Below are 115,343 nucleotides of genomic sequence, written 5' to 3' on the forward strand. Positions count from 1 at the left end.
GGCCCGCCATCTTGATGTGGGCGCTGCCCGACTCGTCGGCGATCTCCATCCAGCAGCCCATCGACTTGCACACGGCCGAGACGACCCCCTCGGTCCGGACGGTCTTTCCGCTGAACTTGCCCGGCTCCTGCAGGAGCACCGGCAGCGGCGTCGTCGAGCTCTCCGTGATGGGCGCGCCAAACTGCTTCTTCTCGAGCCGCGCGATCCCGGAAGCGGACGCCTGCATCGGCGATGCGCCCTCGGCGGCGGGAGGCGCGGGCTTCGAAGCCGGCTCGGCGTCCGGCTTGCGCTCGGCGGAACAGCCGAGCTGCGCAAGGACCAGGAAGAACAGGGAGGCGATGGGCTTTGCACGCATGAAGACGAGTTTGCCCGACCCGACGGGCCCCTGCCACCGGCCCCGGGGAAGAGCACCTCGGCGGCGGAGCGCGCCCGGCGGCCCCGCAGCAGGTGGCGGAGCGCGAGCGCAGCTGGCGGCTCGGCCGCTCACAAAAGCCTGCTACAAGGGCGGGCATGCGAACCGCTCGCGCCCGCGTCGGACGAGGCACGGCGGTGTGCGCGGTCGCGCTCGCCTGCGCCTCGACCGCGCACGCCGAGGAGCCCTCGAGCGCCGCGACCTCCAAGGATGCCGCTTCGGCCGAGCAGCCACCGGGACCTCCGCGGCCGCCGCTGCCGCCCGCGCCCCCCCGGACCCGCTTGCCGTGGGCCAGGCACATCGAGGTTGGCGCGGACATCGCCCTCGTCAACCGGTTCGGCTCGAACGACGCCGCCGGCCAGCCGACGGGGATTCGCCTGAAGCCCGCGATCGGCGTCGGGGCCCACGCGCGCTGGGAGATCTTCGACTACCTGCGCTTCTCCGCCTTCTTCGTGCACGCCGAGCACAAGCTCGCGCTCCAGGCGGGCGCGCTCGGGCAGCCCGGCCCGATCACGGCAGAGCCACGCGAGGACGGCGCGCCCGCGGTGCGCACCCTCGCGCTCGGCGCGCGCCTCGCGCCCACGCTCCCGCTCGGCGAGCGCGCCCGGTCGTGGCTGTCGGTCGGCGTCGGCTACGACCGGTTCGACTTCGACCGCATGCGGGTCTCCGACCCCGGGGGGGAGTTCACGGTCCGCGAGCGCGGCGCGTCGTACGTCGAGATCCCGCTGGGGCTCGGGGTGTCGTTCGACATCATCCGCCGCTGGCTCACGATCGAGCTGGAGACCTCGGGCGCCTTCCTGCTCGGCCGGGGCGGCGACGCCACCCGGGAAGGCCAGGCCATCGACGCCCAGGGGCGGCGGCGCAACGTCGGCGCGCTGCCGCAGGCCCGAGGATCGTTCGTCCAGACGCTCGGCCTCTCCCTCGTGCTGTGATCGCCGCGTCGCGCGGCGAGCTCAGCTGAGGGCCAGCATGCGATCGATCGGGACGCGCGCGCGCTCGCGCAGCTCGGGCGCCATCTCGAGGCGCGGGGCGAGATCGCGCAGCGCGAGATAGACCTTCTCGAGCGTGTTGAGCCGCATGAAGGGGCACTCGTTGCAAGCGCAGTTGCCCTCCGGCGGCCCCTCGATGAACTCCTTGTGCGGCGAGGCCTTGCGCATCTGGTGCACGATGCCGCTCTCCGTCGCGACGATGTACTTCAGGGCGTCGTCCGCGGTCGTGTACTTGAGCAGCGCGGTCGTCGAGCCGATGTAGTCGGACATCCGCAGGATCGGCTCCTCGCACTCCGGGTGCGCGATGAGCTTCGCGTCCGGGTGGCGCTCGCGCAGCGCGACGATCTTGCGCAGGCTGAAGGTCTCGTGAACGACGCAGCTGCCCTGCCACAGGCGCATCGGGCGGCCCGTCCGCTCGACGAGCCAGCGCCCGAGGTTCTTGTCCGGCGCGAAGAGGATCTCCTGCCCCTCGGGGATCGCGCGGACGATCTTCTCCGCGTTCGACGACGTGCAGATGTAGTCGCTCTCGGCCTTCACCTCGGCGGAGCAGTTGATGTACGAGATCGCGGCCGCGCCGGGGTACCGGGCGCGCCAGGCGCGGAAGCGGTCGACGGGGCAGCCGTCGGCGAGCGAGCAGCCCGCCGCGAGGTCGGGGACCACGACGATGCGCTCGGGGTTCAGGATCTTCGCCGTCTCGGCCATGAAATGCACGCCGGCGAACAGGATGACGTCCGCGGTCGTCTTCTTCGCCTGCTGGGCGAGCTGCAGCGAGTCGCCGAGGAAGTCTGCGAGATCCTGGATGTCGCCGTCCTGGTAGTAGTGGGCTAGGAGGACGGCGTTCCTCTCCCGCTTCAGGCGGCTGATCTCGTCGTGCAGATCCAGGCGCGGATCGATGGCGGCAGGCTGGGGCGCGGCGCTCGTCATGGCTACCTAAGGTAGGCACCGCGCGGCGCGCTGGCCAGGCCCCCGAGCCGCGCGGCGGACTCGGGCGCGCTCCAGCCACGGCCACGCAGCCGGTGCGGCGTTCGCCGGCGCTCCAGCCGCGCAGCCCGCCGCGTCTCCCTCGTTGACAACGGCCGGCACCGGTTCACGATCGAGGCCCGCGGTGGGCCTGGGGAGGAGCTCTCGTCGTGGGCGGCCACCCATGTCCTTCCTGATCCCCGTCGCCCTGCTCGCCCTCGTCGTGCCGCTCGTCGTGGCGCTCCTGCGCGCAAATGAGCTATTTTGCGTGCGCGTCGAGGGGCGCAACGTCCGGCTGCTCCGGGGCCGGATGCCGCAGCGGCTGCTCGACGACATCACGGACGTCCTCCGCGCAGCGCCTGTCGGGCGGGGCGCGGTGCGGGTCGTTGTCGAGGACCGGCGCGCCCGGGTCCACGTGGAAGGGGATATCTCTCCCGAGCAGGCTCAGCAGCTGAGGAACACCGTCTCCATGTGGCCGGTTCCGAAGATCCGCGCGGCCCCGAAGCGCCGCGCGGGCGCATGACCCCGCCGCCGACATTTCCACCCTAGCGAGTCAGTCCCGCATGGCCGACGACAAACCCCGAGACAATCCGCCGACCTCCAAGCTGGGGCGCCTCGCGCGCCTCGCCGGCCTCGCGCCCCGCACGATCCCGTTCGCCATCGAGGGCGCGAAGCGCGTCCTCGGCGCGACCCGGACCGAGGAGGAGGAGGCCGAGGCGCGGCGGAGGATGGCCCAGGAGGTCAAGAAGACCGCCGAGGCGATGCTGAAGACGCTCGGCGAGATGAAGGGCCTGCCGCTCAAGTTCGGCCAGATGGCGAGCTACATCGACGGGCTCGCGCCGCCGGGATACGAGGAGAAGTTCCAGGCCACGCTGAAGAAGCTGCTCGACAAGGCGCCGCCCCTGTCGCCGGAGGCCGCGGAGCAGATGATCCGCGAGGAGCTCGGCGCCCCGCCCGAGCACGTGTTCGCGGCCTGGGAGCGCGAGCCGTTCGCGGCGGCGAGCATCGGACAGGTGCACCGGGCCACGACGAGGTCGGGGGAGCGGGTCGCGGTGAAGGTGCAGTACCCCGGCATGGACAGGGCCATCGAGAACGACCTGAAGAGCGTCTCGATGCTCGAGGCGATGATGGCACCCCTCGCCAAGAAGCTGAACGCCCGGCAGACCGTCGACGAGCTCCGCAAGGTCTTCCTGTCCGAGCTCGACTATGCGCGCGAGGCCGAGATGGCGGACCTGTTCCGCCGCATGAACGCCGGGGACGAGGACGTCTCTATCCCGCGCATCCACCACAGCCTCACCACGAGGCGCGTCCTCACGCTCGAGCTCGTCGACGGCATGAGCTACGCCGAGTTCTGCGAGCGCGGCAGCCAGGAGGCGAAGAACCGCGCGGGCCTCTCCATCTGGCGCTTCACCTTCCGCTCGATGCTCCGGTACGGCTGGCTCTACGCCGACCCGCACCCGGGCAACTACCGCTTCCACGAGGATGGCCGCGTCACGATCCTCGATTTCGGCTGCGTGAAGCAGCTCCCGCCCGACCTCGTGGCGGGCATGAAGCGCTACATGCGCGCCGCCATGGACGCGGACTGGAAGGAGTTCGACCGGGCGTGCGTGGAGGTGCTCGGCTACGACCCGGCCGACGAGAGCTGGGATCTCTACCGCAGCTACACGATGGAGCTCATGGTCCCGCTGTGCACGCACGGGACCTGGAAGTGCTCCCCGGAGAAGGCGCGCGAGACGGTGGCGTACCTGACCCGGGGCATCCGGGGGCTCGCCCTCAAGGAGGGAGAGAAGATGCCCACCATCCCCCACGTGCCGAAGATGCCGCAGGACTTCACGTTCGTGAATCGCCTGCAGTGGGGGCTCGCGTCCGTGCTGGCGGGGCTCCGGACCGAGGCGGCGTTCCGGCGGACCATCGATCCCTGGGTGCGCGACGGGGTGCACCCCGTCCCCGATTGAGCGAGGATCGCTGGTAGGCTCGTCGGCGCGGAGAGGCGCGCCGAGGTCGCTTCCGCCGCGGCTCTCACCTTGACCTCGATCCCGCACGCTGTGACATTCGATCGGGGCATGGACGACGAGAGGGCGGCCTGCGAAAGGCGCGTAGGAACGACCCTGCGGGGCAAATGGACGATCGATCGCCTCGTCGGGATCGGCGGGATGGCCGCCGTCTATGCCGCGACCCACAAGATCGGGCGGCGCGAGGCGATCAAGATCCTCCACCCCGAGGTGGCGCGCTCGAAGGACCTGCGCGCCCGGTTCGAGCGCGAGGCGCAGGCCGTCAATCGCTTCCAGCACCCCGGCGTGGTCGAGATCCGTGACATCGACGTGACCGAGGACGGCGCGCCCTTCCTCGTGATGGAGCTCCTCGACGGCGAGTCGCTCGCCGACCGGATCCAGCGGGTCGGCAGCATCGAACCGGGCGAGATGCTGCGGCTCATGGATGAGCTGCTCGACGTGCTCGGCGCCGCGCACGGGCAGGGGATCATCCACCGCGACATCAAGCTCGACAACCTCTTCGTCGAGAAGACCGGGCGCCTCAAGGTGCTCGACTTCGGCATCGCGCGCATGCGCGACGGCGTGAAGACGGCGATGCGGACCCGCACGGGCGCGACGCTCGGGACGGTGTCGTACATGGCCCCGGAGCAGGTGCGCGGCATCTCGGTCGATCACAGGGCGGACCTGTTCGCCGTCGGCGCGACCATGTTCCGGGTGATCGCGAAGCGACGCATCCACGAGGCGCGCACGGAGTCCGAGCTGCTCGTGAAGATGGCGACCATGGCGGCGCCGCCGCTCGCGAGCGTCGCGCCGGAGACGCCGCACGGGCTGTGCCTCGTCGTGGACAGGGCGCTCGCGTTCGATCGCGACCGGCGCTACCCGGACGCCCGCACGATGCAGACCGACGTGCGCGCGCTCCTGCATGGAGCGGCGCCGCCGCACGCGTCGGCGCGCCTCGCGGCGGGCGACGTGCCGTCGGCGGGCGCGCCGCCGCTCTCCCCGATGCTCCTGTCGGCGGCCGCCTCGGCGGACGCGCAGGCCGAGCCTCCGCCGCGGCCCGCGCCCCCGTCGGGCGCGAGATGGAACGAGATGGGCTCGGCGCCCGCGATCGGGTCGGAGCTCGGCCCAGGCAACGGCGGGGCGTCCTCGTGGGAGGCCGCCACGATGGCGGCGCCCGGAGCTCCGCGCGGGAGCGCCATGGATGCGGCCCAGGCGCACGGAGGCCACCCCGGCATGGCGCAGGCCGTCCCCGGCGCTCCGAATGGACCGCCGTCGGCCCTCCACAACACAGGCGCCGGCCACGCCGGAGCGCACGGCGCGCCGCCATCGTGGCAGGGCGCCGGCGCGCCCCACAGCGCGCCGGCCTCGCTCCACAACACAGGCTCCGGCCTGCACAACGCCGGCCCGGCTTACGGCGCGCCTGCTCCGGCGCACGGCGCAAGCGTGCCCCACAGCGCACCCGTCTCGCTCCACAACACAGGCTCCGGCCTGCACAACGCCGGCCCGGCCTACGGCGCGCCCGCCTCGGCGCACGGCGCAAGCGCGCCCCACGGCCCGCCCGTCTCGCTCCACAACACAGGCTCCGGCCTGCACAACGCCGGCCCGGCCTACGGCGCGCCCGCCCCGCGGCACAGCGCCGGCGTACCGCACGGCGCGCCCGCGTCGCTCCACAACACCGGCTCGTCGCTGCACACCACCGGCTCGACCTACGGCGCGCCCGCGCCGCCGCACAGCGCCAGCGCGCCCTACGGCGAGCAGCCGGCCGCCGCATGGGCGCCGCGCCACGCTCAGCCGAGGCTGCCGCCAAAGCTCGTGATCCCGCTCGCGCTCGGCGGCGTGGCGCTCATGATCGTGAGCGTGCTCGCGGTCTGGATGGCGCTCCGCGACGAACCCCAGAGCGACGCGGTCCAGCACGATCTGCTGCCGGCCCAGAGCGCGAGCGCCGGGCCGACCCAGCTCTCCCCGTCCTCGGAGAGCACCGACGAATCGCGGAGCAACGTGAACGAGCCAGGATCGCGGAGCAACGTGAACGAGCCAGGATCGCGGAGCAACGTGAACGAGCCAGGATCGCGGAGCAACGTGAACGAGCCAGCGACGATGCGCCCGGACGCGCCGAACGCTCCGGCGAGCGCGCCGCCCGCGAGCACGTTCATCATCGACTTGACCAAGAAGAAGCAGCGCCCGAGAAAATCACGCCAGGACTGAAGCCAGATCGCCGAACATGGAGCTCCGCCCCCTCATGGTGACGAGGACAACCCCGCGCGCTCGATCGATGCTCGTCGGGTCTGCGCTGGCGCTCACGCTCTCGGGAGCGTGCTCGGACCCGGTGCCGATCGGCCCACGTCCCGACGCCGGCGGCGACGGTGGAGGCGGCAGCGGCGGCGCGCCGCCGCTCTGCAGCTCCGGCGACGTGCAACCCTGCTATCCCGGCCCGGCAGACACCGAGGGTGTCGGCGTGTGCGCGGCGGGCGTGCGGAGGTGCCAGCCAGACGGCCAGAGCTTCGGCGAGTGCGAAGGCGCCGTGGTCCCGAGGCCCGAGGACTGCAGCAGCACCGTCGACGACGACTGCGACGGCGCGGCGAACGAGCCCGACGCGGGGTGCGTGTGTACCCCGGGCCAGATCAAGACTTGCTACAGCGGCCCCGAGGGGACGAGCGGCGTGGGGCTCTGCGCGGTGGGGCTGCAGATGTGCGATCTCTCGGGCACGTCGTGGCGGCCGTGCGGCGGCCAGGTCACCCCGCAACGAGAGACGTGCACCGACGACACCGACGAGGACTGCGACGGCTTCGCCTGCAGCACGCCGCTCTGGGCCGCCCTCTACGGTGATCAGAACACCCAGAGCGCGACCAGCGTCGGCGTCGACGCGCAGGGAAACGTCTATATCGGCGGCACCTTCTCGGGGACCATCAACCTGACCGGCAAGCAGACGGGCGCCCTCGTCAGCATCGGCACCTCCGACGTGTACGTCGCGAGCTTCGACCCCTCCGGACAGCACCGCTGGAGCGTGAGGTTCGGCGGCAGCGGCGCCGAGACGCTCAACGGGCTCGCGGTGACGCCCGAAGGCAACCTCGTGCTCGGCGGGACGTTCTACGGCTCGTTCACGTTCGGCGGCACGACGCTGAGCAGCGTCAACGCGCTCGACACCTTCGTGGTCACGATGACCGGAGAGAAGGGCGAGCAAGGCTGGGCACGCCAGCTCGGCGACGCGGCCGATCAGACGCTGCGCTCGATCGCGGTGGACCCCACCGGAAACATCGTGATCGCCGGCTACTTCAGCGGATCGTTGCTCTGCGCGGCGTCGCCCGTCCCGGGCGGCAACCCGATCTGCGCCACCAGCGCAGGCGGCACCGACATCTTCGTGCGGAAGTACGATCCGCTCGGCGCCGTCGTGTGGACGAGGATCTACGGAGACGACAAGAACCAGTTCGCCACCGGCGCCGCCGTCGGGAACGACGGCAGCGTGCTCGTCACCGGCCGGTACAACGGCACCCTGACCGTCGGCCCCCGGCAGGTGAAGAACACCGGGCTCGGACCGAACCTGTTCGTGCTGAAGCTCGACAGCAACGGGAACGGCGTCTGGCTCTCGGACTATGGAGACACGGCGTCGCAGGCAGGCACCGGGATCGCCGTCGCTCCCTCGGGCGCGGTGCTCGTGACCGGGACGTACATGGGCGCGCTCAACTTCGGAGCGGCCGGCACGCTCCCCGCCAACGATGTGCAGACGGCGTTCGTGGCGTCGCTCGCCCCCGACGGCGCGCCCGTGTGGGCGCGGTGGTTCGCCGGAGACGGCATGCAGGAGAGCACGTCGATCGTCGCGGACGCGGAGAACGGCGTGGTGGTGACCGGCTCGGTCCAGGGCGTTGTCGACCTCGGCGGCGGGCCGCTGCCCAGCGGCGGCGGCTTCGACGCCTTCGTGGCGAAGCTCGACGCCGACGGCAACCACCTCTGGGGGAAGGTGCTCGGCGCCGCCGGCAACCAGAAGTCGAACGCGGCGGCCATCGCGCCGAGCACGGGGGTCATCGCGCTCTCTGGCACCGCCGAGGGGAAGATCGACTTCGGCCTCGGCGAGCGCGAGGCGAACGGCACCGACGCGTTCGTCGTGCTCCTGTCGCCGTAGACAGGAGCCGCGGCCCCGGTCACGCGGCGCCGCGAGCGCCCGCAGGGACGAGGTCGACGCGGCCGAGCTCCTCGTTGGTCGCCGCGATGGCGGCGCGGATCGGCTCGCCGACGCCGTAGCGACGGCTCGCGCCGACCAGCGCCTGCGCGGCGACGTCGATCCGATACGGGCCGCCCGGCAGCGCCTCCAGCGCGATCGTGCCCGTCGCGCCGGACTCGACCATCTGGACGACGAGGCCGAACGGCTTGATGGATACGATATAGCCCTCGATCTCCTCGCCGACGCGGGAGGCGAAGAGGCGCGCCACGAGCATGCGGTGCCGCTCCGTCTCGGCCTTGGCGGCGTTGCGCGCGCGCGCGTTCAGGTGGTGGGCGAGCGACGTGAGCGCCTCGGAGTCGACGCGCTGGTCGCGGCGGCCCTGGAGATAGCGCTTGACCTCGCGGTGCACCGCGAGGTCGGCGTAGCGGCGGATCGGGGACGTGAAGTGCAGGTACAGCGGGGCCCCCAGGCCGAAATGCAGGCCTCCGGCGCCCGTGTACCGGGCAGGGCCGAGCGCCTTGCCGAGCACGGTGCGGATGGCCGGCGCGAGCTCGGAGCCCCTGTACTGCGCCTCGAACGCCGCGAGGCCGAGGGGGCTCAGGCGCGCGCCGAAGCCGGCCTCGACGCCGAAGTTGTGCGCGAACTGCTCGAGCGCGCGGACGCGCTCCTCGGTCGGCTCGTCATGGACACGAAAGACGCAGGGGAGCCCGCGCGCCACGAGCCAGCTGGCCACCGCCTCGTTCGCCGCCACCATCAGCCGCTCGATGAGGCGGTGCGCGCCCGTGTCGGAGCGCGGCGAGACGGCGGTCGGCTCGCGCGTCTCGGCGTCCAGCGTCACGTACGCCTCCTCGCGATCGAGCTCGACGCCGCCGCGCGCCGCGCGGACCGTCGACAGCCGCGCGGCCGCGGTGCGGAGCCAGCGCACGACCGGCCGGGCGGCCTCGGGGATGCCGGCGGAGCGGCCCGTCGTCAGGAACTCCTCGACGGCGTCGTACGAGAGGCGGGCGTGCGAGCGGATCACGCTCTCGTGCAGGTCGATCGACGTGATGCCCCCCTCGGGGTCGATGCGCAGCTCGACCGTGACCGCGAGCCGATCGACCCCCGGGAGCAGGCTCGCCGCCTCGCTGGAGATCGTGTCGGGGAGCATGGGGATGACGCGGCCAGCCAGGTAGACGCTCGTGCCCCGGGCGCGGGCCTCGAGATCGAGCGGCGAGCCCTCGGGGACGAACACGTCCACGTCGGCGATCGAGACGAGGACGCGGAGCGCCCCGTCGGGCCCGGCCGGCAGCACGGAGACGGCGTCGTCGATGTCCGTGGTGACGGGCGCGTCGATCGTGACGGTGATGACGTCGCGCAGGTCGCGGCGGCCGCGCGCGAGCTCGCGCTCGACCGACACCGCGGCGACCGCCGCGCGCGACGCCTCGAGGACCTCGTCCGAGAACACGGCGCGCACGCCGTTGCGGGCGAGGCAACGCTCGATGCCGAGGTCGGCCTCCGACGCGACGACGCGCGCCGGGACGACCGCCGCGCCCTCGATGGTGGCGACCACCGCGGCGCCCTCGGGGAGGTCGTCGGCGCTGCCCGGCTTGAACGGCCAGTCCGTGTTGGAGACGAGGCGATCGACCCGGAGGTGCGGCCGCTTCGCGTGAGATACGACCGTCCCGAAGAGCTCGGAGCGATCGCGCTGGACGAGGGCGAGCTGCGACGCGCTGAAGCGGCCCGGCTCCGCCTCGACGACCACCGCGTCGACGACGTCGCCGTCAAGGAACGGGTTCAGATCGGGCGGCGCGATGAAGGCGGTCGCCGGCCCGAGGGCAGCCAAGCCCGGCCTGCCCGGCCCCCCCGCCTTCTCCGGAGAGGCCTCGATGTTCAGGAACCCGAAGCCACGGGGGTTGACCGAGATGCGTCCACGAACGGGTGCGTGCATAGGCGCGGAAGGTACGCCAGATCCCGGCGCGTTCGAGCACAAGCTGCCCGTTGAGCTCGCAGCAACGCCAAAGAATTACTGCAACACGGTAACAAAGCAGCGCGTGAGGTCACGGCATCGCGCGCTGCATGCCGAGATGCGCTCGGGGGCCCGGGGTGCCTCGCGCTGCGCTGCGACGACGTGCGGGCGGCATCGCGGTTCCACGTGCGCAGGGACCCCCGTGCATGGGCGGGACGCCACGGCAAAAGTGCCTCCCTGGACGGTTCGCGGCGCCGGATCGGCTTATACTCGACACATCGTGGAAGACTCAGGGGACATCATCGAGCTAGCGCGTGTGATGCCTCGGGACCGCTTCGTCCGCCAGGTGACGAACCTGCTCCTCGTGGTGTCCGAGGCTGGTCCGGACAACCAGCAGATCGCGTTCCGGACGGTCGCCGCATCGCCGGCGGCGCACCGGAAACCGGCGCCTCCGCCCGGCCCAGCGAGCGAGGTGTTCCAGCTCGTCAAGGCGAAGGGCAATCCCTATCTCGACCAGATCTCGGTGGGCCGCACGCGCAATTGCGACGTGGTGCTGCGCCACCCCTCGGTGTCCAAGCTGCACGCGCACTTCCGGCGGAATGAGCAGGGGCAGCTCGTGCTCGTCGACAACGGCTCACAGAACGGGACCCGCGTGAACGGCAAGGTGCTCTCCGAGAGCGAGCCGCTGGTGGTCTCGGTGGGCGACGTGATCCAGTTCGGCCGGCTCACGACGTCGCTGCTCGATGCAGCGGCCCTCTTCGACCTCGTGCGCGAGCAGGCGCGCCTCGCGAGGGACCAGGCGAACCGGTGAGCGCAGCGCGCGGCGCTCAGAACCGGTACCCCGCGGAGACGTTCGGAAAGAACATCGTGAACGTGCCGTGGGCGAGCTCCTCGAACACGACCTTCTTTCCCGGCGCGCAGTCGACCGTGGGGCGCGCCTCGTCGCACTCGGCCCCGACCACGTAGGTGTTGCCCGTCTCGAGCGGCGGGCCGTCGACGAGGAAGAAGCCGACGCCGAGGCCCGCGCTGGCGCTGAGGCGCCCGAGCTTCAGCCGGAGCCTCAGCTCGGGCATCGCGAACGGGGCGGCGGCGCGGACGGCCCTGCCCGCGTTCTGCACGGCCACGCTGACGGTCCTCTCCGCGTCGGACGCCGTGCCGGTCACCTCGTCGCTCATCTCGGCCAGCACCACGCCGAGCCCGAGCGCGCCGCCGACGTCGAGCCATGACGACAGCCCGTAATGATAGCTGCCGCCGACGATCACCGTCACGCCGGCCATGCCGATGTCGTCGTGGAAGCTGTAGCGAATGGGGAGCCTGTCGTTGCCCCCGCGCGGATCGGCATACGTCGCGTCGAGCGAGCGATCGAGCGTCGTGTGAAGGCTCAGGTACCCGGCCGTGAGCTCGATGGCGGCGCCGCTCGGGAACTCGTAGCTGCCGCGCACGCCGGCCAGGACGCCGGATGGGCGCGAGATGTCCGAGCAGCTGTAGCTGCCGCAGCTCCGCTCGGCGTCGCTCTCGAGCGACGAGGCGAAGGCATAGCCGCCGGTCGCCTCCAGCCGGAAGACGCCGACCCTCCGACCCCAGCGCGGGTGAGCGTCGTCGATGGCGAGCGGCAGGATGATGTCGCCCCTCGTCGTCTTGTCGACGGTCGCGCGCAGCGTGCGCGAGAAATAGCCCGGCTCGTGCGCCTCGAAGGTGTGGCGCCCGAGCGGCAGCGCCCCGCGCCACTGCCCCTTGCCGACCGGGACGCTGTTGATGGTCAGATCCGCGCTCAGGGGCTGGGCGACGACGTGGACCTCCTCGCCGAGCGGCCCCGCCTCGACCGTGGCGACGGCGAGCTGCCCCGCGATGACGCTCGCCTCGCGGGGCGCAGAGCCGAAATTGCCCTTGCGCACCGAGTAAAAATGCGGGCCGGGCGCGAGCGCGCCCTCCCAGGGCAGCTGGCCGATCAGCGCGCCGTCGATGGTGAGATCGGCGCCGACGAGCCGCTCGTCCTCGACCTTCAGCCGGCCCGTGCTGGCGAGCGGATCGAGCTTCGCGTCCACCGACCTGGTCTCGGCGACCCCGACGGTCACGATCCGCTCGAACGTGTGCCAGCCGTCCTTGACCACGCGGAGCGTGTGATCCCCGGGGAGCAGCCGGATCGGGCCGGCGAGGGGGAGCCGGCCGCGCTGCCTCCCGTCGATGAGCACCAGGCCATCGACGTTCGACGAGACGACGACGCTGCCGATCCGCCCTCGCAGCGTGGCGATCGCGGACGCGACGCTCCGGCGCTCCGGCTCGCCGAGCTCGGCGCGGAGCTCCGTGAGCAGCGCCTCGTAGAGATCGAGCGCCTCGTCGTAACGCCCGAGCTGATCGAGGCAGAACGCGGCGTTGAGCGTGTTGGGCACCGACGCGACGATCTGACGGGACCTCAGGTAGAGCTCGAGCGCGCGCTGGAAGTCGCCGATCTTGCGCAGCTCGTTCCCTTCCTGAAAGAGCGCCTTGGCCCGGGCGAGCGCATCGTCCGCCGACGCGGGCGACTCGGGCGCCGAGGCAGGCGGCTCGAGTGGCACGCCCGGGACAGCCGCCGCCTGCGGGGGCTGCGCGCGGACCGGAGGCGCAGGCGCCGCGCTCGCCACGGCGAGCGCGCACGCCGCAAAGCAGCGCCGCAGGGCGCGACGGGCGCGCGGCATCGGTCTCACCACCGGTCGACCGGCACCACCGCGGTCGGAGCCGGCGGAGCCGCAGGCGCCCCCGTGGCGGAGGGCGTGGCAGGCTCGGCCACGGGAAGAGCGCCGCGCGGGGCGCGGCTCTTCCTGTCACGGCGCGGGGCAGGCTCGGAGGCCGCGACCGACGCAGAGGCCGGCGCGGGCGGCTGGAGATCGATGCGATCGGGGCGGATCGTGCCGTCGCTCAGCAGGAACACCGTCTCCTTCGTGGTCGCGCCGCCGCGGGTCACCTCGATCTCGAACGTGTCGCCGGCCTTGCCCGTCAGGTCGAGCCGGCCGTCGCTCACCGGACGCGCCGCGCCGTTGACCCGCGCCGTCGCCTCCTTCGGGAGCGTCACGACGGCAGTGAAGGACGCAGGCGCAGGCGCGGGCGCGGGCGCGACGGGCAGCGCGGGCTCGCTCGGCGCGGCGGGCGACGCGGGCGGCTCGTTGCCCGTCGAGGCGCGCAGCGCGAGACCGCCGCCGATCGCGGCCAGGGCGACCACCGTGACCGCCGCCCCGACGAAGCGCCGCCGTGCCGCGCCTGAAGGCTCCTTCACCGCGGTGAAGGAGCTGCCGCCGATGGATCGCTCCTCCCCCTCGGCCGATCGCGAGAGCCCGGACTCGCGCAGCGCGGAGATGGGGGTGGCGCCGGCGCGCCGCTCGGGGTCGATGCCCCGCAGCTGATCCAGCGTGACGACGCCGGTGCCCTCCGCGTGCGGCTCGAGCGCGGCGATGAGCTCCTCCATGCTCTGCCAGCGCTCCGCGGGATCCCGCAGGAGGCCGCGGTGCACGACGGCCGCGAGCGCCGGGGAGACCCACGGCGCGGCCCCGGAGAGCGGCGGCACGCGCTCGGTGCAGATCGCGAGCAGGAGCTCGGCGAGCGAGGCGTCGGGATCCCAGGGGCAGCTCCCGCAGAGCGCCTGGTAGAGCGAGACCGAGAGGCTCCAGATGTCGGAGCGGTGATCGACGTCCTTCGCCATCTTCGCCTGCTCGGGAGACATGTAGATGGGCGACCCGAGCACGCCGCCAGCGCGCGTGAGCTCGTGCGAGACGCCATCCCCCGTGCGCTTCGCGATGCCGAAATCGCACACCTTGACCACGATCCTGCGATCGCTCGACGACGGCGGGCGGATGGAGCCGGACGGGCGCCGCCCCGAGGGCGGCGGGCGGACCGAGCCGGACGGGCGCCGCACCGACGGCGGCCCCGCCGCGAGCGAGCCGCGCTGGGTGGACGGCGGCGCCGAAGCGAGCGAGCCGCGCCGGGTGGACGGCGGCGCCGAAGCGAGCGGGCCGCGCCGGGTGGACGGCGGCGCGATCGAGGTCGACGGCCTTTGGGCCGCGCCCTCGAACGGCGCGTGCAGGAAGAGGTTCGCCGGCTTGATGTCGCGGTGCACGAGCCCCTCGGCGTGCGCCGCCGCGAGCCCGCGCGCCGCCTGGATGAACACGCGCACGACGGGCTCCGGCTCCAGCGGCCCGCGCATCCTGAGCAGCTTGGCGAGGTCGACGCCGTGCAGGAGCTCCATGATGATGAACGGCGTCGCGAGCGTGAGATCCATGCCCAGCTCGAACGTCTTGACGACGTGCGGGCTCTGGATCGCGGTCACCGCGCGCGCCTCGCGGATGAAGCGGCGCACGGCGTGGTCGTCCTGCCCGACGGCGCTCTTGAAGATGACCTTAGCCGCCACCCGCCGCCCTTCGGGCGACTCCGCCTCGTAGACGGCGCCCATCCCGCCGCGCCCGAGCAGCCGGCGCACCGCGTACCGGCCGCCGAGCTCGCGGCCGACCAGCGGATCGGTCTCGGCGCCGGCGCGCTCGGCGATGGCCTCGCGCAGCTCGGGATCGAGCGGCCTCAGCATGTCGATGGTGATGCGCTCCTCGCTGCCCGACGCGGCGCGCAGCGCCTCGGCGAACGCCTCGATCGACGGATAGCGCCGGTCCACGTCGCTGTGCAGCGCGAGCGAGAGCGCGGTCGCGAGGCGCGCCTCGATCCACGGCGCGCGATCCTGGATCGACGGGAGCTGCGCAAGATGCGCAAGAGACGACGCTGGCGCGTCCGCCGCCGTGTCCACGGGGCCGAGCTCGGCCGTGTCCGCCGTGACGTCGAGCTCGGCCCACGGCGAGACGCCGCAGAGCATCTCGTAGAGCGTCGCCGCCAGGCCGAACACGTCACCCCGCACGTCCGCGGTGCGGTCCCGCGGCCCCGACTCGTCGCGCAGAGGATCGGTGCTCCTCGCCGCCTTGCCAGGGGCGGAGGTGGCCGTGTCACAGCCCTTCGAGAGCCCGAAGCCAAAGACGCGGACGAGGATCTCTCCGCCCGCGAGGTGCTCCAGGAAGATGCGCGGCGGCCGCACGTCGCGGTAGACGAGGCCCGCGGCGTGCACCGCCGAGAGCCCCGCGGCGACCTGGAGCGCGATCCGCACGGCGACCTCGGGCGCGAGCGGCCCCGTCTCGGCGAGCAGGGCGGCGACGTCGGTCCCGTCGAGCAGCGGCATCACGAGGTAGGCGAGATCGCGCTCGAGGTCGTGGCCGGCATCGACGATCGGGACGACATGCGCGTTGTCGAGCTTCGCGGTGACGCTCGCCTCGCGGGTGAGCCGTGACAGCGTGTCCTCGGTGACGACCTCGGGGCGCAAGACCTTGAGCGCGACGCGGCGACCCGAGGGGCCCCGGGCCTCGAACACGACACCGAAGCCCTGCGCGGAGAGGACGCGGACGATCCGATATCCGCCGGTGAGCGCGCCCCCCACGAGCGCCGTCGGATCCGCCAGAGGTGCTGTCCGGCCCATGTCCTCAAGCATACGACGGCCCATCGCGCCCCACAAAGCATGAGTGTCACGCGACCTCGGAGGCGCGCTGCGCGCGGGCGCCGCACCGTCGCGGAGCGCCGGCCACGCACCTACAACGACGCCAAGCCCGCCGCGGCGCGGCGCCCCCGCCAAATGTAGGCGCGACAACCGCAGATAACGCGGTGAACGGACCGCCGTATACGCAAGAGCACGCGGGGATACGCGGGGACACGCAAGAGCACGGGGGGATACGAGGGGATACGCATGAATACGCGGTGATACGCGAGGACACGCAGTAAGCCCTTTGAATCATGGAATATTTGTCTAGTTTGTCTTGCCGATCGAAAGCTCACGAGTTTAGACTCTCATCATCCCATTCACCGCCGCTCGGTCAGGATCTGGGCAGGACTGGTTGATCTCAAGCGCGCACCCCGATGTGCGCCTCCCCCGCCGGGGGACCTGGAGGCACCATGACCCTGCGATCCCTCGGGCGCGCGCTCGCTGCCCTGACGGCCTTTCTCGTCCTCACGCTCGTCCTGGCGCGGCCGGCGCGCGCCAAGGGCTCTTCCGTCGATGAGCGGCTCGCCAAGGTGCTCGCACGACACGGGTTCACCGGAGAGATCGAGTCGACGCTGGAGTCGCGGCTCGGGCGGAAGCTCGACAAGAAGCTCGCGAAGCTCGGGCGTGACCTCTTCTTCGACAGCCTCCTCGGCCTGAACGACGACAACTCGTGCTCGGGCTGCCACGCGCCGACCGCGGGCTTCGCCGACACGCAGTCGATCGCCATCGGCATCGACAACAACGGCGTCGTCGGGCCGCGCCGCACAGGGCCGCGCAACCAGCGCCGCACGCCCACCATCATCAACACGGCCTTCTATCCCACGCTGATGTGGAACTCTCGGTTCTTCGCCGTGTCCGGCGACCCCTTCGACAACAGCCAGGGGTTCTCGTTCACCGCGCCGGAGGGGATGTCGCTCTCTTCCCTGCCGCACCTGCTCAACGCCCAGGCGTTCATCCCGCCGACCGAAATCACGGAGATGACCGGGTACGAGGCGCCGTCGTCGCACGATGTCGTGCGCGAGGAGGTCACGGAGCGCGTGAACGACGTGAAGGCGTACCGGAAGCGGTTCGCCAAGAGCTTCCGGGCGGTGAAGCGAGGGGACGACGTCACCTACGAGATGATCGCGGCCGCCATCGCCGAGTTCGAGATGTCGCTCACGTTCGCCGACGCGCCCATCGACAGGTTCGCCCGCGGCCGCCGGCACGCGATGACGCTGGAGCAGAAGCGCGGCGCGCTGCTCTTCTTCGGCGAGGCGGGGTGCGTCAGGTGCCACGCGGTGTCGGGGGAGTCGAACGAGATGTTCAGCGACTTCCAGCAGCACGCGATCGGCGTGCCGCAGATCGCGCCGACCGACGATGCGGCGCACTCGAACGTGGTCTTCGACGGCCCGAACGCCGATGAGGACTTCGGCCTGGAGCAGGTCACGGGCGATCCGGCCGATCGTTACAAGTTCAGGACCTCGCCGCTGCGCAACGTCGCCCTCCAGCCCACGTTCTTCCACAACGGCTCGTTCACGTCGCTGGAAGGCGCCATCCGCCACCACCTCGACGTCTACACGTCGGCCACGGAGTACACGAACAAGCACCTCGATCGCGATCTGCGGGGCGAGATGGGCCCGCTCGCGCCGGTCCTCGCCGCCGTCGACCCGCTGCTGCAGGAGCCGATCGACCTCACGGAGGAGGAGATCAGCTGGCTCTGCGCCTTCGTGGGAGAGGCGCTGCTCGACCCGCGCGCGACGCCGGAGCGGCTCGAGGCGCTCATCCCGGAGGAGCTCCCGAGCGGGCGCGAGGTCCACCGCTTCGAGTAGCCGCGGGCCGGGCGGGCGGCGCTCACGCGGTCGAGCGCCCGCCGGCACCCCGGCTCAGCTGCGGTCCAGGCAGCTGCTGAGCGATTCCTTCTGGATGCTGCACTCCTCGTCGTACTTCGCGGGATCGCAGTTGTCCTCGGCGTGGTTGCGACACTCGAGGTACGACTCCCACGCGTCGTGACAACCAGCCTCCTCGGCGGCCTCCGTATCGGCGCTGCACATCGCGAGGCAGCTCTGCTCCGTCGCGGCGTCCCCGGGGCACTCCACGGCTCGCTCACAGAGCTCAGGGCACCCCTCCTCGCCGTGCTCGTCGCCGCAGCCCAGGGCGACGAGGGCGATCACCAGGATTGTCATCACCTTCATCGGCCCACCGTATCACGAGCGCGACGCCGCGCGCCGGCGCGGCCCAGGTCGGCGCCAGTGGGCAGCACCGAGGGCGGCGCGCCGGCTCTCTCCGGCGACCGCTCCCGGGAGGGCGCAGCTCAAGGCAGCAGCCGGGAGAGGAGGCTCCACTTCGCCGAACGACCGGACTTCATGGCGAGGACCGTGGTCACGCCGATCACCCCCGCCGTGAGGGCGATGTTGAGCGGCCCCATGACGCCGAGGAGCCGGTGCAGCGCCGCGGCCTTCGCGGGCGGGCGCGGCGCCGGCGCTTCACCCTCCTTGAGGAGGGGCACCCCGCCGTCGGGCGCCTCTTCGCGCATCTGCTGTCCGCCCAGCATGCTGGCGACGCTCGTGGCGAGCGTCGCGCCCAGGAGGATGTCCTTCAAGCGCACCAGATCGCGGGTCTCACGGTCGATCGATCGCCCCGAGATCACCGTCCGCCCGATGAACCAGGTGGCCGCGGCGGTGCCGAGCGAGATCGCGCTGACGAGGTTGTACCGCTGCCACGCGTCAGAGAGCACCTTGCCCCGCTCGGCCTCGGAATGGATGTCCTTGACCGCCTGGCGCAACGCCAGCCGGCCAAAGAGGGGGCCACCGAACCCCGCGGCCAGACCGAGCTCATGCAGCACCCATGCGGACGTCGAGAGTGTAGCCATGTCGTTCCACCTCGCCGCGACGCACAAGCAAGATCGTGCCCAGGGCTTGACTGCGCGCCAGGAACCAGGCCGTCGCAGGCGCGCCGCCTCGGCAGCGCGCCGGCGTCCGCGAGGTCGGGCCCGGCGCGGCCCCGACGAGAACGGCGTTTGCCAGGCGCCAGGTCACGTCGACAGGTACGCCGGGCCGCCGCGCAGCACGGCATTCCCGCGAGCGCCGCTGAACTCTCGTCCTGCGGACGAACCACGCTCGTCGACGAGCGCGGCGGCGGCGGGGCGGAGCACGTCGGCCACGGCCTGCCGCCGCAGCCGGTGGAGCTCGTCGTCGGCGAGGAACCCGTGGGAGGTCGGGAGATCGCGGTCCGCCATGCCCGGCGCTCCGGTGCCCACCTGGTCGAGCGCGCGCGCGAAGGCCGCGGCGACGCGCTCTCGAAGGCGCGCGCCGCCCGTCGTGACGGCCCAGCGGACGAACGCCCAGGCGAGCTCCGCGTGGCGGGCCTCGTCGCGCGCGATCGCCTGGAGCGCCATGCGCACCGCCGGCGGCTCCGCCGCCTGCGCGGCGACCTCCGCCTCGATGGCCGAGAGGGTCTCTCCGACGCAGCCCTCCACGACGGTCGCCAGGGTGAGGGCCTCGAGCGAGCCGAGGTCGTCGAGCGCGCCGTGCAGCGGCAGCGGGCCGACGCCCACCGGCTCCCCCGCGTACGCCGAGGCGATCGCGAGCGCGAGGCGCGCGTGCCGCACCTCGTCGAGCGCCGCGCGGTGCGCCGCTTCGAGCAGCTGGGGAGGCGCGCCCTGCGCCATCAGCGCGAGCGCGAAGCGGCCGAAGGAGGCGACCGAGGCGTGCTCGTTCTGGCCACGCTCGGCCCAGCGCCGGGCGAGCTCGCGGCGCTCCGCGGGCGCGAGCGCGCTCAGATCGGTGTCGGCGAGCGCGCGCTCGAAGCGCCGCACGTCGGTCTGCGACCACGCGCTCGGGGCGCGCGCGAGCGGCGCGACGCGGGGCTCGCCCCGGACCAGGAGGGGGCGCCCTTCACAGGAGATGGAACCGACGAGGTAGCAGCAGCTCGCCGGATCCGACGCCGTCCGGTTCGCGTAGGGGCCCTGGATCCACCCGGCCGCGCCCTCGCCCTCGGCGCTGCACGTACACGTCCCCGAGCCGGGCGGCAGGTCGTCGAGGTGCGGCGCGGCCTCGGAGGCCGCAAGGCAGGCGCCGCCGACCGGCGCCGTGCAGTGCACCTCGTAGCAACACTGGCCGTAATACCCACCGTCATGAAACGGCCCGACGCAGGTCGGATCCGGATAGGGATCGAGCGGCGCCGAGGCGTCGGGAGGATCGACCTCGCCGCCTCCGCCGGCCCCCGATGTCGCGCCTGCCGTCGAGCTCGAGCTCGGCCCCGATGTCGCGCCTGCCGTCGAGCTCGAGCTGGAGCCCGGCCCCGACGTCGCGCCTTCAGGCGAGCTCGAGCTCGCGCCGGACTCGATGTGCGTGCCGCAGCCCGACACCAGCGCAAGGCTCGCGCCCCACTGGGATGCGACCAGGATTCGAAGCAGGAAGTTTCGCATGGACGGCGACAAGCAAGGCATGTACCGGGCGAACACACGTGTTTCCGGCCGCCGGGAGAGCAGCGCCGTGCCAGCATGTGCCATCGCCCTGCCGTCCTCCACGCGGCCTCGGCCGATGCTGCCGGTGGACCTTTCCTCCGGCCGCGGCCCTGGATACCGGGTCTCGATGTCACCAAAGCACCCGGACCGCCGGGCAGATCTGGAGCGGTGCGATGGTGCGTCCGTCACGAGGAGGCCTCATGCGGATCGTTCTCGATAGCTCCGTCGCCATCGCCTCGATGAAGCCCGCAGAGCCCGGGCACGCGGACGCGCTCGCCTTCCTCGAGCGCGCCCGCGCCGCCGTGGCCGCCGGCGCGGCGCGCGTGCTCGCGCCGCCCGAGCTATGGCTGGAGGTGCACGTCGCCGAGCAACGGCTCGCGATGTCGCGGCGGGCCGCGCCCGCGGCCACGAGCCCGCTGGGAGGCCTCGCGATCGAGCTGGTCGCGCCCGAGGACGCGGGCGCCATCACGGAGTTCCTCGACCAGCTGACGAGGCGCATGCGCGGCCGCAGGCCCTTCGCCAACGCGACCGACCTCGTGTATCTGTGGGCCGCCCGCCGCGCGGATGCGACCGTGGTGACGCTCGACGAAGGGCTCCTCAAGTACCACGGTGTCGTCTGCGATGTGACAAGGCCGCAGCACGTTCGGCTCGAATCCGGATAACGCGCCGCAGCGAGCGGCGAATGCACTTCGCGACGCGCTTTGCGACAACCGCCGTCCGAGAAACGTCGAAAAACAGCATCTCTGGATGGTCACGGCGCAAGTTTACACTCCGCACAAATGCACTTGTCGCACCCGGCGAGGGCAGCTATCCCTGAGCGTCGCAGCGGAGCGCGCGGAGCTCGCGAGCCTGGGCTGCGCGGCGAGGCGCATGCGAAGTACATCGCTTATTTCACCGGTCCTCCCGGTGAGCTTGGCCCTCTTGACCACCCTGGCTGCGCCGCAGGCCCACGCCCGCCGCGCCGGGCTTGCGGTGGAGGGGTGCAACGGCTGCCACACCGGCGGCGCGGAGCCAGATATCACCATCGACTATAGCCCCAAGAACCCGGCGGCCGGCGAGACGGTGACTCTGCAGGTGCAGATCCGGTCTGCCAACATCAACGCCGGGGGCATCTATCTCCTCACCGAGACAGGTCGGCTCTCCCCCATCAACGGTCAAGGCACCAAGCTCATCGACGGGCACCAGCTCGTCCACGACGCGCCGAAGCGGGCGAGCGGCGGGGCCGTCCGCTTCGACGCGCAGTGGATCGCGCCGGGCGCGCCGGGCGGGGTCGTCGTCCGGGTGTGGGCCCTCGCGGCCAACGGCGACAACGGCCCGCGCGGAGACGGCGCTTCGTCCGCCGACACCGCTTTTGCCTACGGATGCACCGGGACGACGTATTACCTCGATCGCGATGCCGACGGCTACGGCGACTCCAGCGTGCCCAGGGTCGATTGCACCCGGCCGGCCGATCACGCCGAGCGCGGCGGCGATTGCGACGACTACAGCGTCAACATCCATCCCGATCAGGATGAAGCCTGCAACGAGACCGACGACGACTGCGATGGAGAGATCGACGAGGAGCTCGAGATCACCACGCAGTATGAAGACGCCGACGGCGACGGCTATGGCTCGTTCTTCGGCGCGACGGTCACGGGGAAGTGCCCCCCCGAGGGGTACGCGCCGAGCTCCAACGACTGCAACGACAGGTCCCCTGACGTCCACCCGGACGCGACCGAGACATGCAATCTCGCCGACGACGACTGCGATGGCCGCATCGACGAGGGCGTGCGGGAGGTGTGCGGCGTCGGGATGTGCGCGCGGGAGGCGACCGCGTGCGCCCCCGGGTCGTGCACGCCCGGCGAACCGAGCGCCGAGGTGTGCAACGCGCTCGACGACGACTGCGACGGCGAGGTCGACGAGGACCCAGGCCTGTGCGCGCCCGGCGAGGGCTGCCCGAGCGGCACCTGCAGCAGCGGGACGGGCGCCGGCACGGCCGTGAGCGCTGGCAGCGCGGCAAGCGTCGGAAGCGCGGGAAGCGCGGGCGGCGCCGTTGCCTCTGCAAGCTCCGCGGGCGGCGGCGCGCCGGACGAGGGAGGAGCGGACAGCGGCGGTTGCGCCGTCGACGCCGGCGACCCCCGCGGCGGGTCTCCGTGGCGGCTGGTGACGCTCGCCTCGCCGTTCGCCCTCCTCGCGTTGCGGCGCCTGCGGAAGAGTGGCACCCTGCGGTAAGCCTTCCTTCCGAGCCTGAGGTCAACACGCGTGCTCTACCGCCGCTTCGGTCGCACCGAGATCAAGATGCCTGTCCTTTCGTGCGGAGGGATGCGGTACCAGCAATCCTGGAACGACAAGGACCCCGTCTCGCCCGCGAGCCAGCGCAACCTCGAGGCGTGCATCGAGCGGGCGCTCGAGCTCGGCATCTATCATATCGAGACCGCGCGAGGGTACGGCACGAGCGAGGAGCAGCTCGGGAAGATCCTGCCGACGCTGCCGCGCGAGCGGCTCATCGTCCAGACGAAGGTCAGCCCCGAGGCGGATCCGGCGAAATTCCTTGCGACGTTCGAGCGGTCGATGAAGCTCCTCCGCCTCGATCACGTCGACCTGTTCGCCCTCCACGGGGTCAACGACGAGACGCGCCTCTCGTGGTCGCTGCGCAAAGGTGGCTGCCTGGACGCCGCGCTCGAGCTGAAGCGGCAAGGCCGCGTGCGCGCGGTGGGGTTCTCGACGCACGCGGCGCCGCGCGTGATCACCGCCATGGTGCAGGACGGCCGCTGCGATTACGTCAACCTGCACTGGTACTACGTGAATCAGCTCGCCTGGCCTGCCATCCAGGCTGCGGCCCAGCAGGACATGGGGGTCTTCATCATCAGCCCCACCGACAAGGGGGGCAAGCTGTACGAGCCGAGCGACAAGCTCGTGCGGCTCTGCGATCCGCTCTCGCCGATCGTGTTCAACGACCTCTTCTGCCTCGCTCGCCCCGAGGTCCACACGATCAGCGTCGGTGCGGCGCGCCCGTCCGACTTCGACGAGCACATGAAGGCCTTGCCGCTGCTCGACGGCGAGGGCGCCGCGCAGGCCGCGCTGGCGCCGATCCTGCGCAGGCTGGACGAAGAGATCGAGCGGGTGCTCGGCCGCGCGTGGCGCGACACATGGCACGTCGGCCTCCCCGACTGGGAAGCCGTCCCCGGGCACGTCAATATCCGCGAGATCCTGCGGCTGTACAACCTCGCCCGCGCGCTCGACATGACGGCCTACGGCAAGATGCGGTACAACCTCCTTGGCAACGGCGGCCACTGGTTCCCTGGGAACCGCGCCGATCGCGTGCGGGAGCTCGACCTCGCGCAGGCCCTCGCGGGCGCGCCGGAGCGTCACCGCATCCCCGAGGTGCTGGCGGAGGCGCACGCGCTGCTCGCGGGGCAAGAGGTGAGGCGCCTCGGCAAACACTGAGTCTGGGCCTCGCGCCGGCCCGGCGAGCGACGCCTCGGCGGGTGAGCCGGGCGCGCGGCGCTGTCGGTCACGGACGCGCGCTGACGTCCGGGCGAGCTCCTCGCGAGCCCCACAGGGCCACCAGCATGCCGAGGTGCGCGGCCGCGTAGAGGGCGAGCATCGCCCGCAATGTCAGCGAGGCATCGAGGAGCAGCGGAAGCCCGACACCTGCCCAGCCGATCACGAGGAGCCCCGAGATCGTCAGCGGCCCGCGCGTCCACGGCTCGCCTCGACGCAGCCCGCGGGCGGCGAGCACATCGAGCGCGCCTGCGGTCCACTGGGCGAGGCTGATGAAGGCGAGATGAGCAGCCCGATCCGCGTGCGGAATGACGCCCTTCTTCGCGACGCCAGCAAGGACGCAGGCCGCGTGCGCGGTGCCGCCCAGGAGCAGCACGATGCCCGTCACGAGAGCGAAAGACGCCAGCGCGGGACGTGGAGACATGCCGCCCAGGGTACCCGAGGAGCGAGTCACCGCGCTGCGAAAGCGGAGACGGCCAGCGCACGGTTCTTGCCGCCTCCTGCCCTTGTTCGACATCCTCCCTGGTGGGTCAGGGACAGTCGTTCCAAGGAGGTCTCTCATGCGCATTCACGGTACAGGGACGATGGCGCTCCTCTGCGCGCTCGCGTTCGCCGCAGCGGCGGGCTGCAATTCGGGCGGAGGGGACAGCGGAAGCGGCGGTGCGAACGCGGGCAGCGGCGGCGCGGGCGCTGGCACCGGCGGAGCGAGCACCGGCGGCGCGGGCGCTGGCACCGGCGGAGCGAGCACCGGCAGCGCGGGCGCTGGCACCGGCGGAGCGGGCGCCGGCACCGGCGGCGCGGGCGCTGGCACCGGCGGCGGGGCGGAGGAGCTGAGGTGGTATCTCACGTGCGGCGATCCGGTATGCAGCGGGCACCGGCCCCGCGACGGGGTGAAGCCATGCACCGACGAGAAGGAGGGGGAGCCGTGCGCCGCGCCGGACGCGACATGCGATCCCGCGAACGACTGCAACGCCCAGCTGCTCTGCACGAGCGACGATCCGAGGCAGCGGCCGGAGGGTTGCCCGAGATCCCGCGCCCGGTACAAGCACGATATCCGGTACCTGCAGGAGACCGAGCTCGCGCGCGTGCGCGATGAGCTCGTCGCCACGCCGCTCGCGACCTGGCGTTACAACCACGAGGGCGGGCACGGCCGCGAGCGTCTCGGGTTCATCATCGACGACAATCCGGCGAGCCCGGCGGTCGCGAGCGACGGCGACCACGTCGACCTGTACGGGTACACGAGCATGGCCGTGGCAGCGATCCAGATGCAGCAGAAGCAGATCGCCGCCCTCGAGCGTGAGCTCGCGGCGCTCCGCAAGGAGCTCGACTCGGCGCGGCAGGCGGCGCGCCCGCCGGCGTCCAGGGCGGCCGGTCGAGCCACACGATAGAAACACGGTAGAGCAGCCGCAGGCGTCGAGCGCCGGGGTCACTCGTCTTCGAAGGCGTGCCGCCGGAGCTCCGCGTCGATCCGCACCACCGACCGGGCATGCGCGCGGCGCGCGTCGGCAAACAGGGCCGGGTGAGCGCAGGCCGCGAGGATCTCGAGCGACTCCACGATGCGGGGACCAGGGCGATTGAAGAAGGCGTTGCCGTCAGCAAGGTACACGCGGCCCTGCGCCACGGCCCGGTACGTCGCCCAGGGCAGCACACGGGGGAGGAGATCGAGCTCATCGAGCGTGCGCTCGAGGGTGAAGCCGCACGGCTTGATCATCACCACATCGGGATCGAGCGCGGCGAGCGCAGCCGGCGAGAGCGTGGGCGCGTGCTCGCCGGGTCGCGTCACGAGGGGTTCCCCGCCCGCGAGGGTGATGAGCTCGGGCATCCACGTGCCGCCGATCATGACAGGCTCGATCCACTCGACCGCGAGCACGCGCGGCCTGCCCGGCGCCGCGGCCGCGCGCGCGGCGACGGCGGCGACGCGCGCGCGCAGCCGCTCGACGAGCGCCTCGCCGCCTGCCGGGCGGCCGATCCCCTCCGCGACGCGGCGAATGTCGGCCCAGATGTCGTCGAGCCGCGTCGGGTGCAGGTTGATGATGCGCACGTCCTGCCGCGCAAGGCGGGCGACGGCCGCGCGGACGTCATCGAACGAGACCGCGCAGACGTCGCAGAGGTCCTGCGTCACGATCACGTCCGGCCGCGCCTCCCGGAGGGCGTCCATGTCGATGTCGTAGACCGCGAGCGCGTCCCGGAGGACGTCGCGGACCGCGGCGTCGATCTCCCGGCTGGAGCGCGCCGGCCTGAGCCGGGGGCGCGTGATCACCGGGAGGCCGGTCAGCCCCTCGGGAAAGTCGCACTCGTGAGAGACACCGACGAGCTCGCTCTGCGCGCCCAGCGCGCAGACGATCTCGGTCGCGGACGGCAGCAGGGAGGCGATGCGCATGCGCGGGATTCTATCTCCTGGCGGTCCCCGCGGGGCGCGGTGCGCACACTGCTCGTGGTGGGCACAATGCTCGCGAAGACAGGAGGTCCCCATGAGACTGCAAGGCAAGATCGCGCTGGTCACAGGGAGCAGCCGGGGCATCGGCCGCAGCATCGCTGTCCGGTTCGCCCGGGAAGGCGCCGACGTGGCGCTCACGTACCACAAGAGCAAAGAGGGCGCCGAGGAAGCCCTCGCAGAGGTCGAGGCCGCAGGAAGGCGGGGTCATCTGTTCGCCGTCGACGTCGCCTCCGTCCAGAGCGTGCAGGGGCTCATCCAGGAAGCCATCGAGCGCTTCGGCCGGCTGGACGTGCTGGTCAACAATGCCGGGCTGGAGAAGCGGGCGCCGTTCTGGGAGGTGACCGAGGAGGACTACGATCAGGTCATGAACACCAACCTCAAAGCGGTGTTCTTCGGGAGCCAGGCGATGGTCCGTCACCTGCGAGAGGCGGGGCGGCCCGGCAAGATCATCAACATCAGCTCGGTCCACGAGGATCTCCCGTTTCCTCACTTCGCGTCGTACTGCGCCAGCAAGGGTGGTGTCCGCATGCTCACGCGCACGCTCGCCGTGGAGCTGCGCGGCAGCGGGATCACCGTGAACGCCATCGCGCCGGGCGCGATCGAGACGGAGATCAACGCCGCTCTGCTCAAGGATCGCGACAAGCTGAGCGCGCTGCTCGAGCAGATCCCGCTGGGCCGCCTGGGAAAGCCGGACGACGTGGCCGGGCTCGCCGTGTTCCTCGCCTCGGCGGACGCCGATTACGTGACCGGCTCGACGTACTTCGTCGATGGCGGGCTGACGTGGAACTACGAGGAGCAGTAGGCGGGGCACGGCCCCTCACCGAGAAGCGGCGTCGTTCGACAGCCTGAGCCGAGAAAAGTTTCCGACAGAATGCAATGCAACGCGGCCGAGACCGGCGCCGGCGACCTGCCGCTGCGATGCCTCGGCGCGGAACTTCTTTTGCGCAGACGTAACTGGCGTGACCCGCCACGACACATCGCATTTTTGCGTCACGCGGCCAGCTCCTTGTGGCACCATGCGCGCATGACGGAGCTCAAGACCTATACAGGTGGTTGTCACTGCGGGAAGGTTCGCTACGAGGTCAAGGTGGACCTGAGCAGTCCCGTGGTCATGTGCAACTGCTCGCGCTGTTCGAAGCTGGGCGCGATGCTGGCCTTCGCGCCGGTGGACCAGCTCACGCTCAAGCAGGGTGGCGACGTTCTCACCGACTATCAGTTCAACAAGAAGGTCATTCACCATGTGTTCTGCTCGGTCTGCGGCGTCGAGTCGTTCGCGCGGGGAGTCGCTCCCAACGGACAGGAGATGTGCGCCATCAACGTCCGCTGTCTGGACGACGTCGATATCGACGCGCTCAAGACCATGAAAGTCGACGGGAAGAGCCTGTAGTCGCGCCCCGGCTGGCCGGGGCCGCGGCCGACCATCGCCGGCCCTGCGCCAGCGCACCTCCCGCGCGCGCCCCTGGCCAATCCGCAGGCGCGAGCCCGGGCGACACGGGTAGACTGGGCGCCCGATGTCGATCGAACGAGCAAGCGCGCTCCTGGCCTCGGCCCGCTCAGCCCTCTTCATCACCGGCGCGGGGGTCTCCGCGGCCTCTGGCATCCCCACCTACCGCGGGATCGGAGGGCTCTACGGCGAGAAGGCCACCGACGAGGGGATCGCCATCGAGGAGGCGCTGTCGGGCGAGATGTTCCAGCGGCGCCCCGAGGTCACGTGGAAGTACGTCCACCAGATCGAGCGCGCGTGCCGCGGCGCGCGGCTCAACGCAGCGCACGCGGCGATCGCCCGGATCGAGCGCCGCCTCGCGCGCTGCTGGGTGCTCACCCAGAACGTCGACGGGTTTCACCGCAGCGCAGGCTCCACGAACGTCATCGACATCCACGGAGATCTCCACCGCATCCTCTGCACGCGCTGCCCCTACGAGGCGCACGTCGACGATTACGCGGAGCTCGCCCCGTGCCCGCGCTGCCCGGCGTGCGCCGCCGTGCTCAGGCCCGATGTCGTCCTCTTCGGGGAGATGCTCCCCCTGGAGAAGGTCGAGATCCTCCGGCGGGAGCTCGCGCGGGGCTTCGACGTGGTCGTCTCGATCGGGACATCGAGCCTGTTCCCCTACATCACGAGGCCGGTCCTGGAGGCCGCGCACTCCGGGGTTCCGACCATCGAGATCAACCCGGCGCTCACCGCGATCTCCACCGCCGTTTCGGTGCGGCTTCCGATGCTTGCTGTCGAGGCGCTGGAGGGGATCCTCTCCCGCATCGAGCCCGCCAGCTGACCTTTCCGCGCGCTGCATGGCAGCTGCTCGGCCTGCCACCAGGCGACGGCAAGGGCCGCATTGTTCAGCTGGGATTGCCCGTCGAGTCGATGTTTCGCCCGAACTCGTCCCTGGTTCGTGGAACGACCCGGCCGGTGGCTGAGGTCACTCGGCCGGCTCCTCGTCCCCCAGCCGGTCGAGCTCGCCCCAGAGGTCGTCCAGGTCGACCACCAGCCCGTCGCACCCTGGCACCGCCTCGACGCGCCCGCTCGCGGCCCCCTGCGCCCACACGTAGCGCCCGTCCGGGCCGAGCTCGTAGATCTCCAGCATCCTCGTCGCCGGATCGAGCAGCCAGTACCAGCGCACGCCGAACGCCGCATACTCGCGCAGCTTCTCGATGCGGTCGCGGTGGACATCGCGCGGCCGCGGCGAGACCACCTCGATCATCACGTCCGGCGGGCGCCGCATGGGCCCGCGCCGCGGCGGGGGCCTCTGCCCGGGCAGCACCATGGAGACGTCCGGCTTGCGCCCGCTGCCCTTGCGGAGGAGGTACTTGAGCTCCGAGCCGGCCACGAAGCCGCCGCGGGCCGCCGCCCACGCGCCGAGCACCCGGATGAGCCACATGACGGCGGTCTCGTGGATCCAGTCCGGCACCTCTTCCTCCACGAGCACGCCGCCGACGAGCTCGCCCGGCTCGTCCTCGGCGAGCTCCAGCCACGCCTCATCGCTGAGGCGGTCCGAGCTGTCCAGAGCAACGGCGGCGCCAGCCATCACGGCTTGTGAGGATAGCACGCTTGCGCCCCCCGACAGCAGCAGCGCTCCCCTCCCCGGCTGCCCACGTCCACCCCGTCACCCCGGCTCCGCCGCCGCCCCCGCCGCCCCCGCCGGCGCGGCCGGCTCGGCCTTCTTCGGCTGCTTCTTCCGGCGGCTCTCCAGCCACGCCCTGCGCTTCTCCACCCACTTGGCGAGATCCTTCGCCAGCCAGCCGCCCTTCTGCCGGCCCACGATCTCCCGCAGCAGCAGCGCGGCCTGGCCGTGGCCGATGCGCATCGCGAACAGGTCGTCCATCACGATCTTCGCCCACCGCGTCCGGCGCACCGAGTCCATGTGATCGACGAACTGCTCTACCCGGAGCAGCACCTTCGTCCCGACCCCCGTCTTGCCCGTCACCACGAGCGCCGCCGTCTTCTCCTTGTCGAGCGCCTCGAGCCTGCGGATCGCCCCGTCGATCAGGTTCGCGTGCTCCGCCCACCCGGCGCCGCCCTGCTCCTTCGCCGCGCGCGTCGCGGCGAGCGCCTCGCGCAGATCGATCAGGCCGAAATCCGAGTACGACAGGAAGAACGTCAGCACCTCGCGCCGCGCCGACGCGTTGCTCTGCATCCGCTCGATCGCGGTCCTCACGCGATCCATCGAGAGCCACCGGTAGACGAAGTCGAGCCCGGTCCCCTTGATGTTCTGCGACCCCATCAGCCGCGCGTCGAACCCCGGCGGGATCTCGCGCGTGATGAAGTCGATCACCTTGTCGCCCTTCGCGTCGGCGTTCCACAGGACCGCGATGCGATCGAGGCACAGCTCGCGGAACGCCGCGCGGAACGCCTGGTTGGCCTCGGCGTCCGCGCCCCGCGACAGCGCCGCCTCCACCTCCGCGCGCGCCTTGTCGCGGCGGGCGAGGCGGCGCGACAGCCGCGCCGCGTGGTGGACGATGTCCGGGCGGATGTCGTCCTCTCCCGCCGGCGGCGCGTGCGCCTCCAGCGCCTGCTTCACCGCCGCCTCGATCGCCTCGGGCTCCCCCTTCTTCCCCGCTACCGCGGGGCCGCCCACGATCGCCGCCGCCGCCGCCTCGTCGATCGCCGGCAGCGCGCGCAGCATCCGGGTGAGATCCTCCTCGAAGGCGCCGGCCCGCGCCGGGACGCCCAGCTTCTTCATCTGCTCGTCGAAGCGCTCGAGCGCGCGCTCCTTGCCCCCGTCGCCCGTGATCACCATGTCCCGGAGCCGCGCGTCGAGCCCCTCCGTGATGAACTGCATCATCCCGCCGAGGTTCGAGTTGATCAGCACCACGTGATCGACCCCGATGTCCTCCACGATGATCTGCGCGAACACGCGCGACCGCGCGACCCGGTCCGCGCGGTTGTTCACCACCATCACCGTCGCCTTGCCGGGCGTCGCGTCCATGTCGTGCTTGTCGAACGCGAGCCGCGTCCAGTTCGACATGAACCCGGCGCGCTCGTTCGCGCTCATCCCGTTCGAGAACGTCAGCTTCCGCCCCCGGTACTGCACCGTCGGGTACGTCTTCAGGACGCCGAGATCGAGGATCACGTGATCCGCGATCTCGACCAGCGCGAACTCGCGATCGACGCCGAAATGGTCCGCGAGCGCCAGCACCAGCGCCACGTTGCGCGGGTGCTCCTGGTACGGGAGCCGATCGAGGAGGTCGACCGGCAGGAGGTCCGCGTCGATCGGCGGGATCGCGACGAGGTTCGTCCCCTTCCGCTGCGCCTGGTCCTTGAGCAGCGGGAGCATCTGCTCCTCCGTCGTGAACGACAGCCCGTCGGTGGGCATGAAGCGCGCGATCACCCGGGCGACGTCCTCGCCCCCGGGGCCCTGGATGTCCTCGTGATCCGGGTAGGCGTTCGTCAGCGTCGTGATCTCGTCGCGCATCCACTCGGAGCAGAGCGTGTCCACGAAGAGCGGCTGGAGCGCCATGCACTCCCACAGGAACACCTGGGCGCGGAGGTTCCGCCCGGCCGTGAGGATGTTCCGCTGCTCCCAGATCGTGGCCTTGTCGTACGGGCGGTAGATGAAGATCTCCTGCGCCGGCAGGTCGCGCATGGCGTGGATGAACATCGCCTCGCAGCCGGTCGTCTTCACGACGACGTCGTAGCGGAGCGCGTGGAACAGCGCGGCCTTGAGCCGCTCCGAGCCGCTCTTGCCGCGCGTGCCCCAGCCGCCGATCGTGAGCGGGATGCCCCGGCGCGCGCGCTCGATCTGCGCCGCGATCCACGCGGCCCGCAGCACCATGTACGCGAGGACGAGGAACACGATCCACGCGAGCTGCGTCGGGACGTTGCCCGCCGGCGAGACGAGGTACGAGAAGAAGCCGTCGATCCAGACGGGCACCGACGGGCCGGCGAGCCAGTCGCGGCCGCTCTGGAGCAAAGGCGGCAGCGCGACCGCGAGGTACTTGCCCGGCAGGTGCGGCTCGATCGCGTACGCGCGGCCCTCGACCTCGCCCCCTGTGTCGCCGAGCGCGACCGTGAAGCCGAGCTCGCCCGTCATCAGCGTGAACTTCTTCTGCTCGGCCGGCTCCTGCGCCACGAGCGCGCGCATGCGGGCCTGGGCGTAGCGGTCGTAGCGCAGCGTGAGCAGGGCGCGGGCGCGCATCCGGTGCGCGAGCTTGGCCGGGCCGCGCACCGTGACCGTGCCGCGCGCCGTGATGAGGCGGATCTCGCGCTGGGTCAGGCTGGCGACGGCGAGCAGGTCGTCGATGCGCGGGACGAACGGCCCCCAGCCGCCGACGGGCGGGTAGACGTGGCGCTCGCCCGGCACGCGCGTCGGCGTGACCTCCGCCATGCCGACAGGCGGCGCGACGAGCTCGCCCGCGAACAGGCGGCCGTTCGTGTGGATCCACCCCTTGCGCTTGTCCGGCATCGGCGTGCGCATCTCGTGGATGAGCCGCCAGAGGCGGAAGCCACGCGGCTCGCCGCGCGTGAGCAGGTACCGTCCCCGGCCGCGGCGCCGCAGCGTGTACGTCATGTCGCCGCGCGACGCGACAACGAGCGCGCGCTCGACGTCCCTGGGCTCGGCGTCGGCCGGGAGCTCGACCGGCGCGCTCTCGCCCTCCAGGAGCTCCGACGCCGCGGCGAGCAGCGTCTGGCGGATGTGCTCGGCGACCGGGCGGCTCTCGACCTCGAGCAGCCGCAGCGCGGCGGCGGCCTCGTCCGACAGGTCCGGCGAGATCGCCGGGCGGCCCGCGAACTCGGCGAGCAGCTCGACGAAGGTCCCCGGCGGCAGCGGGGCGTAGGGGCCGGCGCAGAGCGCGCGCACCGCCTCGAGAGCCGCGCGGGACGCGAGCGGCGGGCCTGGCTTCGCAAGGGCGAACCGGACGGCGCGCTCGGCGAACGGGGCGGCGTCCGCGTGGTCGGTCGCGTGCCGCGAGAGCTCCCGCAGCGCGTACCCGCGGACGCGGGGCGACCCGTCGGCCTCGGCGAGCTCGACGAGGGCCGTGAGGGCCTCCGCGCCGCCGAGCTCGACGAGCTGGCGCACGAGCTCCTGGCGGACGTGCTCGCTCGGGTCGTCGCGGGCGAGCAGCGCGATGGCGAGCGGGTCCGCGCTCGCGGGCGCCACGCGGGCGGGCGGCGCGCCGGCGGCGGGATCGGCGCTGAGCCGGGGCGCCGAGTCGGGCGCGGGCGTGTCGGGCGGCCCTTCGCCCTCGCGGGCGCCTCCGGAGGCGGCGGCGGCCTCCGGCGCGATGCTCGACCGGCTGGCGCGGCTGGCCTGCGCGCCGTTCCAGCGGCGCGGGTCCCGCGGGGCGCCGGCGAGGCGCGCCCCGCGGTCGAGCGGGATCACCGGGGCGGACGGGCGCGCCGCCGCGCCGAGGAGGCGCAGGGCGTTGCGGCGGAGGATGGGGCCGTCCTTGTCGGCGGCGTCGCGCGCGCGGAGGCGCTCGGCCAGCAGGGAGAACGCCTCGTCGGGGAACAGGAGGACGCCGATCTCGAGGGCGGCGATCTGCACCCAGCGGGACGCGTTGACCCCGCGCGACCACGCCAGCGCGGAGCGGGCCGCGTCGAGCCCGAGGTGGCCGAGCCGCTCGCGCGCCGGGAGGCGGTGCAGGAGGGCGACGGCGGCGAGCAGCGCGGCCCGGCGGACGGGCGCGGGGCGGCTCGGCTCGGCGTGCGCCATGGCGAGCCGGAGGACGCCGCCGTCGCGGGCGACGTGCACCGCGTCGGACGGGTCGTCGAGGTGCTTCGCGAGGTGGGTGAGGGCGTGGTAGGCGACCTCGATCTCGTCGAGGCGGTCGGCGATGGCGGTGGCGAAGCGCTCCTGGGCCGCCTCGAGGTCGAGGTTGCGGCCGAGCGCCGAGAGGTCGCCGGCCCGCTCGAAGCGCCCGGCGACCCAGCCGAGCAGGGAGGCGGCGCCGCTCCTCTCGCGCTGCTCGCGCTCTCGCGCCCAGACGCGGAGCTGCCGGGCGAGGAGCTCGCGCCGCTCGGCGGGGGTGGCGGCCGACTGGTAGGCCAGCACGAGCGCGGACTCGGCGCTGCGCAGCCGGTCGACCTCGGCGGCCGCGCCGTCGGCGCACCGGGCGAGCGCGGCGAGCAGCGCGGGCCTCGGGTGCTCCTCGTCGCCCAGGTCGGCCGTGACGCGCGCGACGACCGCGGCGATGGCGCGCGGGCGCAGGCGCACCTCGATCTGGGGGAGGCTGTCCTCGATGACCTCCAGGATCGACCGCGGCGCGGCGGTCCAGGAGTCAGGCGACTCGCGCGAGCTCACGGCGCCTCCGCGAGCGTGCGAAGGGGACGCGCACGAGGGCGGAGGCGGCCTTGCGTCGGGGAGCGAGGGGCACCGTGCGGCGAGACCATCGGCGGGCGAGCAGCGTACACCGTCGCGCGGAGCTGTCGCGAGCCGCCGCTCGTGCGATCTGCGCGACCCTTCGCCCTGGCCTGTTAGGGTGAGCCTTCGGCGAACGTGTCGCAGTCCTCGACGCGGCCGCCCTGCATGCCGCGCTTGAACCAGGCGACTCGCTGCGCCGACGAGCCGTGCGTCCACGTCTCCGGGTTGACCCTGCCGGTCGCGGCCTTCTGCAGCCGGTCGTCGCCGATCGCGGACGCGGCCCGGAGGGCCTCCTCGACGTCGCCCGCCTCGAGCAGGTCGCGCTTCTGCGTGGAGTGGGCCCACACGCCGGCGAAGCAGTCCGCCTGGAGCTCCATCTTCACGGAGAGCGCGTTCTTCTCGCCCGGGCGCGCGGCCTGCAGCTGGCGCAGGCGGCGCTCGGTCCCGAGCACGTTCTGCACGTGGTGGCCGATCTCGTGGGCGAGCACGTACGCCTGGGCGAAGTCGCCCGGCGCGCCGAACCGCGCCTTGAGCTCGCGGTAGAAGCCGAGGTCGATGTACGCCGTCCGGTCCGCCGGGCAGTAGAACGGGCCCATCGCCGCCTCGCCGATGCCACAGCCCGACCTCACGGAGTCGGTGAACACCGTCAGCGTGGGCGCCGGATAGCGCTGCCCCGTCCGGCTGAACACCTGCGTCCACACGGCCTCGGTGTCATCGAGGACGAAGGAGACGAAATCGACGAGCCGCTCCTCCTCGGGCGAGCTCGCGCGCCCGCTCTCCGCGCCGGGGACCGCGGAGCCCTGACCGAGCCCCGACAGGAGATCCTTCCCGAAGACCAGCGAGAGCACGAGCAGGATCACCGTCCCGCCCACACCGAGCTTCGCTCCGCCGGATGCGCCGCGGAGGTCTCGGAGGTTTTCACTGCGTTTCCCAGGTGTCCAGCGCATGACCAGCGCATGTATAGCGTGGACCGCGCATCGGGTGGTACCTTAGCTTTCGGTCGGGACGTGCGGGTATTGCCCGCCTGGTGATGGCGCCGGCCTGATCGCACGGCGCGCGAGCGAGCGAATCGCCGCCTGGGCCTTGCCGCGAAGAACATGAGGTCTCTCTCGGCGTCTCCCGAGAAGACACCTCTCTGCGCCTTCAGGCGTCCTGGCGGTGCCTCTCCTCGACTCGCCCCGTGCTCTGGCCAGCACTCCAAGGACGGCAAGATCAAGCAGGTCTGGCTCGAGGTGGAGCCAAAGGAGCACGCCTCGGCCATCCTCGCCGCCGCGAAGAGCTGAGCGCCTCCGGCGATCGCTACGCGCTCGCCGCAGGCCGAGCCGCCCCCGCGGCGGGCGCGGGCCTCCAGAGCCCCAGCGCGCGCGCGCACGGCAGCACCACCTGGGCGAGCGCCGCGCCCTGCAGCGCGCGCGCCTCGGCCCCGGCGAGGTGGCCGTGCGCCGCGAGCGCCGCGGCGCGGCCGCCGCCCGGCTCGGCCCCCGGCGGGAGCGGGCGCCCGAGCGACGCCGCGGCGGCCTCGAACACCTCGGCCACGGCGCGGCGCACCGGCTCGCCGCCGGCCCCGATCGCCCACGCCACCGTCAGCCAGGCGAGCTCGGCGTGCCGCGCCTCGTCCTCCGCGATCACCTCGAGCGCCGCCCGCACCGCGGGATCCTCGGCGCGGGCGCGCTGCTCCGCCGCGATCACCGCGGCCACCGTCTCGCCGACGCAGCCCTCCTCCGCGGCGGCGCGCGCCAGCGCCGCGAGATCCGCGGCGATCGGCACCGCGGGCGGCATCGGAAAGGCGGCCGGGCCGACAGGGCCGCTCCGGTAGGCGGACGCGAGCGAGAACCCGAGGCGGGCGTGACCGACCTCGTCGAGCGCGGCGATGTGCGCCGCCTGGACGAGCGACGACGGCGCGCCGTGCGCCATGAGATCGAGCGCGAAGCGCGCGAACGACGCCACCGACGCGTGCTCCTCCAGCGCGCTCCGCAGCCAGCCGCCCGCGAGCGTCTCCCGCTCCTCGTCCGTCAGATCCGCCAGCGAAGGCTGCTGCCCACCGGCGCCGCTCGCCGTCGCACGCGCGAGCCACCCCGTCTCGGCCGGCCGCGAAGCTGCCGTGAGGTGGTGCCCCTCCAGGGAAAAGGGCCGCCCCACCGCGGCGCAGTCGAGGGTGTTCTCCTCGACGATCACCTCGTAACAGCACGCGCCGTCACGGCGGGTCGCCTCGCTCTCCACCGACACGATCGTGTCTTTCTCCAGCTCCACGTCCTTTCCGTCGCAGGGCTGGTAGATGGTGCTGAACTCATCCAGCGCCGCCTCGCGGTCCAGGCAAGCCCCGAGCTCGTCGAACCAATCGAAGCAACGGAGCTCCTGGGCGCTTTCGGCCTCGGCCGCGGGCTCCCCGCAGCCCGGCGCTGCGACGAGGAGCGCTGCGGCCGCCGAGGGGCCGGCGGTCAGCAGGAGGCGGGCGATGAGCGTTCGTCGAAAGGATCGGTCGAGCAGCATGACGTGCACCTCCAGCCCATGCCCGCTGCCTCATGCGCACGGCGAGGAGCTCGGAACAGGGCGGCTTGTACCTGACGCTCCAGCCCCCATCGCAAGCCATGTACCACCGCCGCGCGGGGCTCGATCGCGTCGAGACCAGCGGTTTTCGCGGGGAGCGCAGCGGCCCCCCTCGATCGTCGCGCCGCAGCGCTGACACACTCCGGCACTCCCCGGCCCGGGCGCGACCGTGACGGGACCTGCGCGACGGCGCCGCCTACAGGGGGCTCACGTTGGTCGTGAACGACGCGTTCCGCAGGATGCGCCGCTGGCCGAGCGGCGTCGTGAAGCCGTTCTCCTTGTGGAAGGTCGAGGTGCTCCCGCCGCAGCTCGGATCATCCCCGGCCCACCGCTCCGGGCAATGCGCCAGGATGTAGTCGCGATCCGAGTTGCTGCCGCCGAGGCCGTTCCAGCGGGTGTGCTTGATGCAGGCGGCGCCGTCCACCGTCCACTCGGCCTCGAGGCTCATGCCCGAGCCCACCGTCTCGGTCTGGATGCCGAGCGCATCCCAGACGTCGATCGCCGTCCCGGTCTGGGTGTGCGGCACGCCGTCGCCGCAGTAGTCCGCGCGCACCATGCGGATGCACGCTTGATGGAAGTACGAGAGATCCCTGTCCTCGCAGCCGCTCGCATTGCACTCCGCCTCGGCCATCCATTCCCTGTAGCCCCACTCGGCGCACTTCCCGATCGCCGCGCCCTGACAGGCGAACGTGAACATGCCCCCGTCGTCCGAGTGGGCCCCCGTCACCGCGTTCCACGTCCCCTTCACCGGGATCGCGTCGAGGCCCTCGCCGCAGATGTTCACCCAGACCCCGGGGCCGGCGTTGTACTTCACCGTGTAGTACTGGATCCCGTCGCGCTCGACGACGTTCGTGACGCGGACGGCCACCGACGACCCATCGTCCAGGACCGCCTCGACGTCCGCGCCGATGAAGTCGGCCCCGGCGACCGGCGCGCCGTCGCCCTCGCGCGTGCCGACCAGCGTCGTCGCGTCCAGCGAGACACCGTTGAAGCGGACCCCGTTGAAGCGGACCCCGTTGAAGCGAACCCCGTTGAAGCGGACCCCGTTGAGGTTCATGCCGTTGAGCCTGCTCATCGCGAACGAGCTCTCCGCCACCGCTTCCTCGTCCTCGCCGCCGTCGATCTCCGCGGCGCAACCGGCGCCGAGGGATATGAGCACGACCATCGACCCTGCCAGGAACCCTCGCTTCAACATGATCTCCTCCGAACGCTGCCGCTAAAGCCGTGACGCCTTGCGCATCGACGGTCTTCCCTCGGGCGGTCGGGCCCCGATCACGCGAGCGAGGAAGCCCGCGTCGGCGCGAGCGCCGCAGGCCTCGTCGCCTTCACGGTGGTGGAGGGAACGAGGCGCAGATGCGGAGCCCGATCACCGGGTCGAGGAAGGTGCCATCAACGACGGTCCGGTTGTCACTTCGGACCGAGGTTTGATCATAGATATAAGCACCACCTCGCAACAGCACTTTGTCGGTCTCGATGGAAGAAATGGCCCACTCCAGCACGTTTCCCGCCATGTCATCGACCCCGAACGGACTACGTGAGGCGGGGTGCGAGCCCACCTCATCCGGCCCCATCGTGGAGCTCTCCTTGCCGTAGGTCTCATCGAAGTTGGCGTCGCCGGGAGACAGCCTGTCCCCGTGCGGGAAGATGCGGCTGTCGGCGCCCCGCGCCGCGCGCTCCCACTCGTAGTCGGTGCAGAGGCGGGCTCCGCGCACGCGGCCTGTCCTGTGGAGCCACGCGGCATACTCGGTGGCCTGAACGAAGGAGATGCCCGTGACAGGGAAACGAAGCCAGTCCTGCTGCGCGCGGACCGCCCGCGATGGGTACACGAGCGGCTCCCCTGCCCGCGCGGTATACGCCTGGACCGTGGGCTGGATCGTGAGCTGCCACACACCGTTTGGCAGGCGGCGCAGCCCCAGGGCGCCTGTCATGGCGCCGTTGCCCGCCTGGATGGATGAGCTGCCGCGGGACTCCTTGGGGAGCTCCTGGATGTAGTCGAGCCACTCCTGGAACGTCGTCTCGTGCCGCGCAATCAGGTACGCGCCTGTGCGGATCTCGTGGAGAGGAACGGTGGAGAGGAACGCCCACCGGTACATGTCGTCGAGGGCGGCGCCGAAGAGGAACCGGCCCGGCGGGATGTAGATGTACCCGGGAGGAACGTCCCCGGCGTGCGGCAGCGGGATGGAGAGCTTCAATGACTCTCCGCGTTGGACCAGGAACGGATAACGCACGATGGTGCGATTCCGCGCCTCGCAGGTGAGCAGGTAGGAGCCCTGCGCGAGCGCGATGCTCGCGAAGGGCGTCGTCCCGAGGAGGCGCTGGCCGGTCAGCTGCCGGCGCCCCTCCGCGTCGCTCTCGTACCGCTCCAGCGTGATGTCCGCGCCGGGGGGATCGGTCTCGATGGCGACCTCCGCGGGCGCGTTCCATCGCTGCCGGCGCGCGCCGTCGGGATCGTACGTGGTCATGCGCTGGAGCAGCTCGTCGCGCAGCGAGGCGTGGCCGCGCGCGTCCGCGGCGAGCGCGCGCTCGTAGAGCACGTCGCCGAGCCGCGCGCGCGCGTCGTTGCGGGCGCCGTCGAGCGTGAGCGCCGCCTCCAGCTTCTGGCTCACCTGCAGCTGCAGCCGCTCGGCCTCGGCGGCGCGACCCTGCGCGCGCTCCCAGAGCGCCTCCCCCTCGTCGCGGCGCCGGCGATCGAACGCCGAGAGCGCCTCCGCGCGGATCGCCTCGGCCTCCGCGCCCTCGAGCGCCGCGGCGGCCGACGTGAGCGCGGCCTCGTGGATCTTCCTGTCCGCCCGCGCGGCGAGGTGGCGCGCCGCCCTGAGCTCCAGCGCGCCGTAGAGCAGCGCGGCGACGAGCGGGACGCCCACGACGAGGGCCCACCGGACCGCGCGCTGCGTCAGGACGGCGCGCCGCGACGCCCTCAGGAACGCCGCCTCGCGCGGCGGCAGGTCGGCCGGGTCGAGGCCCTTCGCCTCCTTGAGCTGGCGCGCGCTGAAGAGCGCGTCGCGGCGCCGGCCGAGCCGCTCCCACTCGGCGGCCGAGGCGTCGAGGCGCTGGCGCGTCGCGCGCTGCTCGCGCTGCTCCTCGAGCCAGTGGCGCAGCGTCCCCCAGCCGTGGATCAGGGCCTCGTGGGCGATCTCGTAGACCGTCCCCTGCTCGCCTTCGCGGGCGAACAGGAGGCGGCCCTGCACGAGCGCGTCGAGCGCCGCGCGCGCCGCCCCGTCGCCGCCCTTCTCCGCGAGCTCGCCCTCGGCGCGCCGCGCCCGCGTGCCCTGCGGGGTGATGAGCGCGCCGAGCAGCCGCCGCGCGGCCGCGTGGACGTCGGGCGGCATGCGGCCGAGCACGCGATCGGCGTGGCGGGCGAGCGCGCCCTCGACCCCGCCGATCTGCGCGAGATCGGCGCTGCTGAGCGGCGCGTCGGGCGCGGCGCGGGCGTCCCAGAGCTCGGCGAGCGCGAACTGGAGGAGCGGCAGCCCGCCCTCGGCGCGCGCGGTGGACTCGACGAGCGCGTCGACGACCGCGTCGGACTCGAACGCGACGCCCTTGGCCAGCGCCGGCCCTGTGATGGCCTCGCGGAGCTTGTCCGCCGACATCGGGCGGAGCAGGTAGAGCGCGCGCTCGATGTCGTCGCCCAGGCCGGAGATGCCGGCGACGCGCGCGAGGAAGTCGCCGCGCACCGTGGCGAGCAGGCGCAGGGAGGGCGAGCGCGCCGCGAAGGCGCTGAGCACCTCGCCGACGAGCGCCGCCTCGCCCGGGCTGCTCAGCGTCGCGAGCTCTTCCATCTGGTCGATGAACAGCACGAGCCCGCCGCGCTCGCCGAGCCGCGCGCGCAGGTCGCGGGCGAGGGAGCCCGGCGCGGCGCGCACGGCCTCGGCGATGCGCTCGGCGGGCGCGCCGAGGACCGGCTCGAGCGCGGCGGCCAGCGCGGCGAGCGGGTGCCGGCCGGGCACCATCATGGCCGCCTGGAAGGCGCGCCCGCCGCCGAGGGCGCCCTCGAGCACGAGCGAGAGCACGCCGGCGCGGCAGAGCGAGGACTTGCCCGAGCCCGAGTCGCCGGCCACGACGATCATGGGCTCGGAGCGGAGCCGGTCGAGGATCGTCCCCGTCTCGGAGCTGCGCCCGTAGAACACCGCGCGGTGCTCGAGATCGAAGACGAGGAGCCCGCGGTAGGGGTTGCCCTCCGGGGCGACGGAGGCGTGGCGGTTCCTGGCGAGCAGCTGTTCGAGCGCGTCGCGCAGCTCGTCGCCCGAGGCGAAGCGGTCGGCCGGGTCGATCTCGAGGCAGCGCTCGATGACGGCCGCGAGCCGCGGATCGACGCCCGGCGCGAGGGCGGCGAGGGGCCGAGGCGCCTCGGTCTGGACGACGAGCGGCAGCTCGGTCATCGGCACGTCGTCGTGCGGCGGGACGCCGGCGCAGAGCTCGAAGAGCAGCGCGCCGAGCGAGTACACGTCGGAGCGGCGCGTCGCGAGCTCGTCGCGCCACAGCTCGGGCGGCAGGTAGTGGGGCGTGCCGCCGCCGACGCTCGTCGTCACGTCGAGCAGGCGCGCCGCCATCTCGGCCGCCTCGCGGAACTCGCCCTCGAGCGGCTCATCGCCGGACGCGATCGCCGCGTCGGCGTCGCCCTGCGCTCCTCGCAGGGCCTCGCCGCCAGAGAGCGCGTCCGCGCCGAGCGCGTCCGCGCCGAGCGCGTCGGATCGCCCTCCGGGCATGTCCGATCGCCCTCCAGGGACGTCGGATCGCCCTCCGTGGATGTCGGATCGCGCCCCGCGCGCGTCGGGTCGCGCGGCCGGCTCGAGGAGCTTTGCGAGGCCGAAGTCGAGGAGCTTCGCCTCGCCCTCCGCGGTGAGCACCGCGTTGGCCGGCTTGATGTCGAGGTGCAGCACCCCCCGGCGGTGGGCGGCCGCGAGGCCCCGCGCAAGGCCCGCCCCGAGCTCGAGCACGCGGCGCGAGGGCATCGGCACGTCGACGCGGTCGAGGCTCTGGCCGCGGACGAACTCCGAGACGACGAACAGCCGTCCCCGGAGCTCGCCCACGCGGAAGATGGCGACGACGTTCGGGTGCTGGATGCGGGCGGCCGCGCGCGCCTCGGCGAGCAGCCGCGCGCGCACCTCGGCGTCCGCGGTCGCCGCGCGGATGAACTTCATCGCGACCATGCGGTCGAGCAGCGTGTCGTGCGCGAGGTAGACGTCGCCCATGCCGCCGCTGCCGAGCTTCTGGAGGAGCCGGTACTCCTCGAACCGTCTCGGCGGGTGGAAGCTCGACGGGCCGGGGCTGTCCGGGCCGAAGCTCGACGGGGCGAGGCTCTCCGGGCCTACGCTCGACGGCGGCGGGGCGTCGCCCGCCCGCGGCTGCGTCTCCGCGCCGCCGGGGCGCAGGATCGCCTGCGAGAGGGTTGGAGCAATCTTCTCTTTCACGAGGGCCCGCCTCGCGCCAAGCGCCCGGGGACTATACCCGAGCCGAGCGTTCCCTGTGGGGTCCGCCGCCCGACGCCGCGCAGTCCACCCGCGCTCAACCCTGGCCCAGGCCCGTCGACTGGCCCGCTATGTAGCGCCACACGCCCTCGCGGCGCGCATAGATCTGCGTGGAGCGGAACCGCGCGCTGAACGGCTCGCCACGCCAGGTCCCTTCGTCGCGCACCACGCAGGTCACAACGGCGAGCTCGCCGTAGCTGCGCACGCTGACCTCCTCCGCGGCCTGCGCGCTCCAGCGCAGCGCGCCCCCCTCGACCGCCTCCAGGTACTCGGCCTTCCCCCAGAGGGCCCCCTGGGAATTGACGTAAGAGAAGTCGTCTGCGAGGAGAAGCGCGAGCTCGGCGAGGTCGCGCGTCACCAGGGCGCGGGCGCGGCGTTCCATGACGTCACGGATGGCTTGCCCGAAGGCGGGGTGTTCGTCGGTCATGGAGGTCCGCGGCTCCACGCAGTGTTACCCGTGCGCCCCGACGCCGTCGACGGTGAAGTCAGGCCGCGACGAGGTGTGGCGTGGCGGACGGCGCCGGCAGGATCGCGGGCATCGGACGGCGGCGGCCTGGGGGATCCGAAGGCCTTGGGGCGCATCGCGGAGCGCGCGAACAGGCGCATCGTTCAATTCGGTCCATGAGGCCGCGTCAACCGCGTGGCCATCGACCCGATCATGAATCAACGATTTTGTTCCGTAAGGCCCGTATACCGCGGAGAACCCTGTTGCGGTTCCTGGCAAGGCACATCCACCGGGGTAGCGTGGCCAGGCAGTCACGGTCGGCCCGATGCATCCGCAGGCGCTCGCGCAGGGGACATGCGATGTAGATCTCCAGGAGCGCGAGGTGGTGGCCGTTGATCGCTCTGCTCACCGAGCTATCAATCGATTGGTCAACCGAAGCGGACCCCGCTCATCCCGGGTCTACCTGCCGTCTTGAGTCACTACCCCCGCGAGAACATAGCTCGTGTCAGCCGCGAGCGCGACCACCGCCGCACCCGGCGGGAGCCCGGCGGCGCTCGGTTTCCAGCTCGCGCCTGCGTCGTGGCTGATCGAGACACCTTCCGGTGACGTCCCCACGAGGACGTTCGGGCCCGCGTCGCCGAGGACCCAGGTCGGTGAGCGATCCGTCAGACCGTCAGCGAGATGCCACGTCAGTCCCTCGTCGATGGACCGGTACACCCCTCCCGGGTTGTGCCCGGCGAGGAGGGACTCGCCATGCACGTGAAATCGGAGCGGCTCCACGTCTCCCACTCTCCGCCAGCTCCCGCCACCGGCGGCAAGCCGATAAAGACCCCTGCTGTACAGAGCGGCGTAGATCCACGTGTTCTTGACCGCCAGGTCAAAGACCTGCGATCCATCGGGCAACTCGCGGCCGAACGGGATCCACGCCTCGGCGCCGTCGGGGAGGACGAAGACGCCCCCGGAATCGGTCCCGGCGTACACGACGGCCCCCTGGACCGCGAGGGATCGTACATTCGGGTCGATGAGGCCCTTGGAAATTGGACGCCAGGAATGGCCCGCGTCTTCCGTGACGAAGACCCCCGCCCCCTTCGTCCCAGCGAAGAGACGGCGTCCCGCGACGGCGAAGCACTGCACCGCGGAATCCGAGGGCATGTCGCGTCCCGCCCAGCTGTGCCCGCCGTCCGCGGAGACAAAAAGTCCGTCATCGGAGCCGGCATATGCCGTCGTCTCCTGGACCGCGAGGGCGTGGATTCGTCCTCTGGTGGGAAGCCCCCGCCCGGCCGGGCTCCAGGACAGGCCGTGATCGTCAGACCTGTAGACGTGAAAGGAAGAGGTACCTTGTGGCCGGTTCGGGTCGGTTCCGAGCGGCATGGCGTCCCTTCGTTCCGTTGGTTCCGCCGTGCGACCAGCCCGCTGCTCCGGCTGCGGCCGGTCGTGAACCCCGCCCATCCACAGGCCAAAGGCGACGGCGACGATGACCACTGTGGTGAAGACGAACCAGCCGAGCCTCCGGTTCACAGGCTTTGAAGGGGGAATACTCATCTGCGATCCCAGCGAGCAAGACCTGTTGCCGATCTCGCAAGTGCCCCATGGTCTGGCGTGCGAACGTCGGCACGGGCCCCGGTCCATGCATCCCACGCTGCGGGGGTGACGGCAGGCTGGCGGCTGCTAGGACGCGTCGCGATCTACGTCAGCGCTTCCTCTGCGCCGGCCGCGGTCACGGCCTGCTCAAGCCATCGGTGCAACGTGGCCACGTCGACGCAGCCGTCGATCTGCGCCTCCAGCGCGGGACTGAGCGCGAGCCCACGCCGCGCCAGCACCGTGCGTAGCGCGGCGCGCGCCTCGGTCAGCCGGCCTTCCTGCTGGCCCTCCTCGATGAGCTCCTCCTTCACCTCCGGGCTGTCCGCGAGCAAGGTGCGCAGGATCCCCTGCCGGCGCGCCTCGATCTCGGGATCCTCCGAGCGAGCGAACCGCCGCTTCAATTCCTCCTGGGTCCACGGTGACATCGGCATGTACTGTAGCATGGAGAGCACCCATTCCACTTCCCGCCGCGGTGCGACCCACCGGGCGAAATCGTCCAGGGCCCGCCCCGAGCGCGCCACCAGGAACGGCACCAGCTCGTCCCGCAACGGCAGCTCGTTGGCCGCGATCCAGAGAAACTGAAACGGCGAGGGGCCGATGCGGTAACAGCCTGGCGCAAACCGCTCCAGCGCCCGCACACCGTGCAGCCACGACGGTACGTGGGGAGCGACGAACCACAGCGGCTCCTCCCCCATCCACGGCGGCACGCGCTCCTCGACCCGCTCGACCTCCCGCGCCTGGCGGCGCAGCAGCGCCCGCTTGAGCTCCACGACGTCCACGTGATCGCCGGGCATCTTCAGCTCGACGAGCGTTTCCTCATGTCCCCGCGCCTCCGGCCATGGCGCAGCCAGGGGCGCCAGGCCGTCGGGCCGCAGCACCCGGAGGTAGCCGTCGGCCTGCACCCGATCGAGGCGAACCTCTGGCGCCTCCTGCCATGCGGCGGCGCCGCCCGTGACCCGCGCCGCTTCCTCCGCGAACGTCTGCTTCGCGAACCGGTCCAGCTTTCCCACACGGCTCTGATATCGATGCTCGGGCACAAGCGCACTTGAAATAACCACTCTGATCAGCAGAAATAGAGAGATCATTCCGGCAGAACACGCGTAATTGCGTGAGCCTGGGTGCGCCGGGGACCCGGAGACTCACGACGGCCGGCGGGCATGGTCGTGCTGCCCTTCGAGGACGAGCCCCGCGTGCATCCTCGAACCGATCCGAGCTTTCCCCGGGCGGTCCGCCGCCCGACGCCGCGCGACGGGCTGGCCAACGGGCGCGCAGATCTGCTCTGTTACGGTGTTGCGGCTGTTGTCTACACCGGCCACGGCGACCTCGCGTGGCCAGGAGCGATCTCGAGGTGGCAGCGAACATGCGCAGATCCCCGCGGAACGACGCCGGCCTCCCCCGTGGCTCACGGACCTGGGAGCCATGAGCGACGTCGACGTCCGGCTCGCCTGCGAGCCGCTCGGTGAGTGCGTCGTGCTGGAGCTCGCGGGGCGCGAGGCCATGGACGCCCTCTCGTCCTGGGAGGTGCGCGTCGCCGTCCCCGACGAGGTGGATCTCGCGGCGCTCCTCCGCGCCCCGGCGACGCTCGCGCTCGTCGATCCCGCCGAGGGCACCGAGCGGGTCGTCCGCCTCCTCGTCGTCGAGGCGAGCTGCGATCTCCGCCGCGGCCGGGAGCGGATCTACGCGCTCCGCCTCTCGGATCCGCCATGGCTCCTCACGCTGCGCGGCGGCTACCGGGTCTTCCTCGAGAAGACCACCGAGCAGGTCGTGACCGAGGTGCTGGCGGGCGCGGGCATCCCGGCGGCGGCGATCCAGCCGCGGCTCGCGGACGCGTACCCGGTGCGGCCCCAGTGCGTCCAGTACGCCGAGGCGGAGTGGGCGTTCATCGAGCGCCTGCTGGCCGACGAGGGGATCTCGTACTGGTTCGACACGACGGCCGAGGGCGAGCACCGCATCGTCCTCGGCGACGGCAACGGCTCGCACGACGGGATCGAGGGCGGCGCGGCGCTCCCCTACGCCGGGGCCCGCGGGGCGAAACTGGGCGCGCGCGCCCTCTCGTCGCTCGAGTGGGAGGAGCAGGCCGTGGCCGATCGGGTCACGGTGCGTGACTTCGACGTGCGGCACCCGGACGTCTACGTCGACGGCCACGCCGGCGAGGGCGAGCTCGCGTGGCTCGAGGTCCCGGCCGGCGTCCCCACGGCCGAGGCCGCGGAGGCGCGGGCCAGGCGGCGGCTGGAGCAGCTGCAGCGCGACAAGGTCACCGTCACGGGGGAGAGCGACTGCATCCGCCTCGGGCCAGGGCGCCTCGTGGAGATCACGGGCGCGGGGGCAGACCTCTTCGAGCAGAGGATGCTCGTCGCCGAGCTCTCCCACCGCTACGCGAGGCCGAGCCGCGACGGCGGCGCGGCCACGGCCTACGGAAACCGGATCGCGCTCAGGCCCACGAAGGCCGCGGACGGCGGAGATCACCCGCCCTTCCGGCCCGCGATCCGCCCGGCGCCCGCGGTGGAGCACATCGACGGCGCGGTGATCACGGGGCCGCCCGGCGAGGAGATCCACGTCGACGATCTCGGCCGGATCAAGCTGCGCTTCCTCTGGGATCGCTCCGGGATCACGGACGACCGCGCCTCGCACTGGATCCGCTGCCTCCAGCACCCGCTCGGCGCCTCGATGTTCCTGCCCCGCGTGGGCTGGGAGATCCACGTCGGCTACCTCGACGGCTCGCCGGATCGCCCCTTCGTCCTCGGGCGCGCCTACAACGCGACCGCCGTCGCGCCGTTCTCGCTCCTCGCGGCGTCGGCGACGACCGCGCTCCAGTCGTGGACCACGCCGAGGAGCGGCGAGACCCAGGGGATCACGATGGTCGACGACGCGGGCGCGGAGGCGCTCTCGATCCACGCCTCGCGGGATCTCTCGGTCAAGGTCGGCGGCCCGGAGACGACGCGGATCGACGGCGACGACGCGCAGGTCGTCGGCCTGTCGCTCACCAGCAACGTGCTCGGGAGCCACGCCGCGCGCGTCGGGGCGACCCAGCGCGTCGACGTGGGGCAGGAGATGCTCCTCTCGGTCGAGGGAGCGAGCGCCGAGCTCGTCGGCGGGGCGGAGCTCGTCGACGTCACCGGCAACCGCGCCGTGCTGGCCAGCGGGTCGTGCGTCGAGGTCGTGGGCGGCGGCTACGCGCTGCTCTGCAACCAGTCCAACGTCAACGTGAGCGGCGGCTGCGCCCGGGTGGTGCTCGGGACGACGTCGATCGCGAGCGGCCTCGGCGTCACGGAGTCGGTCGCGGGGGCGCGCACCTACGCCTGCCGCGGCTCCCGGACGATCCGCTGCAGCAGCTACGCCGAGTCGATCAACGGCGGCAAGCGGAGCCAGGCGGGCGCGGTGCACGAGCGGGCCGCGGGGAACGTCGGCGTCAAGGCGTCGATCGGGACGATCACGGCCGGGAAGGTGTCGATCGGCGCGGGCGGGAAGGTGTCGATCAGCGCGCCGGTGGTGACGATCCAGGCCAGCGGCAGCATCGCGGCGGGCACGATGACGCTGGGCGGCGGCAAGCTGAAGACGACCGGCGGCGTCACCCACGTGGACGGCGGCACGACCCGGCGCGCCAGCGGAAAGGCGGGCAAGTGAGCGAGCGACCCATCCTGCTCGAGATCCCCGGCGTGGACGCCGAGCTCCGCGTCCACGCGTGCCAGGTCGAGGAGCGCGCCTGCGCCCCGACGGTGGCCCACGCGCGCTGCGCCGCCTTCGTGGGCGGCGAGCCCGCCGAGCTCGCGGCGCTCGATCTGATCGGGCGCGCCGCGACGCTCACGCTACGCTTCCACGGCGTCGAGCGGCGCTTCGCGCTCGCGGTGGAGGCCGTCGAGGAGCGCGACGCCCACGCGCGCGTGACCCTCGCCTCGCCGGTCGCCCGGCTCGACGAGACGCGCGACTACCGGGTCTTCGTCGACGAGAGCGCAACCGAGATCGCGGCGCGCGTCCTCGGCGATCACGGCGTCCGCCTCGACCTCCGCGCCCGCCGCGCGGCGGCGAAGCGGCCCCACTGCGCGCAGGTCTTCGAGAGCGACCTCGGCTTCTGCGCCCGCCTCCTCGCCGAGGAGGGCATGAGCTGGTTCCCGGACGACGGCGATCCCTCGCTCCTCCACGTCGCCGACGCGCCCGAGACGTTCCTCGACACGGGCGCGGCGATCCCGTGGCGCGACGAGGCGGGGCTCGTCCCCGGGCGAGCCCTCACCGCGGCGCGGATCCGCAGGCGGGTGGCGGTCGAGAAGGTCGCGCTCAAGGCGTACGATTTCACGCGGCCGATGCTCGATCTGAGCGGCGCCTCGGGCGAGGGCGCGCTCGAGTGGTACGAGGTCCCGGGCGGCCTCGACGACCCGGACGCGGGCCGCGAGCTCGCGGCGATCCGCCTCGCCGAGCGCCGGGCCGGGGCGACATCGCTCGAGGGCGAGGCCACGGCGCCGGAGCTCCGCGCCGGCGAGATCGTCGAGGTGACCGACCCGCCCGAGGAGCTCGGCGACGCGCGCTGGCTCGTGCTCGCCGTCGTGCACGAGGCGAGGGCGGAGGGGGGTCCGGAGGAGCTCGCTTACCGCGCTCGCTTCGAGGCGGTCCCGGCGCGCGACGGCTTCCGCCCGGCGCGCCGGGCCCCCGAGCCTCGCGGCGGCGCCGGGACCGCGGTGGTCACCGGGCCGCCGGGCAAGGAGATCGCCCTCGACGAGCACGGCCGCAGCCGCCTCCAGCTCCGCTGGGATCGCCGTGACACGTGCGAGACGTGCGACACGTCAGACCACCGGAGCTCCGGCTTCGCCCGCGTGACCCAGCCGCAGCTCTCGGGCGCGATGCTGAACCCGCGGGTCGGCTGGGAGGAGCTCGTCGGCTTCAGCGACCGGGGCGGGGAGATCCCCGTGATCCTCGGCCGGATGTACAACGCCGTCCAGGCGCCGCCCGCCGCGCTGCCCGCGAAGAAGGTCGAGGCCCGCCTCGGCACGCGGGCGACCCCCGGCGGCTCGGGCGGCAGCGGCGTCGGGATCAGCGACGAGGCGGGGAACGAGCGCCTCGGGCTCGACACGTCGGGCGACTACCGGGAGCGGACCGAGAACGACAAGCGGACCGAGATCGCCGGGCGATCCGAGCGCGTGGTCGGCGGCGCCCGGACGGTCGAGGTCAAGGAGCGGCGGGTCGAGAAGGTGGCGGGCGCGCTGTCGCTCGAGGTGGGCGGCGAGCGCAAGGTGGCGGTCGACTCGAACTACGGGCTGAAGGCGGCCTCCGAGGCGATCACCGTGGGGGGCGCCCGCGTGATCCGCGCCGGCGGCGACTACCTCACCGTGACGCCGAGCTTCGTCCGGATGGTGGGCGGCGCGAAGCAGGAGGTCGGCGTCGAGCACCAGAGCGTGTTCGTCAAGGGCGCCTCGACGCTGCTCGTCGGCGGCTCGGTGAGCACCACCGCCGGCCCGTCGGAGTCGGTGGGCGTGGCCGGCGCGGCGATCGTGAAGGTCTCGGGCGCGCAGACCATCGACGCCGGCTCCTACGGCCTCACCGTGCGGGGGCTCTACGCCGAGAGCTTCGGCTCGCGCAGCGTCACCGCGGGAGGCGACGTCGCGGAGAGCTTCGGCAAGGTCACGACCACCTCGCGGGGCGCCGCCGACATCACCGGCGCCGAGATCGCCGTCGAGGCGGCCGCGAAGCTGACGATCAAGGCGCAGGGGGTGACGATCACCATGACCCCCGGCTCCATCACCATCTCGGGCAAGCTCGAGGGCCCGACGTCGAGCGTGGAGGAAGGGGTTCATCGCTATGGCTAGGTCGCGCACGGTCCAGCAATCGGCCGCCCGCCCCGCGCGGGGCGAGGCGAAGCCCCTCGGCCCCGGGCTCCACCCGGGGGTCGTGGAGATGATCGCCGCGCGCGGCGAGGAGAGCGACGCGCGCCCCGCGTTCCAGGTGCGCTCGAGCGACGGGCGCCGGCTCCTCGCGACGCTCGCCGCCGGCGTCTCGCCCGCGTTCATCGAGGAGTGCATGCGCGAGGGCCGCACCGTCGTGCTCGCGGACGCACCCGGGGGCGTCGCCATCCTGGGCGCGCTCCAGACGGCCTCGGCGCCGGCGCCGGACGCGCAGGGCACGCTGGCGCTCGACGCCCGCCACCTCCGGCTCCGCGCCAGGGAGACGCTGGAGCTCGAGGTGCCGGGATCGAGCCTCCGGATCGAGCCCGGCGGCGCGGTGCGGATCGAGGGCGACCGGCTGGTGATCGACATGGCGGCGCTCGTGCGGATCTTCTCGGCGCGGGTGGAGCTGCCGTGAGCGGCGTCGCGCTGACGATCGAGGGCGATCCGGATCTCTCGCCGTCGCGCGTCCGCGGCGTGGAGCGGCTCGGGGAGGCCTCGGCGTTCGAGATCGATCTCCATGGCCCGACGGACGCGCTCGTCGCGCCCGGGAGCGTGCTCCGCAAGGCGGGACGGCTCGCCATGGACGCGCCCACGGGGAGCCGGACGTTCCTTGGCGTCGTCACCCGGTTCGCCGTGATCGCGAGCGATCACGAGCACCTGCGGGCTTACCGGCTCACGCTCGCGTCGCGCTTCGCGTTGCTCGCGCTCACCCGGAGGGCGCGCACGTTCCAGGAGATGACGGCGCCGGAGATCGTCGAGCAGGTGGTGCGAGGGGGCGGCTACAGGATCGTGCGCAAGCGGCTCGCCGCGTCCTACGCGAAGCGCCGCTACGTCGTGCAGTATCAGGAGAGCGACGCGGCGTTCGTCCGGCGGATCTGCGAGGAGCACGGGCTGTATTTCCGGTTCGAGGACGACGGCGAGGGCGAGGTGTTCGTCCTCGAGGACGACTCCGCCTCCGCCGAGGACGCCTACCCGGGCGGCGTCGCGCTGGTCACCCGCAGCACGCTGGACGAGCCGGGGCCCGTCGCGGTGGACACGGCGCGGCGGCTGCGGCGCGCGGCCGGCAAGGTCGTCCTCCGCGATCACAGCCCCGATCAGCCCCGGCTCTCGCTCGAGGCCGAGGCCTCGGGGGGCGTCGAGGCGGAGCGGGACGTGGAGGTCTACGAGGCGCCCGGCGGCTTCGCCTCGCCGGCGGAGGGCGCGGCGCGCGCGCGGATCCGGCTCGAGTCGCTGCGCGCCGAGGCCGCGCGCCTGTCGTTCGACAGCAACGCGCTGGCGCTCTCGCCCGGCGCGCGCTGCCGCCTCGTGGAGGCGCCGGACCACCACGGCGTCGTCCAGGCGGCGGGCGACTGCGTGGTGACCGACGTCGCGCTGCGCTGGGACGCGGGCGACGGGGTCCTCCGCGCTAGCGTCGGGGCGATCCCGGCCAGCGTGCCGTTCCGCCTGCCGAAGGTCACGCCAAGGCCACGCATCGCTGGGGTGCAGTCGGCCTGGGTCACCGGCGAGCGCGGGCAGGAGATCCACCCCGACGCGCTCGGCCGCGTCCACCTCCGCTTCCACTGGGATCTGCACGGCGAGGGCGACCAGCGGAGCAGCCTGCCGGTGCGGGTGGCGCAGCCGCACCTGCCGGATCCGATGCTCCTGCCGCGCGTGGGCTGGGAGGTCTTCGTGATGTTCGAGGACGGCGATCCGGATCGCCCGGTGGTGCTCGGGCGCTCGTACAACGAGAAGCAGCGGCCGCCCCTCGCGCTGCCCGCGAACAAGACGGTGACCTCGATCGCGACCGACAGCTCGCCCGGCGGGGGGGCGCGGACGGCGATCCAGATGGACGACGCGGCCGGCCGCGAGCACGTCCTCGTGCACGCGCCCTTCGCCAAGGAGACGGCGGTCGGGGGCGATCACGAGGCGCAGACGCTGAAGAACGAAGATCTCCAGGTCGGCGCCGCCCTGCAGGCCGAGGTCGGGGGCGACGAGTCGACCTCGGTGCACCTCGGGTACATCGGCGGCTACGGCTCCCGCAGCGTGACGGTGGGCGCCGCGCAGCGCCAGAGCGCGGGGGGCAACTTCGTGAGCGAGGTCGGCGCCGAGACGGCCGTGGTGGGAGGGATGCTCGTGGAGCAGGCCGGCAACCCCGTGAAGGGCGCGGCCAACCTCGCCGCGTCCGCGCTGCTGTCGAAGGTGAGCGCGCGGGGCGCCGCCGGGCAGATCGCGGCGTCCGCGATGGGCGCGTCGCGCGCGGCCTACGAGGGCTACCAGGCGAAGGGCGCGGAGGGCGCGCTCGCCGCGATCAAGGACAGCGCGGCGGGCAGCGCGATGTCGCTGCTGCCGGGGGGCGAGGCGGTCCTGGCGGCGGTGAAGGGGTCGTCGAGCCCGATGCCGTGGGATCACGGCCGGCCCGCGCAGGGCGAGGCGGCGCCGGGCGGCGGGGCCGCGGGGGCCAGCGGCGCAGGCGGCGGCCCGGCGGGCCCCGGCCCGGGCCACCGCAGCGTCGTCGCGAGCGGCTCGTACACCGAGGCGGTGGGCGCCCTCTACGCGCTGACCACGCCGGGCCCCGTCTCGTGGGTGACCGCCGGCCCCGCGACGACCGTGATCAACGGGAGCCACACGAGCAGCGCGGCGAGCGCCGGCCTCACGGTGGGCGGCGGCCTCGGCGAGTGGCTCGGCTCGCTGAACATCGGCAGCCGGGGGGCGATCACCCGGAGCGTCGCGGGGGCCATGACCTCGGACGTGAAGGGCGCGCTGAAGATCAGCGCGGGCGGCTCGTACACGCTCACCGCGAAGAGCGCGCTCACGCTCGAGGTGAGCGGGAACCTGAAGCTCGGCGGCAGCCCGATCACCTTCCGGTGCGGCGCGTCCGAGATCTCGGCGACGCCGGCGGGCGTCACGATCAAGTCCCCCTCGATCACCATCACCGGGAGCTCGAAGCAGTCGGGCTCGGTCACGCACCGATGAAGCTCACCGTGCTCGGCCTCGGCCTCGTCTCGCCCGCCGGCGCTTCGGCGCGCGATCACGTCTTCTTCCCGCGCGCCGGGGCGCCGCCGCCCCCGCCGTCTCCGTTCATCGGGCCCGACGGGCGCCGGATCGACGCGCGCTACTGCCCGTGGATCAGGCCCTCGCAGGCCGACGCGGGCCGCCTCCTCGCGCTCGCCCGGGGCGCCGTCGCCGAGGCCCTCGCGGCGCTGCCGGGGGGCGACGCCGCGGGGATCCCGCGCTTCGTCGTGACGCCGGCGCCACGGCCGGGGTTGCCCGAGGGGGCGCTCTCGGAGCTGGCCCGCTCGCTCGGCCCCGCGGCGCAGCGCTTCACCGGGGCGGCGGGCGCGTTCGCGGCGCTGGCGCGGATCGCGGAGCTGCTCGCGGGCGGCGCGGGCGGCGCCGCGCTCCTCGTCGGCGTCGACTCGTACGTCGGGGTGGACGCGCTCGCCGAGCGGCGGCGGAGGCCGGAGAGCCCGTGGCTGCTCGCGCCGCCGCCGCCGTCCGAGGGCGCGGGGGCGCTGCTCGTGGCCTCCGCGAAGCAGGCGTCGCGGTGGGGGGTGGCGGCCGTGGGAGAGATCGCCGCGAGCCGGCACGCGCCGGGGCGCGCGACCGACGAGGACGACGAGCCCGTCGACGCGGCGGCGATGACCGCGCTCCTCCGCAGCTTGCCTGCCGCTGCCGGGCCGATCCAGGCCGTCTTCGGGCAGGGGCGTGCTGGCGCGCTCCGGTGCCGAGAGTGGCAGTTCACGACGGCGCGGTGCGCGGAGCGGCTCTCGCCGAGTTATTTCGATCGCTGCCTCGAGGCGGAGATCGGCGAGCTCGGCGCCGCGGCGGGCGTGATGGGCCTCGCGTGCGCGTTCGCGACGCTCCGGCACGGCGCGGCGCCGGCCGAGGCCGGGAGGTCGTTCGTGGCCTGGGCGATCTCCCGCGATGGCACCCGCGGGATCGCGCTCGGCGCCGCGCACCGCGCGGGAGCGGGCAAGGTCGCGGCGGGAGCGGAGGGGGCGCTTCCGGTGATGACGCCGCTCTCGGGGGCGGTGATCGCGCGGGGGGTGGAGCGCAAGGCGTTCGTCCCGCCGCCGGTCGAGACGGAGGAGCCGGGAGACGAGGCGTGGCTCGAGGAGGGCGCCGGGGAGGTGGGCGCGGCGGCGGCGATCGCTGCGGCGAGCATCGCGGCGGCGAACGATGTGGCGCCGGCGCTCCCGGAGTTGCCGCGCGAGAGCGCCCCCGCGCCGCTGGTGCGGCTCGACGCGGGGCGCGTGACCGAGGTCACGCTGGCGGGGTTCTACGCGTCGGTCGTGGATCATTGCGCGGAGCTCGTGGCCGCGCTCGCGCGGGATCGCGTCGAGGGGCGGCGCTCGTGGCTGCCGGAGACGGAGGCGCGGATGCTCCGGCAGATCGACGCGATCGTGGCCGCAGGGCCGCGGGCGCTGATCGAGGTCGCCGCGCTCTGGGAGCGCTGGATGGACGACCCGTGGAAGTCGTTCGCGGGCGCGATCTCGCTCGCCGCCTTCGCTGGGGACGACGCGCTCGCCGCGATCCACCGGGCGGCGCACCTGCTCCCGCAGGACGCCGAGGACCATGCGATCGCCGTGGCCGAGGCGCTCGCGCTGGTCGAGCGGCCTGGGCTCGCGGGGCTGGCGCGGGCGCTGTCGGCGTCGGCGCACCCGATCGCGCGGGCTGCCGGCGTGAACCTGCGCTCGATGCGCGGCGAGCTGCCGCTCGAAGGGATCGGCGCCGCGCTCGCCGACGAGCACGACGCGGTGATGCGGGCCGGGATCTTGGGCTGCGAGCGGCTGCCGCCGGCGCAGCGTGCGCGCTTCGTCGAGCGCTTGCGGGAGATGTGTGGAGGGGCATCCCCCGCCGTGGCCTGGTCGGCGGCGCGGGTGCTCGTGATCGGCGGCGAGGTGGAGCTGGTGCGCGACGAGGCGCTGTGCGCGCGGCTCGGGTTGTACGCGACGGAGCTGTTCGCGCTGGCCGGGGAGCCGGGCGACTGGCCCCGGCTCGAGAGCCTGCTCGGCCGCCACCGGCCGACGCGCGCCGCGCTCTCCGCCGTGGCGCGCTTCGGCTGCCCGGCGAGCGCCGAGTGGATGATCCAGCAGCTCGACGACGAGGCGCTCGCGGACGATGCGGCGGAGGCGCTGCGCACGCTGTTCGGGCCGGTCGTCGAGGAGGCGCGGGAGCTGGAGGCCGGGGCGTGGCGGGAGGCGATCGCGGCGCAGCGGCTCGATCCGAGGGGGCGTTACCTAGGGGGGCGAGCGCTCTCGATCGCGGTGGCGGTGGAGGAGTGCGCGTCGAAGAGGCTGTCGCGTATCGCCGTGGAGGCGCGCGTTGATGAGCTGCGCGCACGGCTACGGCTGCCCGACGCGGTCGACGTGAGCGGGTTCTGGGCGAGGGCGGAGGTGAACCTGGCCGCGTTCCTGAAGGTGGCGCGGAGCCGGGGCTAAGCGCTGGGGGCGAGCGGGAGAGGGAGAGAACGCCGTGGCGACGATCAATTACAAATATATCGCGACGACGCGGAGCAATCACTTCTGTCCTGGCTTCGTGCCAGCGGTAGGCCACGCACCGCCGGTGCCTCCCATCGGTCCGGTGCCCAGCCCGTTCCCGTACGTCGCGCTCTCGTCGAGCGCGACGGATACAGGTGAGCGGATCGAGATTGGCGGCGCGCCGGTGCTCCTGGATGGCAGCACGATGGATGTCCGGGCGCCAGGCAACATCCCTTGCCAAGGGACGGGGGGAGACGCCGTGACGCACGTCGTGAACAAGGCGTGCAATGTCTTCACCTCGTCAACGACGGTAGTATCAGGCGATCGTGGGATCGCCTGCACCGGCGACCATGTGTGGCTCAACGCAGCTGGCGCATCCTCACGCATCGCTCAGGTCAGCGGGGTGCTCCTAGCGGCGGACATCATCCGGGCCACCACGCACTCCGGCGCCACCGTGAACGTGATGGTGGTGCTCGATCCGATCTCCGTCGCATCCGGCGCGATGGTCGACGAGAGCATCGACATCTCGATCCCGGGGCTCATCCCCATCGAATGGAAGCGCCTCTACAGTTCCGCGCGCGTCGGCGAGCACACGCCGCTCGGGCGCGGCGGCTGGACGCATGCGTATCACCAGTGGATCGAGCTCGCCGGTAATACGCTACACCTTCGTGACGCAGACGGCGCGACGATCACGGTGCCCGATACGAAGCCACGCGAGCCGGCCTTCCACCGCGGTAAACGCCTCGTGATCACCCGCGACAGCCGGGGCGGCGCCACGGTCTTCTCGCTCGACACGCGCCTCACCCGCTCCTTTCACCCGAGCGGCGGCGGGCGCGCAGTCCTCCGCGAGATCACCAACGAATCCGGACACAAGGTTATACTCGAGTACGACGTGGAGCGGCTCGCACGGGTCGTCGACACCGCGCGCCGCACGATCACCCTCAAGCACGATGGCAACGGCCACATCGTGCGTCTCGATGTCTTCGCCCCAGGCGGCGAAGGGCGCGCCCCGATCCACGCCGTCTCGTTCGCGTACAACGATGCTGGCGAGCTCGCGCAGGTGACCGATGCGTTAGGCCATACCGAGACGTACGGCTACGACGAGCAGCGCCACCTCAATCGGAAGACGCTCCCGACTGGCCTCTCTTTCCACTACCTCTACGATGCCGAGACAGGTCGCTGCGTCCGCTCCTGGGGCGACGGCGATCTCCATGCCGGCGATCTCACCTACGATCTCGACCAGGGGACCACGCACTTCACCGGCAACCCCGAACCCCGCGTCTTCAAGTGGCGGCCCGAAGACGGCTCGGTGGTGCGCGAGGCCTCGACCGACGGCCTCTCCGTGCGCGATCTCGAGTTCGATGCCGATAGCCTGCTCCTCAAGGCAAAAAACGCTGCAGGTGACACGCTGACGCTCACCCGTGACGCGCGAGGCAACATCACGCGGATGGCCGATCCACTCGGCCCGCTCGTCGAGCTCGACTATGCGGAGGATCTGCTCGTGCGGCGCCACGTGGGTGGCGTGTGCACCGATTTCGGCTATGACCACCGGAATCGACTTGTCTCGATAAAGTACGCGTCCGGCGCCTTTCTCGCGCTGACGTACGACGAACAGGGGCGCCTCGCCGAGGTGCACGGACCGGACGGGCTTCGCGGCGCCTTCATCTACGACGAACAGCACAACGCCATCGAGGAGCGCACGCCTCGCGGAGGGATCCGCCGCTGGCGCCACGACGCGCTCGGGCGCCCGGTCGCCTACGTCGATCCTTTGGGAAGGGTGACCCGCCGCGAGCTCGACGCCCTCGGTCGGCCGGCCGCGCTGCACTTACCGGACGGGACATCGCTGCGCTTCGAGCACGATGCGCTCGGCCGCCTGACCCGCCGCACGGATGCGCTCGGACGCGTCGAAGCGTTCCGCTACGCCGGCCTGAAATCTCCCATCGAGGCGATCCTGCCCGATGGCTCGATCTGGTCCTTATCGTATGACCTCAACGAGCGCCTGCAGCAGGTGAAGAACCCGAAGGGCGAGACCTTCGATTTCCGCTACGATCGCGCCGGCAACCTCCGCGAACACCGTTCGTATGACGGCCGCGTCTCCCGGGCGCAGCACGGCAAGAACGGCCGCCTTGCGCGCGTGGAGAACCCTGACGGCACCTTCCGCGCGCTCCGCTATGACGGGGCAGGCAGGCTCGTCGCGGAGGAGACGCCTCACGGAGCGATCAGGGTCGAGACGCCCGAGGACCGCGTCGTCGACTACATCGTCGACGATCCGAGCCGTGAAATCCGTCTCTCCGTCGAGCACGACACGCTCGGCCGCGTCGTAAGAGAGACTCAGAACGGCCGGACGATCCGCTACGAGTACGACGGTCAGAACCGCTGCATCGCTCGCCACCTCCCGACGGGGCACGTGACTCGTTATGCCTACGATGAGGAAGGCAACGTCTCGTCGCTCGATCACGACGGCTATCGCGTGGAGATCCAGCGCGATCTCGCCGGTTCGGTGGTCCGCAAGGTCTTCGTTGGTGCGGGCGTGGAGGCGCGGCGCGAGCTCGACCCGATGGCGCGCCCCATCCGCGACTGGGTCGGCGTCGCCGACCGCACGCTCGTGGATCGCCGCTACGCTTACGATCCCTCTGGCGCGCTCGTCGAGCGCAACGATCTGCGCTGGGGGCTCACACGCTACGGCTACGATCGGCTCGGGATGCTGCTCGAGGCGAGCTCTCCGAAGGGGCGCGAGTCCTTCGTGTACGACGCAGGAGGCTCGCTGAAGCCCGCGAGCTCGGCCTGGGAGACGGGGCCGGGCGGACTCTTGTTACGCACCGAAGAGGCCACCTACACCTACGACAGCGCGAACCGGCGAATTCGCGAGGCTCGATCGGACGGCGAGACGCAGTACCTTTGGGACTGTCGCGGCCAGCTCCGCGAAGCCCAGCTCCGCGACGGCACGCGTGTGCTCTTCAGCTACGATGCGTTCAGCCGCAGGATCAGGAAGGAGATCATCCCGCCCTCCTCACCGGGCGCGCTGGCGATGACGGAGGCGCCGAAACCCCGCGTTGTCGAGTACCTATGGGACGGCCTCTGCCTCGCTGCAGAGCTCGACTCCGAGCGCGGCGTGCGCATCTTCGTGCATGAGCCGGGGACGATGTGCCCGCTTCTCCAGCAGGAGGGCGCCGTGGTCCATGCGGTCATCACCGACCATCTCGGCACCCCGACCGAGCTCATCGGCGTGAAGGGTGACGTCGCGTGGTCAGCGCGCCACGCGGCCTTCGGCCTCATCGTCGAGACCGCGCGGCGTGAGGGCGACTCATCCGTGGCGTCTCCCTTCCGGTTGCTCGGCCAATACCACGACGAGGAGACCGGGCTCTGTTATGTCCGCTACCGCTACTTCGACCCGAAGACCGCGCGCTTCCTGACGCCGGATCCGCTCGAGCTGCTCGGAAGCCGCAACCTGTTCGCCTTCGACGGCAGCCCCACCACCCATGTCGATCCGCTGGGACTCTCCTGCCTCATCATCGGCAACCCGGCGCATGACAAGTTCATCGCCGTGTGCATGACCGAGGTCAAGCCGGACCCGAGCAAGTACGTGATCGCGGTGCACGGGACCGCCCACCACGTGGCGGTGCGAGACGCGAACGGGATGACGACCCACCATACGCCGGACCAGCTCTTGCAGATGATCGGCGCTGTCGGGAACTACAACAGCGCAGGAAACATCGTCCTCAACTCGTGCAACGTGGGTCGCATGCCAGACGGCGTGGCCCAGCAGATATCTCGCTCCTTTCCGAACCGGTACGTTTACGGTCCGAGTGATGTAGTCTGGAACCTCGGCCTGTACATCGGACCTCCAGTCGGAGTCGCCAATAGCGCGACCTATGTACCCAAGCCTGGCAAGCCCGAGCCTCCGCCAGACTACACGCGCCCCGGACAGTGGAACGCCTTCTACAATGGCATACCTTCCCAGGGCAACCGACACGACCAATACACGACGCTGCCGCGCCCGATCAACCCGGGCTCAAGAACGCAGCCGCTCGACATCAAGCCAGGCTCGAACACGCAGCCGCTCGACGTTGCCCGACCGGACAATGGACTGCCCTTTCGACGCCCTCCGTCGGGCTAATGGGTGTTCAATGAATCTGTGAGCATATCCTTCATCAATCCTGCGTCATCCGCGGAGCAGATCACAGGTACCGCGGAGCTCGTTCGCGGACATGTCCGCGAGCCATCTCAGCACCCGCGAGCTAGACAGATGCATGGTAAAGGACGGCGCGATGCACGTCGTCAATTGCGAAGTCGGCGGCGAGCCACAGCTCATCGTTCTCGCTGGCCATAAGCTGATACGGAGGACAGCCACCGACTCTCGCAGCATCAAGCTCAAACAAAGAAGCGCCGCTGCACTTCGTATGAAACGGCACCGAAACACTCTCCCAGTCCCCTCCCGCCGTCAGACGGTAGATGCGCACTGGCATGGAGTACGCCTGTGCACACAGAAAGACCTGCCCCGAGGATGTGGTCAACATGCCGTGCACTTCGTGGCTCTCGCGGAAGGGCGGCAACAACTTCCATTCCCCCTGAACACGATGTGCGATAAATTTTTCGGCCGACGTCAGCATACCTGAGGCGAAGAGCCCGTTCGACCGATAGTCGATGAAGATCGCCGCGCTCTGCTCGTCCACTCCTGGTGGCCACTCGAACCGCTTTGGCTCGCGCTCTCCTCGCCGAAAGATCCACCAGCCAGGCTCATACTGCGGGGATTGTATGATGCGAAGGATGACCTCGCCGGCCCTGGTCACATAAGGACTGTATGCAAAAATACCCTGAGTGAGCACGGGATCGATCGGTGTGTCCGCGCCGTCCGCCCATCTGAACCTGCCGTCGGATCCCGTGACGAGCACACCGTCAGCCCACTCACCAACCCACTCGTTCTCGGGGTGTTCCACCCAGCAACCAGAGGCGTCGTCCCAACGAACCACCACATTCCTGCTGACTTGGATCCAGAGCGTGGCACCAGGCATCGGCCCCTCGATGGCGCGCATCCCCTGCCCTGCATAGACAAGAGCCCAGACCTGGTCAGGCCACCGGCCCACCATGCTGGTGATCTGCGGCGGGACAGACCGCGCGAACTGCGGCTGAGCGTCCGGAGCCCCCGGCAACTCCAGCTTCCGCATCTCGTGGAGCTGGCCCCCCTGAGCCCGCGCGACGTGAAACCCGGTAGAGGCGAGGATCGCCCCACGCAGCCTGTGCAACCGGATGGGCTGCGGCGATGATGCGATGGCCCTGAACATACCGTGCTCGACTCCTCCTCCCTCGCTCCCTCACCGCTTCCCGCGGATCCGCTCGCCCGCCTCGACCAGCGCCCGCATCCACTTCGTCCGCAGCCCCGGCTCCGCCGCGAACCTGGCCTGCCACGCCGCGTCCTCGGCGCCCTTCGCCTCGCGGGTGAGCCCGTAACGCGCGATCGCCGCCGTCGCCGTCGCAGGGCTCGCCGCGATCTCCGCGAGCATCGCAGCGTAGTCCTCCAGCGAGAGCCGGGGACCATCGGCCGCCGGCGAGCGCGCGCTGCCGCCCGACGACGGCGGGGCGGCCGACGACGGCCCCCCGGGCGACGGGGCGAACGGAAGCGCCGGCTTCACGGCCTCGAACATCACAGGCGCCGTCCCGACGCCGGGCGTCCCAGCAATCAACTCCTCCAACGCCCCTTCACGCAACGGCGGCAGCCCCGCAGCCGGCAACCCCGAGCGCGGCGCGTCCCGCTCCCGCACGCGCGAGCCAAACGGAAGCGCCGGCCGGCTCGGCGCCGGGAACGCCGGCGCCGTCTCGGCGATCTCCTTCTGCGCGAGCACCGGCTTCGGGAGGTCCGGCGCGGTCAGCGACGGCAACGGCCCCGACCTCACTACCGGCGCAGGCGGCCCCACGCTCTCCGCGCCCCCCGGCTGCTTCACGAACGGCAAGATCAGCTTCGATAGATCCCGCGGCAGATCCGCCGTCTCGAGCGGCATCCCCACCACCGCCCGCGCCTTCTTCACGGCCGCCGCCCCGCCGCCACGTGGCCTCCGCGCCGACGCCCTCAGCACCGGCGCCTCAGGCCGCACCTCCGGCACCGGCCCGGGCGCGGCGGCGAGGATCGCCGTCGCCTCGGCGCGCACGCCCCCCTCGGCCACGATCCGCTCCTGCCAGGCGCCCAGCAGCCGGAACACGTCGCCCTCGCCGAGCCCGCGCGCCTCGAGGAACCCGAGCGGATCCTCCGACGCCGTGAACGCACGGAAGAAATCGAGCCAGGCGCGCAGGTCCGTGTCGAGCGGAGGCACCTTGCGCTCCACGTGCGCCTGCGCCGCGAGGCGGTGCTCGTCGCACGCCGCGAGCAGCGCCCCGTCCCCGATCGCGCTTCCGGCGAGGCGCTCCGACCAGGCCTCCTCCGCCGGCGGCCAGGCTCCGGCGGCGATCGCGGCGTGCTCAAGGCTCGCCTCGAGCGAGACGCCCTCGGCCGTGTACGCCAGCACCGCCGCATAGGCCGAGAGCGGCACGCCCGCGATCTCGGGATCCACAGGCTCCCCAGCGCCGCCCGCCGCGTCACCCATCGCCGCGCACCACGACCTCGCGCAGCACCCGCCGGCCCCTGCCTATCGGGAAGACGGCGCGCGCCACGAGCTCCACCCGCCGCGCCTCGGGCTGGATCAGCACCGTGTCGATCAGCGGCCGCACGACCACGCGCTCCCCCGTGTCGTAACGCGCGCTCGCCACCACCGGAAACCCCGGTAGCGCGAAGACGACCGGCTCGAGCGACATGCCGACGATGCCCACCGGATCCCCGGGCGCGAGGTGCTCCTCGAACTGGAGCGAAGGGTGGGCGACGTTGCCAAAGCGGATGTCCTGATCCTCCGGCGGGAGCGGCATCCGCGCCGCCTTCCACCGCTCGTCGAACGTGCCAGCGTGCTCGAGGCGCGGCGACCAGTGCATCATGATCGCGCCGAAGCCCACCGGCGCATGGCGATCCGACGCGGACACGTGGGGCCGCTCCGGGTGCTCGATCTGCGGAGCTCTCGTGTCCACGAGGTCCGCCGCGCTCCTCGCCGCGCCGACGCCGGCCGGGTTCCGGAGATCGACCACCGAGAGGTCCTCCGACATGCCGCCATACGCCCGCTCGTAGACGATCGGCACCCGCTCGAACGGCGCAGCAGGCCCGATCCCGACGCCGAGGACGCCCTTGAAGAAGAAGCGCTGCCCGTGGACGCGCAGGGGCGTGAGCCGCTGCCTGACCCGCACCGCGATGTCGAGCACCCTCACCTTCTCGGGGGCGATCGCGTCGCCGGTCACCACCACGTCCGTGCCCAGCTTGGCGACGCCGAGATCCGACGGGAAGCGGAGGCTGCTCCGCGGACTCTCGGGCTCCCAGGGCTCGTCGGCGACACGGACCGGCGCGGGGTCGTCGGCGAGCCGCGAGCCCCCGCTCCGATCGAGGACGAACGTGCCCTTGACGATGGCGACCAGGACATCGTTGCCCTCGCGATCGAGGAGCGGCACGGGCTGGACGGCGAAGGGGGTCTGGTTCGCGATGCTCACGGACGAAGATCCGACGGTTGGTCTCGCATCCTATACGCAGGCACGCCGCGATCCCCGAGGATCGCTCCAGGCAAACCTGCGCTCAGCGCCCGGTCATGTAGAACGTGCCGAGGCACATCTCGTCGGTCGTGCCCTCTCCCCAGACGACATCCCCGGGGACCCGCGGCTGTCCGTCGATGATCGGCTGCCTCTCGGGCGTGTTGTCCCAGTGGCACTCGATCGACAGCTTGTCGCCCGGCTCGAGCACCTTGGGCGCGGCGAGCTTGTAGTTTCCCTGCCAGTGGAAGTCCCAGCGCGGGATGTCGAGCACACACTCCGAGCCGCCGCCGGCGCGCTCGATCTCGAGGCGCGCGCGCGTGCCGAGCGTGTGCATGTGGAGGCCCACCCAGTGGATCTCGATCGGCGCGCTGCCCGCGAGCGCACGGGAGGGATCGGCCCCCCAGCGGTGGACGACGTCGCTCTCCAGGGCAGGGATCAGCATGGAGTCGCCGCTGAGCCAGGCCGGGTTCGCCCACGGCTGCATCGTGCCCTCCCGCTCGACCGAGCTCTCCAGCGTCACGTCGAGCGCGGTGCGATCCGGCAGCTTGCCCGCCGTCAGCGTGTTGTAGTGGACCTGCATGATCAGCCTGGAGCCAGGCTCGATCCGGGTGCCAGCGCCCGGCGGGAAGATCATGCTCCCGCCGCCGGGCACCCAGCCGCCGAGCCAGCGCGGCTTGAGCCCAGGGCCGCCATAGCAGGGATAACCCGGGCCCGGGTCGGCCGCGTCGAGGGCGTCGAGCTCGGCGAGCTGGTCCGGCGCCGCGATGAAGGCGATCACGTGGTGGACGACGCGCTGCTCGCCGGGCCTGATCCCGAAGCCGGTGACGTAACGTGTGGCCTCCTCCGGCCAGTCGATCACGAAGCAGCGGTACTCGTCGGGCCCCGTCTGCGGGGTGTACTCGACAGGCATCTCGAGCGTCCGGTCCACACGAGCGAGCGCGGCGCTCGCCGGCGGGTCGATCGGCGGGCCCTCGTCCGCCGGATCGCCCAGGGCCGCGCCGCCGTCGACCCACGCGGCGATGGTCTGGATCTGCTGCTCGGACAGGGAGCGGTCGCCCACGTACTCGGCGCAGCTGTTGTCGGCCGGCCAGGGGGGCATCGTGCGCTCGACGACGGCCCGCTTGATGGGCGCGGCCCAGGACGCTGCGGTCTCGTGGCCCTCGAGCGAGAACGGCGCGACGCCGCCGTCGCTGTGGCACCCCGCGCACCGCGCGTCGAAGATGGGTTTGACGTCCCGGTAGTAGGTGACGGCGGCCTGGACGCCGCCGCCCGCCGCGGCCCCGGCGTCATCGCCGCCGCAGGCAGAGAGGACGGCCAGCGCCGCCGCGAGCCATGCCCATGAGCCCGTGGTCCCCGCGCACCTCGTCATAGAACACCTGCCTCGTGTCAGCGGCGCTCGTGGACCCCGCCGCTCGCGGGCTCGCGCCGGAGGAAGAACGCGATGACCTCGGCGAGCTCGTCGCGCGCGGCCACGAGGAGCACCGTGGCGCCCCCCGCGACGACGGAGGAGCCGCGCGGCGCCTCGACGCGGCCATCCGGGCGGTAGACGCCGGCGAAGACGCACGACGAAGGGAAGCTGGCGCTGCCCGCGATGGTGCTCACCGTGCGGCCCGCGATCACCGAGTCGACCGGGACGTCGAGCTCGAACGCGACCGACTCGCCGGCGCCGAGCACCATCGCGTGGCGGACGCCCGGGTGCTCGATGGCGGTGGCCATCGCGCCGATGAAGACGTCGATCTCGGAGAGGATCTGGTCCACGCCCGCGCGGATGTACACGCCCCGGTAGGCGGGGTCCCGCATGCGCACCATGACGCGCTTGGCCCCCCCGGCCTGCGCGAGGAGCGCTACGGCGAGGTTGTCGGCGTCGCGGCGGAGCATCGCCACCACCACGTCGGCGCGCGCCACCTCGGCCTCCTGGAGGAGCCCGGCGTCGGTCGCGTCGCCCACGAGCGAGACGAGGCCGTGCCGCTCGAAGGCGCTGTTGGCGATCGCCTCGTCGCGATCGACGGTCGTCACGTCGTGGCCCATCTTCGCGAGGTGGACCGCGACGCTCAGCCCTGCGCGCCCGGCGCCCGCGATGAGAACGCGCATGTCAGCTCTCTCCTTCGTGCTCGTGAGGGTGCGCGCCGGGCGCCGCGTGTCCGCCGGGGAGCTCCACCATGGCCCTGTCGATCCGGTTCACGTGGGCGTGCGCGGTGTCGGCGGCGATGAGGCCGCGCCTCGCCGCGTCGAGCACCGCCGCCTTCTGCGCCGAGAGGAGGGCGAGATCGGTGAGGTGGTCGCGGACCACCTCGCCCTGCGGCGTCTGGAGCGCCACCTCCGCGTGGATGACCTGCCGCTGGAACGCGGCGCGGCGCTCGGCGTGCTCCTTGCGGGACACGAGGCCCGACGCGAGCAGATCGTCGAGCTCGGACTGGCCGCGCCGCGCCGCGATGAGCGTGGCCTTCGCGGCGTCGAGCGCGCTGTCCGCCGTCGGGATCGCGACCCGCAGGAACTTGAGCAGCCGAGCGAACGGCAGCGCCTGCGCGACCAGCGTGACGAAGGTGACGCCGAAGACGATCGTGATCAGGCGGTCGCGGTACGGCAGGCCGCTCGGGAGGCTGAGGACCGCCGCCATCGACAGCGCGCCCTTGATGTTGCCGACCAGCATCACGTGCTGCCAGCGGAAGGGCACGACCTCGCCCGTGAGCGCCCGGAGCACGCCGAAGCAGCCGTAGACGGCCACCGCCCTGCCCCCGTGCAGGGCGATCAGCGCGAGCCCGATGGACGCCGCCTCGCGCACGAGCATGTCCGCCTGGATCTGCATGCCGACGAGCTCGAAGAGCACCACGTTGAGGCAGAAGCCGCTCGTCTCCCAGAAGCCCTGGAGCGCGAGCACGCGCGAGGGCTCGAGGATGCGGCGCGCGGCCTTGCCGACGATGACCCCGAGGACCACGACGGCGATGACCGGCGAGGCGTGGAGCCGCTCGGCGAGCAGGGCCGTGGCGAAGACGAGCACGATGGAGGCGAGGATCGCGGTCAGGTGATCCGGCGTGCGGCGGAGGAGGGACGCGCCGACGGCGCCGAACGCGCCCCCGACGGCCGCGCCGCCGACCATGGCCAGGGTGAGCGCGCGGAAGGTCTCGGCGCCGTCGAAGGTGCCGCTCGCGAGGACCTGCGACGCGAGCACCACGAGCACGAGCGCCGTGCCGTCGTTGAAGAGGCTCTCGCCTTCCATGATGGCCGCGAGCCGGTGCGGCACGCGGACGCTGCGGAAGGCGAGCAGCACGCTCACGGTGTCGGTGATCGAGAGCAGCGCGCCGAGGAGGAGCGCCGCCGCGAACGGGAGCGCGAGCAGCTGCGTCGCCACCGCGGCGGTGCCGAGCAGCGAGATGAGCACGCCCGGCACGGCGAGCGCGAGGATCGGCCGGCTCGCGCCCCTCAGGCTGTCCGCGTCGGCGAACAGGGCGCCCTCGAACACGAGCACCGGGAGGAACGCGATGAGGATGACCTCCGGGTCCATCGGCGCCTTCGGGAGCACGTCGACGACGACGAGCAGCAGCCCCACGAGCACGAGCGCGACGTTGTAGGGAATCGAGACGCGCTTCGCCCCGATCGCGACCGCCGAGCCGACGGCCAGGACGAGGAGCAGGCTCTCGAGCCGCTCCCTCATGAGGCACCTCGCGGCCGCGGCGCGAGCACGAGGGAGGGCGCCCGCGGCGGGCGCGTCGCGATGTGCACGGGGTCCGCAGGAGAGCTCACCGTGGATCTTGCGCTACCTGATCGCCTCCGGAATCGCAAGACGCGAGCGGCATCGCCGGGCGCTCGAGCGAGAGGCACGCGCGCCCGCGCGCCTCTCGCTCGGCCGCCCGGGAAGAGGTGGGGTATTGATAGATCACATGAGACGACATCATCGCTTCGTCGTCGTGGAGCAATCCCCTCATCTTGCTGGCATCTTTGGCGGCAACTCGAACAGAGAAGGGGAATTTGAACAGGGAGACGGGGAGACGGGGAGACGGGAGATGGGAGATGGGAGATGGGTGCGATTGTACTCCCCGCCTCCCCGTCTCCCTGTGAATTCTCCCGATGAAATTCGAGGAATGCTTCAGCAGCGGCCCCCGACACCGGCTCTCAGCGCGCTCGATGCTCTTCTGTCAGCCTGCCGGCAGCTGAACGCAGAATCGGCTCCCCCGCCCCTCGTTGTCCCTCACGTCGATCCTGCCGCCGTGCGCCTCGACGACCAGCCGGCAGAACGTCAGCCCGAGGCCGCGGCCGGTCGCAGAGATCGCGCCCCCGTCGGCGAGCCGCGCGTACTTGTCGAAGATGCGGTCGCGCAGGTGGGCCGGGATCCCCAGGCCCTCATCACACACGTTGAGCTCGACCCAGCCCGGGTCGAGCCACCGCGCCTCGAGGCGCACCGCGCCCCGGGGCGGGCTATGACGGAGCGCATTGTCGACGAGGTTCAGCAGGACGCGCCGCACGAGCTCCTCATCGGCGCGGAGAAGACAGCTCGGCATGGCGGGGCAGAGCTCGATTCGCTGCCCGCGTGACGCGGCGAGCGGCTCCAGGATCTCGGCGACACCTTCGAACAGCGACGCCGGGTCGAGCTCGGCGGGCCGCAGCACGAACATCCCGTGCTGGCGGCTCGCGACGTCGAGCAGGTTCAGCGCGGTGCGCTGGATTACCTCGGCCGAGGTGAGGACGGCATTCCATCGGCGCCGCTCCGGCTCCGGGAGATCCTGCTTTTTCAGGCGCGCCTGCGCGGCGAGGATGATGCCGGCGGCGGGGCTTCTGAGATCGTGCGCGAGGAACTCGCTCAGCGCCTCGTTCTGCCGGTGGAGCTCCTCCAGCGCCTTTTGACTCTCCTCGAGGTCGCGGTTCGCCGCCTCGACCTCGCGCGCCCGCGCCTTGCCCTTCTCCAGGCCGTCGTGGAGCGCGACGTTCTCCAGGGCCACGGCGGCGCTGCCGGCGAGCGCCTGGAGCAGCGACACCTCGCGCTGCGGGATCTCTCGTAGCGAGCTCCAGTAGGTCCCGATCGCCCCGAGCGGGGCGCGCGCGCGGATCGGCACCATGGCCATGCTCCGCACGTAGGTCGGCCGATAAGCGTCGATCGGGACGCGGGGATCGCGCGTGATGTCGCCGATGACCGCCGGCCTCCGATTCAGCATCACCCAACCGCTGACGCACGCCGACATCGGAAACCGCTTCCCCTGCCAGAGCGGGGCGATCGAGTCTTCCTGCGCGTAGTAACAGAGGTCGCCGTCGCGGAGCACGAAGGAAGCGCCGTCGGCGCCCGTGAGGTCGCGGGCGGCCCGATCGACAATCTGCATGATCGCCTGGAGGTCGCGGGCCAGCGAGAGGTCCTGCACGACGCTGATGAGGCGCTCGCAAGGATGGAGATGTCGGAAACTCGGGTCCGAGTCAGCGCATCTCTCGTGGCCCTCGGGTTCCATGTGGAGGGGTCTCTAACGCGCGCTGGCGCGCACGACAAGGCGAGCGCGACGCGTTAAACGACGCCCCCCAGCGCACGTCACCGCCAGTGTCCGCGCGCCCGCCTCGCGCTCGGCGGCCGTGCAGCGGCGGCCGTTCTCCGTTCCACGCGGCGAGCCCGAGGCCGACCTCTCGGCGGATGCACGCGCGCCACCCCGAGCGCCGCGCCCGCTCGCGTCCTCGCACAAGCAGCAGAACCCTCCCTCCGCCAGAACCGCTGTCGGCCATCGCTTCATGCCGAGCGCCGAGGGGCGATGTGGTGGGGCAGCGGGCGCCCGCCATCCGGCGCGAGGTCGCGCGGGCGTCGATGCGCCGCGGCGCGTCTAGCGATGAGGCTGGCGCCTCGGCGCCCTCAAATGATATCACCACGTTACGGTTCGCCATGGTGCCAGGCTCGATGACCCCAGCGCCGAGAATCCGAGCAGCATCCCACCTCTTCGCACCAGGTGTCGTGACGGCGCCCACAGCGCGTTTGTTCACCCACCGTGAGAGGCCTGGGGCTGGCGCGCCGAGGGTCATCGCTTCTGGCCCGTTGCAAGGATTCAATGGACGACAGGCTCGCTTCGCTCTCGTGTAAGACACTGCTTGACGGCACACCCACACCGCTGGCGTTGCTCTCCAGCGCGGGGGAGGTGGTGGCCTGCAACGCGGCCTGGGAGCGCTGCGTCGGCCCGTCCGGTCGGCTCCTCGAGCGCGTTCACGAGGACGATCGGGGCGAGCTGTCGGCCCGGATCACCGGCGCGCGCGCCGCCGCGGGCAGCGTCTCCGCCGCGGCGCGCGTCGTGGGCGCCCGCGGGGAGAGCGTCCCGCTCCACTGGACGCTGTGGCGGGCCGACGACACGGCGCTCTGGGCTGCCGTGAAGCCCGATCGCAGGGAGTGGGAGGACCAGGCGCGCATCCTCGTCGACGTGTTCCAGACGATGGATGCGATCGTCTGGTGGTGCGATCGGGCGGGCACGCTCCATGTCTCCGACGGCAAAGGGCTCGAGAGCATGGGGCTCAAACGACATCAGCTCGTCGGAATGAACATGTTCGATCTCTACGGCGCGGACGCGGAGATCATGGGCCTGACCAAGCGCGTCCTCGAGGGGGAGCCGGTCCGCACGGACACCGTGGCCGGGGGCGTGCACTGGATCGTGCACTACGCGCCCCGCCGGGACGATGACGGTGAGATCGTGGGCGTCCAGACGTTCGGCATCAACCTGGCCGACGACGTCCGGCTCGCCGTGCAGGGGGAGATGCTCCGCGCGTGCATCGACAGCATGCCCATCGCCATCCTGGCGTTCGACAGGGCCGGCCTCTGCGTGATCGCGCAGGGCGGGGCGCTCGCGCAGATCGGTTGTACGGAGCGAGGCGAGCTGGGCAAGCACATGCGCGAGCTGTGCGGCGACACCGAGGACGTGCGCGCGGCCTTCGAGCACGCCCTCTCCGGGGAGATCGCGCAGGTCGAGCAGGTCCGGCGAGACAGGATCTGGCGGACGAGGTTCGTTCCCCAGAAGGACGTCCTCGGGGAGACGACCGGCGTCGGCGCCATCTGCGAGGACATCACGCAGCAGCTCCGCGTCGAGAAGCAGCTGCGGGAGCAGCTGCGGTTGACGCAGGATCAGCAGGAGTCGATCGCGCGGCTGTCGAGCCCCATCATCGAGGTCTGGCAGGACGTGCTCATCGTCCCCTTGATCGGCTCGGTCGACGCGGATCGCGCGGCGATGGTGATGGAGTCGCTGCTCGCGAGCGTGGTGGAGAAGCAATCCGCCTTCGCCATCCTCGACCTCACCGGGCTCGATTCGGTCGACACGACGACGGCGCAGCACCTCATCAAGATCATCAATGGATTGACGCTGCTCGGCTGCAAGGGCGTGGTCACCGGCATCCGCCCGCCGGTCGCGCAGACGATGGTCGGCCTCGGCTTCGATCTCTCGCAGGTCAAGACGCTGCGCAGCCTGAAGGAAGCGCTGCGCTGGTGCATGGGCGCGCGCCGCCGCTGAGGCGCCGCGCCGTACCGGGTGGAGCGCGGCTGAGGCGCCGCGCCGGCCGCGCCGCATGGAGGGCGGCGCGGCGCGGCGCTGGCTCGACTCAGTGGCTCGTCGGATCCGCGGGATCCGTGCCCGCGTCGCACTCATCGCCGTCGAGGAACCCGTCGCCGTCGCGGTCGATGGCGATGCGCGTGCCCGAGCCCGGCGGCACGCAGGTGTACGTCACCGGGTGCCCGGTGAGCGCGGCGAGCGAGCGCAGGACGAGATCGCTCAAGGGCGGGGCCGCGGCCCGCGCCGCGGTGAACTGGCCACCTCCGATATAGAGGAGGCCGGTCTCCTCGAGGAGGAACGGGAGCTTCGCCACGAGGTCGCACTCCCCGACCTCGGCGCGCTGGCGGAGCAGGTCGATGCGCGGCCAGGCCGCCGTGGCGTTGTGCGAGCCGAGCGTGACCTGCTGCCCGACGATGGGGGCGAGGTTCGTGTCGAACGCGAGCATGTACTCCACGGCCTGCTCGCGGAGGAGCTCGCCGGGCGCGCCGGGCGGGAAGCCGTTCGGCGAGAACACGCTCTGCTCGAACCCTATCGCCTGGTGGAAGCGGAAGAGCGTGTCCATCACGCCGTCGTGCATGAACCCGAAGCCGCGGATCTGGTCGCCCTTGAAGTCGTTGTCTCCCAGGTGGAAGAGGCTCGGGACGGGGGCCATGCCGAACATGCCGATCTTCTGGTACATGTTGCGCAGGTGGGGGATCTTGAAGCTCTGGCCGTTCTCCTGGCCGATGCTCGCGCCGTCCGTCCCGAAGAAGCCGGGGAAATCGCTGGAACCGGCGTTCCCGTCCGGGTCCAGGGTATGGCAGGAATTGCACGAGAAGGTCCCGGCGCCGCCTTCGCGGAAGAAGTGATCGCGCCCGGCCTGTTGATCGGTGTTCAGCGAGTTGTCCAGGTTCCGGATCGGGTTCGGCGGATACGAGAGCTGGAGGATGAAGTCCGTGAACGCCTCCATGTCCTCGTCGGGGATGGGCGCGTGCCGGCCGAGCAGGTTGGTGAAGCCGCCCTGGAATTTCTCGAACGCCGCGCGCTCGTCGAAGGCCCCGCTGTCCGGCTGCGCGGTGGACGCGTCGTTGCCGCCCGTGCGGTCGCCGCGCCAGTGCATCGGGCCATGGTTGGCCATGCCGCGCAGGCTCTGGGTCGTCATCGGCCCTTTCATGGGCTTCAGCGAGGTATCGGCGGGGAACGGCGGGTTGATGTTCGTGAACGGCCCAGGGTTCGTCACGGTGTCCCCGTCGGGGTTGCCGAGGTCCCATGCCAGGCTATCGACGTCGCCGAAGACGTGGCAGCTCGCGCACGACGAGTCGCCGTGGGCCGACGAGAAGCTCGCGTCATGGAGGAACCTGCGCCCGCGGACCACGCTCTCCGGCTCGGGGTTGTGGAGCGCGATGTGCGCCGTCTCGGCGTTCGTGGTCGTGTTGACGATCGAGATGGAGTTGTCGAAGCGCGTGAGCACGTACAGGCGGCCGCGCGGCTGGTCGAGCGCTAGCCCGCTCGGCCCGCCGCCGGTGACCTGGATCTGGCTCGCGAGGCTCGGCGTGAAGGTGTCATTCTCGATCTGGGCCGTCTGGAAGACCCCGACCTTGCTCGACCCGAACGCGGCGACGTAGAGCTTCGATCCGTCGCTCGTCACCGCCATGTCGACCGGCGTGGCCAGGCTCTTCGCGTTCTCGGCGTTGGGCACCGGCGCGCAGCACGTCGAGTAATTGATGTGTTTGTTCAGGTGCCGCGGCAGGACCGAGCCGCCGCTGCCGAGCACGGAGATCCGGCTCTCGTGCAGGTGTCCCCGGACGCTCGTGCCGGCGAAGGTGCCCGGGCCCTCGAAGCGATCGAGGTTGAACGCCTCGGTGTTGGAGACGTAGACCTTCCCGTTCGCCGGGTTGACGACCATGTTGTAGAGGACGGTCCCGACGCCGGTGAAGAAGCCGGCGCTGCCGGGCCGCTGGACAGGGGGATTGGCCGTGGCGTCGATGACGAAGACGTCCTTGTCGGGCAGCGAGAACATGACAGAGTCGTCCCAGGGGTTGCCCCCGGCGTCGACCCAGTGGGTCCCGTCGTGCTGGACGATGAGCGACGTCGTCAGCTGAGGCACCCCGAGGTAGTTGGTGAACGGCGGCAGCATCCCGCCCTCGTCCTCCACGATCGCGCGGTGCACGGCGGTCGTGCGGTTGCCGGTGTGGAAGCCGGCGGCGTACACCGAGGTCCCGTCCGGGCTGACCGCGAGCGCCCTCGGCGTGTCGGTGAAGAAGGAGAGGATCGTGAGGGGCGTGCCTCCGAGCGATGGTTGGCTCGCGACGGCGTTCGCGTTGAACACCCACACGTCGGCGCGGCCGACCCCGGGCGTCGTCAGCTGCGGATCGAACGGCGCGTTCTGGCCGCGGTGGGCGGCGGTGATGAACGCGCGCGACCGCCCGGGACCGCCGAAGACGATGTCCCGGGGCTCGTCCCCGACGAGGAGCGTGCGCACGACCCGCGGCCGCAAGGCGAACGAGACGTCGACGACGCTGACGCTATCGGAGAGGTGATTGACGACCCATACCTCGCCGTCGTTGCGCGCGGCGACGGCGACGGGCTCCAGGCCGACGGTCACGGATGAAATGTGTGTCAGACCACCCGACGAGACGTAGAAGATCTCCAGACGGTTGTCGGGTGTATTGGCCGCGAAGAGCAGGTTTCGGCTTGGTGAGAGCGCGAGCGGTCGGACCTGACCGCTCTCGAAGAGGGTGTACGACGGAGCCGCCTCCGCGCTTGCTCCGACAGCGAGGCAAACGAGCGTGGCGGCAGTGGAGAGCAGGCGATTCTGGGAGCGCAGTGCACGATGTGGGCGCATACCGACCTCCTTGCCAGGGGGCTTTGGCAAAAGGACTCCTCAGTGTAGAAGTGCACGGTTATCCTTGAGGAATCAAGAACTTCCTGATGCCATTGGTGTGCTCCCTGTTGGGCAGCCAACAAGGGTGACGTCGTGATGCGGCCGTGTCGCGTTTGTCACGTATCTCGCCACGTATCTCGCCGCGTATCTCGCCGTGTGTCTCGCCGCGCATATGCGCGAATTGCCTACACGGTGGCCGCGTCAACGACTGTGGTGTGCGCCGGCGTGGATCGAGACTAGGATCGTTCCCCGTACACATCGAGCCTCGGGAGATCGCCATGTGCCGGAACATCAGGACGCTGTTCAACTTCGAGCCGCCGGCGACGGAGGAGGAGATCCAGGCGGCGTCGCTGCAGTTCGTGCGAAAGCTGAGCGGCTTCAACCGGCCGTCGCAGGCCAACGAAGCGGCGTTCGCGCAAGCCGTGGAGGACGTCGCGGCCGCGGCGCGCGTGCTGATGGCGTCGCTGTCCACGACCGCCGCGCCGCGGGACCGCGAGGTCGAGGCGACCAAGGCGCGCGAGCGCTCGCGGCTGCGCTTCAGCCGCGGCTGAGGCGCGGGGCCGCCGCGCCGAGCTCGGGTGGCCCGGCTATCGCGCCGTGCCGCGCGCCTTGCGCGCCGCGCCGCGCCCCTTGCCCTCGCGGCGAGGGCCCGGCGTGGATGGCTCTCCTTGCCGTGGTGGCGCCGCCTGCAGCGATTGCGGTGATTGCCCCGCCCTCGCCTCCCGGGCGCGCCGCTCCGGCAAGCACACGACGCGCGCGGCGATGGCCATGCCCTCGAGGAAGGCCTCGCGCGTCGCGGCGCCGTGCTTCAGGCCGCGCGCCGAGGAGACCAGGGTGTCCGCGAGCTGGCGCCCGGTGACCCCCGCCGGCTCGTAGGCGGCCGCGAGCCCGGAGGCGCGCAGGGCCTCGGCCACGGCCTCGACGAACCGCCCCTCGTGCTCGGCGACGAGGGGGCCGACGAGCTCGTTCGCGGCGGTCGAGAGATCGGCCGCGTCGGCCCCGAGCGCGCCGACGAACCGGCCGATCCACGCGTCGAACGCGGCCACGAGCCGCTCCTCCAGGGGGCGCTCCGCGTCGGCGAGCGCGGCCGCGGCCGCGGCGAGCGCGGTGTCGAAGAAGTACCCCACGGACGCGCGGAAGAGCTCCTCCTTCGTGGCGAAGTGGAGGTAGAGGCCCTGCCGCGAGACGCCCGCCGCGCGCGCGACCTCGTCCATCGACGTCTTCCGGAAGCCGAAGCGCAGGAACACCGCGAACGCCGCGTCCATCAGCTTGCGGCGGCGCAGATCCTCGGCGGGTCTGTCGGTGGAGCTCGGGCCGCCCTCGTTCACGATGGTCAATATTGACAATAGTAGACCAAATTGTCAACAGGAACCTTGACGGTGCGCAGGTGGGCTGTCAGGTACGTCGGGTGCGCCAGCCCGCCTCTCCGGCCGATCCCGCGCTCTCTCCCTTCCGCGCCCGCCGGGGGGTGAAGATCGGCGTGGTCGCCGCGGCCGCCGCGCTCCTCGTCGTCGCGCAGCGCATGGGGCTGTTCGAGATCTTCGGCGAGCCGGCGCGCATCAAGCAGGCGCTGCTCTCGCTCGGGCCGTGGGGGTATGTCGCGTTCGTCCTGGCCTACGCCGCGCTCCAGCCGTTCGGCGTGCCGGGCACGGTGTTCATCCTGGCGGCGCCGCTCATCTGGCCGTGGCCGGTGGCGTTCGCGCTCTCGATGGCGGGCACCATGGCGGCGAGCGTCGTGGGCTTCTCGTTCGCGCGCTTCGTCGCCCGCGACTGGGTCGCCGCGCGTGTGCCGGCGCGCTTCCGCGCCTACGACGAGGCCCTGAAACAGCGCGCGTTCCTGACGGTGTTCGTGCTCCGCCTTGTCCTCTGGATGCCGCCCATGCTCCACGTCTTCTTCGGCGTCTCCGGGGTGCGCTTCTGGACGCATTTCTGGGGCTCGCTGGCCGGGTACGCCCTGCCGCTCCTGGCGACTGCCTATTTCGGCCAACGGGTCTTCGACGCCCTGCGCGACGCGCCCCCGTCGGCGTGGGCCGGAATGGGGGCCGCCGCGGTGGCCGTCATGGTCCTTGGTTGGCTCGCCAGGCGCTGCTCCAGGCGCGGCGTCGTCCCTTCCTAACGAATCTCTCCTTTATCGCCATTTGAGAGAGAGAGAGAGAGAGAGAGAGAGAGAAATTGAACAGGGAGGCGGGGAGACGGGGAGATTCATGGGATTTTTCTCCCCGTCTCCTCGCCTCCCTGTGAATCTTCCCGAAAAGCTCGACGGGATGCTTCAGCGTCCCCTCATGAAGACGCTGGCGCCTGCGATGAGCGGAACGTGCGCGCCGCTTGCTCGCCGACAGCACCGCAGGATAGCGTCGGGGAATGGCGCGAATCCACCTGATCATCGGCCCCGTGGGCGCAGGAAAATCGACGTTCGCACAGGGGCTCTACCGGGATCACGCCGCCCTCCGGTTGAACCTGGATGAATGGATGGCGCGGCTGTTCCGACCCGATCGGCCCGAGACGGGGATCCTCGAATGGTATCACGAGCGCACCGCGCGCTGCATCGAGCAGATCTGGAGCCTGACGAGGAGCTCGATCGACGTCGGCACGAACGTCGTGCTGGAGATCGGCCTGATCCGCCGGCGCGACCGCGAGCGGCTGTACAAGCGGGTGGACACCGCGGGGTACGAGCTCACCGTCTACGTGCTCGACGCGCCCCGCGAATTGCGTCGCGAGCGGGTCGAGCAGCGCAACCGCGAGAAGGGCGATACGTTCTCCATGGTGGTTCCACCGGACATGTTCGAGCTGGCGAGCGACATGTGGGAGCCGCCCGAGGAGCCCGAGCGCAGCGGGCGCGACATCCGGTTCATCGACACCACAGGCGGCTGATCCAAGCACGGGAGTCCCGACCGCCACGGACGGCGCGAGCGAGGGCGGCGGCTCGACCGGAGGCGAGCCAGCGTCGCGGCCTGACCGCGGGGCCGCCCCTCGCGTGGTAGCTTTCGCCCGTGAAGCTCTCGTTCAACATCGCTGGCCCCTGCATCCCCGGCGAGCACTACATGCTGCCGCCCGAGCGCCGGCTCGGGCCGGCGCTCGATGCGATCGAGGAACGCAGGTACTTCACGCTCCACGCCGGCCGCCAGACGGGCAAGACCACCAGCGCCCGCTGGCTCGTCGAGCACCTGAACCGCAAAGGCGACCTCGGCGCCGTCTGGGTCGACGTCCAGATCGCCCGCGAAGAGCCCGATCCGGCGAAGACCTTCGAGGCCGTCCTCTACGCGCTCGACACCGCGATCGACCGCGACCTGCCCGACCTCGGCCGCCCCGCGGACGACGTCCGCCGCGTCGATCCGGCGAGCACCTTCGTGCTGCGCTACCTGCGCGATCTCGCGGCGCGCAGCGACAGGCCGCTTGTCGTGCTCTTCGACGAGGCGGACGGGCTCGTGGGGGCGGCGATGGTCTCGTTCCTGACCCAGCTCCGGCAGGGCTACCTCGACCGGAGCCGGATCCCGTTCCCCTCCAGCGTGGCCCTCATCGGCCAGCGCCAGGTGCGCGACTACGCGCTCGCCCTGGAGGAGCGGCGCACGGTCGCGTGGCTGGGCACGACGTCGCCGTTCAACATCACCGCCGAGGCGACGACGCTCGGCCCCTTCACCGAGGCCGAGGTCGCCGAGCTGCTCGCGCAGCACACCGCCGCGACCGGACAGCGCTTCGAGCCCGAGGCGGTGCGGCGGATCTGGGAGCTGGGACAGGGCCACCCGTGGCTGACCAGCGCGATGGCCGACCAGATCGTCCGCCGCGACGTGGAGGACCGCGCCGTCCCGATCACGACAACCCACGTCGAGGCGGCCAAGGAGACGCTCATCCTGGAGCGCCGCTCCCACATCGACTCGCTCATCGCCCGGCTGCGCGAGCCCCGGGTGCGGCGCGTGCTCGATCCCATGCTGGCCGGCACGCAAACAGACAGCGATGTGCTCGATGACGATTTCTCCTACGTCCTCGGCCTGGGCCTGATCCGCTTCCACGGCGGGCGCTTCGAGATCGCGAACCCCATCTATCGCGAGGTCGTCCCTCGCGCGCTCACCTTCATTCGCCAGGCGCAGATCCCGGCCGAGCCCGCCGCTTACGTCCACCCGGACGGCTCGCTCGACATGGGCAAGCTCTTCACCGACTGGCAAGCGTTCTGGCGCAAGGACGGCCACCTCGCCGCCGAGGGGTTCGGCTACCGCGAGGCCGGGCCGCACCTGATGCTGATGGCCTTCTTGCAGCGGGTCGTGAACGGCGGTGGACGGGTGGAGCGCGAGTACGGGCTCGGGCGCGGGGCGCTCGACCTGATGATCTGCTGGCGCGAGGAGCGCCACGCCATCGAGGTGAAGGTCCGCCGCGACACCGAGACCGAGGCCGATGCGCTCGATCAGGTGGCGCGGTACCTGGAGCACGCGGGGCTCGCCGAGGGGTGGCTCGTGATGTTCGACCTGCGCAAGGAGCGATCGTGGGCAGAGAAGCTGTTCGTGCGCGAGGTGGCGCACGGAGGAAAGACGGTCCGCCTCGTGGGGTGTTGAGGCCGCGCCGGGGTGATGACCGCCGAGCCGCTTCGCCCCGTGTCCGGCCGGGACGGCGACGGCGCCGCTCGGAGCTGCCGAGTCGGGCTGCCCAGGGCCTCGCGCGTTGAAAGCCCGCCGCCGGAGGCTATGCACGAGGCATGCGTGAGCGTCGCCCCAGCCAGACGGCATCCATCGTCGCCCTCATCCGGGCGCTCGCGGACCAGGGCCTGACCGATGTCCCGGGCTTCGAGGATCCGGTCGTGCACCGGCTGCTGTCGCGCGGGTGGAGCGCCGCGCTGGCGCTGTTCGCGCGCCGGCTCCGGGGCCTGGACCCCGCGAAGCGCGCGCGCGCCCTCGCCCGGCTCTCCGCGGTCCCGCTGCGCGTGATGGCCATCGACATCGAGCTCGAGCGCGCGGTGGCGCTCGGGTGCCGCCAGGTCGCGAGCCTGGGGGCGGGGCTCGACACGCGCGCTTTCCGGATGAAGGCGCTCTCGGCGACCCGGTTCTTCGAGATCGATCACCCGGCGACGCAGGCCTTCAAGCGGCGCAAGGCGGCGGGACTGCCGCCGCTCGTGGAGCAGCTGACCTACGTGCCCGTCAACTTCGAGCGCGACGCGCTCGCCGCGTGCCTCTCGGCGGCCGGCCATCGATCCGACGAGCCGACGGCGTGGGTCTGGGAGGGGGTGGTGATGTACCTGTCGGACGAGGCGCTGCGGTCGACGCTGCAGGCGCTCGCCGACGCCTCGGCGCCGGACAGCGTCCTCCTCGTGTACTACATGGAACCCCCCGAGCAGCGCCGGGCGCAGCGCACCCTCCGCCTGCTCACGTGGCTCTGGAGCGAGCCGCTCATCGGCCTGCGCCGGCGCGAGGTGATGCTCGCGGAGGTCGAGCGGGCCGGGTTCCGAGCGCTGCGCGACACGGGCGTAGCGGACTGGGCCCGGCAGCTCGGCGCCCCGTTCGCGCCGTCCAACCCGGCCAGGAACACGCGGCTCCTCGTCGCCGAGCGGCCCGGCCCGGACGCCGCCCCGCCGCCCGCGCGCCCGCCGGCCTGACCCGGCCGGCGCCGCGCCTCAGCTCCACGTCGCGGCGCGCCGCGGGTGGCGGGTCTCGATGGCCTCGGCGTGCCCCCGCAGCCCGCGCGCGGCCGGGAGGTTGCCGTGCTCCTCGAAGACGTCGGCAAGGGAGAGCCCGAGCACGACGATCTGCTGGGGCTTCTCCAGCGCGCCGACGATCGGGGCCACGGAGCCGAGCAGCTCGAACGCCCGCCGCCACGCCATCGCCGCGGCGTCCGGCATGTCGGCGTTGAGCGCCGCGTGGCCGGAGCAGCGGTGCATGTCCGCCGCGAACTCGTGGCTCCCGCGGCGGTTCGCGAGCTCCCCCGCGCGCGCGTACGCCTCCGACGCATCCAGGAAGCGGCGCTGCTTGCTGTGCAGGCTGCCGAGCGAGGCGTAGGCCTCGGGCACGATCGCGAACAGGCCGCGCCGCTCCGCCTCCTTCAGCGCGGCGACGAACACCCGATGCCCCTCCTCGACAACGCCCGCCGCGATCAGCGAGCGCGCGCGCTGCATGGCGATGTGGACGGCCTCCTCGCCCAGCCCCCGGCTCGCCAGCATCTCCTCGGCTTGCTGCTGGAGCTGCGCGGCCTCGGCGTGCCGCCCCGCGTGAAAACACGTGTCCGCCTCGTGCAGGAGGCGCCGCGCGGGGAGCAGCTCCGGGGCGCGGAGGGGCGACTCGGCGGCGATGCGCTGCTCCAGATCGGCGGGGAGGCGCCGCCCGCGCGCCGAGAGATCGGTGATCACGCGCTCGAGCTCGGCGATGGCCGCGCCGTCGGCCTCCGGCCACACGACGCGGGACGCGCCCTCGCCGAGGCGCGCGAGCAGATCGCCGACGCTCGAGTGGGCAGGGTCGACGAGGACCCAGCGCACGAGCGCGAGGTCGGGGCAATGGGCGAGCCAGAAGAGGTCGCGGGCATAGGCGCGCGGGTCGTCGATGTGCTGCGGCGCCAGCGCGACGACCGCGGTCCCGTCCGGGGCGCCGGCGGCGACGTGCGCCGCGAGGGCGCTGGCGAAGGTGTCGAGCGGCTCGCGCAGCGGGCCGTCCTCGGGCGTCGCGAGCGCCGCCGGGGCGCCGAGCTCGCGCGACAGCGAGCGCTCTCGGGCCGCCCAGCCGCGGCTGGGCCCGTAGACCGGATCGGCCAGGACCCAGACGGGACGGGGCGCCGGGCCTGCTTCACCGAGCGCCCGCAGCAGCGCCAGCGTGTGGCCGTGGACGTGTGCCGGCACGATCACGTGCAGCAGGCGGGCTCGCTCGCCCGTGAAGATGGCGCTGAGCGCGCTGGCGAAGTCGTGGGTCATGTCGCGGTTCCGGGCGGAGTCTTGCTCCGATCGCCGCGGAGGCCAAGCGGAGGCGCCCGCGTCGCGGCGCGGGGCCTCCCCTGCCCCTGCGCCACGAGCGCCCGCCTCCCGGATCCTGGGGCGGGCGGCCATTGCGCGTCGCAGGACGCCACGGTCGAGGCGATGTGTCTCAGGGGCGCGATCCCGGATCCGAGGGAGTGGTGGCGAGGAGCACGCGCGGGCGCTCGGCGCGGTTTGGCCCGGGCATTGCTGACATGGTCGAGCGCGGAGGACAAGATACCGTGAAAACAGGGATTCGATCGCTGCTCCTGGGCAGCATGGTCATCGGTTGCGTCGGTGTGATCGGTTGCGGAGGCAGCAAGCCTCAGCCGGAGGGACCGGCCGAGAAGGCGGGCGAGGCCGTGGACGACGCCGCGCGCGACGTCAAGGACGAGGCCAAGGACGCCGCGGAGTCGACGGGCGACGCCGCCGAGAAGGCGGGGGACAAGATCGAGGACAAGACCGACTAGCGGCACCGAGCGATCTCGGGCCGTTCGCGTGGCGAGGGGCGAGCCCCGACGCTCGCCCCTCGCTGCGCCTCGAACCGTGAGCAAGGCTGGCCGGAGCGCCTCGCGCGCGAGATCGCCCCGGCCGGCGATGAACCCCGAACAACCCCGGCCGCGCCGAGGCGCGGCGCACCATGGAGGCAGGAAGATGAAAGCGACGTCATTGCTCGAGAAGCAGCATCGCAAGGTGGAGTCCCTCTTCAAGCAGCTCGAGAGCGGCAGGTCGGATCCGGCGCTCGTGCTCGCCGAGCTCGCCAACGAGCTCGCCGCGCACATGGCGATCGAGCAGGAGACGTTCTATCCCGCGGTGCAGCAGATCAAGGAGGACGTGATCCTCGAGAGCTTCGAGGAGCACGCCATCGCCGAGCTCGCGCTGAAGCGGCTGCTCTCGACCTCCCCGGAGGATGTCTCGTTCAAGGCGCGCGTGACGACGCTGAAGGAGCTCATCCAGCACCACGTCGAGGAAGAGGAAAAGGAGCTCTTCCCGGCGGTCGAGAAGGCCGTGGACGAGAAGCGCCTCAGCGAGCTCGGCAGGTCGATGAAGGCGGAGTTCGAGCAGCGGCTGGCCGAGGGCTACGAGACGCTCCTGCCGGCGGGCTACAAGAAGACGTCCGCGGACCAGGCGAGCCACGTGATCCACGAGAGCCACGCGAACGGCGCGGCCCGGGCCTGAGGAGGCTTGATCGAGGAGAGAGGTCGAGCGGCCGTCCGGCGGTGAGACATGAAAGACGCGATCGGCTGGATCAGCTCTGGCATCCTCGTGCTGACGATCGGCAATCAGGTCTACAAGCAGTGGAGGAGCAAGACGAGCCAGGGCATCTCGAGGTGGCTCTTCGTCGGCCAGCTGGCCGCGTCGATCGGGTTCGTCATCTACAGCTGGATGCTCGAGAGCTGGGTCTTCGTGGCGACGAACTCGCTCATGGTCGCGAACGCGCTCGCCGGCGCGACGATCGTCTATCTCCAGCGGAGGCGCCGCGCGCCTCCGCCTTCGGAAGACGAGGCCAGGGCCCGGCGAGCGTTCAAGTTTCCACGGGCCGCCGGCCCGCGGGGGCGACATCTGAGAGCCGGTCGCGGTGCGCTGGCTGTCCTGTCTCGCACGAGTGGAATTCGAAGCAAACGAACACACATTCATGCGACACGCGCGCTTCTCTCCGCACAGACACGCGGGAAGCCCGCCAATCGGGCCTGAACCGATCAAGCATGCAAAAGTGAAGCAGGATCGGTCGATGTTGAGCATGCGTCGAATGCCCCCTAGACTCGACGGATGCTTAACCCTCGGATTCCTTCATGCGCCGTCGCGCTCGCCGCGACGTTCATCGGTGCTGTGCTGTCGGGCTGCGTCGGTGAGGTGGGCGACGGGTCGCTCGATGGCGAAGGCGGCGGGCCGTCGAGCGGCGCCGGCACCGTGATCCACCCGGGAGACTCAGGCAGCGGGCCGAGCGCCAGCAGCGGCGGCTCGACCGCGGCGGGCACCGGCGGCTCGTCGGCCGTGACGACCGGGGGCGCCGGCGGCTCGGCTGCCCAGGGCGCCGGTGGCTCGGCCACGGCAGGCGCAGGCGGCTCGTCGGCCGAGGGCGCCGGCGGCGCCAGCAGCTCGGCTGCGCAGGGCGCCGGCGGCGCTGGTGGCTCGGCCACGGCGGGCGCGGGCGGCTCGTCGGCCGAGGGCGCCGGCGGCTCCTCCGCGCAGGGCGCTGGGGGCTCGGCCACGGCCTCGACCACGGCCGGCACCGGAGGCTCGACCGGCGAGGGTTCCGGGAGCGGCGCTGGCGGCTCGGGCGGCGCCACCGGCGCGGCGCAGCTGTGCGTCGATACGATCAACCAGCACCGCGCCACGCTCGGCCTGCCGCCCCTCGCGCGCTGGGTCGAGGCGGAGTCGTGCTCCGATGAAGAGGCCGAGTCCGATGGGAACACCGGCCAGGCGCACGGCGCGTTCGGCGCTTGCAAGGAGAGCGCCCAGAACGAGTGCCCCGGGTGGGGTGGCCCGCCGGACTCGATGATCGTCCCGTGTCTGCAGCTCATGTGGGACGAGGGGCCGGGCGAGGATTTCGAGAAGCATGGCCACTACATCAACATGAGCAGCACCCGCTACACGAAGGTGGCTTGCGGGTTCCACACCTTCCCGGACGGCAGCGTCTGGGCGGTGCAGAACTTCCGGTGACGGGCGCGGTGAGCGCTCACGGACCTCATCCGCCGGGCGCCGTGCCCCCGCGGGCACCGGCGGATTCATCTTCTCCCGGGACCGCCGCGCCCTCCTCGAGCTTGCCGGTGAGCCGCACGCGCGTCGCGCGGTGCACCCACACGTCGAACGCCTCCATCATGCGCCGCTCGATGGCCGCGCCCTCGAGCAGGCCGAGCGCGCGCGCGACGGCCTCCAGCGTCGACAGGGCGCCCTCGTGCGGCGCGCGGCGCAAGCCATAGCGGCTGGGCGCGCCCTCGGGCAGCGTGACCGGCTCGGCGCCGCGCGCGTCGGCGTCCCGGTGGACCGCACGGCGCGCCTGGTTCCAGTTGCCGTCAGGGACGAGCAGCACCACCGGCTCGCCGCCCGCGTCGTCGGGCGTGAGGGCGCGCGCCTCGGGCGACGGGAAGAGCACGAGCCGGCGGCCCTCCGGCAGCGGCGGGCGCGGCCGCGGCGCGATCTCGCCGCGCACGCGCACCTCCGCGCCTTCGAGCAGGCGCGCGACGAGCCGGCCCGTGTTGGTGCTCCTCGTGCGCTCGATCCGGTGGGTGAGCAGCACGACGCGCGTGCGCACGGAGAGCCGGGGCAGCGCGCCGCAGAGGCACATCGCCTGCGGCAAGCCGCAGCCGCGGCAGCGCGGCGTCCCGCGCGCGCGGATGGGGGGCAGATCGGGCGGCTGCAGCGGGAGGAACGTCATCGCGTCCGGGCCGGACGTTCTCCCACGCGCCGGCCGTCCCGGTCAAACGGCCCCGCGCCGGACAGCGGGATCTCAGGGGAAATAGCTCCAGGGCATCTGCGCCTGTCCGAGGGAAGCCGTCGACCTGGAAGGGAGCCGGAACACGCGCAGCACCTCCGCGACGAACGCCCGTGGATCCTGCGTGATGTAGAAGTGATCGCCCGCCATCACGCGCAGCTCGACCCGCCCTTCCAGCCAGTGCTTCCACGCCTCCACGTCGTCCTGACGGGCCTCATCGTCGGCGGATCCGTGGAGCAAGAGGGTCGGCGTCCGGAGACGCCTGGTACAGCGGTCCAGCGCAAGGCGGTAGCTCTCCGAGGCGAGGAAGTCGCCGCGCAGCATCGGCAGGAACACCTCTCTGAGCTGCGCGTCGGCGCGGAATTCCGCGGGACACCCTCCCAGGCGGATCAGCTCCTCGACGAACCCGTCGTCATCGAGCGGGCTGAGCATGCGGCGTGGGATCAGATGGGGAGCGTGGCAAGCGGACAGGACGAGGCCGGCTGGCGCCCGGCCCCACTGCTCGAGCAATCGGCATGCTTCGAACGCGATCTGCGCCCCCACGCTGTGGCCTATCAGAAACCACTGGCCGCCGGGGGGCTCAGCGCACAGCTCGTGCGCCAGCTCGGACGCGCTGTGCTGAACGCTCCGCATGCCGGACTCGTGCAGACGATGGTCGCGCCCCGGGTAGGTCACGAGGGACGCCGAGACGTCCACCTGTGACAGCGCCTTCCAGCTGCGGAAGGCGCTGTGGCTCCCACCACCGAAGGGGCAGACGATCAGGTGCGGGCTGGACGGGGCAGACGCGCTCACGATGCGGCGCAAACTTCGGGTAGATCTGTTCAAATTCCTGCTCTTTTCTGGGGTTTCAACCCGCTTGTCGCTCTAGAGCGATTTTCAGCTGAGCCTGGTACGAGCGTCGCAGAGCGGCGGTCACCCGCACAGGAGACGGGTCCAGATCGGCGTTTTCGGCGCGGAAGCGCACTCCAGTGCGCTGAGCACCGAAAACGTCGAGATGGGCCCGTATCCGAAGCGGGTGACCGCCGCTCTACGTGGGCATGGCCGGCGAGGCGCCACAGACCTGCTTCGCCAGGGCCCGCTTGTTGACCTTTCCCACGCTCGTCTGCGGAAAGCTCTCCAGGACCTTCAAACGATCGGGCAGCTTGAACGCAGCCACTCCCAGGCGGCTGAGGTAGGCGTTCACCTCGGCGAGCGTGGGCGCTTCGCCGCGCGCGATGATGCAGGCACAGGTGCGCTCTCCCATCGTGGCGTCCGGGATGCCGACGATGGCGACGTCACGGATCGCCGGGTGAGCCAGGAGATGGTTCTCGAGCTCCTCGACCGGGACCTTCTCCCCTCCCCGGTTGATCACGTCCTTGCTCCGGCCTTCCACCACCAGATGCCCGCTGGCGAGCCGCCGCACCAGATCCCCGCTCCGGTAGAAGCCGTCGGCGGTGAACGCCCGGCGATTGTACTCCTCCGCGCGATAATATCCGCGGATTGTATAGGGGCCTCGGACCTGAAGCTCACCGACCTCGCCGTCCGCCACCTCGACATCCGAGGCGTCGACGATCCTCACCTCGTCGTCCTCGGCCATCGGGCGGCCTTGCGTGTCGATCACGGCGGACTCGGGGTCGTCGAGCCGCGTGAAGTTGAGCAGCCCTTCCGCCATGCCGTAGACCTGCTGCAGCCCGCAGCCGAGGACGGGTCGGACGCGTGCCGCCGTCTCGGCCTTGAGGCGAGCGCCTCCCGCCTGGATCCACCGCAAGCTGCTCAGATCGGCCTGCACCCACTCCGCCGCCTCGAGCCACAGCAGGACGAGCGGCGGGATGAGGGCGGTCACGGTGATCTTCTCCTGCTCGATCAGCCGAAACGCGGCCTCGGGGCTCGGGTCCTTGCAGAACACCACGGTACCGCCGGCGTACAGGGCGCCGAGGGCGCCTGGACACCCCAGGGCAAAGTTGTGCGCGATGGGGAGGCTCACCAGGTACCGGGTGCTCGCGTCCAGGCCTGTCACATCGGCGCTGAGGCGGACGTTGCAAACATAGTCGTCGTGGGTACGGGGGATCAGCTTGGGAGCGCCGGTCGTGCCGCCCGACAGCAAGAGCAGGGCGACATCGCGCGCGTCCGGCCCGGCCATGATCTCCGGCGGCGCGTCCACCTCGGAGAGCGGCACGAACTCCTCTGCGTCGCCCACCACGAGGACATGCCGGAGGCTCGCCACCCGCTTGCACACCGAACGGGCGAGCGACCGGTAATCGAAGCCGACATGCAGGTCGGCGATCACATAGGCGACCGACTGGGAGAGCTCTGCCAGATGCACGATCTCCGTCTCTCGATGCGCCGGCAGCGCCAGCACCGGGATGGCCCCGATCCGGAACAGCGCGAAGCACAGGGGAAGAAACTCGGCGATGTTGGGCAGCTGAACCAGGACGCGCTGCTCCTCCGCGATGCCGAGCCGGCGCAGCCCCGCGGCCATGCGATCCGCGCGCTCGTCGAGTTCCTGGTACGTCCAGCGACGCGCTCCGTCGACGACGGCCACGCGCGCCGGCGTCGCTCGGGCCCGCGTGCGCAGCATCTCGCCCAGGCGCTCGCCTCGCCAGTACCCCGCTTCCCGATAACGATCCACGAATTCAGTGGGCCAATCGACACATCCACTCAACATGGGTGCTCCCTTGCTTTCACCGACGTTCGTCGGCGCTCACTGTCCTGCGCTTCGATGCGCGCGGCCCGGGTCAGCGTTCGGGCGGGCAGGCAGCACGGCCGCGCCGTGCAGGAGGGTCGGGTCGAGATCGGCGGTCAGGCCGGCGATCTCGATGGCGCGGACCCCCGTCACCTCGGCGGGCTCGAGCGCGAACGTCGGGTCGTCACCGACGATCCGGCGCACCGCCTCTCGATGCTCGGCGCGGACCCCCATGCGCACCCGGCTGAGCCTCCTGGCCCCGTTCGGATGGCGGTTCTCTCTCGGATGTTGAGGCGGATCATAGGGGGTCACGATGAACGGGAGGCGATCGTTCGCCGGATAGGCAAACTTGAAGCGGATCTCCTGGCCATCGGGCTTCGTCCGTCGCCACCCGATGGCTCTCCCGACGGGGACCCCTGCCTCTCGCAGCGCGGCGAGCTCACGGTCGAGAGCGCGCGTGTCCACCACGACCGCCACGTCGCAGAAGCCCTCTCCGTGCTCGGACCAGCGGATCATCCGCCGGCCCGAGCCGCGCCCGGCCATCAGCTCGATCGGCCACTTGAACCACCGCGCGCTGCGCGGCGTCGTGAGCAGCTCGACGATGGGGCCTTCCGTGAACCAGATGTGCGCGTGCTGGGCCTTTCGCTCGGGTGTCGCGTAGTCCACCTTGAACCCGAGCTCTCTGTAGTCGCGCACGGCTTGATGAATGTCGCGCACCCATACCAAGACGTGGCTGCAAGAAGTCGCCATGTTCATTTCTCCCGAGCGCCAGGCGCTCGATCAACGCGCGCCGCTCCCGGCTGCATCGAAGGCCGCAGCGCGCGCCGCCGCACGCAGCTCGTCGACAGGGAGCGGCTCCGGGGTCTCCGGACGGATGAGCTCCGGCATCCCGATCCGCTCCGTCAGATCACGCCACGCGAGCGACACGCCGAGGGCCCACTGGCCGCTGCGAATACGGCGGGGCGGGTCGGCGATGTCGCCGCACAGGTCGTGCAAGGCGACAACGACCGCATCGGGCCACGTCCGCGCGAACACGTCGTGATAGCTGCGCGTGTGCTGGTCGCCGAGGATCAACGTGCTCTCCACGGCGAGGCGGTCCGTGCCGGGGCCGCTCATGATCAGGCGCCCGGTCGGGTCGCGCGGCGAGTGCATGCGCGGATTCCAGAGGACGGGTCCGTGGGTGTCGGCCAGGGTCAGCACGCCGGCGTCGCATCCGAGCGAGATGCGGTGCATGAGCAGGGAGTGATTGTCTGGATCCTCGGGGTGGACCTGGTTCTGCACGCGGAGCGTCACGGGCACGCCGCCGAGGGTCGCGCTCAGGCTCTGAAACGGCTGGCCCTCGGCCGGCGACGGCCGGCCGCCTCGCGGCGCGCATTCGGAGAACGACCACGGGCGCAAGTCGCCTGCGGCGCGGCCGATCACGTCGAGCAACGGATAGGCGACCTGGCTGTTGCAGGCGGCGTCGATGAACTGGATGCGCTGGCGCTTCCTGATGTACTCGGCCGCGGCAAGGAACTGCCGGATCGGGCGCACGTTCGGGTACAGCGTGTTGACCGCGTACGCAGCGCCTCCCCGCTTCGCGGCCTTCAGGCACGCGGTGATCTCCGCGGCGTGCACGGGGTGTTCCTGCAGCACGTGGATCCCGCGCTCGAGCAGCGTCCTGGCCAGATCGGAGCCTGGGCCGCCGGTCGCCCCCGAGCGCACCACCACGCAGACGATGTCGATGTCGCCGGGGATGTCCTCCACCCTGGTGTAGAGCGGCGCTCCGTAGCGCTCGGCGCACTTCCTGGAGAACTCGCTGCCGCGCCCGAGCACGCCGGCGAGCGTGAATGACTCCTGCGCCGACGCGACCGCATCGAGGTAGATGCGCCCGAAGGCGGTGCCGGCGACGACGACGCGCTTCTTCTTGCCGCCGCCGGCGCTCACCAGGTCACCTGCATCGTCAGCGGCCCCCGGAAGAACGTCGCGGTCTTCCACTGGACGTCGGCGTCGAGGCGCAGATCCGGCAAGCGGGTCACGAGCGCTCTCAGCGCTTCCTGAAGCTCGACCCGGGCCAGCGACGCGCCGATGCAATAATGCATCCCACAGCCAAACGCGAAGTGCGCCCGCGCGTCTCGATCGAAGTCGAGCCGGTGTGGATCGGAGAACTTGCGGGGGTCGTGGTTGGCCGCGCCGACCGACGCAAACACGGGCTCACCCGCGCGCACCAGCGTGTCGCCCACCTGGACGTCCTCGGTGGCGTAGTGCGGAAACATCGCGGCGGACGCGAGCGGAACGAAACGGAGCAGCTCCTCGACCGCCTGGGCCACGAGGCCAGGATCCGACTTGAGGCGCGCGAGCTGCTCCTGATGGGTCAGGAGCGTGTAGATGAAGTTCGGGATCTGCGAGGACGTGGCCTCGTATCCTGCGATCAGGATGGCGATGCAGAGCTGGACCAGCTCGCGCTCGTTCAGGCGGTCGTTCACGTCGTGGGCCTCGATGAGCGCGCTCATCAGGTCGTCGCCCGGCTCGGCCCGGCGCAGGCGGATCAGCCCCATGATGTACTGGGATAGTTCGCCGAGGTTCCGCTGCGTCTGCTCCGCTGTCTGCGTGTTGGTCGAGAGCAGAGAGTCGTTCCACTCCTTGAACCTGGACTGATCCGCCACCGGAACGCCCAGGAGCTCGCAGATCACGGACATCGGGATCGGCAGCGCGTAGTCCCGCACGAGATCCGCAGGGGGGCCTTTGGCCACCATCCTGTCGATCAGCTCGTTGGCGAGGTCGCGGACGTGCGGGCGCAGCTGCTCCACGCGCCGGTTGGTGAACGCCTGGGTGACCAGGTTGCGGATGCGGGTCAGCTCGGGCGGGTCCATCATGACGATCCCGCCGGCGATGCGCGGGAGCGCCCTCGGGGCGTCCGCGCGCTTCGTGGCCTCCTCGCGGCTGAACCGCCGGTCGGACAGCACGAAGCGGACGTCCTCGTAGCGGGTCGCGAGCCACGCCGGCTCGCCGTAAGGCAGCTTGACCTTGAGCAGCCCCGGCGTTTGCTGAGCGCGGGAGTACGCCGAGGCGAGCGCGATGCCGTCGAAGAGATTGAACGGATACTGGATGGGGGGATTCGTCGCGGTAGTCATTGCGTTCGTCCTTGTGATGCCGCCGTGGAAAGCGGGCGGGAATCGAAGCGCCGGCGGCGCGCGGCCCAGTCGCGCAGCCGCTCGCGGTCGAGGGCGCCGCCTGCGGCGAGCGGCAGCTCATCCACGATCTCGATGCTGGCGGCGGCTCCCAGGCGCTCGCCGAGATGCTCGGAGAGGTGCTCCGAGGTCAGCGGCATCCGATCCATCTTGGTCCGGGCTGCGAACACACGATGGCCGAGCCGCTCCAGCGGGTGGCCGTCCCAGGGCAGCCCGAGGACGCGCTGGAGGCCAGCGCCGTCCAGCGCCGCGTTCCACTGAGGCAGCGAGAGGAACGTCGACTCCGTCTCGGCCCTGCCGTCGCTGGCGTCGTCCAGCATGAAGGCCTGGGACGCCATCACCCAGAACTCTTCGACCGTGGGCTCGGTCAGGACGAGCCAGCCGCCGGGGCCGAGCAGCTCGTTGAGCCAGCGGAGGGAGGCATCCGTGTTCCGCGCGGCGTTGAGCACACCCCCGCCGATGATCACGTCGAACGAGTTCGGGGCGAAGCCCTGGTCTCTCGGCGCGGTGTTGATGTCGTAGAGGCCGAAGCGCACGCACCGGTGCCCGGTGAGCCGCGGGGCGGCCTGATCAAGGAAGTACCTGGAGACGTCGGTGTAGAGGTAGTCGACCTCGGCGCCCGAGAGCTCCGGCAAGAGCGACTCGGAGGTCGCGCCCGTGCCGGCGCCGACCTCGAGCAGCCGGATCGGCCGCTGCCCGGGCCATTCCCTGGCAATCCTGCTCACGAGGAGAGCGACGGCGCGGTGCTGGTACCGGGCGGCGATGCTCTCGCGATACAAGGCCCTGGCGAGGTCGGTGCGCCCTTCCGGGAACAACAGGTGGACGGCCCGCACCGCGCCGGAGATCAGGTCGGGCAATCGGTCGGCGTTGCGGACCGCGTAGTCGATCGTGCCGGCCGCGCCGACCGTGGCCAGCCATTCTCCCTTCAGCTCGTCCCATGCGCGCGCCAGCGCGGCGTCCGAGAAGTCGCAGACCGGGCCCACGGCGCTCAGCCGATCTCCGTCCCGGCGCAGCAGCTTCTGCTCCGTGAGCACCCTCAGCCAGCGACGGATGAGCGGCCGATGCGCGGCGGCGACCCGCGCCCGCGCGAGCACCTCGTCCACGGTGTGGGCGGCGGCCGTGTCGGTAAACAGGCCGCTGCGGCCCAGCGCGTTGAGCATCGACAGCAGCGCTGTCTGTCCCAGCCGCTCCACGGCCGCGATCGCCCTGTTCAGGTCGGTCCCGGCGAGCTCGGCGTCCAGCGCGGCGGTCGCCTTGGCGATCAGGCGCTGTCCGCTCGCGTCCCCGTCGGCATCGTCGCTGGCACGCTTCGCGGGGACGGCAAAGACGGCCCAGCCGCCGCCGTCGGAGGGGATCACCGCCGCCGCCGCCACGCTCGGATGGCTCATCACGAGCTCCGCCATGCGCGCCGCTTCTTGCTCGGCTCTGCGCAGCTCGCGCTCCACCGGTACGAGCCCGGCTTCACCGGCGATCCTGTCCACGAGCTCTGCGCCGAAGAGGCGCCGGACGGCCGCGGACGACTCGGCGGACAGCGCTCCACCGGCGCCTGCGCCGGCGTCGACCACGATGCGCCGCAGCGCCCCGAGGTCGGCGAGCGCGGCCGCCGGGTGGGCCAGGAGGCTACGCAGCAGCGTCGCTGACACGATCGCGCAGTCGGGGGCCGCTCGCTCGAGGAACGAAAGGGCCTTGGCCGGGCTCGCGGCGCTCGCTGCGCTCGCGTCCACCGCGTGATGGTGGACGGCGGCGCCCGCGCTCCAGCTCGCGAACGCTGCATCCCCGCCGAACCCGGCCAGCGGCGAGAGCACCGCCGTGCGCGCAGGCGAAGGGCCGAGCGCGTCGCGCAGGGCAGCCACCGATTCGCAGAACACCGCTCTCGACCACACGAAGGATCCGCGAACCACGGAGAACGGCGCGTCGTCCACCAGGCGGGGCTCACAGGCGCTCGCCCCGTCGAGCGCGGACAGGTCAGCGTCGGTGATCCTCAGGACATCGCCGCCGTCGCTCGCCGGCGGCTCGGCAGAGAACCGCGCGCCGAGCAGCATCGCGGCCAGCCGGACGGGCAGGGCCTGAGGCCTGTCTCCGGCGCTCCAGCTCAGCGTGCGGCCCGCGACGGCCCCGCGCTGGCGCAGCGCCGTGACAGCGCGGTACGTCGCGTCGAGCACCTCTGCTCCGGTCCACTCGCGCCCGCTCGACACCAGCGCCGCTCGGCTCGCGAGGCGCTCCAGCCCATCGATGATCTGTCTCACGGTCATGGCACCTCCTCGGGTGGTCGTCAGCAGGCGGTGGCGAAGAACAGGTGCTGGCCTGCCACGGCCAGGGGTGATTCGAGCGAAGGAAGGACGAACCGCGGCACGAAGGCTGCGGCCAGGAGCTCCTCATTCCAGCCGGGCGCGTCGACGAACACCTGATCGGTCCCCGCGCGCCGGTCCTCGCTGCCGAGCGGCGGCGAGCCGGCCGCAGGAGACAGCAGGAACTGCATCGCCGTCAGGATCGCGCAGTTCTCTCGTGTGGAGTCCGTGAAGATGAGCCACCCGCCGGGGGCGAGCGCGCGGCGGATGCGGCGCAGCGTCCGACCCGTATGCGCGGCGTTGTGGAGGACATTGCCCGCGAGCACGACGTCCGCCGCGTGCGGCTCCACCCCCTGCGCCGTGAAATCGATGTTGATGTCGAGCACGGCAGTGCGCATCCCGCGATGGCGGCCGAACCGCTCCTGCGCCGCGGCCGTGAACGCGCGCGCGATGTCGGTGAACAGGTAGTCGACAGGCGCGCCGTCGAGGGCCCGCAGCGCGGCTGTCGTGGTGAGCCCGGCGCCTCCGCCGAGCTCGAGCACGCGCAGCGGCCGGTGCCGCAGCTCCGCGCAGCGGCGCACGAGGTGAGCGCCGGCGGCGCTCAGGTAAGCGGTGAAGACGTTGTCCTGGTAGGCGGCGATGGTGGAGAGGTCCTGCCGCTCGCGAAACAAGAGCTGCTGAATCGAGAGCTCGTCGCGCACGAGCGCGTGCAGGCGGAGCAGCGCGGCCTGGTGGACTTCCGCCATCGCGGGCGGGAAGCCGAGCGCGGCATACGCGTCGGGCAGGTCGGAGGCCGCGCCGGCGTCCCGCAGGGCCCGTCGCCACACGTACTTATCTGCCACGCTGCTGAGCACACCGTGGTCGCACAGCGCGGCGAGCCACCGCCGGACGAGCCATGCGTGCCGCGGCGCCGCGCCCAGCGCGCCGACGATCTCCTCCGCTGTGCGCGGTTCACCGGCCGGATGCACGGCGCCGCTCGCGACGAGCAGCTCCCCCAGGGCTCGCAGGCTGATCGCCTCGAGTCGCTGCATCGCCCCCGGCAGGTGCGCCAGGGCATCCCGCCCCGGCGCGGGTTCCAGCAGCCGAGTGAGCCTCAGCCCCGCCTCGTGTGTCTCGTCGCCCGTCGGCACGCCGGGCGCCTCACCATCGGCGTCGTCGGCGGCGGCCTCCACGGCCGCGGCGGCCAGATCGGCGGCCGGGACGACCTCCGCGTCGGCGCGCGCCGTCGCCGAGCCGAGCGCGGCGAGGACGTCGTGCCGGAGGCGGCACAACGTGAGCTGAACCTGAGCCTCGCTGACGGCTGCGCCTGGGCTCTCAACGGCATTGGCAAACGCCGTCAGCTCGTCGCGGGTCGCACGCAGCCAGCTCATGGTCTCGCGCTCGGCCGGCGCGTCCGTCCCGCCGAGCAGCACGGCAGACCCCGTGGCGTGGGCGGTCCAGAGGACGTCGCCGTGAACCCCGGTCAACTCCAGCTCGCCGGCGTCGCTGCCCAGGGCGAGCTCGACGACCCTCTGCGCCTCTGACGACACCTCGTTGCGCACGCGCAGGACGATGGGAACCCCCGCGAGGCTGCCTCCGAGCACGACAAGCCCGCTCCCGAGCGGCGCCGGCTCACGGATCTGCCAGGGGCGCAGGGCGCCGAGCGCGTCTCCCAGGAGGCGGAGCAGCGCCTGGATCGACGCTCTCGTGCACGTCGCCGCGACGTACCTGATCGGCGTGCGCGCGCGCAACACCTGCGCTGCGCCGAGGAACCGCCGGGATGCCGGCGTGGCAGAGGCGACCGCTGCCACCCGGAATGCGGCCCGAGAAAGGCGCGATTGCCGCAGGCATGCGGCGAGCTCATCGTGCTCGAGCGGCGCCTCCGCCAGCACAGCGCTGCCCCGCCCCAGGAGGTCGACGGCGCGCTCGGTCACCGGCACGCCGTGCCCGGCCGCCGATACCCAGCAGCTCACGCCGGCGCCGAGGGGTGCCTGATCCGGCCGGGTCCAGAGCGGTATCCTGGCCTGATCGGCGAACCTCCGGGCGCCCTCGCTGTCGTCGGCGAGCTGGCCGATGAGGCGAAAGCGCCCATTCAACCGCTCGAGCGCCGCCAGATGTAGACGACCGAACCCGGCGCCGCACAACACGAGAGGCATCCCGGCGGTCACAGGGAGCCCTCCTCGGTAGCGCCGAGCGCGTCGATCGACGTGTCCAGCAGATCGAGCGCGGTCACCGCGCCGCTCTCGCGAAGGCGACCGACCGTCGACAGGGGCTCGAGCGCCGCCGCGGCGAAGTGGCGCCCAGCGGGCACCTGGCCCTGGTCCACCGCCAGCGTGGTGAGCGCGGCCAGGGTCCCTGTGAGCTCGGCGTTGCGCCGTCCGCGCATCACCAGCGTGCGCGTGACCGGGGCGCCGTCTCGCAGGCCGTCGAGCTGCGCGACGAGGAGGACGTGCGGCTCCCGTCCAGCGAGGTCGAGCAAGCTGGCCCGGCATAACGCCGCGACCGCCTCGCGGCGTTCGAGGCTGCGCGCGCGGTCGAAGGCCGTGAGGATGTGCTGGCCGGTGATGACAGTATACCAGTCTCCGCGAGCGAGCCGGAGCGACGCCGCGAGCCGCTCCCCTTCGGTGTTGAGGTAAGGCAGCAAGGTCGCCGGACCGGGGAAGAACGGGACTTCCACGTTGCGCGTGCGGGTCAGCACCCCGGAGCGACGCCCCTCTCGCCATGCCGCGAGCGGCTCACTCACCCCGTCCGTGGCCGCCTGGAGGTAGTCGTCCGCGGCGACCTCGGTGAAGCGGTCCAGCACGCCGAAATAGCTGCGCATGCCGTGAACCTGGCTGAAAGCACGCTGCGCCGCCCATCGCGGCAAGAGCGCGGTGAGGCCAGGCTGCAGCCCCGCCGAGAGCACGGCCACGCGCCCGCGGGTGCGGTACGCCTCGTCGTCCAGGAGCGCGTACAGCGCATCGTCGCCGGCGGCGTCCACGTAGTCGGCGCCTGCTTCCACGGCTGCCCTCGCCGCGCGGTCCGCGATGGCGTGAGATGGACCGGCGCAGTTGAGCACGATCCGACACCCACCGACGAAGCGACGCAACGACGCGTCGTCCCGAAAATCGACCGCCCGGTGCTCGACCGCTCCCACGGACAGCTCCTTCGCGAAGCGGCGGGCCGCTTCGAGGTTGCGCCCGCCGATCCGCAGCGGCCCGACGCCGAGCGACACGAGCCGCCGGGCCGCTTGCGCGCCGACGTCGCCATAACCTCCCAAGATGCCGATCGTCATCCCGCAGCCTCCACCAGCCGCCATCCGTGGGCGCGGCGGCGCTCGTTCCAGAACGCCGTGTACCGCCCGTTGCGCGCCAGGAGCTCCTGATGCGTTCCCGCCTCGACGATGCGGCCGCCGTCGAGCACGAGGATCTGATCCGCGGACACGATGGTCGGCAGCCGGTGCGCGATGACCAGCAGGGTCGACCGATTCATCAATGTGCGCATCGCGCTCTGGATGTAGCGCTCGTTCTCCGGGTCGAGCGCCGCCGTCGCCTCGTCCAGCAGCACGATGGGAGCGCCCTTGAGCACGGCTCGGGCGACCGACACCCGCTGGCGCTCCCCGCCGGACAGCGACGCTCCGCCCTCGCCGACCCGGGTCTTCAGGCCCTGCGGGAGGCGCTCGATGATCTCCTCCACGCCCGCCAGGCGGGCTGCCTCGCGCACCTCGGCGTCCGTGGCGTCCAGCCGGCCCACCCGGATGTTTGCCTCGAGCGTGTCATCGAACAGATAGACGTCCTGCATGACGAGCGACAGCTGCGTCATCAGGTCTTCCGTGGAGAGCTCGCGGACATCCACGCCGCCCACCCGCACCGAGCCCGCGTCGACATCGAAGAACCGCGCGATCAGCCGTGTTATCGTGGTCTTCCCGGAGCCGGATGCCCCGATGATCGCCGTCATCGTCCTCGGCGCTATCCGGAAAGACACATCACGGAGCACGGGAGCGCCCGGCTGATAGCCGAACAGGGCATCGGAGAACTCGATCTCCCCCGGCGCCGCGACGGGCCTGGAGCGCTCCGGCTCGGGCAGCGGCGCCTCATCGAAGATGGCGGACAGCCGCTCCAGATCGTTGCCCGCCATCCGCAAGAGCCCGCTCCGCCCCGCGGCCTCGGCCAGCGGCCCCACGAACCTGGCGGCCAGCGCCAGGAGCGCGACGAGCTCGATCGGATCGATCGACCGATCGAGGGCGCGCACCACGCCGACCGCGATCAGCGCGGCGAACGCGAGCTGCACCGACAGACCGCCCGCGAGCAACCTGGGGAAGGTCTGACGCAGCATCGACCCGCCCGCGGCGCGCTGCCCATCGATCGCCTCCTCCAGCGGCGCATAACCCCCCGTGGCCCGACCGAAAGCGCGCAGCACCTGCTGGTTGCGCGCGAACTCGACGACCCGGTTGCTGGCGAGCGCCCCCGCGGCGTCGACCTGCTCCTCGGTGCGGCCGATCCACGCCGACGACCAGCGGTGCGTCAGGTAGATCAGCGGCGTGCAGGCGATGGCCGTCAACCCGAGCTGCCAGTCGAAGAACAGCATGGCGACGGCGATCGTCGCGGGCGTCAGGATGCCGCTCACCACCGGGGTCAGGAGGTGGGCAAACACGTTGGTGACCATCATGGTGCCGCCCGTCGCGCTCCGTGAGAGACGGCCGACCTTCTCCGAGGAGAACCAGCCGATCGGCAGGCGGGCGACGTGGTTGCCGAGCCGGTCGTGCAGCGTGGTCAGGACGACCAGCGCGAGCGCGAAGCCCTTCATCGTCTGCTGGTAACGGGCCACGCACGTCACCGCGACGACCGCGGCCAGGAGGAGCAGCCAGCGCAGCGCCTCGCCCAGGTCCCCGCCGAGCAGCGCCTTGAGGACCGGGACGAGGAACGCCATCGCCACCCCTTGAACGACGGAGTAGACGATGAGCCAGCCGAAATAGACGTGCAGCGCCCTTGCGTGCTGCGGTCCCAGGATCTTGGTCAGTTGCCGGATCATGAGGCCACCTCCACCGCTGAAGTGGCAACCGCCATGTCGTTCTCGGCGTAGGCACGCCACATCCTCGCGTAGAGCCCGTCCGCGGCGAGCAGCGCGGAATGCGTGCCGCGCTCGCGCACGCGGCCCTCGTCGAGCACGACGATCTGGTCGACGCCGGTGATCGTCGCCAGCCGGTGGGCGATGACGATCACGGTGCGCCCGCGCGCGACCGCGGACAGCGCGTCCTGGATCTGCGCCTCTGACTCCGGATCCGCGTGCGCCGTCGCCTCGTCCAGGATCAGCACCGCGGTGTCCGCGAGCAGCGTGCGCGCGATGGACAGCCGCTGCGCCTCGCCGCCGGACAGGATGGCGTCCTCGCCGATCACGGACCGATATCCCCTGGGGAGCGCGACGAGCCGGTCGTGGATCTGCGCGGCGCGCGCGGCTTCAACGACCTCTGCGTCGCTGGCCTCGGGCCGGCCGAGACGCAGGTTGTCGGCGACCGTGCCATGCACCAGCTGGACGTCCTGCAGAACGAAGCCGACGTTCCGGTACAGCACGTCCGGCGCGATGTTTCGTATATCCACGCCGCCGAGCAGGACAGCGCCGCCGGTCACGTCATAAAACCTGGGCACCAGCTTTGCCAGCGTGGACTTCCCCGCGCCCGAGGTCCCGACGAGAGCTGTCACCGTGCCAGGCGTGCAAGCGAAGCTCACGTCGGAGAGCACGCTCCTCGAGCCGTCGTAGCTGAACGAGACGTGATCGAACTGCACCCCCGCCCCGCGCGGCGCCTGCGGCGTCGTCGTGATGGGCAATGACGGCTCGTCGAGCAGCGAGGCGACGCGCTCCGCCGCCGCCACGGCCTTGCGCTGGGCCGTGAGCCCCTGGTTCAGCGTGAGCACCGTCTGCGGGATGACCACGGCGACGAGGGTCTCGGCGAGCAGGTCGATGGGGCTCACCCAGCCCTCTCGGATGAACCAGGCGCCGACCGTCAGGCTCACCAGCATGATCACGGGCACCGAGAGGGCCATCGAGGTCAGCGCCTCGAGCCGGAGCAGCGGCCGCACCCAGCCGGCGTACCGGTCGCTGAAATCGCTGACGGCGCGCTGGTAGCTCTGGTGAGCGCGGCCCGTCTGGCCGAACGCCTTCACGACCGCGATGCCGTGTACGAACTCGACGATCGCGGCGCTCACCCTGGCGAAGCTCGCGTCGAGCTGCATCATCTTCTCGGCGAAGCCCCGCATCATCCATGCGTAAGCGACGATGTAGATGGGCAGGGTGGCGATCGCGAGCAGCGCCAGCCGAAAGTCCAGCCAGAACAGGTACAGGAGGCCGCCGAGCGGAAGGACGATCGCCGAGACGAGCTCGACATCGTGGTGCGCGACGAGGTGGTGCAGGTCCTCCAGGTCGTCCTGGACCGCTTTGCGGACCACACCTGACGTCTTGTCGGAATACCACCCCAGCGGCACCTCGCCCAGCTTGCGCACCAGCGCGCGCCGCAGGATGGCCTGAAGCCGATGGTCCGCCAGGTGAGTCACCCACAGCGCCATTCCGGTGCATGTCCATCCGACGCCGAGGCCGACCACGATGATCAGCGCGACCCCGGCCACCTTCGCGCTGTCGATCGGGCCTGACGCGACGAGGATCCGCGCGAGCTCGGCGATACCGATGAACGGGACGAGCGTCGTCAGCGCCCCGACCCCGCCCAGGAAGATCCCGAGCCGCGACAGCCCTGCTATCGGGCGGCGCAGCGCGCGGAGCGCCCCGGCCTTCTGCTGATTCTCTCTCATGTGTGGCGCAACGATACCGCGAGGTGCTCGGCCACGACATTCACATGCGGCGGCTCGATGACGCTGAAATGGTTGCCAGGCACGTCGATCAGCTTGAACTCGCCGAGGCAGACGCCTTCCCAGAACGGCGCCGTCAGGTGCCCGACGCCCGCGGTGATGCCGAAGGATTGCTCCTCGTCGCACCGCAAGAACGTCATATCGCCGACGTACGGCTCGGGATCGAACCGCGCGGCGCGCATGCTATGCCTGCAGGTCCTGAACAGCGCCGGGATGAGCTCGGGTCCGACGGGCACCCCGGCCTGGGCGGCCGCCGCCTTCGCATAGCTGGCCAGGCGCTCGTCCTGGCTGCGCGCGGACTGCCTGCGCACCGCGGCGGCGACCGATTCCAGCCCGGGGTCCCCGCCGAGCCTGGCCATCGCGCCAGCCGGAATCTTGCGGTCGTAGTCGACCATCAGCTTCTCGATGGCCCGGTACACGTCGGCGCTTTCGACGTCGTCGCCGAAGACGGCCTTCACCGGATCCAGGTTCAAGTTCGGCGCGAAGATCGCCTCGAACGCGAGCTCCTCGTCGGTCTCGATGAACATCGGAATGCTGTCGACGAGCGCCAGGTCCACCGACATGCCGCGCTCGAGCAGCCGGCGGGCCACCTCGGTGGCGAGCAGCCCGCCGAGGCAGTAGCCGATGAGCTGAAACCGCGTGAAGCCTTCATCGATGAGCCGCTGCGCGTAATCGTCGGACACGCGCGCGACGAGCTCCTTCGGGGGGATCGCGAGGTACAGCTCGGGGTCGGCGACGGCGAAGCCCAGGACGGGCCCCAGGTTCTGGGCGGCGAGCGCCCGCCCCAGGTGCTGGAAGTAATCCATGGTGCCCAGCGCCGCGTGGAACATCACGCGCGCCGGCCCGCCCCCGCCGCCGAACGAGAGGATCAACGAATTGCTGCCCTCGCGGCGCTGCGCGACCTGCGCGGTCTTGCCGCCGCTGGAGGACGCCTCCGCGCCCGGCCCAGCGCCGATCGGCGCGTGCGCGGCGCCGTCTTGCCTGCGCAGCGCTCGCGCGAGCGCGTCGACCGTCGGCTCATTGAGCATCTGCCGCAGGAGCGTGTCGTAGGCGAACGGCGCCGCTTCCGGCACCTCGTCGCGCAGTCGACCTGCCACCCTGGCGAGGATCAGCGAGTCGGCGCCGCGGTCGTAGAAGTTCTCTCCCTTGCCGATCCGCGCGATGCCGAGCGCGCTCGCCCAGATCGCACACAGCCGGCTCTCCAGCTCGTCCAGCGTCGCATCGGCCTCCTTCCCGGCGCCGTCGATGAACGCCGCGGGCCGCAGGGCGGCGAGCGCCTTGCGGTTGACCTTGCCGTTCGCCGTGAGCGGCAGCCGGTCGACGACCTGCAGATGCGCAGGCACCATGTGCGCTGGCAGCCGCTGCCCGAGGAAGCTCGTGAGCTCGTCGGTCCCGACCCGGGCTCGGTCGGTCTTGAATCGCGCAGCGAACATGTGCATGCCATAGGCCGCCATCGGATGGTCGTCGTCCGGCAGGCGGAGCACCAGCTCACCGCCGCTCTTCGCGATCAGGCCTTGCCACTGCTCGGTGGACAGGAACTTGGTGGTGCCGCGTTCCCGGTCCGCGCCCGAGGGGTCCATCATGAAGCCCTGGGTGAGCAGGACGTGCGGGTGATCGGCGGTGGGCTCGGTGAACACGAGCCACCCCGACGGCCCGAGCAGCTCCACCGCGGCCGCCACCGCGGCTTCGACGTTGCGGGTGCTGTTCAGCATTCCGGCGCACAGCACGACGTCCGCGGAGTTCGGCAGCAGGCCCTGGGCCCGGTAATCCTCGTTCAGATCGAGCTGCCCGAATCGGACCCACGGGCGCTCCCGGAGCCGCTCGCGCGCGTCGGCCAGGAAGAAGGCTGTCAGGTCCGTGAACAGGTAGTCGACGTCATGGCCGTCGAGCATCGGGAGGACCACGCCGGTGGTGGCCCCCGTGCCGGCGCCGATCTCGATCACCCGCAGGGGGGCGCCGTCCGTATGCGCGGCGGCGATCCGGTACAGGAGCGCCGCGACCGCGTGGTTGTTGTAACGCGCGATCGCGTCGTCGCGGTACACCGAGAGCGCCACGTCGTGCTTCCCTTGCGGGAACAGCAGCTCGAAGGGGTTCTGCTGGTTCTCGAGCAAGGCGTGCAGCCGCTCCACGTGCGCTCTGTGGTACTGAACGAACTCGGGCGTACACAGCCCGGACGACGACGCCAGCTCCTCGAACCGCCGCCAGGCGTCGTGGACCGCCGCCGCGTCGGCGGCCCTGCGCTGCGCGTAACGGCGGCTCTCCTCGTGGTACGTGAGCCATTCCGCCTCCGAAAGGAGCCCCAGCCAGCGGCGAACGAGCCAGTGATGGCGGTCGTGAACGCGCGCCTGGCGCAGGATCTCCTCGGCCGAGTGCGTGTCGCGCGGACCGGCGAAGAGCCCGCGCTCGGAAAACGCGTTGATCATGGACGCGAACGAGGCGTCGCGCAGCGCTCGGGTCGCGTCGGTCACCTGGGCCGCGGTCACGCCGCTGACCTCCTTGTCGGCGAACTGCCGCGCCGCAGACACGAGACGAGCCTGCGACGTGGCCAGATCCTCGTCTGAAGGCGCGCTGCGCCGCGCGAGCTCGACAAAGCCGAGCAGCGTGCGATCCGTGGAGTCCTTGCCGGCCACCACGGCCGCGGCGGCGCCGACCGCCGGATGCGCGAGCAGCGCGGCCTCGATCTCGCCGAGCTCGATCCGGTGCCCGCGAATCTTGACCTGGCTGTCCTCGCGTCCGAGAAACTCGATGGATCCGCCGGGGAGATAGCGCCCGAGATCTCCGGTCCTGTAGAGGCGCTGTCCATCGACGGGATGGTTGAAGAAGCGCGCTGCCGTGAGCTCCGGATCGCCCAGGTACCCCGCCGCAAGGCCGTGCCCGGTGATGTACAGCTCTCCAGGGACCCACACCGGCGCGTCGCGGAGCGACTCGTCGAGGACGCGGAAGCCCTGGTTGGCGAGCGGCACCCCGTAGGGGATGCTCGTCCACGCCGGATCGACCCGCTCGATGCGATGGTAATTCGACCAGATGGCCGCCTCGGTCGCGCCCCCGAGCCCGATGAGCGTCAGGTCAGGAATGAACCGGCGGATCTGGTCGGGCAGCGTGACGGGGATCCAGTCGCCGGACAGCAGCGCCATGCGCAACGAGCGAATCGCGACCGGCTCTGTTTGCAGGTAGCTCGCCAGCATCTGAAGCTGCGCAGGCACGGAGTTCCACAGGGTCACCTCATGCTTCACGAGGAGATCCGCCCAGTGGGAGGGATCGGCGCCGCGGTCGGGATCCGGGAGGACGAGCGTCCCTCCGAGGGCGAGGGTTCCGAAGATGTCGTACACGGACAGGTCGAAGCCGAGCTGGGCGAGGCCCAGCACCCGGTCCGATCCGGTCACCCCGAAGCGACGGTTGATGTCGTCGATCGTGTTCAGCGCCGCCCGGTGGGTGATCATGACCCCCTTCGGGTCACCCGTGGAGCCGGAGGTGTAGATCACGTACGCCAGCGCGTCGGGGTCGCCCATCGGGCCCACCGGGGCTTCGGGGAAGGTCTGCGCAGGCGCCAGCGTGTCCACGTCGATCACGCGCAGGCCGTCTGGCAGCTTGGCCGCCGCGGAGATCCACGACTGGGTCAGGACCTGTCGCACCGCCGCGTTCGACAGCACCTTCTCGATGCGCAGCCGTGGCTGCGTGGCGTCCAGCGGCAGATAGGCCCCGCCGGCGAGAAGGACGCCCAGCACCGCGACGACCTGCTCGATCCCCTTGTTCATGACGACGGCGACCCGGTCGCCCGCGGAACAGCCGCCGTCCCGCAGCGCCTGCGCGACGGACGCCGCCCTCATCGCGAGGTCGCGGTACGTCAAGCTGCCCGCGTGGCCGATCACCGCCACCGCGCCGGGGTCGCGGGCGGCCTGCTCCAGGAACCCTCGGTGCAAGAGGGAATCCGGCAGCGGACAGCCTGTCTGATTGACCCGCTCGCGCTCCTGCGCCTGCCATCCGGGCAACGCGACAGGCTCGATGGCCTCCCAGGCCTCGGAGCGCTCCGCGAGATCCTCCAGCAGCCGCTGCAGCGCGCCGAACATGTCGTCGATGAGGCCGTCCGGGAAGATGCCCTGACGCACGTCCCAGTTGACCTCGAGCCCGTCCGCGTCATCCATGACCTGACAATCGAGGTAGACCTGCGGGGTCTGCGTGACGCCATGGCCGAAGCGCCGGCCGCTCGTGGGTCGTCGCCGCGAGCCGAGCCCGATGGCGCTGGTGAAGACGACCGGCATCAGCGCGGCTTCCCGCCCGCGCCGGCGGGTCACCTCGCGCAGCACCTCGACCCCCGTGAACAGCCGGTGGTCGAGATCGGCGAACATCTGATCGCCGAGCCGCGCAGCCCATTCCTTGAAGCTGCGCCCGGACGCCGCCTGCACGTCCATGAGGCTGACCGACGTGAAGTCTCCGACGATCCGGTCGACGTGCGGATGCAGCGGCAGGCGGTTGAGCAGCGTGAGGTTGAGGCTGAACCGTTGACGGCGGCTCCAGCGCTGCAGCACCGCCGCATAGGCGCCCAGCACGGCGATCGAGGCCGTGAGACCTCGCTCGCCGGCGCGCTGCCGGAGGCGCTCCCAGCGCTCGGCGGACAGGCGGCTGTGGTGGCGGCGGAAGCGCACGGGCCCACCTTCCGCGGCCGGCGGAAGCGTCGGGAGCTCGGGCGCGGGGGGCAGGTCGTTGACGCGCGAGAGCCAGTACTGGCGGTCACGCTGGTAACGCCCGGTCTCGCGCAGCCGCCGCTCCGCGAAGATGTAATCGCGAAAGCGGAGGTCCAGCGGTCGCAGCTCGTCGCTGCGGCCGGCGAGGATGAGGTCGAGCTCCTCGAAGAAGATCCCGGCGCTCGCCCAGTCGGCGATCAGCGAGTCGAGCGAGAAGTGCACGACGTCGCCGCCGCTGGTGCGGGTATGCCGCAGCTCGAACAGCGGCCATGCGGTGGTCTCGTACATCCGGTGGTCCATCTCGGCGCGGATGCCGCATAGCGCGCGCTCCACCTCGGCGGCGGACGCGCCGCGGAGGTCCGTCGACTGGATGGGGTACCGAGGCACCGTGGGCAGGACGCGCTGGTAGCCGTCCTGCTCGATGACGGCGCGCAGCATCTCATGCCGCTCGATCAGCAGGTTCCAGGCGTCGGTGAGGCGCGCGGGGTCGAGCTCTGGATACGTCACCTCCAGGTACCCGTGGCAGGCGACGCCGCCGTAACCGAAGGAGCTCTGGCGCCCCAGCAGGTAGGCCGTCTGCACGTCGGTGAGCGGAAACGGCTCATGACGCCCCTGCTCGTCCGCGGCGACGACCACCCCCTGGTTTGCTGCCAGAAAATCGATGATCTGCGCCTTGTGCGTGCGCAGCACGGTCATCTTGTCTTCCGTGAGCAAACCCTTGGGCGCACGGAACCGGAGCTGCCCCGATTCCGTCCACAGATCGACACCCAGCGTCTTCAGCTCTTCGATGATCCCGGCAACGGGCATGGACGTAAGCTCCTGTAGCTTGTTGACGACAAGCGTCACATCAGACGATGAACTCTCCGGCGAAGCGCTCTCCCGCGCGCCGGGCTCCGGCGCGCCACCGCGGCGGACGCCGCTAGAGCACGCCCTCCTCGATCTCCTGGCCGGCCTCGTGCTCGGCGGCGAGCGCCGCTGCGACCTCGCGCAGCGTCGGTCCGTTGAACAGGCGCCTCAGCGGCAGCATGATGGCGTGGCGCTGATTCACGGCCTCGATGAAGCGCGTCGCGAGGAGGCTGTCGCCGCCCAGCTGGAAGAAGCTCTGATGGCGGCCGACGTCGGCGACGGCCAGGAGCTCGCTCCAGAGCGCCGCGACGGCATGCTCCCATTCACCCTGCGGGGGCTCGACCTCGCGGGCGTCGGGCTCGGCTTCCGCCGAGATCAGCCTGACGATCTCGGCATGGTTGACCTTGCCGTTCGCGCTGAGCGGCAGCTGGGCCAGCACCACGATCCTCTCTGGCACCATGTGAATCGGCAGGCTCAGGGTGACATGGTCGCGCAGCTGCTCCGCGCTGAGCTCCGCGGCAGCAGGGACCACGGCGGCGGCGAGGCGCCCGGAGGCCGCCACGGCCACCGCATTCCGCACGCCCGGGTGCGACCTCAGAGCGGCTTCCACCTCGCCGAGCTCGATGCGATGCCCTCGGATCTTGACCTGAGTGTCGGTGCGGCCGAGGAACTCCAGCGCGCCGTCGGGCCAGTAACGCCCGACGTCGCCCGTGCGATACCACCGCGCGCCGTCTCCGACGAACTTGCGAGCCGTCAGATCCGGCGCGGCGCAGTAACCGCGCGCCACCCCGAGACCGCCGATCCACAGCTCGCCCGGCACCCAGTCCGGACAGTCGCGGCCATGCGCGTCCACCACGCGGAAGAGCTGGTTGCGCAAGGGATAGCCGTAGGGGATCGAACGCCACGACGGCTGGACCCCATCGACCTCGAAGAAGTTGGACCAGATCGAGGCCTCGGTGGCGCCGCCGAGCGCGATGAACCGACACCCGGGCCGCTGCGCGGCGAGCCGCCCGGGCAGATCCGTCCTGATCCAGTCACCCGAGACGAGCGCCAGACGGAGGGCGCCCGGCGGCTCCGCCGCGCTGCTGACGATGAGCAGCATGTCGAGCAAGGTCGGAACGCTGTTCCAGATCGTCACCTCATGCCGACACACCAGCTCATGCCAGCGCCTCGCATCGCGCCGCGATTCCTCCTCGATCAAGACCAGCGAGCCGCCGGAGGACAGCAGACCGAAGATATCGTAGACAGACAGATCGAAATCCAGCGCAGACACGGCCAGGACGCGGTCTTCCGGGCCGACGCCGAAGCGTTGATTGATGTCCAGCACCGTGTTCAGCGCGGCGCGATGGGTGATTTCAACGCCCTTCGGCTCGCCGGTCGATCCGGAGGTGAAGATGATGTAAGCCAGCTGCTCTGCGTCGATCGCCGCCGGGCTCGGCGCGGGCGCGGACGCCATCACCTGTCCGAACACACACGGACGAACGCCCTCCGGCCAGCACCTCGGCTCCGGGCCGGTGACGACGACGCGGACCCCTGCCTGTCCCAGCATCCGGTCGCGGCGCGCATCGGGTTGATCCACCCCGACCGGCAGGTAGGCGGCTCCGGCCGCCAGCACGCCCAGCACCGCGGCGATCTGATCGGGCCCCTTGGGCAGGTTCACGGCGACGACATCGCCTGTCGCCACACCGTGCTCGGCCAGCGCCGCCGAGAGGCGCAGCGCGCGCGACGCGAGCTCGCCGTAGCTCATCACCTCGGCCTCGCCCCAGCGCAATGCGATCCGCTGCGGCTGCTCGCGCGCCAGGTCGAAGAACGCGCGGTGAAGGCTCTGCCGTGGGCTCTCTCCGGCGGTCGCGTTGACGAGCGCGCGCACGCGCCGCTGCGGCTCGGGCAGGAGATCGGGCACGGGCAGGTGCCACTCGGAGCTGCTCAGCCAGCTCAGCTCGCGCAGGTACGCGTCGAACATCGTGGCGATCAGGCCCGCCGGGAACAGGTCCTCGACAACGTCCCAGTTCAGGGCGATGCCGCCCTCGGCCTCGATCACCTGATGGTCGAGCCACACCTGCGGGGTCTGCGTCAGGCCCCACACCTGCTTCCTGAAGGGGCCGCTGGCCGGCGCAGCGGTGCCGCCGGGGACGCCGAGGGCGCTCGTGAACACCACCGGCATGGTCAGGCTCGGCGCGCCGCTCAGCCTTCCCAGCTCGCGAACGAGCGAGATGCTCGAGACGTCGCGATGGTCGAGCGCGTCGCCCAGCTCCCGCTGGACGCGCCGGGCTCGCGTCACCCAGCTCTCGCCGGCGGCGGGCCGGTATCCGACCAACGTGAGCGACGTGAAATCGCCCATGACCGAGTGGATGTCCGGATGCACCTCGCGGCGATCGAAGAGCGTCAGGTTGAGCGTGAGGTCGGGGCGGCTGCACCAGCGGCTGAGCACCTCGGCGAACGCCGTGAGCAGGACCGTGGACGGCGTGATGCCGTGCTCACCTGCGCGTTCGACGATGCGGCGCCATCGGCTCGCGTCGACGCTGCCCTCGTGGCGCGTGAAGCGCGGGCGCCCCACCTCGGCCGGATCTCGGGCGAGCGGCAGCTGCGGCGCCGGCGGCAGCTCTGGCAGCTTCTTCGCCCAGTACGCCCGCGCGGCGGCGAGCGCCTCCGATCCCGGCGTGCACGTCAGCACGTAGTCGCGGAAGGACAGCCCGACCGGCGGCAAAGCAGCGTCGGGAGCCTCGTAGAGCGCGGTGAGCTCCGAGTAGAAGGTGAGGATGCTGAGCGCGTCGAGGATGAGGTTGTCGAGGCTGATGCCGAGGCGCGTCCTGTCGCCCGACCGCACCGCCCGCATGCCGAACAGCGGCCAGCGGGTCGGATCGAAGACCCAGTGTGAGCAGTCGCGCCGCAGCGCCTCGTACGCCTGAGCCGGGTCTTCGCCGGCGTCGACGACCTCTATCGCGAACCGCGGCACGTCCGCGAGGATGCGTTGCTGCCCCTGCTCATCGAAGACGGCGCGCAGCATCTCGTGCCGCCGTACCAGGACGTTGACGGCCGCCTCCAGCCGCGACACGTCGAGATCGACGACGTCGTACTCGCGGTAGAACTGGCAGGCGACGCCCCCGAGCGTGAAGCTCTCGTCACGACCCAGCCAGTAGGCCCGCTGCACCTCGGTGGGCGGGAAGGGCTTATGGCGGTTCTCCGGATCGGCGACCAGGGCCGGCAGCGCCGGAGCGCTTGCGCCGAGCGACAACGTGGCAGCGAACTCGGCCAGCGTCGGACGGGCGAACAGATCGGCCAGCTTGACGCCGTCGAGGCCGACCTCGCGCAGCCGGCGCACGAGGCGTGTCGCCAGGAGGGAGTCGCCGCCCGCGGAGAAGAAGTTGTCCTCGCGGCCCACCTCCGGCACCTTGAGCAGCTCGGCCCACACCCCGGCGACCCGGCGTTCCACCTCGCCGACCGGCGCGGTCACGGTCGCCTTGGCCTGAAGGGCCATGGTGTTCACCGCTCGCTGCAAGGCTTTGCGATCGATCTTGCCGTTGAGCGTGAGCGGCAAGCTCCTGCAGCGCCACAGGTGATCCGGCACCATCACGGCGGGGAGGCGGTTCACCAGGAACTCGCGCAGATCCGCGAGCTCCGGCGGCGGTTGCCGCAGATCGATGATCTCGCCTGCCTCAGGCACATCGATCCTCGGATCATCCGAGGTGATGGCCACATAGAGCCCGCGTTCACCCAGCACCGCGACGGCCTGGCTGACGCCGGGATAACCTCCGACCGCGGCCTCGATCTCGCCGAGCTCGATGCGGTGCCCGCGCAGCTTCACCTGGAAGTCGGCGCGTCCGAGGAACTCCACGCTGCCGTCGGCCCAGTAACGCGCGCGGTCACCGGTGCGGTACCAGCGCGTCCCGTCCGCCTGGAGAAACTTGTTCGCCGTTTTCTCTCTATCGCCACGATAGCCGCGGGCCACGCCGGCGCCGCCGATCCACAGCTCGCCCGGGACGAAGTCCGGACAGTCGCGCCCCAGAGGATCGACGACGCGCAGCTGTACGTTGCCGAGGGGCTTGCCGTACGGCACCGACTTCCAGTGCGGAGGCACCTCGGTGACCTCGCAGATCGTGGAGTGGATCGCGGTCTCGGTGGTGCCGCCCAGCGCGATGAAGCGGCAGCGCGGAGCGCGCTGCGCAAGGCGGCCCGGCAGATCGAGGGTCACCCAGTCGCCGCCCAGGAGCACCGCGCGGAGCGGCAGCGGACCGGGACCGTCGCCGGCCGCAGCGAGCGTTATATCGAGCAGGGCCGGCACGCAGTTGAGGACGGTCACGCGATGGCTGCGCAGCAGCTCGACCCAGACCGCTGCGTCGCGACGCGCCGACTCCTCGACACAGACCACGGCGCCGCCGGCCGACAGCGGCGCGAAGATGTCGTACACCGACAGATCGAACTCCAGCGCAGACAGGGCGAGCGTCCGGTCGGTCGCGCCCAGCGAAAGGCGCTGGTTCAGATCATCGATGGTGTTCATCGCTGCGGCGTGCGTGATCTCCACGCCTTTCGGCTCGCCCGTCGAACCGGAGGTGAACAGGATGTAGGCGAGATCCGAGTCCTCGCCGGCCAGCGGCTCCGCCAGCGAGGCCTGCCCCTCCGGGACGTCATCGAGCACGAGGGCGGCGCCAGCGGCGTCGAGGATGCGCTGACGGCGCAGCGCGGGTTGATCCACGCTGATCGGAAGGTACGTGGCGCCGGCGGCCAGCACGCCCAGCACGGCGACGATCTGGCCCGGCCCCTTGGGCAGCTGGATCGCCACCACGTCGCCTGCGCTCACGCCGTGCTCCCGCAGGTAGCCCGCCACGCGCAGCGCGCGCTGCCGGAGCTCTCCGTACGAGATCCTGCCGCCTTGGCCCCACAGGAGAGCAGGCGCCTCCGGCTGTCGCTTCGCGAGCTCGAAGAACCCGTCGTGCAGGCGCTTGCCCGAGACGGCCGTCCTTGTCGCGTTCGCGGCGACGCGCACCTTCAGCTGCTCTCCCGGGAGCAACGCTGGCACAGGCTGCCGCCAGGCTTCCTCGTAGGCCAGCAGGCGCTCCAGCAGGCGGCCGTGCGCGTCGAACATCGCGTCCAGCACGCCCGGCGCAAACGCATCTTCACGCGCATCCAGGTTGACCAGCAGGCCGCCGTCGAGCTCCGTGACCTGCGCGTCCAGCCACACCTGCGGCCCCTGGGAGATGATCCAGGACGCCCTCCCGAAGCGCTGCTTCACCACCTCCGGAAACAGCTCGCCCAGGCCGAGCGCGCTCGTGTACACGACAGGCGCCAGCACCTGCTCGCCTCGCTGCCGGGAGAGGTCGCGCAGCACCTCGACGCCCGAATACCCCACGTGCTCGGCGTCCGCGTGGAACTGGGCCTGCAGGCGCTGCGCGCGTTCAGCGAAGGTGCCGGGCGCCGCGCCGTCCCACGCCAGGAGCACCGAGGAGGTGAAGTCGCCCACCAGCATCCCGACGTCCGGGTGCAAGGGCTCTCGGTCGAACATCGGCAGGTTCATCAAGAACCGCGGCTCCGCGCTCCAGGCGGTCAGCGTCTCGGCGAAGACCGCCGCCATCGCCATGGCCGGCGTGAGGCCGTGGCGCGCCGCCAGAGACGCGAAGGCGCGCACCTGCTCCGGAGCGAGCCAGCGATGGCGCCGCACCACCGTCGTGGCGCCCACGTTCACGTGGTAGGGCGCGGCGGGCAGCTCCGGCGCAGCGGGAAGATCGCTCAGGCGAGCTTGCCAGTACGCTCGGTCGGCGTTCCGCGACCGCTGGCCCTTGACGCTCGCGCGGCTGGCCTCGCGTTCCGCCAGGTAGCGCGGATAGCTCGTGTTGATCGGGGGCAGCGGCTGCGAGCCGGCATAGAGGTGCGAAAGGTCGGCCAGCAGCACCCGCAGGCTGAGCGCGTCGGCGGCCACCATGTCCAGGTTCACATGCAGGCGCGTGCCGCCCGCGCGGATCGCGTCCGGCAGGAGCGAGATCTGGAGTTCGAACACCTCGCCGGCAGCCAGATCCAGCGTCCGATGCGACAGCGTCCGGCGCAGCTCGGCGAGCGCCTCTTGCGCCGCCTCGGCCGACAGGGCACGCAGATCGTGGACTTTCAGCCCACGCCCGCGGCTGTCGGGCAGGATCTGCTGGCGGCCATCGCTCAGGATCTGCACGCGCAACATGCCGTGCCGCGCGAGCAGCTCCCGTACGGCAGATTCCAGCCGCGCGGGGTCGACCCGCTCGCCATCGAACTCGTTGTAGAAATGCGCGGCGACGCCGCCCAGCTGCTGGCCTTGCTCGCGGCCGACCCAGTACGCGTGCTGCATCAGCGCGAGATCGAAGGGCGCCGCCTCGTCGATGGTGGCCGCGGCGGGCGAACGCTCGTCGCGTTCGCCCCTGGTACAGCTTCGCTCTCCTATCAGCGCCTTCCAGGCGGACACCCGCGGGTTCGCCGCGAGCTCGGCGAAGTCGACCTCGATGCCTTGCCGCCGCCACCTGCCGGCGAGGCGCATCATCGTGATCGAGTCCATCCCGAGCTCGATCAGGTTGCTGTCTTCACGGACGGTCTCGGCCACCACGCCGAGCACGCTCGCGACCGTCTCCCTCAGATCCGAAGAGGCGACTTCGTCGTGCATTCGCTGTGTCTGTTCGTGCATTGGCTGACTCGTGAAAAGGCAAGCTCAAGTCCGGAACACCATGTCCCCTGCGTCACACCGGCTCGCTGGCGAACTCCGACCGCACCAGGTGGCGCGCCACGCTCTGGAGCTTCTCGCAGGTCTCCTCCAGCTCTCGCTCGGGCGTCGACTCCGCGACGATCCCGGCGCCCGCGCGCAGCCAGACGCTGCTCCCCCGCTGGAAGATCGTCCGCAGCACGAGCGCCGCATCCATCGCGCCATCGTGATCCAGCGTCAGGACCGCGCCTGAGTAGAGGCCCCGGCTCTCCGCTTCGTGCCTCCGGATCCAGTCGACAGCCTCCCTCTTCGGGATCCCCGACGCGGTGATGGCGGGGAACAGCACCTGGAACGCCGTCCAGGCCGTGTTGCCCGTCTCGAGCATGCCCGAGAGCCGTGAGGCGAGGTGCTGAACGGTCCCGCGGCAGGATATCGCCATGAACTCGTTCACGGTCACGCTCCCCTGCTTGCAGACGCGGCTGAGCTCCTCGAACGCCAGCTTCACGGACATCGCGTGCTCCGCCAGCTCCTTCGAATTGCTGAGCAGCTCGGCCCGCAGGCGCGCGTTTTCATTGTCGTCCGAGACGAGCGCCCGGGTCCCGGCGAGCGGCTGCGTCATCACCTGCCCTTCGGCGGTCACCTCGAGCACGGTCTCCGGGCTGAATCCGGCGAACTTCAGATCGCGGCAGTTGACGACGAACGATCGGGCCGGGGTGTTCTGTCGCCGCCCGGCGACGTACGTCGCGATGAGATCGACCGGCGCGGCGACCGGGACGACGCGCGACGCGATGACCTTGTGGAGCTTGCGCGCCGCGATCTCGGTCGTCGCCGCGGCCACCAGCTCCTTGTACTTCGCCGCGCCGGTCGTCTCGAGCAGCCTCGCGGGGAGCACCTCCGGCGACGGGACGGGGGGGAGGCCGGCGACGTCGCTCATCCCGCGCGCATGGCGCCGGCTCGAGGACGCGAGGACGTCCACCATCCGATCGAGCTCGTCCGAGGTCAGCGCTCGAACCAGCGCCGTGCCGCGCTGGAGGCGGATCTCGACCTCCGGGATGGTCAGGTGAAGCAGGGGCTCCGTGCCGAGGTTCGCCTCGATGCCGTGCAGCAGGTACGCGAACTCGAACGACGCCGTGCCGTACGCGCGCCAGCCACGGAGCGGGATCGACGCGAGCGCCGCCTCGACCGCGGCGAGGCAGTCCCCGCCGGGACAGCTGTGCTTTCCTGTCGCGTCGACGCGGTGCACGCCGTGTACGTCTGCAGTGAGCTCGAAGGCCGCGCCGAGGGCGACGCTCCACTCGCCGTCGCGCTCGTACACGAAGTACGTCGCGTGCGAGCCCGACCTTGCGAGCGCCGCCGCGAGGTCGATGGGGTCTGCGCCGATCGAGACGCGGCGCTCGAAGTAGTGCCGTTGATGAGAGATGTTCATGCTCGCCCCGCACGTGAGTGATGCCGTCCCGGGCTGCCTGCGCCTCGATCTCTTCGAGGGGAGCGAAGGATGGCACATCCACCCTGTCGCTCCGCATCGCTTCTGTTGTTTTTACATAAAAGTTGCTTTTGCAACATAGGTCACCTCTGGTACGAGAGGCCGCAACCGAGACGTGAGGAGCGGGAGGAGCACGTGAGCTCTTCAGCCCACGCCCCGCTCGCTACGCGCAGTGTTCCAGGCGCGAGCCACGGTCGCGCCCCCGCTTCGTGCTCGGGTGGCGAGCCTTCGAATCGGGAACAGGCGTCACGGTAAACACGTCGACCGAGCGGCAGATGGTCGAAGCGTTCCTCTTCGCGCGCCTTCCAGCATCGACCCGCAGGCCCTGCGAGGGTTCGCAGGCCTATGCGGTCGCACCCCATCCAGACGAGATTCTCGTCACGACATGACAATACGGCAGCGCCCGCCCCCGCGATCTGCGGGTCGGAGCTCACGCCGACCTGTCATGGACAGCTATCGCAAATGTACCCCTCCCGGCTCGCGACACCACGCCCGTGGAGCGTGGCCTCGCGAGCGCCGATAGGCACGACGCCGAGTCGCCTACATCTTGAAGATGCTGACTAAATGCATATACATACCAATTGCATCAGCGTCAAGCCGGGCGAACGGCGATTTCGTGCGGCGGACACGATCGCTCCCCGGAGGCGCCTCCGCGCGGAATTTAAGCGGATCTGGAGGAATTCGACCTCTCAGATCACATTCGAAAGTCTAACGAAATGAGTCGATGATGCGCTCGTCAGGCGCCTCCCTACTCAGCGCTCACCAGCGCAGCCAACGAGTCCTCCATGCCGCAGCGAAACATGTTCGTTGCACAGCCCTCATCCTCGTGACGCGCGGGGATGTGCAGGCGCGGCGCGGGCTCGCGCCGTCAATGCGGGCCTGCCTTCCATGCGTTGTCCCGCGGCGAGCGTTCGAATGAGGGCCACGCGTCGAAGACGACGAACTGGGCATCGCTCTCCAATCTTGCCGGCACGCGCGTCACGCGCGCCGGCGTCTCCTCGTCGTGGAAGCGTTGAACGATCTCGAACGAGCTGGAGACGGGCCTCCAGCCGCCCCTCTCCCACTGCGAGCGCTCGCCGCGAACCTCCAGCGCGCCGCCGTCGACGATCGCGACCGTCACATCCGAGGCCGAAGGGGGACCCAGGAGGCGGTCGGCCATGATCGGGCCTGCTGCGCGCGCGAGCGCGCCTCGGACCGGTTCTCCGGAGCGCACCATGTCGGCGACCCGCGTCGCTGCGTGCAACGCCTCGGCGTCTCCGGTGGCCTGCGCCCATGCGAGGGTCTCCAGCGGAGCGTACGCCACGACCCAGCTGGCCGCGCCGTCATCGGCCAGACCCGACACGGGCGCGTCGAGGGCGCCGAGCGCATCCGCGACGTCGTCGCTGCGGCGATCCAGGAGCGCGAGCCACGCGTCACCGCCATCGGACCGCCGCACGCATTCGAGCCCGATCCACCCCGCGACGCCGTTGATGAGCCACCGCGCCCCCGGCTCCGCGCGCAGATCGGCGCGGTCCGCGAGCGAGCGCGCGGCGAGCGCCTCGGCCACCGCGGCCCGTCGCTTCAGGCGTCCGGCGCCGGACGCGGCCACGTCCCAGCCGTCCCCTTCCGGCAGCCACAGGACCGCGCCATGGGCCCGGATCTCGCCGAGGTCGCGAGGCGCCTGCACGACCGTCGTCACCTCCGGGATGGCCCCGAGCCGCGCCTGAACACACTCGCCCATCGTCTGGACGTCCTCCAGGACCTCGCGCGCCGTACCGGAGCGCGACGGGCCATGCCACGCCGTGAGGCCCTCCTGCCGCAGCTGTCTCGGCTCCGCCCCCCTCGGCAGCCACGCCACGGCGAAGTCGAGGCCTTGTGTCGTGCTCCCCTCGACAGGCGTGCTCACGCCTTGCTCGGAGAACGACACCGACCAGCGCCACCGGCCCGCCGGCGCCACGGCGAGGGCGGGTACCAGCGCATTCCTGTCGAGCGCGCCGGGGCGCTCCGCGAGCCCCAGCGCGCGACGTGTGGACGGAGATCGCAGCGCTCGCTCTCCGTCGTGCCCGAGCCGCGGGACGAGATCGGCCGCGCGCGCCCACACGCCGGAGCCGTCCAGCCAGGGCGCCTCCCCCTCGGCGAACCAGCGGGGCGACGCGATCCTGATCTCGAGCTCGACGTCGCACCCGCTCTGCGCGCAGCTGCCCAGATCGACCATGAAGTGCTCGTTCGCCGTGACGACCTCACGAGGGGAGCCGTCGACCTGTGCGCTGTCGATATCCATCCCGGTGCGCAGGCTCCCGTGCAGCTTCGCCGCGCTGGCCCGTACTCCCCGCAGCGTCCAGCGGACGTGGGCGGTGCGCGCGGACGGCGCGATCTTCGCCTCGACCTCTCCGCCCTCCACGGAGAACGCCGACGCCTCCGGCCAGAAACGGGCCTCCCAGGCCGCGTCGGCGGCGTTCTCCTCGCTCTTCGATGCGAAGCCGCTCTGCACCACGATCTGCTCGTGCAAGATCGTCGATGAGCAAGCGATCACAAAGAGGCTGAGGGCCGCCAGGGCTCCCGCGCCCTGGGCGAGCTGCCGCGCTGCCCCGCGCCATCGATCGATCCTCCTCAGGGCCGTGCCGCGCGGGTAGGCGAGCCACGCGAAGGCCACGGCGAGGCCGACGCAGCCGAGCTTCAGGACACCCATCTCGAGCACCGGCAGGAGCCACGGCGACCACCCCGAAAGCTCGGAGAGGGCGACATGCACCGGGATCCCCAGCTGCGCTGGGGGATACGAGACGATGTCGATCTCGTGATTCACGAGCGCGATGAACGCAGCCAGCATCGACGCGGCGTACCCCGTACCGGGCGAACGCACGAGCGCGTGGACGAGGAACGTGATCGCGCCGAGCTCCAGCAGGGCGGGCGCGGCGACGAGCGCGTTCACGA

General features: G+C 71.6%; 75 protein-coding genes (2 of these 75 cut by a window edge). 31 read left to right on the forward strand and 44 right to left on the reverse strand.

All coding sequences use genetic code 11. The annotated features are described in order from the left end of the window. A protein-coding gene (locus tag WMF46_RS39565) for a DUF4920 domain-containing protein (RefSeq protein ID WP_437981947.1) crosses the window boundary here: on the reverse strand, window positions 1-355 show its 5' portion. It extends 188 nt beyond the left edge of the window; only the first 355 of its 543 coding nucleotides appear in the window; it begins with the start codon at window positions 353-355; its stop codon lies beyond the left edge, outside the window. Between the two features lie 155 nt (window positions 356-510). Between WMF46_RS39565 and WMF46_RS39570 the strand changes: the two genes are divergently transcribed. Further along, window positions 511-1,344, forward strand: coding sequence for a hypothetical protein (locus WMF46_RS39570; protein WP_437981948.1), 834 nt, complete (start codon window positions 511-513; stop codon window positions 1,342-1,344). A gap of 21 nt (window positions 1,345-1,365) precedes the next feature. Here WMF46_RS39570 and nadA read toward each other — a convergent pair whose 3' ends face one another. After that, complete coding sequence (gene nadA, locus WMF46_RS39575) at window positions 1,366-2,325, reverse strand: quinolinate synthase NadA (protein ID WP_012240033.1); 960 nt, start codon at window positions 2,323-2,325, stop codon at window positions 1,366-1,368. 220 nt (window positions 2,326-2,545) lie between these two features. On the opposite strand from nadA, the gene WMF46_RS39580 reads away from it, so the two are divergent. The 4 genes from WMF46_RS39580 (at window position 2,546) to WMF46_RS39595 (ending at window position 8,469) form a co-directional block, all read left to right on the forward strand. Beyond that, complete coding sequence (locus WMF46_RS39580) at window positions 2,546-2,884, forward strand: DUF3634 family protein (RefSeq protein WP_044966758.1); 339 nt, start codon at window positions 2,546-2,548, stop codon at window positions 2,882-2,884. Between the two features lie 40 nt (window positions 2,885-2,924). Beyond that, window positions 2,925-4,316 carry an ABC1 kinase family protein gene (locus WMF46_RS39585; RefSeq protein ID WP_437295225.1) on the forward strand — a complete coding sequence of 464 codons (1,392 nt, stop codon included), beginning with the start codon at window positions 2,925-2,927 and terminating at the stop codon, window positions 4,314-4,316. 108 nt (window positions 4,317-4,424) lie between these two features. Next, window positions 4,425-6,557 carry a protein kinase domain-containing protein gene (locus WMF46_RS39590; protein WP_437981949.1) on the forward strand — a complete coding sequence of 711 codons (2,133 nt, stop codon included), beginning with the start codon at window positions 4,425-4,427 and terminating at the stop codon, window positions 6,555-6,557. 34 nt (window positions 6,558-6,591) lie between these two features. Then, the gene (locus tag WMF46_RS39595; RefSeq protein ID WP_437981950.1) at window positions 6,592-8,469 is read left to right on the forward strand and encodes a hypothetical protein; all 1,878 of its coding nucleotides are present in this window, start codon (window positions 6,592-6,594) and stop codon (window positions 8,467-8,469) included. A 19-nt stretch (window positions 8,470-8,488) separates the two neighbouring features. On the opposite strand, the gene WMF46_RS39600 is transcribed toward WMF46_RS39595, so the two are convergent. Next, complete coding sequence (locus WMF46_RS39600) at window positions 8,489-10,435, reverse strand: ribonuclease R family protein (protein WP_437981951.1); 1,947 nt, start codon at window positions 10,433-10,435, stop codon at window positions 8,489-8,491. A 298-nt stretch (window positions 10,436-10,733) separates the two neighbouring features. Between WMF46_RS39600 and WMF46_RS39605 the strand changes: the two genes are divergently transcribed. Further along, a complete protein-coding gene (locus tag WMF46_RS39605) occupies window positions 10,734-11,264 on the forward strand; it encodes an FHA domain-containing protein (protein WP_437981952.1) in 531 nt (176 codons plus the stop codon). 16 nt (window positions 11,265-11,280) lie between these two features. Here WMF46_RS39605 and WMF46_RS39610 read toward each other — a convergent pair whose 3' ends face one another. Next, entirely contained in the window at window positions 11,281-13,128 is a 1,848-nt protein-coding gene (locus tag WMF46_RS39610; protein ID WP_437981953.1) for a PEGA domain-containing protein, read from the reverse strand. Between the two features lie 5 nt (window positions 13,129-13,133). After that, on the reverse strand, window positions 13,134-15,932 hold the full coding sequence (locus WMF46_RS39615; protein ID WP_437981954.1) for a protein kinase domain-containing protein: 2,799 nt from the start codon (window positions 15,930-15,932) through the stop codon (window positions 13,134-13,136). Between the two features lie 470 nt (window positions 15,933-16,402). Here WMF46_RS39615 and WMF46_RS39620 point away from each other — a divergent pair, with 470 nt between their 5' ends. Next, window positions 16,403-17,800, forward strand: a complete 1,398-nt coding sequence (locus WMF46_RS39620; protein WP_437981955.1) for a cytochrome-c peroxidase — start codon at window positions 16,403-16,405, stop codon at window positions 17,798-17,800. A gap of 54 nt (window positions 17,801-17,854) precedes the next feature. Here the strand turns inward: WMF46_RS39620 and WMF46_RS39625 are convergent, their stop codons facing one another. The 3 genes from WMF46_RS39625 to WMF46_RS39635 all read right to left on the reverse strand — a co-directional run bounded on the left by WMF46_RS39625 (window position 17,855) and on the right by WMF46_RS39635 (window position 20,397). Beyond that, window positions 17,855-18,163 (reverse strand): hypothetical protein, encoded by a 309-nt coding sequence (locus tag WMF46_RS39625; protein ID WP_437904595.1) that lies wholly within the window; start codon window positions 18,161-18,163, stop codon window positions 17,855-17,857. A 119-nt stretch (window positions 18,164-18,282) separates the two neighbouring features. Continuing rightward, window positions 18,283-18,840, reverse strand: coding sequence for a hypothetical protein (locus WMF46_RS39630; RefSeq protein ID WP_437545418.1), 558 nt, complete (start codon window positions 18,838-18,840; stop codon window positions 18,283-18,285). A gap of 162 nt (window positions 18,841-19,002) precedes the next feature. Then, the gene (locus tag WMF46_RS39635; protein WP_437981956.1) at window positions 19,003-20,397 is read right to left on the reverse strand and encodes a hypothetical protein; all 1,395 of its coding nucleotides are present in this window, start codon (window positions 20,395-20,397) and stop codon (window positions 19,003-19,005) included. A gap of 239 nt (window positions 20,398-20,636) precedes the next feature. Here WMF46_RS39635 and WMF46_RS39640 point away from each other — a divergent pair, with 239 nt between their 5' ends. From WMF46_RS39640 to WMF46_RS39650, 3 genes are all read left to right on the forward strand, one after another. Continuing rightward, entirely contained in the window at window positions 20,637-21,098 is a 462-nt protein-coding gene (locus tag WMF46_RS39640) for a PIN domain-containing protein (RefSeq protein WP_437981957.1), read from the forward strand. A gap of 259 nt (window positions 21,099-21,357) precedes the next feature. Continuing rightward, complete coding sequence (locus WMF46_RS39645; protein WP_437981958.1) at window positions 21,358-22,647, forward strand: putative metal-binding motif-containing protein; 1,290 nt, start codon at window positions 21,358-21,360, stop codon at window positions 22,645-22,647. Window positions 22,648-22,677: 30 nt separating this feature from the next. Next, the gene (locus WMF46_RS39650) at window positions 22,678-23,862 is read left to right on the forward strand and encodes an aldo/keto reductase (protein WP_437981959.1); all 1,185 of its coding nucleotides are present in this window, start codon (window positions 22,678-22,680) and stop codon (window positions 23,860-23,862) included. A 67-nt stretch (window positions 23,863-23,929) separates the two neighbouring features. On the opposite strand, the gene WMF46_RS39655 is transcribed toward WMF46_RS39650, so the two are convergent. Next, on the reverse strand, window positions 23,930-24,343 hold the full coding sequence (locus tag WMF46_RS39655) for a hypothetical protein (protein ID WP_437981960.1): 414 nt from the start codon (window positions 24,341-24,343) through the stop codon (window positions 23,930-23,932). Window positions 24,344-24,479: 136 nt separating this feature from the next. On the opposite strand from WMF46_RS39655, the gene WMF46_RS39660 reads away from it, so the two are divergent. Then, window positions 24,480-25,307, forward strand: a complete 828-nt coding sequence (locus WMF46_RS39660) for a hypothetical protein (protein WP_437981961.1) — start codon at window positions 24,480-24,482, stop codon at window positions 25,305-25,307. A gap of 38 nt (window positions 25,308-25,345) precedes the next feature. Here WMF46_RS39660 and WMF46_RS39665 read toward each other — a convergent pair whose 3' ends face one another. Continuing rightward, window positions 25,346-26,299, reverse strand: coding sequence for an ABC transporter substrate-binding protein (locus WMF46_RS39665; RefSeq protein ID WP_437981962.1), 954 nt, complete (start codon window positions 26,297-26,299; stop codon window positions 25,346-25,348). Window positions 26,300-26,390: 91 nt separating this feature from the next. On the opposite strand from WMF46_RS39665, the gene WMF46_RS39670 reads away from it, so the two are divergent. From WMF46_RS39670 to WMF46_RS39680, 3 genes are all read left to right on the forward strand, one after another. Beyond that, window positions 26,391-27,158 (forward strand): SDR family NAD(P)-dependent oxidoreductase, encoded by a 768-nt coding sequence (locus WMF46_RS39670; protein WP_437981963.1) that lies wholly within the window; start codon window positions 26,391-26,393, stop codon window positions 27,156-27,158. A 222-nt stretch (window positions 27,159-27,380) separates the two neighbouring features. Continuing rightward, a complete protein-coding gene (locus tag WMF46_RS39675; protein WP_437974683.1) occupies window positions 27,381-27,743 on the forward strand; it encodes a GFA family protein in 363 nt (120 codons plus the stop codon). Between the two features lie 124 nt (window positions 27,744-27,867). After that, window positions 27,868-28,626 (forward strand): NAD-dependent deacylase, encoded by a 759-nt coding sequence (locus WMF46_RS39680; RefSeq protein WP_437981964.1) that lies wholly within the window; start codon window positions 27,868-27,870, stop codon window positions 28,624-28,626. A 144-nt stretch (window positions 28,627-28,770) separates the two neighbouring features. Here WMF46_RS39680 and WMF46_RS39685 read toward each other — a convergent pair whose 3' ends face one another. The 3 genes from WMF46_RS39685 to ypfJ form a co-directional block, all read right to left on the reverse strand. Next, the gene (locus WMF46_RS39685) at window positions 28,771-29,376 is read right to left on the reverse strand and encodes a Uma2 family endonuclease (RefSeq protein WP_437981965.1); all 606 of its coding nucleotides are present in this window, start codon (window positions 29,374-29,376) and stop codon (window positions 28,771-28,773) included. 78 nt (window positions 29,377-29,454) lie between these two features. After that, window positions 29,455-34,092 (reverse strand): capsule biosynthesis protein CapB, encoded by a 4,638-nt coding sequence (locus WMF46_RS39690; RefSeq protein WP_437981966.1) that lies wholly within the window; start codon window positions 34,090-34,092, stop codon window positions 29,455-29,457. A gap of 173 nt (window positions 34,093-34,265) precedes the next feature. Then, complete coding sequence (gene ypfJ / locus WMF46_RS39695; RefSeq protein WP_437981967.1) at window positions 34,266-35,099, reverse strand: KPN_02809 family neutral zinc metallopeptidase; 834 nt, start codon at window positions 35,097-35,099, stop codon at window positions 34,266-34,268. 150 nt (window positions 35,100-35,249) lie between these two features. On the opposite strand from ypfJ, the gene WMF46_RS39700 reads away from it, so the two are divergent. Continuing rightward, a complete protein-coding gene (locus WMF46_RS39700; protein WP_437981968.1) occupies window positions 35,250-35,435 on the forward strand; it encodes a hypothetical protein in 186 nt (61 codons plus the stop codon). A 16-nt stretch (window positions 35,436-35,451) separates the two neighbouring features. On the opposite strand, the gene WMF46_RS39705 is transcribed toward WMF46_RS39700, so the two are convergent. The 6 genes from WMF46_RS39705 to WMF46_RS39730 all read right to left on the reverse strand — a co-directional run bounded on the left by WMF46_RS39705 (window position 35,452) and on the right by WMF46_RS39730 (window position 45,203). After that, the gene (locus WMF46_RS39705) at window positions 35,452-36,642 is read right to left on the reverse strand and encodes a ferritin-like domain-containing protein (protein WP_437981969.1); all 1,191 of its coding nucleotides are present in this window, start codon (window positions 36,640-36,642) and stop codon (window positions 35,452-35,454) included. 253 nt (window positions 36,643-36,895) lie between these two features. Further along, window positions 36,896-37,894, reverse strand: a complete 999-nt coding sequence (locus WMF46_RS39710) for an ADYC domain-containing protein (protein ID WP_437981970.1) — start codon at window positions 37,892-37,894, stop codon at window positions 36,896-36,898. 130 nt (window positions 37,895-38,024) lie between these two features. After that, entirely contained in the window at window positions 38,025-42,110 is a 4,086-nt protein-coding gene (locus WMF46_RS39715) for an nSTAND1 domain-containing NTPase (RefSeq protein WP_437981971.1), read from the reverse strand. Window positions 42,111-42,204: 94 nt separating this feature from the next. Next, window positions 42,205-42,594: a nuclear transport factor 2 family protein gene (locus WMF46_RS39720; protein WP_437981972.1), complete on the reverse strand. Its 390-nt coding sequence runs from the start codon at window positions 42,592-42,594 to the stop codon at window positions 42,205-42,207. A gap of 477 nt (window positions 42,595-43,071) precedes the next feature. Continuing rightward, a complete protein-coding gene (locus tag WMF46_RS39725) occupies window positions 43,072-44,154 on the reverse strand; it encodes a WD40/YVTN/BNR-like repeat-containing protein (protein WP_437981973.1) in 1,083 nt (360 codons plus the stop codon). Between the two features lie 143 nt (window positions 44,155-44,297). Next, on the reverse strand, window positions 44,298-45,203 hold the full coding sequence (locus WMF46_RS39730) for a hypothetical protein (protein ID WP_437981974.1): 906 nt from the start codon (window positions 45,201-45,203) through the stop codon (window positions 44,298-44,300). Between the two features lie 409 nt (window positions 45,204-45,612). Between WMF46_RS39730 and WMF46_RS39735 the strand changes: the two genes are divergently transcribed. The 6 genes from WMF46_RS39735 to WMF46_RS39760 are packed head-to-tail and all read left to right on the forward strand — an operon-like array spanning window position 45,613 to window position 59,642. Then, window positions 45,613-47,817, forward strand: a complete 2,205-nt coding sequence (locus tag WMF46_RS39735; protein ID WP_437981975.1) for a type VI secretion system Vgr family protein — start codon at window positions 45,613-45,615, stop codon at window positions 47,815-47,817. Further along, window positions 47,814-49,988: a type VI secretion system Vgr family protein gene (locus WMF46_RS39740; RefSeq protein WP_437981976.1), complete on the forward strand. Its 2,175-nt coding sequence runs from the start codon at window positions 47,814-47,816 to the stop codon at window positions 49,986-49,988. The genes WMF46_RS39735 and WMF46_RS39740 overlap by 4 nt, the downstream gene beginning before the upstream one ends. Continuing rightward, the gene (locus WMF46_RS39745; RefSeq protein ID WP_437981977.1) at window positions 49,981-50,481 is read left to right on the forward strand and encodes a hypothetical protein; all 501 of its coding nucleotides are present in this window, start codon (window positions 49,981-49,983) and stop codon (window positions 50,479-50,481) included. The genes WMF46_RS39740 and WMF46_RS39745 overlap by 8 nt, the downstream gene beginning before the upstream one ends. After that, the gene (locus tag WMF46_RS39750) at window positions 50,478-53,018 is read left to right on the forward strand and encodes a type VI secretion system Vgr family protein (RefSeq protein ID WP_437981978.1); all 2,541 of its coding nucleotides are present in this window, start codon (window positions 50,478-50,480) and stop codon (window positions 53,016-53,018) included. Before WMF46_RS39745 ends, WMF46_RS39750 begins: the two co-directional genes overlap by 4 nt. Next, window positions 53,015-55,486, forward strand: coding sequence for a hypothetical protein (locus WMF46_RS39755; RefSeq protein WP_437981979.1), 2,472 nt, complete (start codon window positions 53,015-53,017; stop codon window positions 55,484-55,486). Before WMF46_RS39750 ends, WMF46_RS39755 begins: the two co-directional genes overlap by 4 nt. A gap of 34 nt (window positions 55,487-55,520) precedes the next feature. After that, window positions 55,521-59,642 (forward strand): RHS repeat-associated core domain-containing protein, encoded by a 4,122-nt coding sequence (locus tag WMF46_RS39760; RefSeq protein WP_437981980.1) that lies wholly within the window; start codon window positions 55,521-55,523, stop codon window positions 59,640-59,642. A 121-nt stretch (window positions 59,643-59,763) separates the two neighbouring features. On the opposite strand, the gene WMF46_RS39765 is transcribed toward WMF46_RS39760, so the two are convergent. The 7 genes from WMF46_RS39765 to WMF46_RS39795 form a co-directional block, all read right to left on the reverse strand. Continuing rightward, window positions 59,764-60,807, reverse strand: coding sequence for a hypothetical protein (locus WMF46_RS39765; protein WP_437981981.1), 1,044 nt, complete (start codon window positions 60,805-60,807; stop codon window positions 59,764-59,766). Between the two features lie 30 nt (window positions 60,808-60,837). Then, window positions 60,838-62,100, reverse strand: coding sequence for a hypothetical protein (locus WMF46_RS39770; protein ID WP_437981982.1), 1,263 nt, complete (start codon window positions 62,098-62,100; stop codon window positions 60,838-60,840). Further along, window positions 62,093-63,082: a DUF2169 family type VI secretion system accessory protein gene (locus tag WMF46_RS39775; protein ID WP_437981983.1), complete on the reverse strand. Its 990-nt coding sequence runs from the start codon at window positions 63,080-63,082 to the stop codon at window positions 62,093-62,095. The genes WMF46_RS39770 and WMF46_RS39775 overlap by 8 nt, the downstream gene beginning before the upstream one ends. Before the next feature lie 82 nt (window positions 63,083-63,164). After that, complete coding sequence (locus WMF46_RS39780; RefSeq protein WP_437981984.1) at window positions 63,165-64,490, reverse strand: monooxygenase; 1,326 nt, start codon at window positions 64,488-64,490, stop codon at window positions 63,165-63,167. A 17-nt stretch (window positions 64,491-64,507) separates the two neighbouring features. Next, entirely contained in the window at window positions 64,508-65,212 is a 705-nt protein-coding gene (locus tag WMF46_RS39785; protein ID WP_437981985.1) for a potassium channel family protein, read from the reverse strand. A gap of 1 nt (window position 65,213) precedes the next feature. Next, window positions 65,214-66,773 (reverse strand): cation:proton antiporter, encoded by a 1,560-nt coding sequence (locus WMF46_RS39790; protein ID WP_437981986.1) that lies wholly within the window; start codon window positions 66,771-66,773, stop codon window positions 65,214-65,216. 481 nt (window positions 66,774-67,254) lie between these two features. Continuing rightward, window positions 67,255-68,469, reverse strand: a complete 1,215-nt coding sequence (locus WMF46_RS39795; protein ID WP_437981987.1) for an ATP-binding protein — start codon at window positions 68,467-68,469, stop codon at window positions 67,255-67,257. Window positions 68,470-69,135: 666 nt separating this feature from the next. Between WMF46_RS39795 and WMF46_RS39800 the strand changes: the two genes are divergently transcribed. After that, a complete protein-coding gene (locus tag WMF46_RS39800; protein ID WP_437545486.1) occupies window positions 69,136-70,575 on the forward strand; it encodes a PAS domain-containing protein in 1,440 nt (479 codons plus the stop codon). A gap of 88 nt (window positions 70,576-70,663) precedes the next feature. Here the strand turns inward: WMF46_RS39800 and WMF46_RS39805 are convergent, their stop codons facing one another. Continuing rightward, the gene (locus WMF46_RS39805) at window positions 70,664-73,438 is read right to left on the reverse strand and encodes a hypothetical protein (protein WP_437981988.1); all 2,775 of its coding nucleotides are present in this window, start codon (window positions 73,436-73,438) and stop codon (window positions 70,664-70,666) included. Between the two features lie 317 nt (window positions 73,439-73,755). On the opposite strand from WMF46_RS39805, the gene WMF46_RS39810 reads away from it, so the two are divergent. Next, window positions 73,756-74,028, forward strand: coding sequence for a DUF2277 domain-containing protein (locus WMF46_RS39810; protein WP_437981989.1), 273 nt, complete (start codon window positions 73,756-73,758; stop codon window positions 74,026-74,028). A 36-nt stretch (window positions 74,029-74,064) separates the two neighbouring features. On the opposite strand, the gene WMF46_RS39815 is transcribed toward WMF46_RS39810, so the two are convergent. Beyond that, a complete protein-coding gene (locus tag WMF46_RS39815; RefSeq protein WP_437981990.1) occupies window positions 74,065-74,805 on the reverse strand; it encodes a TetR/AcrR family transcriptional regulator in 741 nt (246 codons plus the stop codon). Between the two features lie 80 nt (window positions 74,806-74,885). Here WMF46_RS39815 and WMF46_RS39820 point away from each other — a divergent pair, with 80 nt between their 5' ends. The 4 genes from WMF46_RS39820 (at window position 74,886) to WMF46_RS39835 (ending at window position 79,055) form a co-directional block, all read left to right on the forward strand. Beyond that, window positions 74,886-75,593 (forward strand): TVP38/TMEM64 family protein, encoded by a 708-nt coding sequence (locus WMF46_RS39820; RefSeq protein ID WP_437981991.1) that lies wholly within the window; start codon window positions 74,886-74,888, stop codon window positions 75,591-75,593. 245 nt (window positions 75,594-75,838) lie between these two features. After that, entirely contained in the window at window positions 75,839-76,348 is a 510-nt protein-coding gene (locus WMF46_RS39825; protein ID WP_437981992.1) for an AAA family ATPase, read from the forward strand. Between the two features lie 119 nt (window positions 76,349-76,467). Next, window positions 76,468-78,021: an AAA family ATPase gene (locus WMF46_RS39830; RefSeq protein WP_437981993.1), complete on the forward strand. Its 1,554-nt coding sequence runs from the start codon at window positions 76,468-76,470 to the stop codon at window positions 78,019-78,021. A 140-nt stretch (window positions 78,022-78,161) separates the two neighbouring features. After that, window positions 78,162-79,055: a class I SAM-dependent methyltransferase gene (locus tag WMF46_RS39835; RefSeq protein WP_437981994.1), complete on the forward strand. Its 894-nt coding sequence runs from the start codon at window positions 78,162-78,164 to the stop codon at window positions 79,053-79,055. Window positions 79,056-79,073: 18 nt separating this feature from the next. On the opposite strand, the gene WMF46_RS39840 is transcribed toward WMF46_RS39835, so the two are convergent. Next, window positions 79,074-80,357: a hypothetical protein gene (locus tag WMF46_RS39840; protein WP_437981995.1), complete on the reverse strand. Its 1,284-nt coding sequence runs from the start codon at window positions 80,355-80,357 to the stop codon at window positions 79,074-79,076. Between the two features lie 281 nt (window positions 80,358-80,638). Here WMF46_RS39840 and WMF46_RS39845 point away from each other — a divergent pair, with 281 nt between their 5' ends. From WMF46_RS39845 to WMF46_RS39860, 4 genes are all read left to right on the forward strand, one after another. Then, a complete protein-coding gene (locus WMF46_RS39845) occupies window positions 80,639-80,866 on the forward strand; it encodes a hypothetical protein (protein ID WP_437904640.1) in 228 nt (75 codons plus the stop codon). A 184-nt stretch (window positions 80,867-81,050) separates the two neighbouring features. Further along, window positions 81,051-81,575, forward strand: coding sequence for a hemerythrin domain-containing protein (locus tag WMF46_RS39850; protein WP_437545504.1), 525 nt, complete (start codon window positions 81,051-81,053; stop codon window positions 81,573-81,575). A gap of 48 nt (window positions 81,576-81,623) precedes the next feature. Further along, a complete protein-coding gene (locus tag WMF46_RS39855; protein WP_437981996.1) occupies window positions 81,624-82,091 on the forward strand; it encodes a hypothetical protein in 468 nt (155 codons plus the stop codon). Window positions 82,092-82,166: 75 nt separating this feature from the next. Further along, complete coding sequence (locus tag WMF46_RS39860; RefSeq protein WP_437981997.1) at window positions 82,167-83,060, forward strand: CAP domain-containing protein; 894 nt, start codon at window positions 82,167-82,169, stop codon at window positions 83,058-83,060. Between the two features lie 25 nt (window positions 83,061-83,085). Here WMF46_RS39860 and WMF46_RS39865 read toward each other — a convergent pair whose 3' ends face one another. From WMF46_RS39865 to WMF46_RS39935, 15 genes are all read right to left on the reverse strand, one after another. Continuing rightward, a complete protein-coding gene (locus tag WMF46_RS39865) occupies window positions 83,086-83,775 on the reverse strand; it encodes a tRNA-uridine aminocarboxypropyltransferase (protein WP_437981998.1) in 690 nt (229 codons plus the stop codon). Between the two features lie 72 nt (window positions 83,776-83,847). Beyond that, the gene (locus WMF46_RS39870; RefSeq protein WP_437981999.1) at window positions 83,848-84,624 is read right to left on the reverse strand and encodes a thioesterase II family protein; all 777 of its coding nucleotides are present in this window, start codon (window positions 84,622-84,624) and stop codon (window positions 83,848-83,850) included. Between the two features lie 235 nt (window positions 84,625-84,859). Then, window positions 84,860-86,476: a (2,3-dihydroxybenzoyl)adenylate synthase gene (locus tag WMF46_RS39875; RefSeq protein ID WP_437982000.1), complete on the reverse strand. Its 1,617-nt coding sequence runs from the start codon at window positions 86,474-86,476 to the stop codon at window positions 84,860-84,862. Window positions 86,477-86,512: 36 nt separating this feature from the next. Then, window positions 86,513-87,244, reverse strand: coding sequence for a VOC family protein (locus WMF46_RS39880; RefSeq protein ID WP_437982001.1), 732 nt, complete (start codon window positions 87,242-87,244; stop codon window positions 86,513-86,515). A gap of 30 nt (window positions 87,245-87,274) precedes the next feature. Further along, window positions 87,275-88,420: a Gfo/Idh/MocA family oxidoreductase gene (locus WMF46_RS39885; RefSeq protein ID WP_437982002.1), complete on the reverse strand. Its 1,146-nt coding sequence runs from the start codon at window positions 88,418-88,420 to the stop codon at window positions 87,275-87,277. Beyond that, the gene (locus WMF46_RS39890; RefSeq protein ID WP_437982003.1) at window positions 88,417-89,607 is read right to left on the reverse strand and encodes a cytochrome P450; all 1,191 of its coding nucleotides are present in this window, start codon (window positions 89,605-89,607) and stop codon (window positions 88,417-88,419) included. Before WMF46_RS39890 ends, WMF46_RS39885 begins: the two co-directional genes overlap by 4 nt. Further along, window positions 89,604-91,916 (reverse strand): methyltransferase, encoded by a 2,313-nt coding sequence (locus WMF46_RS39895; protein WP_437982004.1) that lies wholly within the window; start codon window positions 91,914-91,916, stop codon window positions 89,604-89,606. Before WMF46_RS39895 ends, WMF46_RS39890 begins: the two co-directional genes overlap by 4 nt. 20 nt (window positions 91,917-91,936) lie before the next feature. Then, complete coding sequence (locus WMF46_RS39900) at window positions 91,937-94,087, reverse strand: methyltransferase (protein ID WP_437982005.1); 2,151 nt, start codon at window positions 94,085-94,087, stop codon at window positions 91,937-91,939. 8 nt (window positions 94,088-94,095) lie between these two features. After that, window positions 94,096-95,205 carry a saccharopine dehydrogenase NADP-binding domain-containing protein gene (locus WMF46_RS39905; protein ID WP_437982006.1) on the reverse strand — a complete coding sequence of 370 codons (1,110 nt, stop codon included), beginning with the start codon at window positions 95,203-95,205 and terminating at the stop codon, window positions 94,096-94,098. Then, window positions 95,202-96,941, reverse strand: coding sequence for an ABC transporter ATP-binding protein (locus tag WMF46_RS39910; RefSeq protein WP_437982007.1), 1,740 nt, complete (start codon window positions 96,939-96,941; stop codon window positions 95,202-95,204). Before WMF46_RS39910 ends, WMF46_RS39905 begins: the two co-directional genes overlap by 4 nt. After that, window positions 96,938-98,710 (reverse strand): ABC transporter ATP-binding protein, encoded by a 1,773-nt coding sequence (locus WMF46_RS39915; protein ID WP_437982008.1) that lies wholly within the window; start codon window positions 98,708-98,710, stop codon window positions 96,938-96,940. Before WMF46_RS39915 ends, WMF46_RS39910 begins: the two co-directional genes overlap by 4 nt. Next, window positions 98,707-104,256, reverse strand: coding sequence for an amino acid adenylation domain-containing protein (locus WMF46_RS39920; protein WP_437982009.1), 5,550 nt, complete (start codon window positions 104,254-104,256; stop codon window positions 98,707-98,709). The genes WMF46_RS39915 and WMF46_RS39920 overlap by 4 nt, the downstream gene beginning before the upstream one ends. A gap of 112 nt (window positions 104,257-104,368) precedes the next feature. Continuing rightward, complete coding sequence (locus tag WMF46_RS39925) at window positions 104,369-110,914, reverse strand: amino acid adenylation domain-containing protein (protein WP_437987990.1); 6,546 nt, start codon at window positions 110,912-110,914, stop codon at window positions 104,369-104,371. 73 nt (window positions 110,915-110,987) lie between these two features. Next, a complete protein-coding gene (locus WMF46_RS39930) occupies window positions 110,988-112,376 on the reverse strand; it encodes a salicylate synthase (protein WP_437982010.1) in 1,389 nt (462 codons plus the stop codon). Window positions 112,377-113,301: 925 nt separating this feature from the next. Continuing rightward, on the reverse strand, window positions 113,302-115,343 hold the 3' portion of the coding sequence (locus WMF46_RS39935) for an ABC transporter permease (protein WP_437982011.1). The gene runs 1,363 nt beyond the window's last position; only the last 2,042 of its 3,405 coding nucleotides appear in the window; its start codon lies off the right edge, out of view; its stop codon occupies window positions 113,302-113,304.

The organism is Sorangium sp. So ce117, assembly GCF_051524395.1.
In the GTDB taxonomy this organism is placed as follows: Bacteria; Myxococcota_A; Polyangia; order Polyangiales; family Polyangiaceae; genus Sorangium; species Sorangium cellulosum_B.

Coding starts and splice junctions, on each gene's coding strand:
- WMF46_RS39770 (WP_437981982.1), bottom strand. CDS start 62,100: ATGGGTGACGCGGCGGGCGGCGCTGGGGAGCCTGTGGATCCCGAGATC.
- WMF46_RS39905 (WP_437982006.1), bottom strand. CDS start 95,205: ATGACGATCGGCATCTTGGGAGGTTATGGCGACGTCGGCGCGCAAGCG.
- WMF46_RS39880 (WP_437982001.1), bottom strand. CDS start 87,244: ATGGCGACTTCTTGCAGCCACGTCTTGGTATGGGTGCGCGACATTCAT.
- WMF46_RS39925 (WP_437987990.1), bottom strand. CDS start 110,914: ATGCACGACGAAGTCGCCTCTTCGGATCTGAGGGAGACGGTCGCGAGC.
- WMF46_RS39725 (WP_437981973.1), bottom strand. CDS start 44,154: ATGAGTATTCCCCCTTCAAAGCCTGTGAACCGGAGGCTCGGCTGGTTC.
- WMF46_RS39660 (WP_437981961.1), top strand. CDS start 24,480: ATGCGCATTCACGGTACAGGGACGATGGCGCTCCTCTGCGCGCTCGCG.
- WMF46_RS39590 (WP_437981949.1), top strand. CDS start 4,425: ATGGACGACGAGAGGGCGGCCTGCGAAAGGCGCGTAGGAACGACCCTG.
- WMF46_RS39745 (WP_437981977.1), top strand. CDS start 49,981: ATGGCTAGGTCGCGCACGGTCCAGCAATCGGCCGCCCGCCCCGCGCGG.
- WMF46_RS39615 (WP_437981954.1), bottom strand. CDS start 15,932: ATGGGCCGGACAGCACCTCTGGCGGATCCGACGGCGCTCGTGGGGGGC.
- WMF46_RS39755 (WP_437981979.1), top strand. CDS start 53,015: ATGAAGCTCACCGTGCTCGGCCTCGGCCTCGTCTCGCCCGCCGGCGCT.
- WMF46_RS39785 (WP_437981985.1), bottom strand. CDS start 65,212: ATGCGCGTTCTCATCGCGGGCGCCGGGCGCGCAGGGCTGAGCGTCGCG.
- WMF46_RS39600 (WP_437981951.1), bottom strand. CDS start 10,435: ATGCACGCACCCGTTCGTGGACGCATCTCGGTCAACCCCCGTGGCTTC.
- WMF46_RS39735 (WP_437981975.1), top strand. CDS start 45,613: ATGAGCGACGTCGACGTCCGGCTCGCCTGCGAGCCGCTCGGTGAGTGC.
- nadA (WP_012240033.1), bottom strand. CDS start 2,325: ATGACGAGCGCCGCGCCCCAGCCTGCCGCCATCGATCCGCGCCTGGAT.
- WMF46_RS39930 (WP_437982010.1), bottom strand. CDS start 112,376: ATGAACATCTCTCATCAACGGCACTACTTCGAGCGCCGCGTCTCGATC.
- WMF46_RS39855 (WP_437981996.1), top strand. CDS start 81,624: ATGAAAGACGCGATCGGCTGGATCAGCTCTGGCATCCTCGTGCTGACG.
- WMF46_RS39900 (WP_437982005.1), bottom strand. CDS start 94,087: ATGCCTCTCGTGTTGTGCGGCGCCGGGTTCGGTCGTCTACATCTGGCG.
- WMF46_RS39910 (WP_437982007.1), bottom strand. CDS start 96,941: ATGATCCGGCAACTGACCAAGATCCTGGGACCGCAGCACGCAAGGGCG.
- WMF46_RS39670 (WP_437981963.1), top strand. CDS start 26,391: ATGAGACTGCAAGGCAAGATCGCGCTGGTCACAGGGAGCAGCCGGGGC.
- WMF46_RS39570 (WP_437981948.1), top strand. CDS start 511: ATGCGAACCGCTCGCGCCCGCGTCGGACGAGGCACGGCGGTGTGCGCG.
- WMF46_RS39805 (WP_437981988.1), bottom strand. CDS start 73,438: ATGCGCCCACATCGTGCACTGCGCTCCCAGAATCGCCTGCTCTCCACT.
- WMF46_RS39720 (WP_437981972.1), bottom strand. CDS start 42,594: ATGACCGACGAACACCCCGCCTTCGGGCAAGCCATCCGTGACGTCATG.
- WMF46_RS39640 (WP_437981957.1), top strand. CDS start 20,637: ATGCGGATCGTTCTCGATAGCTCCGTCGCCATCGCCTCGATGAAGCCC.
- WMF46_RS39675 (WP_437974683.1), top strand. CDS start 27,381: ATGACGGAGCTCAAGACCTATACAGGTGGTTGTCACTGCGGGAAGGTT.
- WMF46_RS39825 (WP_437981992.1), top strand. CDS start 75,839: ATGGCGCGAATCCACCTGATCATCGGCCCCGTGGGCGCAGGAAAATCG.
- WMF46_RS39860 (WP_437981997.1), top strand. CDS start 82,167: ATGCTTAACCCTCGGATTCCTTCATGCGCCGTCGCGCTCGCCGCGACG.
- WMF46_RS39665 (WP_437981962.1), bottom strand. CDS start 26,299: ATGCGCATCGCCTCCCTGCTGCCGTCCGCGACCGAGATCGTCTGCGCG.
- WMF46_RS39710 (WP_437981970.1), bottom strand. CDS start 37,894: ATGTTGAAGCGAGGGTTCCTGGCAGGGTCGATGGTCGTGCTCATATCC.
- WMF46_RS39630 (WP_437545418.1), bottom strand. CDS start 18,840: ATGGCTACACTCTCGACGTCCGCATGGGTGCTGCATGAGCTCGGTCTG.
- ypfJ (WP_437981967.1), bottom strand. CDS start 35,099: ATGCGCTGGACACCTGGGAAACGCAGTGAAAACCTCCGAGACCTCCGC.
- WMF46_RS39765 (WP_437981981.1), bottom strand. CDS start 60,807: ATGTTCAGGGCCATCGCATCATCGCCGCAGCCCATCCGGTTGCACAGG.
- WMF46_RS39835 (WP_437981994.1), top strand. CDS start 78,162: ATGCGTGAGCGTCGCCCCAGCCAGACGGCATCCATCGTCGCCCTCATC.
- WMF46_RS39840 (WP_437981995.1), bottom strand. CDS start 80,357: ATGACCCACGACTTCGCCAGCGCGCTCAGCGCCATCTTCACGGGCGAG.
- WMF46_RS39705 (WP_437981969.1), bottom strand. CDS start 36,642: ATGCTGCTCGACCGATCCTTTCGACGAACGCTCATCGCCCGCCTCCTG.
- WMF46_RS39620 (WP_437981955.1), top strand. CDS start 16,403: ATGACCCTGCGATCCCTCGGGCGCGCGCTCGCTGCCCTGACGGCCTTT.
- WMF46_RS39595 (WP_437981950.1), top strand. CDS start 6,592: ATGGTGACGAGGACAACCCCGCGCGCTCGATCGATGCTCGTCGGGTCT.
- WMF46_RS39895 (WP_437982004.1), bottom strand. CDS start 91,916: ATGACCGTGAGACAGATCATCGATGGGCTGGAGCGCCTCGCGAGCCGA.
- WMF46_RS39865 (WP_437981998.1), bottom strand. CDS start 83,775: ATGACGTTCCTCCCGCTGCAGCCGCCCGATCTGCCCCCCATCCGCGCG.
- WMF46_RS39635 (WP_437981956.1), bottom strand. CDS start 20,397: ATGCGAAACTTCCTGCTTCGAATCCTGGTCGCATCCCAGTGGGGCGCG.
- WMF46_RS39685 (WP_437981965.1), bottom strand. CDS start 29,376: ATGGCTGGCGCCGCCGTTGCTCTGGACAGCTCGGACCGCCTCAGCGAT.
- WMF46_RS39610 (WP_437981953.1), bottom strand. CDS start 13,128: ATGCCGCGCGCCCGTCGCGCCCTGCGGCGCTGCTTTGCGGCGTGCGCG.
- WMF46_RS39780 (WP_437981984.1), bottom strand. CDS start 64,490: ATGACGAGGTGCGCGGGGACCACGGGCTCATGGGCATGGCTCGCGGCG.
- WMF46_RS39625 (WP_437904595.1), bottom strand. CDS start 18,163: ATGAAGGTGATGACAATCCTGGTGATCGCCCTCGTCGCCCTGGGCTGC.
- WMF46_RS39850 (WP_437545504.1), top strand. CDS start 81,051: ATGAAAGCGACGTCATTGCTCGAGAAGCAGCATCGCAAGGTGGAGTCC.
- WMF46_RS39875 (WP_437982000.1), bottom strand. CDS start 86,476: ATGTTGAGTGGATGTGTCGATTGGCCCACTGAATTCGTGGATCGTTAT.
- WMF46_RS39810 (WP_437981989.1), top strand. CDS start 73,756: ATGTGCCGGAACATCAGGACGCTGTTCAACTTCGAGCCGCCGGCGACG.
- WMF46_RS39700 (WP_437981968.1), top strand. CDS start 35,250: ATGAGGTCTCTCTCGGCGTCTCCCGAGAAGACACCTCTCTGCGCCTTC.
- WMF46_RS39790 (WP_437981986.1), bottom strand. CDS start 66,773: ATGAGGGAGCGGCTCGAGAGCCTGCTCCTCGTCCTGGCCGTCGGCTCG.
- WMF46_RS39920 (WP_437982009.1), bottom strand. CDS start 104,256: ATGCCCGTTGCCGGGATCATCGAAGAGCTGAAGACGCTGGGTGTCGAT.
- WMF46_RS39915 (WP_437982008.1), bottom strand. CDS start 98,710: ATGAGAGAGAATCAGCAGAAGGCCGGGGCGCTCCGCGCGCTGCGCCGC.
- WMF46_RS39680 (WP_437981964.1), top strand. CDS start 27,868: ATGTCGATCGAACGAGCAAGCGCGCTCCTGGCCTCGGCCCGCTCAGCC.
- WMF46_RS39580 (WP_044966758.1), top strand. CDS start 2,546: ATGTCCTTCCTGATCCCCGTCGCCCTGCTCGCCCTCGTCGTGCCGCTC.
- WMF46_RS39655 (WP_437981960.1), bottom strand. CDS start 24,343: ATGTCTCCACGTCCCGCGCTGGCGTCTTTCGCTCTCGTGACGGGCATC.
- WMF46_RS39585 (WP_437295225.1), top strand. CDS start 2,925: ATGGCCGACGACAAACCCCGAGACAATCCGCCGACCTCCAAGCTGGGG.
- WMF46_RS39890 (WP_437982003.1), bottom strand. CDS start 89,607: ATGACTACCGCGACGAATCCCCCCATCCAGTATCCGTTCAATCTCTTC.
- WMF46_RS39800 (WP_437545486.1), top strand. CDS start 69,136: ATGGACGACAGGCTCGCTTCGCTCTCGTGTAAGACACTGCTTGACGGC.